This is a genomic window from Hanamia caeni (genome assembly GCF_003721595.1).
Classification (GTDB): domain Bacteria; phylum Bacteroidota; class Bacteroidia; order Chitinophagales; family Chitinophagaceae; genus Ginsengibacter; species Ginsengibacter caeni.
On sequence record NZ_RJJR01000011.1, the window covers coordinates 115344 to 217000 of the forward strand.

The following is a 101657-nucleotide window of genomic DNA, read 5'->3' on the forward strand; positions in this document are numbered from 1 at the left end:
AGCTGATTTAAACATTGCTCTTGTGGGTTGCCTGTTTGGCGCTGTAGGCACTGCAGGCCAGCGTTGCACTACCACGCGCAGGTTGATTATTCATGAAGATATTTATGATATTTTTAAAAAGAAATTAATACAAGCCTACAGGCAATTAAAAATCGGGGATCCGCTAAAGGAGGAAAATCATGTTGGCCCGTTAATAGATCACGATGCTGTTGATGCTTATTTAAATGCCATTAATCAAATCAAAAAGCAAGGGGGCAATATGGCCCTTGCAGGCGGAATTCTTTCAGGAAAGGGATTTGAGAGCGGCTGCTATGTAAAGCCGTGCATTGCTGAAGTGACGAACGATATGGAAATTGTACAGCACGAAACCTTCGCACCCATTCTGTATTTAATAAAATATAAGACCCTCGAAGAAGCGATTGAAATTCAGAATGCAGTTCCGCAGGGATTGTCGAGTTCAATTTTTACACTCAATCTCCGCGAAGCAGAATGGTTTCTTTCTTCAAAAGGAAGCGACTGTGGCATTGCAAATGTAAACATAGGAACTTCGGGGGCAGAAATTGGCGGCGCTTTTGGCGGAGAAAAAGAAACTGGTGGCGGAAGGGAAAGCGGCAGTGATGCCTGGAAAGTTTATATGAGGAGGCAAACAAACACCATTAACTACTCAGATACGCTTCCTTTAGCACAAGGAATAAAATTTACAGTGTAAATTATAATCATTATTCACACTGTAAATTATAGAAAATCAATTGGCGTTAGAAGAGGCTGCAGGTTTAACCACATCCTTTTCTTTCATCCCTGCTTCCAGTTCACTTTTCACGTGTTCTTTGGCATCATTAAATTCCCTTACGCCTTTGCCGATTCCACGCATAAGATCCGGAATTTTTTTACCGCCGAAAAACAGTAAAACGACTAATAATATCAAAATCCATTCTGAGCCGCCCGGCATAGAAAACAGTAATACGGGATTTGAGAAAATGCTTAGCATCATTTCGTTTTTTTAATTTTTAATCTTTTTAATTTTTCAAAAGTAAGCCAATACAGTGAAGCACAAAGTACTAATTTACTAACTCAATTTACGTAAATAATTTGACGATGGATTTTAAATCTTACTTTTAAATTTAACTAATATTATTATCAATGAATTATTGGCTTGTCAAATCAGAACCGTTTAAATACGGTTGGGACCTATTTGTAAAAGAAAAGAAAACCTATTGGGACGGCGTAAGAAACTATGCTGCGCGCAATAATTTAAGGGAGATGAAAAAGGGAGATGAAGTTTTTTTCTATCACAGTAATGAAGGGTTAGAAATTGTAGGAATAGCAATGGTAGTAAAAGAAGCTTACCAGGATCCGACAACTGACGACAGAAATTGGGTGGTGGTAGATTTAAGCCCTGTCAAAAAATTAAAAAAACCGGTATCACTTGCTGACATTAAAGAAGATCCACAATTGCAAAATATGGAGCTGGTAAAAAATTCCAGGCTTTCTGTTCAAAAAGTAACACCTTCTGAATGGAAACATATTTTGAAGATCAGCGGAGGAAAATAAATGCGAATCACGATGAATATACATTTCGAAATTTTTATTTATCCTCCTCACTGGTCAATTCAAGGTAAGCAAGTATGATTTTTTCAATTTCGTTATTCTTGCGGTGAACGAGCAAAGAACTATATATCATCATATCACCTGCTTTAAAATTATTGCTGATTTGAATGATTTTTTCTGAAGCGTATTCAAAATAATTGAACCAGCTTACAAACTTTTTTGCTCGTGCTGTCTCTTTACCGTCGGAGTTGTCGCAAACGTAAACTACAGCATTAATCTTTGATTCAAGAAATCCGGAAACTATCGAAACAACCGTAGCTGCAATTCGATTATCTGTACCCGTGAATCTTTTTTTAGAGGGAGATCTTAAATTTAGATTAAATGAATAAAATCTGTGTGCAATTTCCGGGTAGTTAGGGAAATATTCAGCGTAACTCAGGAAGGAACAACTGTATTCTAAACCCAGGTCTGTTTTAAAATTATAGGTAAAATCGTCAATTTTTAAGAGGGGGTAAGGGAGCAAATTTGAATCCATGTTTTTTCTGCAGTTCTTTTAACGGGATGCCTTTCTCAACTGCATCCCGGATTATTTTTTGGTCCGCTAACATTTTTGTTACCATTTCAGTTCTCGTCGTCATGTGTTTGATATTCGATTTTTTCTTACGAACACCCGATTTAGCTTTATTTGCCGTTCTTACCATAAAAATGTTTAATTGCAATTTACACAAAATGCTACACAAATATTATCTCTCCAATTTCTTGTAAAACGAAGAATCGTAGCATCATATTTTTGGGATTTTCGCTTTTATATTATTGTAAATTTGAAAAACATGATTAGAAAAAAGTTTTGAAGAAAAATCTCATCATCCTTACCGGAGCAGGCGTTAGCGCTGAAAGTGGATTAAAAACTTTCCGCGACAGCGATGGTTTGTGGATGGGTTATGACGTGTATGAAGTGGCTTCACCGCAAGGCTGGCAAAAAAATCCGGAACTCGTTTTGGATTTTTATAACCAAAGAAGAAAAGAAGTAGCACAAGCGTTACCCAACTCGGCACATAAAGCCATTGCTGATTTGGAAAAGAATTTTGAAGTAGCTGTCATTACACAAAATATTGATGACCTTCATGAGAGAGCCGGGTCAAAAAATGTAATTCATCTGCATGGCGAGATTTTTAAAATGCGAAGTGAAAATGACGCTGACACTTTTTATGAAATAAAGGACGACATCCAATTCGGGCAGATAGCAGAAGATGGTTTTCAACTTCGGCCTCATGTGGTTTGGTTTGGCGAGTCTGTGCCGATGATAGTAGAAGCAGCGCGGATTATGTCAACTGCTGATATTTTTATTTTGGCAGGCACATCGCTGCAAGTGTATCCCGCAGCAGGTTTAATAGATTTTCTTCCTGCCGGAATTCCAAAATATATTATCGATAAAAATCCTCCTTACATTCCTCCACACTACAATTTTACCATCATTAAAAAAACAGCAACAGAAGGAATGGAAGAAGTCAGGCATAAACTGCTAAAATAAAATTCACCTTATTTGTTGGCTCACTATAAATTTTATCGCTGCACCCGGCCGCTTGCATCACCCTTCATCAAAGCTTTCACTTCGCTTAAAGTGGCATGATTTAAATCGCCCGGAATTGTATGTTTCAAGGCAGAAGCAGCCACACCAAATTCTGCAGCATCTTTTAAATTCATATCGGTAACGAGTCCGTAAATAAATCCGCTGGCGAAAGAATCACCACTGCCTACACGGTCAACTATCCTAACTTCATATTGCTTGGTGTGATAAAATTCATTGCCATCATATACCAATGCACTCCATCCGTTGTCAGAAGCGCTGTAGCTTTCCCTTAATGTGGATGCAATATATTTAAATCCGAATTTTTCTTTCATTTGCTGAAATACATCTTTGTACCCTTCAAGGTTCAATTCTCCTTTGGTAACATCTGTGCCTTTGCTCTTAAATCCTAAAGTTGTTTCAGCGTCTTCTTCATTTCCGATACAAACATCTACATACTGACAAAGATTGGTCATCACTTCCTTCGCTTTTTCCTTGCTCCACAATTTTTTGCGGTAATTTAAATCAATGCTTGTAGTAATGCCTTTTGCTTTGGCGGCTTTCAAAGCGGCTTCAGTCAATGCGGCAGCTTTATCGCTTAATGCCGGTGTGATGCCGGTTGTATGAAACCACGATGCGCCATCAAATATTTTATCAAAATCAAAATCAGAAATTTCTGCTTCAGCGATTGAGGCATCGGCACGGTCATAGATCACTTGGGAAGCCCGCATGGATGCACCGGTTTCCAAAAAATAAATTCCAAGCCTCTTTCCTCCCCTGGCTATGTATTCAGTGCTTACTCCATAGCGCCGCAAGTGATTTATCGCCGATTGCCCTATTGCATTTTCCGGAACTTTTGAAACAAATGTTCCCTGCAATCCATAATTACAAAGCGCAACTGAAACATTTGCCTCACCTCCTCCATAGGTTACGTCAAAACTATCAGCCTGGACAAATCTTTTAAAATCGGGAGTGGATAAACGAAGCATAATTTCACCCAGAGTAACTACTTTTTTTGCCATGATCTTTAGAATTTAATTTAAAATATTTTTTTAAAAACTGGAATTCCTCAAATCTCAGGCATATTTAGTTAATCAACAAGAAATGAATTCAAAAATCTGGGAAAAAATAACGATAACGATTGCGTAATCCGCTTTATTAATTAAATATAAAATCATATCTTAAACATTTTACGGGATGAACAATTGGAGCATCGAATAACGGTTATGGATAAACGATTTATTTTGAAATAAAAAACAACTGTTTCTAAATTCAATTTAATTTTGCCGGAAGCGCTATGGACGGCGAATTAAAATTTTAATTTCTAAATATTTATTATGAGCAAAAAGGAACTTCTTTTAAAATTAATACCTGAGCAGGGGATTTTACCACTTTATTTTTATAAAGATACTGATGTGAGTCTTCAGGTATTGAAAGCTTTGTACAATGCCGGCATCAGAACCGTAGAATATACGAACCGTGGTGAAGCGGCATTGCAGAATTTTAAGAAGATGCGTGAAATGTGCGATGCAGAATTCAAAGATATGTATCTCGGAATTGGGACTATTAAGAATGGCCAGATGGCTCAGACATTTATTGATGCCGGCGCTGACTTTATTATTTGTCCCGGCCTGGTGGAAGAGGTTGCCACAGTTTGTGATAAAAATGATATGCTTTGGGTGCCCGGATGCATGACTCCTACAGAAATTATCAGGGCAGAAAATTTAGGCGCCAAAATGATAAAACTCTTTCCGGGAAATATTTTAGGCCCCGAATTTATGAGCGCAATAAAAGCCCTGTTTCCCGACTTGCTTTTTATGCCCACCGGCGGCGTGGATCTTGATAAGGATAATATTGCAAAATGGCTGAAATCCGGCGTGTGTGCGGTAGGCATGGGAAGCAAGCTGGTAAGCAAACAATTACTTGAAGAAAAGAATTACAGTAAAATAGAAGAGCTTTCAAAGCAGGCATTAGAGATTTTGAAATCGCTCAAAAATGGATAATTTAAGATGACCTTATTCGCTAAATCATTTTATAAATCATTTACCTTTTAAAGCACCATTAACTTAACATCTTCCGTGATGTAAGCAATCCTGAATTTTAGAATATTTCTTTTACATTTCTGCTAAAATGTATTGGCCCGCTTATTGAATACCTAAAAATTTCGTAATAATTTTAAATGGTAAACAATTGTAGCAATATTTATAAATATTTGCATTTTTTAAAACTATACACCCAAAAATGATACAAGGAAGTAAACGGTTTTTATTTGGTTTAATCATCACGATGATTTTACCAACATTAGTGCTGGCCCAGTCTGACACTGCGACGGCGCCCGTTATAAAAACAGCGCCTAATGATTGGTACCAGCTTGACCGGGCAGCCACCGGATATTATGGAATAAGCCTGGATAAAGCCTATGAATTTCTGAAGGGCAAGCCCAGCCACACCGTCGTTGTAGCGGTGATAGACAGCGGCGTAGATACCTTACAGCCGGATTTAAAACCCATTTTATGGCACAATCCCGGAGAAATCCCGGGGAATGGAATTGATGATGACCATAACGGATATATTGATGATGTTTATGGCTGGAATTTTATTGGAGGCAAAGATGGAAGAAATGTACATACGGATTCTTATGAAGCAGCGCGCGTGTACTGGAGTCTTAAAGACAAGTTCGATAATAAAACCATCGATACCACCACGATGGATGCTGCTCAAAAAGCAGAATATGCTACGTACCTCCGGGCAAAAAATGACGTGACTGATGGCATTGAACCTGCGCAGCTTATGCAGTTGGAAAGAATTATACCGGTTTTGGAAAAAGGTGATTCTATAATTGCAAAAGATTTAAGCAAAAAAGAGTTTACCCGCAACGATTTGTTGAATTATACTTCTACAGATCAAATTGCAAAGATGACCGCTACTATGTGGCTAAATATTACAAAAGAAGACAATAATGATGATGCTATCCCATATGATGATATTCTCAATTATTGGAAAGGACAGGTGCGCAAGGGAAAGGCTGCTACTACCCCGCCTGAAGATTATAGGAATGAAATCGTAAAAGACAATCCGAATGACATCAACGATCGCTATTATGGCAATAACGATGTAATGGCAGGAACTCCTTCGCATGGCACACATTGTTCAGGCATCATAGCAGCAGTAAGAGATAATGGAATAGGTATGAATGGAATTGCTGATAATGTAAGAATAATGATGGTTCGTGCGGTTCCGGATGGCGACGAGCATGATAAAGATATTGCCAATGCGATAAGATATGCAGTAGACAACGGCGCAGAAGTAATCAGCATGAGTTTCGGCAAGTCGTTCTCGCCTCAAAAAAGCTGGGTAGATGATGCAGTAAAATATGCTCAAAGCAAAGGTGTATTACTGGTGCATGCTGCGGGTAATGATGCAAATAATGTCGACAGCGCTGAAAATTATCCTAACCCGGTTTACCTTGATAATTCGGGCACAGCACGGGATTTTATTACCGTTGGCGCAAGCGGCGACGCTACCAATGGCGGGTTCACAGCAAGTTTTAGTAATTACGGCAAAAAATCAGTGGATGTATTTTCACCAGGCGTAAATATTTATTCTACTTTACCTCATGATAAATTCGGGAATTTATCCGGAACAAGTATGGCAGCGCCTGTGGTGGCTGGAGTGGCCGCTCTCATCCTCGAATATTACCCTGACCTTAGCGCAGAGCAGGTTAAGTATGCTATTATGCAATCAGTAACGCCCATTACTCAAAAAGTAAAATTGCCTGGCACAGATGACAGTGTCCATCTTGCAGACATTTCAGTTTCTGGTGGTGAAATTAATGCCTACAATGCTTTAAAATTAGCTTCTACCTTAAAGGGAGAAAGAAAAAAAGATGATAACGGCTATGATAGGCTTAATAACAAGAGTGGCAAAAAGCATGAGAAAATGAAAAGAAAAAGAGCTTAAAAATAAATCTGATTTCACAAAGACCGGTACAAAAGCTACCGGTTTTTTTTTGTTTAAATGGTAAATCAGTAAGGCAACAAATAAAGCAAATTTTTATTTTTACCCTCAAAGGCCGAAATTTACCAACCGTTATCCGGTAAAAATAAAATTTAAAATATGGAATTCAATAGATCTTCTTTAGCATATCCGGAACATTTTGAAAAATATATTTCTCTTGTAAAAAATGAGGACCTGAACACTATTCTGGAAATGCAGGCAAAACAAATGGAAAAACTTTTTGCTTCAATCCCTGAAGATAAATGGATGTATAAATACCAGGAAAACAAATGGACGATAAAGGAGGTTATTCAGCATATTTCAGATGCTGAAAGAGTTTTTAGTTATAGGGGCTTCGCCTTTTCAAGAAAAGATCCCAATACACTACCAGGCTTTGATGAGAACGAATATTCAATAAATTCAAATGCTAACAACAAAAGCCCTGAAGATTTAATTAATGATCTTTTTGCAGTTCGAAAATCAACCGAAACTCTTTTTAATGGATTTACATCCGATCAACTAAAAGTTGTGGGAAAGGCAAGCACTTATCAAATGAGCGTGAATGCTATGGGCTACCTGATTGCAGGCCATGCTGCACATCATATCAATATTCTTAAGGAGAGATATGGTATCTAAATTGGCCAGCCGTTTTGATCACCCTTTTATGTAAAAGATGAAAATATTTTCTGTAGAACAAATTCAAAATTGGGATGCCTTTACAATAAATAAAGAAGGGATTCTGTCCATTAACCTGATGGAACGGGCCGCAGTTGCCTGCTTCGATTGGATTGTTCAGAGTTTTGATGAGTCCTATTGTTTCAAAATTTTTTGTGGGAAAGGAAATAACGGCGGTGACGGCCTGGCGCTTGCCCGCCTTTTGAACAGCATTAAGTACCAGGTTTCAGTTTTTATTCCTCACAATAATAAGCCCGGCTCGCCTGATTTTGAAGAAAATCTAAAAAAACTAAAAAAAACTTCTGTTCATATTTCAGTTTTACAAAACGAAAATTCTTTTCCCTCGATTTCTGAAAAGGATATAATAATCGATGCGTTGTTTGGTACAGGCCTTAACAAACCTGTAAAGGGATTTTACAAGGAAATAATCGGCTATATTAATGCAAACAGCAATGATACAATAGCGATAGATGTTCCCAGCGGCTTGTATGTAGATAAAAGCACCATTACCGAAAATGAAGATGTTTCAATTATAAAAGCGGATTACACACTTACCTTTCAAAACCAAAAATTAGCGTTCCTGGTGGCGGAAAATGAGCCCTATACCGGTAAAGTTGTATTCTTTGATATAGAGCTTTCAAAAGATTATGAAGCATCCACGCCAACTCCTTTTGAATATATTGATGATAGTATGATTAAGGGCATTTATCAGCCAAGAAAGAATTTTGTCAACAAAGGAAATTACGGATATGCCTCACTGTTATGTGGTAGTTATGGGATGATGGGCGCTGCGGTGCTCAGTTCGTTGGCCTGCTTAAGAAGCGGAGCAGGAAAGTTAACTTCAGTTGTTTGTGAAGCGGGCTATGGCATTATGCAAACGGCTGTTCCAGAAGCAATGTGCATGGTTTCAGGAGAAAAACACATCGGCAACTTTGACGACTTTCAACATTTTGACGTGGTAGGCATAGGCCCGGGAATCGGTAAATTTAAATCGCATGTAAAATTGCTGGAAAATCTGTTTAAAAGTTTTAAAAGGCCAATCGTAATTGATGCGGATGCTTTAAATATTTTGAGTGAGAACGAGGAGCTTTATTCTTCGATTCCGGTCGATACTATTATCACACCACATCCCAAAGAGTTTGAAAGGCTTTTCGGAAAATCAACTTCTGATTTTGATACAATTGACAAGGCAATAGAGACAGCGAAAGAGTTCAGAATTTATATTGTGCTTAAAGGGCATCATACCCTGATAGCCACACCTGATGGGAAGGGCTATTTTAATTCCACCGGCAACCCCGGAATGGCCACTGCAGGGGCAGGTGATGTTCTAACCGGTATCATTACCGGGTTGCTGGCTCAAAAATATTCTCCATTGCAAAGCTGCCTCCTCGGCGTATATCTTCACGGACTTGCAGGCGATATCGCCGCGGAAGGACTATCCCAGGAAGCCTTAATTGCAAAAGATATAGTTGAAAATTTAGGGAATGCTTTTAAAGAAATTCAGGAAACCTAATTTGTACGTATAAAAATATTTTCTTTGTAGTATAAAAAACTTAATTTTGTAAAAAATGAAGGGGTATGGATTGCAAAATAACATTAAGTTTTGACGAATCGGTAATTCAAAAAGCTAAGAAATATGCTGAAAACAACAATATCAGCTTATCCAGACTCACAGAATTCCTATTGAAAAAAGTGACATCTTCAAACTACGATAGCCTTGAAGATTTTCCTATTTCAGAATGGGTAAATATGGTGGCTGAAGGCCCTGCAGAATATGCTACCCAATCAAAAAGAACCCGGAAGAAATCCAAAGAAGAATTCTTTAAAGCCAAAAAATGAGAATTTATCTTGACGCTAATATTTTAGTTTCAGTATTAAATAAAGAATACCCATTATTTAGCATTACTTCACGGATATTAAGCCTTTCCGATAGAAAAAATTTTACTCTTTATTCCTCACCCATTTGTCTTGCAATAGCCTACTATTTTGCTGAAAAAAAATTTAAAAGTGAAAAAGCAAAGAGTAAAATCCACCTTCTTTGCGACCATATTCAAATTGCCCCGGTGAGTGAAACCGCAGTATTTAAAGCGCTTCGAAGCCCTGATATCAATGACTTTGAAGATGGCCTGGAATATTATTCAGCGTTAGAAAATAAATGCAATTGTATTATCACAGAAGATATTGATGATTTTTATTTTTCAAAAATAGAAGTGCTGAGGAGCGAAGATTTTTTTAAAAAATATTTATTTAAACATAAATAGCCTTACACACTTACATTAAAATCTCTCAAAGCTTCATTCAGGCTGGTTTTTTTATCTGTACTTTCTTTTCTTTTACCGATAATTAAAGCGCAACTTACATTGTATTCTCCCGCAGGGAATTTTTTTAAATAACTTCCCGGAATTACCACACTGCGCGCGGGAATAACGCCTTTCGTTTCTATAGGCTCGCTTCCGCTTACATCAATTATTTTCGTAGATTGGGTAAGAACCACATTAGCGCCCAGCACTGCTTCTTTTTCAACTCTAACTCCTTCTACTACTATGCACCGGCTACCAATAAAACATCCATCTTCAATAATTACCGGGCTTGCCTGCAGCGGTTCTAAAACTCCTCCTATGCCCACGCCACCGCTCAGGTGCACATTTTTACCGATTTGCGCGCAACTGCCAACAGTAGCCCACGTGTCAACCATCGTACCTTCATCTACATACGCCCCGATATTTACATAGCTCGGCATCAATACCACGTTTCTTGCAAGAAAGCTTCCATAGCGTGCAACCGCATGTGGAACTGCCCTCACACCAAGGTCTTTATAATTTTTTTTCAATTTCATTTTATCATAAAATTCAAAAGGAGGAAGCGAATAGGTCTCCATTTTTTGAATACCAAAATATAACAGAATCGCTTGCTTTACCCATTCGTTTACCTTCCACGAATGCCCGTTCTTATCGCCAGATATTGCCTCACCATCCGGCTCGGCCACTCTTAAAGTTCCCTCATCTATTTTATCAATTACATTGCGGATTGCATCTGTATACGTTTCATCTTTAAGTAACTCGCGGTTATTCCAGGCTTCGCCAACCAGCTTTTGTAATTCCATTGTTTTAAATTTTTTTTGCAAACATACTAATCAGAGATTTTAATTTCCCCTATTTAATATAAACTTTTCAATCTTCTTTTTTTGTAAAAGGCTTGCGGTAGGTTTTTAATGTGAAGTGCTGAAGTTGTTTTCTTACCTTATATTTTCTTACCAGGTTCAAAGGCTTTTTTTTCAGATGCGACTTATCCTTGTGCAAAAAGGAAATCGCCGCATCAATCACTCTCTGGCTTGATTTGCCGTCGGTATAAGGATGTATAGCCTCTGCTGTGGCTTTAATATGCTGCATAATAGCAGGCGGATAAGTAAAAGCATAAATAAAGGCTTTTTCTATTTCGTCAACTTCAGTTACATTAATAACGTAGTTATTGGGCCGGTGATGCCTGAAAGTGACGATAGGCTTTCGTGTTAAAGTAAACTCTTGGATAGCTGACGTGGTATCTGAAAACATTATATCTGCCTTTCTGAAAAGTGGATTCAGATTGGTAGTGTCGAAAAATGTAAAATGCTTTCCATTCAGGCTCTTCCATTTTTCAATAATTTCCAATGGCAGAATAGGATGCAAAGTGGCAATAAAATCATATTTTCCCGAAGTGGATAATCTTTTTATTTCATTAAAAACTTCATCATTCAAGGCAAGGCTCAGCCTTTTGCTAAATGTAGAAGTAATCAATATTACAGGCCGTTCATGCTTTACGGTTTTATCTTCATGAAGCTCTGAAAATAAAGAATCCATTTTGGGCCAGCCGGTTTCAATCACTTCAAAATGTTTGTATTTTTTTTGTTGTTCTTTAAATCGTTTAGTAGTTGCAGGGCCTTGCGTGCAATACAAATCAAAAAAGCCCCTGATGGTAAAATGCTCATCCTCTTCGCGCTTGTCAGGATTAAACCCATGAAATATTTGCACCTTTAATCCTGGTAAAAAATCAGGAGCATAATCTGTGATTGACAAAATAATATCCGGATTGTATTTGATTGCTTCTTCAATCGAATTCAGCATTTCAGCATGGGACGGAAAATTTTTTTTGGATGCAGCAATGTAAGTAAACCATTTTACCTCATATCCTCTTTTTAAAATTTCTTCCTGCAAAGGCATGCCAATTGGGATTGCATAATTGTAGGAATAATAAATCAGAAATTTATAGGACATATCTATTGATCGGAATTTCAAATGTAATCAATTTGAAAAAAGCAATCCTGAATTATAACATCATTTCATGATAAAGAAAAAAGAGTTGAATTAATTTCTGGGATTAGGGAAATTTGCCTTTCAAAATTTTTGAATGCTTACAGAAATTTATCATCATTATATTATCACGCGGTTTAATCTCAGGCGCGTAGGATGGAGCACAGCGAGAAATGGCTCATTGGTGTTAACTGACGATTGGCTGGCTAACCGATTTATTCTTTTTGAAAAATTTTGCTTGACCTCCATGCAAAACCAAACCAACAAAAACTTTACCTGGCTTGTTTTTTTTGATATTGATACTCCGGAAAAATACCGGCAGAAAGCGATGGAATATAATTTGAGGTTACCCAACTTTCAGCCTTTTTTCATCAACGGCATGCCTGAATTTTTGCCCTCAATTCAAAATGAAATAAGAAAAAATATTCGCCCATATACAATTTCTTCGCGACTCGATAATGATGATTGTGTCAGCAAAAATTTTATAAATGAAATTCAGTTGAATTTTGAAAAACAAAATTTTTTAGTTCTTGATTTCCCTGATGGATATACTTTGCAAATTAATCCTTCCATTAAAATTGGAAAACGTAAGCAGCTTTTCAATCCATTCATTTCCATTATTGAAAAAAGCGAAGGCGCGAAAAGCGTTTGGCAAAGAGAAGCGCATTCATCATGGAAAAAGGAAAAAAATTTAAAGCGCATTAACGATAAAAGAATATGGATGTCAATCATTCATTTTGAAAATAAGAAAAACAAGTATGAAGGTTATGGCAAAGTGAACGTTGAAGAAGTGTTTGAAAATTTTGTTTTAGATAACGAACTGAAATCGAAAATTATCAACAGGCCGCATTCAATAACCACAAAGCTTGAAAGCGCTCAAAATAATTTATCATCGCATTGGCGCACTCTGTACAAGGATATTAAAAGAAAAGCAGGGCTTTATAATTAATCTCATTAAAAAAAATGGACCTAATAAAAATTTCAAAAGATGCGCTTCCTGTTTTAAATCAAGGTGGACTTATCCTTTATCCGACTGATACCATTTGGGGAATTGGATGTGATGCTACGAACAGTGATGCAATAAAAAAAGTATATGCGCTTAAAAACCGCGAAGAAAAAAAATCGCTCATCATTCTTGTTGACAGCATCGCCTTGCTTGAAAAATATGTTGATAATCCTTCGCCGGAATTGCTGTCTTTTATTGCGACTGCTCAAAAACCTACCACTGCTATCTTTAAAAATGCAATCAACTTGCCATCAGTTTTAATAAATGAAGATGGCAGCATCGCCGTTCGAATTCCTAACGATGATTTTTGCATAAGATTGATTCAACAATTTGAAAAACCGCTGGTGTCAACCTCCGCAAACATTTCAGGTGAGCCATCCCCGCAAAATTTTAATGAAGTTTCAGGTAAAATTAAAAGCGGTGTGGATTATATTGTTCCACACCGCCAGGATGATATTTCAAAAAAACTTCCTTCGGCCATTATAAAATTAAACGATAAACAGGAGGTTGAATTTATCCGCCGTTAAGATTATAAAGCCAGTCCGACACCTACCTGAATCATTTGCACTTTCCAGGTATCGTTGTTGTTAAGATTGTTGAGGTCTGTTAAACCTCCTACAAATCTTCCATATACCCTGAATTTTGTGACCTTCAATTGTAGGCCTGCCGCCATTGAAAAATCTCCTGATTTAAATGCATCTTTTCCATTCTGCACCAGGTTTTTACTTTTATCCAATAAAATTCCAAATTGCGGCCCCGCTTGTATCGCCAATATATTACTCAGATTATAATTTACCATAATCGGAATGGTCAGGGAGCGCAATTGGATTTGGCCCACGTTATGCAATTGCGTAATCTCATTAAAGGAGGTGGCTGTGTCAGTATTTACCTGGTTAAATAAAACTTCAGGTTGTATTGCCCACTTGCCCGCACCAAGCGTGGCGAAAGCGCCTACATGATAGCCAAGGTTATATTCATCTTTGAAGGCATGGCCATCAATTTTTCCGAGGTTTGCACCGGCTTTTATTCCGAAAGTTAATCCCTGGGAAAACAATGATGAAGTGAGGAAGAAAGAAAATACGAATAAAAAGAATTTAGCTTTCATAATAAAAAGAATTAGAGTTTAATATTTTTCAATTTACATGCCACAAATTAGGACTGAATATGTAAGCATGCTTTTCTTTTCTTTAGTTTAATAAAAATTTAAGTTTGTAATCTTCCATTTCTGTGAAGTTCTATACATAGTTAAAATGATAAATAGTAATGGTGCCTGTGATCTATCAAACAGTAAACGAACTTTTATTATGCATTTTTATTTTGATTTAATTATGATTAACCCGCCTATCCTGATGTTTGCCTGCATATTTAGTGTAACTTTGCGCCCTTAAATTTTAAAAAAAATTAATGAGCGATTTTGAAACATTAGGCCTGAATGAAAACCTCTTAAAATCAGTTGCGGACCTCGGATTTACCTCCCCCACTCCCATTCAACAACAAGCGATTCCTATTCTGTTGTCCGGCACAACAGATTTTGTTGGCCTGGCGCAAACAGGCACCGGCAAAACGGCTGCTTTCGGATTACCTTTGCTTCAATTGATAGAAGCGCAAAACAGGTATCCACAGGCTTTAATAGTTTGTCCCACACGCGAATTATGTTTACAAATTTGCAGCGACCTGCAGGAATATAAAAAATATATCAAAAGTATTAGTGTAGAACCAGTTTACGGCGGAGCCTCCATAATAATGCAAATAAAAGCTTTAAAAAGCGGCGTTCATATTGTAGTAGCTACTCCGGGCAGATTGATTGACATGATTGAAAGAAAAGCAATCGACCTTGGCAAGGTAAAATATGTGGTGTTGGATGAGGCCGATGAAATGCTGAACATGGGTTTCAGGGATGACATTGATTTCGTTTTGAAGAACACTGTCAATCGCGAAAGCACCTGGCTTTTTAGCGCAACAATGCCTGCTGAAGTACGAGCGATTTCTAAAAATTTTATGGATCATCCGAAGGAAGTTACCGTCGGAAAAAAGAACACAGCGAATGTAAATATCGATCACCAATATTTTATAACGCCCGCTCATTCCAGGTTTGAAACTTTAAAACGATTAGTAGATTTTAACCCTGGCATGTATGGAATCATTTTTACCCGCACCAAAATTGATGCACAAAATATTGCAGAAAAATTATCCAAAGAAGGTTATGATGTGGAACCGCTACACGGAGATCTTTCACAGCAGCAGCGCGACCGCGTAATGCACAGGTTTCGCGAAAAGGATTTACAAATCCTGATTGCAACAGATGTTGCCGCAAGAGGAATTGATGTGGATGATATCAGCCATGTAATAAATTATGAGCTGCCGGACGATATTGAAGTTTATACTCATCGAAGCGGACGTACGGCCAGGGCGGGCAAAAGTGGCATTTGCATATCAATTTGCCATAGCCGCGAAATTTTCAAAATAAAGCAACTCGAAAAGATGGTGAATGCCCATTTTCATAAACTGGATATTCCGACAGGCAAAGATGTTTGCCGCAAACAGTTTTTTTATTTTATAGACAGGTTGAAAAACACAGATATTTCAAACGGTTCTTACGAGGCCTATTTGCCTGAACTGGAAAAGAAATTTTCAGACATAACCAAGGAAGAAGTGTTGAAAAGAGTTGCTGCGCTTGAGTTTGATCATTTTTTGAAATATTATGAAAACGCGGAAGATTTGAATGTAAGGTCGGTTACAAAAGATAGGAAGACTGAATTCAGTAGGGATAGAAATGATAGAAGCGAAAAAAACAATTTCAGGCGCGATAGTGGATTCGACAGGCTTTTTATCAATCTTGGAACCAAAGATGGTTTTTATAAAGCCAGCTTTTTGCAATTTATACTTGATGAAAGCAATTTGAAAAAAGAAGTTTTGGGAAGAATTGATCTTCGTGAAATGAATTCATGGGTTGAAGTTGATAAATCCTCCTCGTCCAGGATGATGAAAAGCCTTGATGGCAAATATTACAACGGACGCCAGGTAAGAATGAATCACGCAGATGGCGGAAGCAATACCAGGAGCCGTTCGGGCGAGCCGAGAAAAAGAATGCCGATGAAAGAAAGGCATTGAGCAAAGTAAGATTTGCTCTTATTTGTTCGGTTACCGGGAACCGGCTAAATAGTACCGAATTTTTTGTAGTAAGCGATCAACATTCCTACCACCGCATTGTATGAATGCAGCCCTTTTGGCTGGTTATTTAATTTCAGATAGTTTCCGTAAAGCCACGAAATAAAAGGCTCAATATAGCTTTGGTGAGCTTCATTAAACTGCCTTAATTCCTGTATATCTTTTCTTACTTCCGGGTTTAATTTGTCAAGGTTTTTTTCAGAAGCTGACGAATCAAAATAATAAATTTCACGATTGGTGTAAAGGAAAAGATCAAGGTAAGCGGAATAATGAAATAGCGTATCGGGCGAATTAACTGCGGCTAAATATCCTACAAAATTGGCTTCGTTCTCCTTTGCATAACCGAGCTGGTGGGCAATTTCATGTGTAGCGATATAAGGGCGTAGCATTTGCGGAACCGTAGTGTTTACCTGTGCTTCGCCGGTAAATGGATTGTAATAACCGGTAAAGCCCATATAGTTTCCTATTTTACCATAAAAAGAGGATTTTACAGAAGTTATTTCATACTTCAAAAATGGATACTTTGTATGCGCAGCATCATAGCTTTTTTTTGCTTTCGAAATTAAAACTGCTGTTGACGGATAACTTTCACGGTTTTTAGTAACCGCTATTTTGCTAGCATTTACTTTTTGCAGCAAAATATTTTGCAGAATGAAAAGGTCCGTCGTGTCATACAAATGGGGTTTTAACTGTAGTTGAAAAGCAATTCCCTTCCGGTCATAATTCAATCCCCAAAAAATATAAAATATTATATAAATCACACCTAAAAGGAAAAACAAATTCAAAGTTTTCTGAAGGCCGTCTCTTAAATTGAATTGTTTTATAAATAACCCTCTTACGTTTTTAAATATCTTCCAGGCAATCCAGCAAAAAGCAAAAAAATATAAAATATCACCCACACTAAAAGGAATCCAGCCAAAAATAATCCGGAGAATTTTAGAGGCATACATATAAAACGCGCAGGAATAAATGTGTTCTACCCAAAGCTGGTTTGAAGAAAAAATTTTAATTCCTATAATCAAAAGAATTAACGGAATCCACCGCATTATTTTTTTTTCTGAATTTCGCCTGTCACTCTTCATTTATATAATCGTTATCTTCAAAGGGGTCGATGGTTGCCAAATTTTCCTTAACTTTTCTCGTCTTTATAAAAAGACTTTTAAAAAAGTTGGATAAAGATAGGTGTCAATAAAATGTAAAACTATTTAAATATCTGATTCACTTTTTGCAATAACGAATAGGATGCTGCTTAAACTTTGACACTGAGGCAAAAGAATTTTTAGCGTTTTGATGGCACGAAATTGAAAATATCGAGGCCTTTTACTAAAAAATTTAATTAAATTCATTACTTTTGCACCCCTTTAATATTAGGTTATGGGAAACAGGCATAAATTTGACATTGCATTTGTAGGATTGAAACCTGGCGTCCATGAATTTAATTATGAAGTGGATGATAAGTTCTTTGCAGAATATAAGGAAACAGATTTTAAAGATTGCCACGCTACCATAAAGCTTGCGCTTGAAAAAAACACTTCCTTTATGATGCTGAAATTCGAAATCGGAGGAAGTGTAGAAGTTATTTGCGATCGTTGTGGAAACAATCTGCGAATGGATCTTTGGGATGAGTTTAAGCTTATAATAAAGCAGGTAGAAAATCCGGAAGAAATGAATCACAGCGAGGAAGATCCTGATGTATTTTATATATCCCGCACCGAAAGCCACATTCATTTAGCCGATTGGATTTATGAATTTGTTTTGTTAAGCATTCCTAACCAGCGCATGTGCAAAGAAGAAGAAATCGGAGGCCCTCAGTGTAATAAAGAGGTTTTGGCAATGTTGAAAAAAATGCAGCAGTCAGGTACAGAAAATAATCATCCTTTACAAAAAGAGCTTGAAAAATTAAAAAATAAACAATAATCAATCATATTAATCTACGGTTATGCCCAATCCAAAGCGCAGGCACAGTCAACAAAGAAGTGCAAAAAGAAGAACACATTATAAAGCAGTAGCTCCAACACTGAGCGTGGACCCAACTACGGGGGAAACACACGTTCGCCATCGCGCGCATGTAAGCGAAGGAAAGCTTTATTATAAAGGGAAAGTTGTGACAGAAAAAGCGCCTATAAAAGTTAGTTAGGCCTGATTTTAAATAGCATTAAATCCAAAACCAAGTTTATTACCTTCAACTTTGGTTTTGGATTTTTTTTTAAGCAACCGGAAAGGCTTACAATTAAATATTTAATTTTATAGCGATAACTAATGATTAATATCCGAAAATGAATATAGCACTGGACATGATGGGTGGCGATTTCGCTCCTGAAGAAACTATCAAGGGCGTTAAACTTTTTTTATCCCAAAATTCTGACTCATCCGTTAATCTGACGCTGATAGGAGACATAGACCAAATGTCGCCACATTTCGAACCAGGCCATGCAGATTCACACAGGATACATTTAGTGCATGCTTCTGAAGTGATTGAAATGCACGAGCACCCCACAAAAGCGCTGAAAGAAAAACCGCAATCTTCCATTGCCATTGGATTTCATCTTTTAGCCGCCGGAAAAACGGATGCATTTATTAGCGCCGGAAATACAGGAGCTATGTTAGTGGGATCGCTTTATAGCATTAAGGCTATTAATGGCGTTGCCCGGCCGGCAATTGGCGCCTACATGCCCCGCGATAATGGCAAAACTTCTTTGCTTGTGGATGTAGGACTAAACTCAGATTGCAAACCGGAAAACCTATTACAGTTCGCTTTATTAGGCAGTCTTTTTGCCAAATACATTTTAAATTTTGACAATCCACGTGTAGCGCTGATAAATGTAGGATCTGAAGAAGGGAAAGGAAATATTCTTTGCCAGACCGCATTTCCTTTGTTAAAGGAAAATAAGCAAATAAATTTTATAGGAAATATTGAAGGCCGCGATTTGCTTATGAGCAAAGCCGAAGTGTATGTGTGCGATGGCTTCACAGGCAACATTATATTAAAATTTGCTGAATCGATTTATGATATTGTTCAAAACCGGAAAATTAAAGACGAATATTTTAACCGGTTTAATTTTGAAATGTATGGAGGTGTGCCTGTTCTGGGCGTAAATAAGCCTGTTATTATTGGCCATGGAATATCTACTGCAGGCGCCTTTGATAACATGATATTAATGGCTAAAAAAATGATAGACGAGGAATTTATTGAAAAAATAAAATCCAACTTTTTATAAATTTACTGGTTGCAAAAAAAATTATCGTTGATATAGCCTATTCCAGGTTTACGCCTCCTCCATTTTTTGAAGCCTTTCATTACGATAATCGACTGGTTAATAATCCTTATTTTTAGCAAGCCTTATAAAACGCTACATGAAATTATTACTAAAATATTCCTATAATATTTTTTTTATAATTCCAATTCTTTGTATACATTTTGAAGTAAACGCCCAGATAGATACCTCTAACCGTCTGAAAAACCCGGCAGATACTTCCAGCCGGATAAAAACCTTAATTCATAAGGTTATCGAAAATTTGGAAAAGCCGCCAAAGAGTGATTCTTTGAAACCCGGCACAAATGAAGTGGCTTTTGAGCCTTATGAAGGGCTCATCATCAGAAATATCATCATCGAAAGAGTTCCTTTCGGGGTTACTATCGGCGATACTTCAAAACGTTTAATCAACAGCTTAACCAATCTCGCCAACGATCTTCACCATATCACTAAAACAAAGGTGATAAAAGAAAATCTTTTCTTTAAGAAAGGCGACCCTGTAAAACCATTTTTAATGGCGGATAACGAACGCTATCTCAGGCAATTATTATATCTCCAGGACGCAGAAATCTTTGTTGCCAAAACAGCGACAGGCTCTGATTCTGTGGATGTATTTGTTGAAATAAAGGATGTGTTTTCCATGGGTGGCGCTATCAATTCTTTAGGCCTCAAACAAACAAATCTTGAAATTCGCGAAGATAACTTTGCCGGCAGCGGAAATGCTGCCATTCTTTATGCCCTGTACGATGATAAGCGGAAAAATAATTTCGCCTTTGGTGGCGAATATATGAACCGGAATCTTGGCGGAAGCTTTATAAATGCACGGGCAGGCTATCAAAGTTTTTATCCCGCAATTTATGGGCCTAAGGAAGATAACAATTATTATATCAGCTTTATGAAGCCGCTTGTAAACAGGTATATGAAATGGACGTATGAATTAGACGCTTCATATCATCACACCAGAAATTTTTATGCCCCGGATTCATTTTATCTTGCTAATACAAGATACCGGTATTACAATATTGAAACATGGGCAGGATACAACATAAACGCAAATGATTTTACCACATCTGAAGAATCAAAAAAACTAAGAAAGCTAATTGGAGGCAGGTACATCAATCAAAATTTTCTATCAGTGCCCAAACGATTTGACACGGTGTATGATTGGAAATACCAGACCATCAAGGCCGGCCTTGTCACGCTTACTTTTTACCGCCAAAATTTTTACAAGACGCGGTATATCTACGGCTTTGGACGAAATGAAGACATCCCGGAAGGTTTGCTGCTAAGCGTTACAGCGGGCTTCACCAAAAGACAGGAAGCAAAGCGGCCTTTCGTGGGTTTCAATTTTGAAAGCTATCATTTCAACAGCAGGAGAAATTATTTAAGTTACAAAGTAGCAGCTGAAGGCTATCTGAACCAATCATCAATTGAAGACCTGAATTTTTTGGGAAGTATCTTTTATTTTGATCGCTTAAAGCCTGTCGGCTCAAAATGGAAACAGCGCTTTTTCCTGAATTTTGATCTTGCGCAACAGGTAAACACGGTATATAATCAACCGCTGTTTGCAAACAGCCAGTTTGGTATGCCGGAATATGGAAATGAAATCATAGACAATCAGCGCGTGGGCGGCGCACTGCGATCTACGGCAAAGGTGGAATCTGAATTTTTCAGTCCCTGGTCGGTGGTTGCGTTCCGGTTTGCACCCTTTGTTTTCGGTAACGTGAGTGTATTTTCGCCATATAAATATCATGCTAAGGTATTAAGCGCTTTAGGTGGTGGCATCCGCACCAGGAACGAAAGCCTGGTATTTGGAACCATTGAACTGAAAGCCTATTATTTTCCAGAAAAGAATTTCCATAACGAAAGCTTCCGTTTTTCCCTTTCTACCAATGTAATTTTTAAATATAACACCCAGTTTGTAAAAAAGCCGGATTTTATACAAATAAATTAAAGCTCCGGCGGGCATGTTTTAATTCAATTCATTTAATATCTTTAATTATAAATTATTAAATGAAACTCTTAAGAAGATATTTTGAATTAACTGCGTGGGTCACCGCCATTTTGCTGTTAGCCTTAATGAATCCGGCAACCGACACCCATTATTCATTTTGCTTATTTAAATTTATCGGAATCCAATTTTGCCCGGGTTGCGGCCTCGGCCACTCGATTAGCTACCTGTTTCATGGCGATTTTAAACAATCTTTCAACAGCCATCCGCTTGGCTTTTTTGCGGTGGCGGTGATATTTCACAGAATGTATCAATTGATTTCTGTGCACTTTATTTCAAAAACCAAAAGTTATAATTATGGAAACTAATGGCATCAATCCCCTGATCATACAATTTCTTTACAACGCAACGCCCGAAGAATTAATAACGATTAATTCAAGAACGAAAGGGTTTAGCAATGCTGAACTGGAACAATTCTGCGTGATTTATCGCGCTAAACGAAAGGATCCACAGTTAATCCTGATACTGGCATTAATCGGCCTGTTCGGCATTGCGGGCATTCAGCGCTTTTTTATTGGCCATATCGGAATGGGCATTTTATATTTTTTTACAGCAGGCCTCTGCTTTGTCGGCACCATCATCGATGCAGTCAATTATAAAGACCTTGCTATGGAATACAACGCTAAAATGATTACCGAAACTTTGTCTACCTTAAACATGATTGCCCGCTAACGCTTCTTTCATTTTTGCATTCATTTCAGGCAGAATAAAAATTCAGATTATTTACACGTTTACTGTAAATCCTGCAAATCCATGGAAGCAAGGTGGTGCTTAATGCCATCTAACACACCTTTGGACAAGGGCTTCGGGCTAAAATAAATAAGCTTATTTTTCCTTAGCGGTTCCAGTTCAGGGCTATAGTTGGAGACTACGATCCCTTTTGCTTTTCCTTTCAGCATGTCAATATCATTTCCGCTGTTGCCGGCTGTGATAAACTGTTGAAGAGGAACCTTCCATTTGTAGCTTAAATACCGCATGGCATTCCCTTTGCTGGCGCGAAACGGCAGTAGATCGAGATAACGGTTTTCAGTTAATAAAACTTTTGCCCTGAGCTTGTGGTCGTCAAGAAACTTATGTAAATCGGCAAGGTTATCGTCGTCAAAATCTTGATCAACATAATAACTTAGCTTAAACTGCCATTGCGCATTTGGCTCCTGCATGTGGATTCCGGGAAATTTCGATAAAGCTTTTTGCAATTCATCCCGTTTCCATTGATAATCTATGTGGCTTTCATATCCATTATCAGCTATCAATTTATCAGTGTAATATATTTCGGAACCGGCGGAACAAATCAGTACATCCGGAGTGGGCAGCCCGTATTTGGATATTGCTTCCTGCGTTATGATTTTATTGCGCCCGCTTGCAAGACAAAAAACCAACTTGCTTTTTCGTTTATTGACCCACTCTCTTAACTCTGGCAGGCCTTCAGTATCCTCTTCCTCTACCAAAGTTCCGTCAATATCAGAAATGATAAATAAATCAGACTTCATCAACTTTTTCCCAAATGAAGTTTTTAGAGTAAATATCGGTTCAGCATCTTGTTTTTTCGGATTAAATAATTCGTCGATAATTTCTACGTATTTATTTGCATGGGCCGTCCATGAATAAAATTGGTTAGTAGCAATGATGCCATTGGCAGAAAATTTTTCCCACAATTTCTGATCTGAAATAATTCTCTTAAGCGCCTCTGCTATTTGACGCGGGTCTTCTACATCCACCAATAGTCCGTTATCACATTGCTCAAGAATTTCTTTTGGGCCACCCGTAGGCGATGCCACTACGGGTAAGCCGCAGGCAGCAGACTCTACAATCGTTAATCCAAAATTTTCGCCTGGCGTGCCATTTACAAAAACTCCTTTTTTGCGCGCCGCAACTCTATAAATTTCCGGCACTTCAAGCTTGGGGTCATTTTTTTTGGGGATGGCCATTTTGCCGTACAAATCATATTTATCAAGCATCAACAAAAGATTAGTAAGAATATCCTGCTCATCAGCGGGCATTTCAGTAATATCTTTTCTTACGCCGGCAAAAATGGCCAGGTTTGCCATGGTTTGCAGTTCAGGGTCCTGGCCATAAGACTGGATGATTCTTTCAAAATTTTTTCGTTTATCTGCCCGGCCTATGGAAAGAATAAGTGGCTTTTGGGGATTAAACAAAAAACGCTCAATATCTGAATTTACCCTATACAAAGCTTGCTCCTGTTCGATGCTCATTTGAAAACCCGGCATATCAAACCGGTAAAAAGGATAAAATACGTCATTGTTTACTCCAGGAGGAATTACTTCAAACCTTCCTTTTCTTTCTATACCATACAATGCATACTGGGTATCTATTTCATGCTGGGTGCTCACAATAATTACATCTGCATTTTTAATAGCATATTCCTCCGCCTCAATGCGCCGCTGCATATTGAATTTTTCATTGATTCTCTCCACCGGCATTCCCTCCTGCAACAGAATATTCATTTTATTACGGCCAAGCGAATGCCCGGTTGCAATAAAAGGAATTCCAAAAACTTCACTTATCTGGCTGGCGAGATAGTTACCATCCGCATAATGCCCGTGTGCCACATCAGGAAAATCATCTTCTTTTTCGATAAAACGAATGGTTTTATCAACAAATTCATCCAGGTAATCCCATAGAGATTCCTTAGACCGGTATAAATTTCCGCCGCAGGTAACACGCACAATCCGCGCTTTCTCATCAACCATTTCAATTTCTTTTTCATAAGAAGAAGAAACCCTTTTATCTATTATCCGCCGCGTAAACAAATCAACCTTTCTGATTTGGGGATGTTTTGAAAGGTTTTCCAATAGTTCGAGGATGTATTTTACCTGTCCGCCTGTATCTTTGTCTCTTCCTATTTCGGGATCTTTAAATCTGATAAGCCCGTGAGGACTAAATAATTGTATATAATATCCACTCATTTTTACTAAATTCACTTAATCCAGGTTGGTAAAAGTAACTAAATCAAAATAATTGGTTTGGATTACAAGTTCATCTTATCAAAAGTGATGCCTTCATCTTAAATGGATTTGAAAATTTGCCTTTTGAGAAACAGTTTTCAATCACAGGCAAATAACTAGTGGCAGGGATTTTGTAATCTCTTAAAAATTTTTAGACATTATGTATTCAGGATCAGGATTTAGCGATTGGGAAATTGGTGACATTACCGTAATTATTCATGAAGGTGTATATCACTTATTTCATCTTATCATTCCAAATCATGATTATATAGCCCATGCGGTATCCAACGATGGCATTTCATGGAAAAGAGTTAAAAATGCATTGTTTGTGGGAAACCCCGGGGAATGGGATGATGACATGCTTTGGACGATGGATGTGGTGGAAGTGAATGGAAAATTTGAAATGTATTATACCGGCCTGCAAAGGCGCGATCGCGGCGTTATTTCAAGAATCGGCCTGGCTACTTCTGACAATCTTCTCGACTGGGAAAAATCAGAAAAAGACATTTTTCCCATATCTCCAAAAGGCATTTTTTATGAAAACGAAACGGATAATCCGCGCAAATGGCTGAGTTTCAGGGATCCATTTTGGTATAAATATAAGAATGAAATTTACCTGCTGGTTTGTGCACGCAGCATCACAGGCCCGGTATCGCGGCGCGGATGTGTCGGTTTGGTGAAAATTACCAACGATGTAGTTGAATTAAGGCCACCTCTTGTGTATCCCATGATGTATGACGATATTGAATGCCCGTGCATTTTTGAGCTAAAAGGCAGATATTATATTATCGGTTCTATTCGTGAAGATATCAAAATCAGGTATTGGTTCGCCGGGGATTTTTTTGGTGAATATCATTCCTTTCACTCTGATGTATTATTGCCCAAAGGCAATTACGCAGCAAGAATCGTTAAAGATGGCGATCATATTTTGCTTTATAATTTCTTCTATTCGTATGGTAAAATAGATGCATTAAGAGTGCTGCCTCCTCCAAAGGAGCTCGATATCGATGAATCAGGAAGGCTCTTAATAAAAAGTTACTATCGCTGGGATATGCAGGTTACCAAAACTATTTTGCAGACAGATTTTGGCAATGTGAAGCATCTGTTATCCAATCCCACGGCTTCATCTGCTATCGAAGTGGATAAATGGACCTGTGCTTCAAGAAGTGGTTATGAAATCTTTTCGTTTGACAAGCCTTCATCCAGTTTTATTTGGGAAGGACTGCTAACTGTAGAAGGCATGGGGAAACTGGGATTGGTGAGCGACATCGACGAAGATGGAAATGGCTACTTTATTTCTTTCGATGTCCAAAATGGATTACTGCAAATGCGGGCGTGGGGATTTAACCCGTTGGATGTAAGACAGAATTTTATTTTCAATGAATTGCAGGTAGGTGTTTTTAAGATGAATAAAGAAAACCGCTTTAATTTCAGGTTGATTCATTATGGAAACTATATCGAATTTTCTATTGATGGCGAGGTAAAGCTTACTTTAATGGATTATGCGTTTTCGGGAGGAGGTATAGGCCTTTATTCTGCTTCGTCGGTAATTTCATTACAAAATTCAGTTGTAAAAATCCTTCCGGAACCTATTGATGAATATGCAAGCCAGGAGGAGGCTCGTAAGTCACCCGAATCATCTCTTGGGCCCTTATAAATAAGTTTTTGCAAAAATAAAAATCAGTTTTTTCTCTTTTTACTGTACTATAATCAGATAGCTTGAACAAAAAAAAAGCTAGCCCTTATAGTTGAGCTAGCCTTTTAGAAATTTTATAAAGATGCCTTCTGTTGGATTTGTTTATTGTTTTATCACTTTTCCTTTGAAAAGAACTTCGCCGGAATTACTAATGATAGAAAGGATATACATTCCATGTTGCAAACCGCCAAGATTATTAAATTCCTGCCTGCTTGTGCCGCTGTTCACTGACCAGCTTTGAGCCGCAATTTGCTTTCCGGTAATATCAATCAACCTGGCTGTTACCATTTCCGTAGTGGGGCTGGTAAAATTAACGGTTAGTTTATTGTAAAAGGGATTTGCCAAAACCGAAATAGCTGCTTTTTGTATCTGAATTTTCACAGCCACCGTATTTGAATAGCCGGATTTCCCATCATTATCGACTTGTTTCAGGCGATAATAATTAATGCCACCTAATGGGCTTGCATCAATGGTATTATATTTTTTTAGCACCTGGCTGTTTCCTGAACCGTTCACAGTCGCAATGACTGACCATTTTGAGTTTCCATCAGCGCTTCTTTCTACCTGGAAGTATTTATTATTTAATTCTTGCGATGTAGCCCAATCGATGCTTACGCTGGTTCCTTTGGCATGTGCTGAAAAACTGGTTAGCGTAACCGGGGCCACTCCGCCCTCTTCGCAAATGGAAAATATGAGGTCGTCCATGGCAAAATCATTGCCGCATCCTCCCTTTGTTCCATCTCCTATGGTAATCCTTATTTGAGTAGGGAAAAATCCATTCAGGTTAGGCAAAGTAAAGGCAGAACTCACATTTACCCAGGCAGGTTCAGTGGTTTGATTTACCGCTGGTGCAGACTGTGGAGAACCATCCAGGCCCACCCACGTGCCTTCTGCTGAAAGATATTCAACAGTAAAAGTCATTATGGGCAATAATGGATCGGGGGCGCAAATTCCCAAAGTATCTATATTCATCACATACGTGCTGATATTATAGTTTCCAGCCTCAAACCCTCTTTGGTTGATAACAGTGTGCTGGAAGAATTTTTCAGCCTGGCCGTTAATCACCAACATTTTCCCATTCTCATTTCCGGTATGGTCTGAGGACAGGTGCCATTCGGGCTTTTGTTGGGTATTATTTATGACTCTGTATACGCCTTCAGAAGTTAGACTTCCATCCTGCTGGTAAGACAAGCCAGAGGTTAAAACATCGGGACTGCTTGTGGCGACAGTTCCGGTTCCAAAATCTTCTGAATACAAAACAGTGGGGTTGCAATTGACCTGTGCGAAGGACACATTTGCGAAAAGCAACATCGTGCAAAGAGAAAAAAAACTTGCAAAGACCTTAAATAATGTAAAATTCTTGTTCATAAAAAAAGTTTTAGAGATAAAAAATGATTACCAGGTAAAATGGCTTTACTCATTTTGCTCTTTTGCAAAAAAGGGATCTTTGGAAAATTTAAATAGGGAAAAGTTTGGTAGTTTTCTGAGGATATTCCGTACAAAACTAATCATTAAATCCAATTATCAAAATAACACCTTAAATTTTTTAATAATTATAATGCTTTCATCTTCAAATGTGGCATTTGCTTTCAAGAAAAAAAATCGCCAATAATATGGCATGTTTTATGAGCCACCTATATAAAATTCTTTAACTATGAAACACAAAATAGGATTTATTTTTACTCTCGCATTAATCTTATCAACACCTGTGACAGCCCAGGATACCGCTTCCCAAAGACCGGCCTTAAACGATGAGACTTATCCAATTAACACTACAAGAAATAATCACAATTCCCCGCACCAGATATACAGAGATACCAGGTTAGGCTCAAGTTCGGCCAACTATAATACTTACGAAAAAAATGATAATGGCGCCGGAGCAATAACTACAGATCCTCACAAGGCTGCGGGTAGCTCATCTTTTCCGGGAATGCAAGCTGATTCAAGTGTTGAACACGCGCCCAAAATCTACAGAGACACAAGATTAGGATCAAGTTCTGCATTATACAATACCTATCAAAAAAATGATTATGGCGCCGGAGCAGTCACTACAAATCCTCATAAATAGCTTGAGGAATTGAGTTGATAAGATTGGATTTATTGCAACTGTATTTCAAATAGCCTGGGCCAGTCTTTTCCAGTGATGTACATTTTTTTAGTGGCACTGTCGTACGCAATGCCATTTAAAACGGCGCCATCTTCAAATTTGGCTGTGGGGTCATATTGGTGCAAAAGGCCGGTCAGATTCATGGCCCCGGTAACGTAGCCCGTGGAGGTATCAATTTTGATAATTTCATTAGTGTACCAGCGGTTGGCATATATTGATCCATTGATCAATTCTAACTCATTCAGGCTATCCACTTCTCCTCTGTTATCGGCAACAGTCAAAATTTTATTGACCTTGAAATTTTTGCTTTTTTCGTCCGGCTGTACGAAAAACAATTTTGACGAGCCATCACTGATAATTATATTTTTTCCATCATTTGTAGCGCCCCATCCTTCGCGGTTCCATTTTAAAGAATCCACAGGACGGGTAAAATTGTCGAGCGGATATACATACACCTTGTTGCTTTGCCAGGTTAGCTGGTAAATTTTGTTGTTGAAAATAGTAATCCCTTCCCCAAAAATTGACTTATCCGGAAGTAAATAGCTCTTTTCAACTTTTCCCGTTTTTAGATCTACCAGCCGGAGGCTGGAACGGTTATATTCACCTGTACTTTCGTACAATTTATTTCCATAATACTCCAAGCCCTGGGTAAACGCTCCCGAATCATGCGGATATACAGAAACAACCTTATACATTATTTGTGCCGGTGGAGGAATATTATTTACCGGCAACGAGCTATCATAATCAGGCGTAGATGAATTGTCGCCACATGAAACTAAAAAGAAACAAATGAAAAAAGCGGGAATTATCTTACTAAACATTATCTCTGTTTTCGTTAAATAGAAAATCAAAATTACTCTGCTGCATTTGTATAAAAAGCTAAATTTTTGAAAACTGGATGTGTTTTCAATTTAAAAAGAATTAACAAATTAATCATGTAATGCATCTTTTAAATCCGCCCATCCCCATTTATCTTTAATAAAAGGCCCTTTCATTAAATACAATTCCGGGTTGGTGCGCGCGGCAGTTTTAAAAGCGGTTGCATCAAGGCTAAAGACAGGAAGATGAAAATTATTCTTTCTATTAAAAAATTCATCCGCATTTGCCGCTTCGGGAGTAACAATGTAGAGTAACCGGTTTGTTTTTTTTGCATGCTGATAAATACTTGCAAAATTATTGAACCAATAATCCGTATGCTCAAAGCCTTTTACAAAAAATAAATAGTAAGATGCATCAAGACTAAGAACTGCATTTGTGGTGTCATTCCCTGAAATTGTTACAAGATTAAAATCTTTAATTGGAGGCTCATTATTTTTGCCCTTACTTATTAAAATATCTTTCCGGCTTACAAAATGCCAACTTGAGTCAGGCAGGTCTTTGACTGTGAAGTCTTGTTTCTTGCCATCTTTTTCATACACAAAAACATAATCAACCTTATCAGGAACAGCATCTGCAGGCATTTTGCGAAGCTGTAATACATTTCCTCCTTTCTTGAAAGGCAGGCAATCCACGGTAGGCAAATGGCGCATTACAAACCACTGATAATATAAAACCAGGAATGTAGAAATAACTACCAGCAAAATATTTAATGCCTGGTTGAAAAGTGGAACTATATATTTCCTTCCAAAAAATAATATCAAAACGAGGACTAACAGAACCAGGTCTTTAATAAATGATTGCATGGACGTAAGCGGCAGGCAATCTCCAAAACATCCACACGTGGCTATCTTGCCTGAAAGAGCCGCATAGCCGGTAAGAAACGAGAAGAAGATGATAAGCAACAAAATAAGCCACGTAAAAAATTTTCTCCAAAGTCCTAGTAAAATTCCAACACCCACAATGATTTCTAGCGTTATCATGATGATGGAAAAAGGAAGAGCATAATCGCTGAGCCAAAACATGACAGAAGAAAGGCTTTTATTCATTGCCCAAACGTCAAAAAACTCCTGCATTTTATATGCCAGCCCATGTGGATCCATCGCTTTTACCAACCCGGAAAAAATAAACAGAATTCCAACTATTACGCGGACTATATTCACTATTATTTTCATGTGGCTAAATTTTTACTATTGATAGTTTCGGACGATATAAGCGCAAAGACTGCATAATTTAAAATATCATAAAAATTAGCATCGATACCTTCACTAACGAGCGTTTTACCCTTATTCTGAATAATTTGTTTTATCCGCAATACTTTGGCTAATATAAGATCCACAAAACTTTCCTGGCTCATTTCGCGCCATGCTTCGCCATAGTCATGATTTTTGTTCATCATCAACGATTTGGCGGCTTTTATTTTATCATCATATAAATTCATTGTTTCTTCCAAAGAAACCTCTTCTACCTCGTCGTCGCTGATATCCAGTTGAATTAAACCGATGACTGCATAATTTGCTATTCCTGTAAATTCTGAATTGATATCTTCTTCAATTTTTTGAATCCCTTTTTCCTGGATATTCCTGATACGTTTCGCTTTTATGTAAATCTGGTCTGCAATAGAAATGGATCTATATACTCTCCACGATGTGCCATAATCTTTTGTCTTTTGTAAAAAAATTTGCCTGCATTTATTAACTGCATCATCAAATTGCAGATCCGTATTAACTTGCGCCATAATTATCGCCAAATTTAAACTTAAAAAGATAATGTTTTCATTGAATTGCAGGGGCAAGTTCGTTTTTGCGGGAAATCCGCTGATAATGGGCATTTTAAATCTTACCGAAGATTCATTTTATGCCGGCAGCCGGCACCGCACCTTAGAAGCGATAAAAGAAAAAACCGGGCAAATGCTGAGCGAAGGTGCTGATATAATTGACTTGGGCGCGCAAAGCACAAGGCCGGGCAGCACTCGTTTTTCCGCTGAAGATGAACTGGAGAAATTACTTCCTGCCATTGATTGCCTGGTAAAAGATTTTCCCTCCATTCTTATTTCAATCGACACCTATTTTTCAAAAGTAGCAAGAGAATGCGTTGCCGCCGGTGCCTCCATCATCAATGATATCAGCGGTGGCAATATGAATTCGCAAATGATTAAAACTGTCGGGAAATTAAGGGTTCCGTATGTATGTATGCACATGAAAGGCGTTCCTGAAACTATGCAAAACCAACCGCAGTATGATGATGTGACAAAAGAAGTGCTCGATTATTTTATAGCAAAAATTGATGAATGCAAACAAGCAGGAATTAATGATGTTATTATCGACCCGGGGTTCGGATTTGGAAAGAATATTGCGCAGAATTTAAAATTATTAAAAGATTTAAGTGTTTTTAAAATTCTTGATAAGCCTATCCTGGCCGGAGTTTCAAGAAAATCAACGATTTACCGCACTCTGAAAATTTCTGTAGAGGACTCGTTAAATGGCACTACTGTTTTGCATACCATCGCGTTGCAAAACGGCGCTTCTATGTTGCGTGTGCATGATGTGAAGGAAGCAAAAGAAGTAGTTACTTTATTAGGCGCTATATCGGGTGCATAACCAAAATAAAAATCACAGAGATTTATTCGTTTACTATTTAAAACAAAAAGCCAGGCCTCTTATGACCTGGCTTATAATTTAATTCACCAATTTTTTATTTGCTGCCGTTTGGCGGCTGTTGCTGTTGTTTTTGTTGCTGCTGTTGTCGCTGCATTTGTTGAAGCTGCTGCATCATTCGTTGCTGTTGCTGCATTTGTTGCTGCTGTTTCTCCAATTCTTGCTGGTATTGTTGTTGATTTAATACGTCTGTAACTTTAATATCAAAAACAAGATTTGCATTCGGGGCAATTTTGGGCGGAGCGCCATTGGCTCCAAAACCAAGATAAGATGGTATAAGCAATTTACCTTTTGCGCCTTTGTTCATCATTTTTAAGCCGTCTACCCATCCTGGAATCACACGGAATTCGCCTAAATCAACATATAAAGGTTCGGTATGGCCAAATGAGGGAATTGTATTGGAATCAAAAACGCTGTCATCAGCCATAGTACGCCCCGTGTAGTCCACCTGCGCCACATCATTATCTGTCAAAAGTGGGCCGGTGCCGGCTGAATCAATAACTACATAAGTTCCCCATTTGGTTTTTGAGCCTGTCATATTGTTCTTAGCCATATATTGCTGAATCGCCTGGTCATCCGCCTTCACCAAAGAGTCGTTGGAAGCAATTTCTTTTTCCACTTTTTCGATTGCATCTTTCTTTGCTATGGCCTTTGCTTTTGATTGAAAGGTTTTGGCTACGCTGTCTGCAGCTTCTCTTGACGGCAATAATTTTATTATTTTAAAAGATTGTAATAAATAATGGCCGGGTTTCATAAAAGGCGCTGCCTGTCCAAATTTGATTAATGTATCAGTTGATTGCCTCAGAACAAGACTATCGCCTTCATGTATTTCCTTAAAATAAGGAGGAAGCTGCGTAGTGTCATAAGGAATAAATCTCGGAGCACTTTTTTCCACGCTATTAAAAAGTATGCTGTCGTTATAGGTGGCATAGGCGTTCACCTGCATAATGTCGCCTTCTGCGGCTTTTTTGCCATCTGAGTTGCTGATGATTTTATATTCCGTTCCGTCCGGGCCTTTTTTGAAATCCTGCCTGGCGCAGCCGGCTGCCAGCAAAAATATGGCGGAGGCCAGGCAAATTGTTTTGTTCATTTTGATTTTTGTTAATTATTAATTGGTTAATTGTTCCTGATTTTCTTTTATTGCTTTTTTAAATTTAGCGATGACTTCTTCAAGCGGTTCCTTATTTTTTCCGCCGGCAGCATTAAAATGGCCGCCTCCGTTAAAATATTTCCTCGCAAATGAATTTACATCGAAGCCGCCCTTGCTTCTGAATGAGCTTTTCCTCTCGTCTCCCCTGTCTATAATTACTGCGGCCAGCCTGATTCCTTTTATACTTAGCGGAAAATTTACGAGTCCTTCCGTATCGCCGGTTTTTACATTAAATCTTATGAGGTCTTTTTGCGGAATAGCAATTAGCGCAGTATTATATTCATAAAAAAGTTCCATGCGGTTCAGCAAAGTATTGCCAAAAAAACGGTACCTGGTTTCAAGAAAATTATCAAATAAATTTTCATGAACCTGGCTGTGATTTAATCCGCGTTCCTTAAGTTTGGCAACCATTTTATGCACATCGGAAGAGGCAGAGTTAAACCTGAAGGAACCCGTATCAGTCATCACACCTGCATACAGGCATTCCGCCACTTCAGAATTTATCTTTTCTTCATTTCCGCTGGCCATGATAAAGTCAAAAATCATTTCTGCGGTGGAGCTTTTATTAACGTCGCTCCAACCGTAGTCGAAAATTTCTGTCTGCGGTTGTTGATGATGATCTATTAATATCCTGGTGCAATTAAGTCCCTCAATTACAGGTTCCATGTTTTTTGTGCGGCTAAGAACGTTAAAGTCGAGGCAAAATAACCAATCCGTTTTTTCCAGCACGTTCAAAGTCTCCTCTTTCTGTAATTCAAAATCAAAGACTTTTTTTGCACCTGGCATCCAGTTTAAAAAAGATGGCCAGTTAGTAGGAGAAATTACAGAAACAGTGTGTCCGAACTGAATGAGGAAATTGTATAACCCCAGGCCTGATCCCATTGCATCAGCATCTGGTTTCTGATGAAAAGTGATCGCAATTTTTTTTGGCTCAGACAACAACGGAAATATTTCGTTCAGGACTTTCATAAAAGGTGGCAAAAGTATTGATTTAATCGACAAAATGCTTCATTGTTTCAATTCTGAGTTGTTTAGAGAAACTTAATCTTTTCGATTAGGGTATTATCACAAAATAGAATCCTTTATTGCCGGGCTCGCTAACAAAATTGTTCGGTATTTTTGTATTTTTTTGCGAAAAGAGATTCGTTACGGAGATTATAAACGGGCACGATTTGCTCTTTTACTGCAAACAGAACTTTAAAACTCTTTATGCCAGCTTACCTCCGGGCTTCCCTGCATTCCTTCTACAGGAATACTTAGTTTTTTGAGGGAAAGCGAAATGCTTTTTACCGCGGGAAATTGCAGATGAATATCATTCCCCGCCAGCATTACCACTGTTTCCAATAAAGGCGTGGGTACTTGCATTCGTTTTTGGATGATGCCATATACAATTGAATAATCTATCGTGTCGTTGATATTTTCTATGATTTCCGCCTTTTCGGGGAAATCCAGCGACACTTCGACACTGTATTCATTACCTAAAATTCTTTCTTCTTCATGAATTCCATGAAATGCCCTGAATATAAGATTGTGCAGTTGAACCCTTATCATAAATAGCCGGGAAGTTTAAATTAAGGAATTTATCTTTCTCCGTTATTTGAAGCGGCCTGAAAATGATCAGATGGAACAGGATGCTCAAGGACACTTAAGTATCGTTCTGCTTCAATTGCCGCCATACATCCGGATCCTGCAGCGGTGATGGCCTGCCGGAAAATCTTATCCTGAAGATCCCCGGCCGCAAAGATTCCGTCGATATTTGTCTTTGTGCTTCCTGGCACCGTTTTGATATAACCGGATTCATCCATTTCCAGCCACCCTTTAAAAATCTCAGAATTGGGCTGATGGCCAATGGCTACAAAGTAGGCGCTAACCGGTATTTCGCTTATTTCCCCGGTAAGGCTATTTTTTATTCTGACGGCTTCTGTTTTCCCTTCTCCTAATATTTCTTCCACTTCAGTGTTCCAATATACCTGGATATTTTTTGTTTCCAAAACACGCATTTGCATAATCTTGCTGGCCCGCATTTGATCCTTCCTGACAAACATATGTACTTTGCTGCAGATTTTACTAAGATACAATGCCTCTTCGGCTGCAGTATCTCCTCCGCCCACAATACACACTTCTTTACCTTTAAAGAAAAAGCCGTCACAAACTGCGCATGCGCTTACACCATAACCGTTTAATCTTATTTCACTCTCCAGGCCCAGCCATTTGGCGCTGGCCCCCGTAGCCAGAATAATGGCATCAGCGCTTATCCATTTTTCGTCATCAATTAAAACCCTGCATGGGCATGATCCGAAATCTACTTTAGTAGCCAAACCATAGCGGATATCAGCGCCCATTCTTTTTGCCTGGTTCTCAAAATCTATCATCATATCCGGGCCTTGCACTCCATTCGGATATCCCGGGTAGTTTTCAACTTCAGTGGTAATAGTAAGCTGGCCTCCCGGTTGGATACCCTGATACAAAACGGGTTTCAGGTTAGCCCTTGCAGCATAAATCGCTGCCGTATACCCAGCAGGTCCTGATCCGATAATCAAACATTGAACGTGTTCGGTTCCTATATCCATAATTTTTTTAATAATTGATTTGTAAAATTAACGAATTGTAATTTTCCACGCAATTTGGTGGTAGGGAAGCGATCACCTTCTCTCACCAGGGCATAAAAAAACTGCAAACAAATATTTCAATTTGATTGCAGTTTAATATTAAGTTAAGTAACATTAGTTGGTAACCGTAGCGTACACTACAACGTCATTAAAATCATTGTCGCATCCTGAAGATGTTCTGTCATAATCCTCGAACCCGATTAAAACTTTTTTAGTGGGGGGATAAGAAATCAAAACGCCGTGTTTTTTTAATTTGGGATCTACTTCAGGATTTAAAGCATCATTCGTACAGAAATGAACTGCATCATTATTCAGATCATGTTTTTTAGCATTCCATGCATCTTGCATCAGCACAAAACCAATGGAAATTCCGGGTTCAAAATTTCCCAGGTTCACTTTATCACCTGCTACCAGCGGCGAAAGACTACCAGCACTTGGGAAGAAATAAGTGATCTGTTTAATATCTTCCGGTTTTGTTGGTGGCTTATTCGTGGGGTAGGTATAAAAAGCTATTGAATTATTATTAGCGCCGCTTTGCTTCACAAAAGTGATATACACAGTGGAAGGTTGTGTAATAGTTATATCGCCGATTTCGGGGTTATTAAACAATTCAGGATGAGTAACGGAAAGATTTTTACCATCCGGCAGCAAGGTGTCTATAAATTGCAGTAAGTCGGGAGAAACCGATTCATGCAATAAATTGTCTGGCTTGCCAGTAAGATCATAAGACGATAGCGTATTATAAGCCGTAGATTTAAATTCTACCGGCTTGGTTACAGGATCTTTCCGGCAGGATGAAATCACAACCAATAATCCAATAAGAGGTAAGTAAATTTTGTTTTGCATAATTCAAGGTGTTTTTTTAAGCTTTAACAATTTATAAGCATGAGCAAAAATTTTGCCACATACCTGCTTGGGACGATTGCCGTTTATTAAGGTGTGTATTTGATTTAAGTTAACAGAGGTTGAATAAACAAAGTAAAAGCAAAAATAATATTTTCTTTCAATTTTTTCTTATGAATATAAAAGTAGATAATAATCCGAATAATCCAAACCGCACACAGAATTTTAATATTTAATTCAACAAAATTTGAAAGCAAGCGCTTCCTGCGGGAAATTATTATTATTTTTGCGACTCTCCGGCCCCGTAGCTTAACTGAATAGAGTATCTGACTACGGATCAGAAGGTTCCAGGTTTGAATCCTGGCGGGGTCACTTAGAGGAGCCACTTACCCGTTTTGGGGCAAGTGGCTTTTTTACATCATCCATTTCTGCCAGCAAATAGCTGAATCTGCGCCACCCGGCATTTAAGGAATATAAAATTGAATTATTTATTGCTTTACTGAAAACGATGAACCGTGTTTGTAAAAAACAGGTTAGAATAAGTTGCTGAATGAATCTATTCTACATTATTTATTTATCCAAACAGATTGGGTAAAAGCGCCGTTGGCAGCCACATCCCACACTTCTACCCTAATCCATTTCCTGTTTTTTAAATTGGTATTGAAAGTAAAAGTTTTTTTGCCGAAGGCTTTTGTCGTATCAAGATTAATACGATCGCGATACACGTTTTCTCCATCTCCGGAAATGATTTCTGCAAAATGTAAAGGAAATGTCCAATCAATCCGCAATTGAACTGTAGCATTTCCTGATTCATCTAACATAATCGTTTGGTTAGAATTTTTTCCATTCACTTTAAAAACAGGAAGCAATACTTCGCCGGTGGTAGTGAAAAACTTTCCATTTTTCATTGCATCTAAAACAGGTTGCCAACCATTATTATAATTGGGTAATCTATCAAGCTGCAAGTAGTTCACATTCAAATGCGCATACATTTCGTTTTTCGGTTCGATTGAAAATAAATCCGCCTCTCCTATCACATGTTTTTTATCTCCCCAATTATTCATATCATCCATTAAATCAAGAACGCGTTTTCCCAGGCGTGGCTGCGAAAGATCGGCGGGCATCGCTTTCCAGGCTGCGCCCATAAAATGATCCGATTTAAAAAATGGCTCGTTTTTGTAATTATCCGGAAACCCAACGGAGCCTTTGGTGCGCGCATGCGCTGTCCACGCCAGGCCTTTTTCTGATTGCAATAATTGTAGCATTTCTTTTTTATCCGATACGTGATACACCTTTCCATATTTTGAATTGCTGGCCACGAAAGGCATACCCGGTTTTCGCGACATGACCCAGTAAACAGGTTTTGGGAAAAAAGCCAGCCAGTGACCACCAAAAAATTCATTGGGTTCTTCACCGGGCAACAGCAAAAATTTTTTATCCGATAATCTTTTGCATTGGGTAAACAAAGCATGTAATTCGTTCAAACGTGTGCTGTCAGGGCCTTTGGGATGAGCTGTATAATGAAACTCTGCAAGATGCACAATGTTGACGCCCATATCTTTAAACACCTTTACAAAATTTGGATGTGCAGGAACTGGCTTACCGGCAAGCACCACCTGCATTATAAATTCATTGTGAAAATGACTGCTCATGGTTTTATATCCCGGCAACGGAACATACCTATCCTCATGCGTAAATCGCTTCACTTCGTTTAACGCAACAGCCGCTTTCTCTGTGCTTAATAAAACAAAAAAGTTCATCCGCTGTTGCGTTCCCGGAGGCGCATTAAACCATGGAACAAAACGGTTATCCCCTTCCAGCTTTTGGCGGATGCCGATGCCAAACCCATCAATCATTTTCCGATAGTGATTCCCATACCAGGTAAATTTTAAATTAAACGCTTCATCAAGCGGATAAAAATATTGATGCGGCGCAGGAAAAACAGCCAGGCTTCCCTCATTGCTTTCACCAATAACTGTTCTGTATTTTACTTCAAGATTTCTTGGGGTATCGTCTTCTTTCGGCAACACATATTGCATTTCTTTTTTTATATCGCTCCATGCAATGGTGTTCCAAATTTCATTTCTATTAATTAGTCCGGCGTCATATAATATCGCCGTAGAATCAACCTCAGTAGACATTACAGCCGCTATATTGAACAGAGGGCTCCCATTGTATAAAGTAATTTCCAGTGCGCCACTGAACGTTGCAGCGTACATTTTTGAAATGCGAATGATTGTATGTGCACCTTCAGTTCTGACATTGACGCTGTCCTTTTTAAATTGTACAACATACGATTGATGCGGCTTCAACGGCACTTTATCAAAAAAAATATTCCATCCATTTTGAGAAACCAAATCTCTTTTTCCAATCGTTAGAATAAAGGCGGGATCAACGCCTGACATGATTTCTTTGTTATTTAACTGAATGCTTTTGAAAAGGGGGTTGTTATTTGAAAGATCCAATATTAATTTTCCTGATTCATTTTCTCCTGCAGGCCAGGCGGCGGTGAGCATGTTATCTTCTACAACAATTTTCGCTTTACCATTTTTATTGTAGTCCTTTAAATTTATCCAGGTTTGTGCCTTACTGAATACACTTAAAAAAATAAAAACGATAAAGAGTAAATATTTCATGTTGTATAAAATTTAATCAATACTTACCGCCCAATTCATCAGTTGTGTGAATTCGTTGTATTAAGTTTTCAAGATAAAAAACCTTAATTATTTGCCGGTTTACTGCATTTTAAAATTTATGCAGCTAATATTTCTTCTCCACCACCGGCCATCCGTTTATATATTTCACCGGCTGGATACACATTACACGCCTCACATATTTATCTTTCGCTTCTTTGCGGGCGAAGGCCGCTTCATTGGGCCAGATGGCATGGTAAGCTATCCACAAATTACCTTTTACATCTTTTACAATTGAATTGTGGCCGGGTGCAAACCAGTCTGAATCTTTTGCAAGAATAACACTGTTGCCGGCGCCGTCATATTTTCCAGGAGTTTCAAAAGGACCAAAGGGATTGTCAGCCCTGGCTATCATTACCGCGTAGTTAGCCCTATCGCCACAGCAGTTATCCCCGGAATAATACAGGTAATATTTTCCCTCATTATAATCTACCCAGGCTCCCTCTATTAATTTTTCATAGTCTTTATTTTTATCCGGAAACAAAATTGCTTTTGCTTCACTTCCATTTTTAAAGCTTTTCCAATCCTCGTTTAATTCCTGCACACGAATGGGAGCAAAGTCAGATCCCCAATACAAAATTTTTTTCCCGCTTTTTGGATCTATCATTACCATCGGATCTATATTGGAAAAATCTTTTCCTTTAAGAAAAGGAGCGCCCATATCCACGAAAGGTCCCTGCGGCGTTTTTGAAAAGGCAACACCAATGCACATATTCAAACTGGTGTCTTTGTTTTTCGCCGAAAAAAACATTACATATTGCTGTGATGCGGTATCAAATAATACATCCGGCGCCCAAAAATTATAACTCGCCCACGAAGGTTTTTCGGGTAGCGCATCACCAAGGTATTTCCAATGAAACAAATCTTTTGATGAAGCTACCTGTACATGATTTGTGTTGCCTTCTGATCTCCCCTGGGTGGCATACGCATAATAAGTGCCATCTACATTAATAACCGTAGGATCAGGAAAATTCATATTCAACACAGGATTTTCTTTTAAGGAAGCCACGTCGTCCATACCTGATGGAACATTTAAGTGAAATCCTTCTGCAACAGGCTCCCCGAAATCAGGAGTGCCGTCTTCCTTCCATGTAAATTTTTGCGCACGCGGCGAGCGGTGGCTGCCGCAACCCTGTCCTGGCTCGCTATTCGCATGATACAAAATGTAATCTTCCGTTCCATCCGGCGATTTAAAAAATGAATTATGCCCCGTGGCGTACACATGGTTTTCCGGCGATTGCTTGAAGACAGGTTGCGCTGATTTTTTCCATGAAGAAGCGTTTAATAAATTTTCGTGTACGCCTGCCGTTAGCATGCCCAGCGCGTAATAGTCTGTCCAGCAGCCACTGGCCGAATAAGTCAAAAATATTTTATCACCGTGCTTCAATATTTCGGGGCCTTCATTAACGTTTACATGAGGCACATCATTCGGATTGTTCAAATCTCCGTGCGTTTCCCAGGATAATGTAGGGGCGGAAATCAATGTACGCTTGCCTTCTACGGTCCAAGGGTTTTTTAATTGCGCAATAAAAATATCCTGTTCGCCATTTTCATTTCCCTGCCAGCCGCTCCATATCACAAACATCTTCCCGTTATTTTCAAATACACTCGCGTCAATAGCCCATTTATTTTCCGGAAGATTTAACTGTCCTTTCATCTTCCATGTTCCTTCTAGCGGGTCCCTGGATGTGTTCTCTATCACATACATCCTGTGATCAAAATTATTTCCGCTGTCGGCAGCAAAATAAGCATACCATTTGCCCTGCAAAAAATGAATTTCGGGTGCCCATATTTGTTTGGAATAAGAGCCGGATGCCGGCGGAGTCCAAACTATTTTCCTTTCTGCTGATTTTAGGTCTACAATATTTTTTGTTTTCCATAAAGTGATATTATGGCCGGTCGTATTTGTGTAATAATAGTAACCATCCTTGTAAGTTACCCACGGATCAGCGCCGGATGGAAGCAACGGGTTAGTATATGTTTTTTGTGCGTAAGTGTTGAAAACAGTAAACGAACAAAAAATGAAGAAAATAATTTTAGTGATATTTCTCATACATAAAATTTCAATAGCAAAAACATTTGCTTCAAATGTTCAGTTGACCCAGCCTTGCATAAATTTCAATCATTGCTGCCTGGTCTATTAATGCTTTGCGTTTCCCGGGTTTGCCAATCAATCCGTTTTTATCTCTTTCCTCATTCCATACGCTATCCGCATATTTTATAAAAAAATTAATGTGATCACGGTTTTTATCTACATGATACAAAGCAATTTCCCCGCGGAGCAAAACTGCGTTAAACCAATAATTTGCAGGCAACTTATCATTCTTATAAAAATAATTTTTTGCTGATGAGGCAATCTGCCCGGCCTCTTTTAAATATTTTTTATTTCCTGTGATTTGATACAAAAGAACATTAGATTGAAGCATCGTGCCTGCATTGTAGGTATATATCGCAGAATCAATCTTTAAGGACGGAATTTGCAGATTATCATAATAAAGGCCCGAAGAAGACCGCAGATATTTGTTTACCCAATGATATAAAATAAGCGCTGTATCTATATAGCTTTTTTGGTGTGTGATTTTGTAAAGCTCAATTGCAATGATTATTCCCGGGCCATTAGAGCAGGTATTTTTTGAATTCTTTTTATCTTCTCTCCAATACAAGCCTCCTCCCGAAAAAGTATCAAAGCCTGTCATCATGAAATGATAAATCTCTTTACCGATATCCAAATATTTTTTTTGTTTTGTGCGGTTATAGGCATCGAGGCAGGCAATTCCAATCCACTGATTGTCGTCATAAAACCGGGAATCTTTTTTTTCCTCACTGACATAAGCCTGGTATCCGGCTGCAGGTGGGATGGTGCTGTGATATTGTTGAATGGCTTTCAATATCGGGCTCATAAAATCACCGGAATTATGGACAGCCTCTTCTTCATTAGCCGCCTGTATCAACGCGCAGAGCGGCCATAAATATGAATATTTGTTTTCCCCGGTTCGTAGTTGATTGGTTTCATAATACAGAGAATTTCCAGCATCATAAAAATATTTATAAACAAGCTTGTTAAGTGAATCCGCTCTTTCCCTAAAAATATTTGCAGACTGTGCAGGTAAAAAATTAAAAGAAAATGCCAGTGCGGAGGTTAGCAAAGTGTTCTTAATAATTTGAATGAATTGCAAAATCTTCTATTTTTATTTTTAGCTGATTTATTGTTCCAATTGGCTTACAAGCTTTGCAACATCTTCACGATTTGAAAAATCAGTTTTATTGATTTTTACAATTTTTTTAATGGCATCTGCTTTGTCCGGGAAAATTTTTGCCAGTCTTTTTTCACTTCCGGCTTTTTCAAGTTCACCATCCACTAAAATGTAAAATTCGTGTTTGGGAATAACGTTATAACCGTCGGGCAATTTCAAATTGTATGCACTGCCATCCCGTAATAATGACTGGTAGGATGTTGCCGCTGAAGTAGTGGTAGTGCCACCATAACCGGTAGAAACTCCCGGTTCGCTTACCGAAGCCGTTGACTCATATAGTAAGGGTTTATTGCCACCAGCCAACACTTCATAAAATTTATTATTGAGAGGAATAAATTTTCTGCCAGCGATATAAACTGTATCTACATTTTCAGGTGCTGCGATAGCAGCAAATTTTCCATTCTGCTCAAATACCATTTCATTGGTGATGATATTATAGTTTAAATTCTGTTCGTAGGTTTTGCCTGTTTTCATTTTTACAGTTCCGGGCTGAAACGAATCAAAAATGTACTGCACGAGCTTGACGGCGTTTGAATTAGTTTGCGCAAGGCAACTTCCTGCAAAAAAGAGGCAAGCAATCAAAAAGTACTTTTTCATACATTTCTTTTTAAATTCATAACAATCTTAAATACTCACTTCTCTCACTCTCCCACGTCTCTCACTCATTGATTTTCCAATTTAGCAACTTCATATAATACCCGCCCACTACGCTTCTTGCCTGGAAACCTACTTGTCTTCCATCAATAGTTTCGTGCCAATCACTTAGGGGAACACGTGTAGGCGTCTCCGTTACATACTTGTATAATGGATCAATGAAGGCTTCGAAATCTTTTTGATTATCGGTCATCGTGGCTGTCCACATAATCCAATCGCTTTTTGTGTAAGTCTTGCGGCTGTCGAGTGGCAAGCCAAATTTATTTTGTTTGGTGAGGTAATATTTTATCTCCTTTTCATACACTTCTTTTGGAAATAAATTCAAGTCCAAAACTTTATCCCAAACCATATTGTATTTCTGGCTCCAGGTGTCTCCTTTATCAAATGTCAGCGCAAAATGATCGCCCACATCATCATAGCTAATCCATCGCTTTGCCATGTTCTTTGCTGTGTCTGTATATCTTTTCTGAACATCAGTCATACCAAGCATTCCAGCCATCATTCCATAAGCGCCGATAGCTTCAATAGCTTTTACAGAAAGATTTGCATTGCGCGCCAGGTGGCCGGCAAAATCATCGGTGCATAATTGGTTAACCGGATCAAATCCTTCCTTTACCAAATAATTTGTCCAGGTGGTTAATGTCTGCCAATGCTTTTTTGCATAATCAGCATTGCCATTTACTTTGGCAATTGCAGCCGCAGCAATTACCATATTTCCTGATTCTTCCACAGGCATCCCTTCGCCATAAGTCTGGCCGTTGGCAATCGGGTAAGTTCCCAAATCGTGCGCCGCAAAAGGATGCTTCCATTGGCCACTTTCGCTATAATAAAAAATTCCGTTCATCATTCCTTTCAAGAGTTCCGGATTGTAGCACAAGTATAGTGGCGAAGATGGATAAGTTATATCTACCGTATTGATGGAACCATTGCTGAAATTTTCTTTTGATAAAAATAAAATTTCTCCTTTCGGACTTTCTAATAATTTATGCGCAGCAATGCTTTGACGATAAGCAATGATGCTGATATCTGCATATGTTTTTCCACCAGCGGCTACCAGGTCATTATATACTTTTTTATTCCAGTCATCGCATTGCATCATTACATTTTTATAATTTTTGGCTGCAAGCGATAATTGCTTCTCTATCGTCTGTTTTCCATCTCGGTTCCACCAGGGCCGAAGATTCTGGTGAAAAAATTGAACAGAATAAATATCATCATAACCCAGCATAAAATATTTTTCTTTTGCCACAGACCCTACTTTTCCAAGATTAATTACCGAGTTTAAAAATAAAGATCTTCCTTCCGTCGCTGTGCTGCTTTGCTGTTGATTGACAAAAGATGCAATGGATTGAGGCGAAGTAGTAATATACGTCGCAGCCTTCTCATCTTGTGGCGTAGCAAGGTACATGTAGCCCCAATCTATGCGAAGGTCATCTCCTTTTTTTTGCAAAATTGGCTGCGCTTTGGTGCCTGCTTTTAAAATCGTAAGGCCGTCACCAGAATATTTTTTTGTAATCACTTCCTGAGAAGGCACATTCACTGCAATATTAGTTGAGGCTCCAAAATACAATTGCACCTCATGTTTTTTTTCATCGTTCGATTTTACAGCATAAGTAATGTAGGAAACGGGCCTTGCAAGCAGATCAAGATCTTTTAATAACAACGGAGAAGTGAAAGTAAGTGTGGCATCTACCGGTCCGCAGGTAAAATCGTAAACTGTTTGCGTGGCAGTGATGGTAACATTTTTTTGTTCGGCGGGGAGAATATTTTTATCCACTTTGGATTTTGGCTCGCTCACGATGCCGGCATCCAGATAGGCCCCGCCAGCGGTGTTGGCAACATGAATGGATAATACATTTTTTCCTTTTATTAAATCGGATTTGTCTAAAGGCAAATATTCAAACTTATGTATCCAACCTTTTTTTTCAAAAATATTTTTTCCGTTCAAAAACACTTCAACGTTATCATCATGCCTTAGCTTAAGATAAAGTTTGTTGAAATCGATATTGTTAATCATGAAAACTCTCCTCATCCAAAGGTCTTTTGATTTCCATGCGGTGCCACCGTCAGCCATATTATCCGAGAAAGGCGCCTTTCCGGATTTCCATGATTCATCATTGAACGAAAGATTTTCCCATCCGGTTGCGGGCCGAGTCTCTGTAAACTTTGCATTGTAAGCCTGGTCGTCGCTGGCAGGCAATACGTTTTCGAATGTTTTACTTTCACTTCCCAAAACACGATAAATTTTTCCATCCACTTTTATCATTCCTATCATGCTCTGATCGGCCCCTGTCCAATGTTTGGTTGCGGCAGTGTTGAGTGTATCAGTCATTGACCAGATGGAAAAATAAGAATCGTGTGTTATCAAAGGATAAGCAGGCGCTTTGTGCATTTGCGCAAAAGAAGAAGCACATGTAAAAAATAAACTGAATAAAAGAGAAATAAATTTCATTATTTGGATTGATTTGTTCTATTGTTTGATTGTTCTATTGTTTTATTGTTTTTAAATTATATCACACCAATATATAAATGAAAAGATTCTGTTCAACAAGATCTGAAATAAAAAATCATTCTATTTGTTTGTTTGCTATCAAAAGCCTCACTTCGCTCCTGTTAATGATTTTATCAGTTTAATTTCCTCTTCACTGTAAGGCATTCCATCTTTCCTGAATATATCATGGAACCACACTTTTGGTTCATCGCCGTTGGGCATTGGCGTATCCCATGCATAAATCGTATTTGTTTTGCCAGCAACCAATCCCCAATTGATGGCGCCCACGTTCTCTTTTTTAAGTAACGGCATGATAGTTGAAAATAAACTGCCTCGTGTTCTTGCCATATATTCTGTACAAATTAATGGCCTGCCGTACGGCTTTAATGAATCAATCACCTTTGCATGTTCCAACTCTTTGCCATAATTGTGGTAAGTAATGACGTCTGAATTCGCTAGCTGATAAGTATTCAGTTCCTTTAGTTCCGGATTCCAAAGTCCTGCAGACAAAGGTTGATCAGGATTAACTTCTCTTGCCCATGAAAAAATTTTTTCTAAAAGCGGAAGGCTTTTATACCCGTTTGAAGAATTGCCGGGTTCATTAAAAAGGTCCCAGAGAATAATCCGGTTATCGTGTTTGAAAGTGGTAAGAATATCTTTTACATATTTTTCCAATGTATCACCCAATAAAGGTTCTTTGTGATACAAAGAGCCGGGATCCCTCACCCATCCTGAATTATGAATGCCAGTTTTTGGCGCAGGTTGTTTTCCGGCATGATAGCTATCATTCCAGCAATCGTCAAAAAAAACAAAGATAGTTCCGATGTGATGCCTATCTGCAATGGAAAGATATTTCTTCATCCTGTTCTTAAATCCTTCCTGATCCTCCTGCCAGGCTACATGATGCAAAAAAACACGCATTGCATTAAAGCCGATTGATTGCGCATAACCTAATTCCCGGTCAATTGTTTTTGGGTCGAAAGTGGCTGCCTGCCACATTTCCAACTGGTTGATAGCCGTGCTTGGAATAAAATTACTTCCGCGCAGCCATCCCTCTTTTGCATACCAGGCATTGGCCTTTTCTTTGCTCCAAACGGCTCTTTCTTTTTGCGCATATGTATCACCGTTAGTAAGGAGAATGATCGAGAGAATGACGATTAAGAATTTCTTCATTAGTTATGAGTTATGAGTTATGAGTTATGAGTTATTAATTATTGCGTAGTAATTATTGCATTATTTTATTATTAAATTATTTTAAAATTATCCTATCTCTCATGCTCTCACTCTCTCACTCGCTCACTCTCTCATCCTTCACCACCGGAAACGCCGATACCCTGAGCCTTGCGGCGCCCATCGGAATCAGCTCGATTTCCTGCTCTTCAGTATGAACATTCACCGGGCTTTCGGGCAAAACACCACACAAACCATATTTATCTATCGTCCATTCAGGTATTAATTTTCCTTTTGCTTTCAGCATTAGGGGCATATCTTTTTGATCAAAAGGAAAATTACTTGCAGGCCATTGTTTTTTTACAATTTGAAATTGTTCTGAAAGAGGTTTATCATTCAATTCCAAACCATAGTTCCACATGCTGGCCGGATAGATATTGTAGGCGGGCCATTTGGTTTGGTCAGCATCCGGCTGCCATTTTGAATCGCCGATTGCAGATTCTTTACTGCTTACTTTTTGATAATATTCTTTTATTTTAAGAGAAAAAGTAAGAGGGCCATAATTTACACTTACACTGTTTTTGTTTTGCGTCCACAGTTGCAACGACAATTGCATAGGCAACCTAAGCTCAATCACATCACCCTGCTTCCATTTATTTTCAAGCCGGATATAAGAAGAAGGCGAAGCGTGGATACCGACAGGATTTCCATTCACCGAAACTTTTGCTTCCCTGCACCAGCGCGGGATGCGCAGGTATAATGGAAAATTTACCGGTGACGACGTACTTACTTCTATTTTTATATTTTCATCAAAAGGATAATGCGTGGTTTGCTTTAGCACAACAGATTTTCCTTTTTTATCACCCACTTTTGCGGTTACCTCGCTGCTATTGTACATCATCGCCGCAATGCCATTATCGGGTGTGGCCATCCATAAATGCTCTTCATAATAAGGCCATCCCTGCGAATGGTTGTGCTGACAACATCGGCTGCTAAAGGGATTCATCGTTAAGAACGGTCCTGAATTTTCAATGCCCGGAGAATGATCTTTGCTATCGCTGACTACCATGTTAGGTGCGGTAAGGTAACGCAGCCCCCGGAAGTCGGGCATCACTGCAGCAGGATATGTGTTAAATGCAACATTCTCGCAATTATCGGCCCACATAGGATCGCCGGTAATGCCGCTTAATATTTCATCACTTGCCATTTGTTCCACCATGCCGCAGGTTTCTACTGCCTGGCGCGGATCCGTATATCCCTTTCTTGCATCTTCATCGGCCCCAAACATCCCTCCGGGTACTTGTCCATAAATGTTTCTTACCAAATGAAAATTATTATAAGTTGCCTGCAACAGGCTGCTGTCTTTAGTTTGCATGTAATATGTAGCCGGCTCGCGAAAAGATTGGGCAATATTTACATTGTGCCAGTTAGGTAAATTATTTTGTTGATTCCAATTGGCGGTATTCCTAAAAATTTTTGTTCCCAAATCCAGCAAAGATTTTTCGCCCGTTTGATTGTAAAGCCAGTAAATGCTGTAAAGGTTATCACCTCCCCTGCTATTTTCCCAGTAGGTGCGCAATAATAAACTATCCGGAACCGTGGCCTGCCAATGAAAATAATTTGTCATAAACGCAATGACTCTTTTATCGTTGCTGTATTCATAGTAAGATTGAAGACACCAGAGCATAATCATATTTGGCCACAAGTCGGGGATTTTTACAACCTGGTTTTCTTTATTCCGCACAACTTCTCCCGGGCCAAAATATCCATCCTTCCGCTGGCTTTGGAAAACTTTTTCCAGCCATAATTTTGTTTCATCTATAATAGACTTATCATTTAAAATATAACCAAGATCGCCATAGCCCTTTAACCAGTAGGGCACTTCTTCCCAGCCATGATCGCCCTGGCCGGTGCCGCTGAACCAGGCATTATTTTTCTTCTCCAGCCAGGCGCTTATTTCGCCAAGCTTACCTGTTAAGCCATCCCGCTGAAGCTCTAAATATTTTTTAATCCATCCGTTGGGCTTTATACTACCAACAGGAAGTTTTATAAAAACCAAAGGCTGCAAAGGCTTTTTATTGCTGACATAGTGAGCATTGTAAGTGGCTGTGGATGGGCGTTCCACTACGGTTGCTTTAATATGGTCTTGTGCAAAGGAAGAAGAATGAATGCAAAAAGCAAAGACAGTGAAGCAATAAATAGCGTGAATTTTTATTTTCATTCTTATTATTTTAATGCCTTTCAAAGTTAGCTTAAAATGAAAGGAAAGTCAGCCCGTCCGTAATCCCTCTCCTTCGGAAACGAGCTCGCTCTGTTTAAAAATTAAACCTCATCCAACAACCTTTGAATGAGGTTAAGATAATACTTCTGAATAAGAAAACGAGGCTAAATGGAAACCTATTGCGGGACCACTTCATACATTTTTTCATTTACGGCTTTCAACTTTTCAACCGGCATCTTCATCACTTTTCTATCGTAGGTCATAAAGCCGTTTACTTCGCCTTCGACATCGGTTGTTTGTGTATAAACTGCTGCAGATAATCCTGCCCTGATAAGTTCTTCCAGTTTATCTGTCAATGACTGGTATCTTTTAAACAAGCTGTCATTGCTTTTAAAGCTTTGATATCCCCAGTTTTTTTCCTGCCACGTATGGCCTTGTACCGGTAAACCCAATCCTCCAAACTCACCCAGCACCAATGCTTTTTTATCCCCGAAAATATCTGGCCTTGGCATTGCCGGATCAGGATAATTATGTAAATCCTCGATATCTCCTACAGGAAAAAAATTGCCTCCGCTGGCGCTGTTTACGAGGCGGGATGGATCTTTTTGTTTTGTCCAGTTCGTGATGTCAGCAGTTTTAAACTGTCCCCATGCTTCATTAAAAGGCGTCCATACGATAATGCTTGGATAATTGTGAAGCGCATCCATAATTGCGTTCCATTCTTTCCGGTAATAGCCTTCACTTTCAGGAGTGCGATCCCGGTCGGTAGCTCTTCCGAGTACACCCGGCCGTGGTTCCCAATGATTGCCCAAATCGCCGCTGGGCATATCCTGCCATACGAGCATTCCAATACTATCGCAGTAATAATACCAGCGTGCAGGCTCTACTTTAATGTGCTTGCGAATCATATTGAAACCCATTTCTTTGGTTTTTTCAATATCAAATTTTAAAGCGGCATCTGTCGGCGCAGTGTATAATCCGTCGGGCCACCAACCCTGGTCAAGCGGGCCAAATTCAAATAAAAATTTATTATTCAGCATCATCTTTTTAATACCGTTTTCATCAGGCGCAACAGATATTTTCCGCATAGCAAAATAGCTTTTTACTTCGTCCACTGCTTTTCCTTTACGCATCACCGATATTTTTAAATCATACAAAAAAGGATGCGATGGCGACCAGAGTTCAGGGTCAGGAATGGATAAGGTTACTGAAGTATCTGCACCTGTCTTTTCTGCAATTTTTTCATTTTCCTTCCATGCTGAAATGGATAACTCATCTCCGGATTGCATATTTTTTACAGAAGCGCTGATAGCAATATTTTTATTATCAAGATCAGGTGTTTGTTTGGTGGAAGCAATGTAAGTGCCGGGCACCGTTTCCAGCCAAACTGTTTGCCAGATGCCAGTCACAGGCGTATACCAGATGCCTTCAGGCTTTATCACCTGCTTGCCATGAGGCTGGGGACCGTCATTGGTTGGATCCCACACACGGACATCTAATTGTTGCTTCGTTCCTTTTTTCAGAGCATCAGTGATATCAAAAGTAAAAGGATCATAACCGCCTTCATGGCGGCCCACATTTTTCCCATTTACATAAATATCACTCCGCCAGTCAACAGCGCCAAAATGGAGCAATACCCTTTTATCTTTTCGTTTAGCCGGTACCGTTATATCGCGTTGGTACCAGAGTATACTATCTTTTCCAACGGTTTTGCCCACACCGGATAAAGCAGACTCTGCCGCAAAAGGAACCAAAATATTCCCCTGGAAAGTAGTTGGAATTGCATCATTTTCTGAAGCGGGAATAATGGCGTATTGCCAAAGACCATTCAAGTTTTGCCAATCACCTCTTTGCATCAGAGGGCGCGGATAATCAGGAAGTGTGTTGGCAGGATTTACATCATCAGCCCATTGGGTGGTTATATGGCCGGGAACAATTTTCCAGGTTGCTTGCTGCGCTTTTGAAAAAATGGAAAGGAAAAGAATAATAAATAAAACATTAAATTTCTTCATAAGTATTGATTTAAAAAGGAAGAAGCTGTTTTCTTTTAAATAAATGACTTCTTCCTGAATATAAAAATTGTTTTATCGATTTTTTTTGATTGTAAATTTTATTATTAAGTAAATGAATAATAATAAATTTCTTAACCGGGAAGACAATAGTTGTCTTCCCGGCATTTAAAAAGGAGTAATAATTTATTTGGATATTCCTTATTTGATTTGAACTTTTTCAACCGGTGAAAAAATCATATCCTCGATGTTCACGATTTTGATTCCGACACGGGCAAATAAATAATCCTGGCTATTGGCCAAAACCTTGTCAGAAAATGGCACTGTTACCTTCAACGTAATATTACCCGGATCGGTAATTGACCCTCCTGGTAAATCCATGAAAGCGATGTTATCTCCACCTGACACGAATTGAGTTTTGTTGATATATAAACTCACTCTTTCAATATCTTTTGCCATAGCTGGGTCAGTAATAATCTTGTCGGCTTTGAATGATGCATTAATAGTGCTGTCTGAACTATTGAATGAAAATTGGGCATTACGAACCATATAAAACGGCGTTACTTCGAGATCCACTGTTTGATCGCCTTTCATTGTGATTGATAAAGAATCAGGGTTTCCGTTTGCGTCCTGTTTCCACATAAAAGGTCCCTGGCCGTTAGGGATAATCAATTTGTAGTCGCCGTCAAATAAAGCCTGGGAGTAGCTTCCGTTTTGTGCAAATGTTCCGCCGATTGGACCTACTTTTCCAAAACCATATTGATATAATTGATAAGGAACCTGGTTTCTTTCCACCTGGATTGAATCGCCCTGGTATACCAGCCTGCCTGTTAAATAAGATCCGGGAGGCGCATAATTATCTTTTTTGCAGGAAGCAAAAGAAATCATTAGTGCGATAATTGATACATATTTTAAACAAAGCTTCATAAGATTAATTTTTTATTGATGTTGATGATCCGCTACAGTAAAAGGATAAATATTGATATTTTTTAAATTCATGTTCTTTAATTGAGCTATTCCATTTATTGATTAGGTTGCCTTACAATCTTGGGATTGGCGGCAATCACTCCATCGGGGATTTGAGTATAATAATTTCCGATAAGAAAACGATTTACGCCTGTAACCAATGCCGGCAATGTTTCCTTAAACACCCATTTATAATCATCGGGATGTGCCGGATCGTATTGACGATAAGGCCACAAACCCCACGGCTGTGTACTGTGTTTTTTTGCATTACCAATATTGCTTTTTAAATCGCCTAAGGTAGTAGGTACTCCATCCCAGCGATAAGTGGCCAGCCTCCAGCGCTTCATATCGTAAAAGTATAACCCTTCAAATGCCAGCTCCACTCTTCTTTCATGAACGATGCGATCAAAAGTAATATCAGCGGCAGCTAAGGGCGTTGTCAATCCGGCCCTGGCCCTTACCAAGTTCATATATTGCGCAGCAGAATTTGCATCGCCCAATTCAAAAGAAGCCTCAGCAGCATTTAATAATACTTCTCCAAAACGATAGCGTATAAATGCCACTTCACTTCCCTGCCCTCTTCTTCCGGAACCTACTGTTGGGTCAAGATATTTGCGGACATAAAAACCACTTTGGGTTCTTAATTCAAGCCCGTTAATAGGGCCATCCGTTCCTACTACCTGCACTTCGGGACCTCCGGGCACAATAGACTTTAAATGGCCTGACTGGTCACTTGTTACGATTGAGCCATCCGGAAGCCGGTATCCGGCCCAGATATCCACTGTCTGTCCTTTAAATTTTCCACCGGGAAGAAGGATTGTTCCGGCAAGCCGTGCATCCCGGTCGGCAAAAATATCCTGGACATCATCATAGATTATCGGACTTCCGGAACCATTAGTAGTAGCGAAAGGGGCATAAGTATTGTCGAGCTTTTCAAAGTTTTCTGCCAGATTAAGAGAGGGGTCTAATCGGCCTGCATCGCCACCTTCATCAGAAAATGAATAAGGCTGATCGTTTGTGGTGAAGGCATGAGTTTTTCCTCCCTGCTGAAAATCTTCAAAGAAGATAGTTTCAGGGCTGTTCTTGTCCAGAAACACATTGGCAAAATTGTCGGATAGCTGTGCCATGGAAGAACCATCAGGCGCGGTTTTCAACTTATACGCCCCGGCTTCGCCATTGATAAGTTCTTTTGCTGCTCTTAAAGCTATGGTGTAATAACCATCGGCCATGGAAGCCGGGATGCCTACTTCGCCAGCGGGCAGCGACACCTGCGGTGTGGTAGCGCCGTACTTTGCAATTGAGCCTGCATAAAGAGCAGCACGGCATTCCATAGCCAGCGCAGCTCCCTTGCTGGCCCTTGATTTTTCATTAATATCAGAAGGTAAATCATTTTTGATGGCTTCCGCTTCACTGATGATGAAGTCGTACATTTCAGATTCTTTGGCCCTGGGCACCTGAAGGTTGTCTACTTTGCCGCTATAGTCGTAATCCAATGTTTGCAATACCAGCGGAACGCCGCCATATCTTTTTGTCATTTCGAAGTAGAAGTTGGCCCTGAGAAAGCGGCCTTCTGCATAAAATCTTTTTTTATCAGCATCTGATAATTTTTCTGAAGCGCTGTCGCGCTGAAGAAATAGATTCAGGTCACGAATATATCGATAGCTGTCAGTCCAGTTGAGGCCCCAGCTATCATAGTTCCAGCCTGTGCGTTGAACGATATATGCGCTTCCGTTTTCTGAAGGGAAACTTTCACTAAAATCCGCAAAAGTTCTCCAGCCATCTCCATCCAAAGAACTAAAGTCAACCTGCCTGTTATATAAATCAGCAAGTACAGAAAGTACCAGCTTTGGATCACTGAATACCTGGTCGTTGGTTAAGAAAGTGTTTGGCTGCACATCCAGGAAGGAACTGTCTTTTTCACAACCCCATGCCGTGATCATCACAACCGCTGTTAATATTATTGAGATTCTCTTTTTCATTTAAATTATTTTTTCCGGATTTGAATATTATAAAGAAAGGTTGATACCCACGTTAATCACCCTGTTTTGTGGAAACTGGAGGCCGTTATCATCTACGCTTTCAGGATCCACCCCATAACTTGCAAGGTTATCAATTGAAAAAAGATCATATCCATTAATATATACTCTTGCTGATTGAATTTTCACCCTGTCAAGAACCGTTCTCGGTAACGAATAGCCAAGCTCAATCGTCCTGGCGCGGAAATAAGTAACATTATGCAACCAGAAAGTTGAATTTCTTTGGCCAGCCACTTCATAATCACTGTGGCCAAATCCGGGATTGTACCTGTTAGCCGGATATTTTCCAGGAATCCATGCGCTATTCGGGTCATAAATATTTGCCCTGTGCCACCTGTCTTCAAAAATGGCATTCAGGTTTCCATTATTCTGGAAAGCCCAGCGCTGTTCCCAGTTCTGGAACCATGAGAAACCGGAGGCTCCTGAGAAGTCAGCATGAAAATCAAATCCGTTATAGGCAAGTGAAAAATTAAATCCAAAATTGATTTGAGGCTGTGCGCCATACGCGTAGCTTATTGGGCGCTGGTCGTATTCATCTATTTTGCCATCGCCGTTTATATCTTTATAAATCAGATCTCCAGGCAAAAGCGTTCGGTTTCCCTGCCCATCAATGTCTACTTTATAATTATTGATTTCATCCTGTGATTTAAACTGTCCTATATAAATATAGCCCCAGTCTTTATCCGTAAATCGTTCTTCGCCGGAATTCCGGTATTGATCCCACGAATTATTAAACAACGGATTATAGGAGTTAAGAAATTTAGACCGGGTATAGGATAGATTACCACCTACTGTAAAGTTTACTTTGCCCGCTCGTCCAAAATAATTTAAAGAACCTTCCTCGCCATATTGCGCATCCGAATTTATATTCTGATCTGCCAGGTCGTACCCAACTTCTTCAGGAAGCAATACATCGTTTTTGGGCCCCGGTAAGCCGGTTCGTTTTCGATAAAACCAATCAAATGTTCCCGAAAGTTTTCCGTTAAGCAAAGTGAAGTCCATGCCCACATCCGTTATTTTACTTTTTAGCCATGACAGGGTAGTGACGGGTACGCCTTTATCCCTTGAGGCAGGAATTATTCTTCCATCCAAAATCGCATTTCCCTGTGTGCCGTAATTATATCCTGAAAGGAATGCAAATTGAGCAACTATAGGTTGATTTACGTCATAAGGATTTCGGTCGTCACCCAAAATACCATAAGAAGCCCTTAATTTTAAAGAACTGATCACGTTCGTTTTATTACCAAGCATTGCCTGAAAAAACGGTTCTTCGCTTATTCTCCAACCTACAGATCCACCTGGAAAATAGCCTACCTGATGTCCCGGGGCAAATAAGTAAGAAGCATCACGCCTTGCGGAGCCTTCGATTATGTACTTGTTATCGTAGCTATAAGTAATACGGCCAATATATCCGATACGGGCTGTTGTATTATCCTCATCAGTATATTGATCGATAATCGGATACGTAACCAGCGGAATAAAATTGGATTGAGGATTAGCGTGCAGCCAGTTCCTTAAATAATGCTCTTTTATTCTTTCTGCTACCAAGGTAGCGCCTATAGTACTTTTTCCAAATGTATTATTGTAATTCGCCTGCAACTGCAATGTTGTATTGATATGCTTGATCTGCTCGCGGTCGCGCCATGGATTGGTGGCCCCTCCCGTTCTTTTGTAAGTACTATCAACATAAGTGTAAGCATCATACGTATATTCCTGGTTATTTTCCAGTTCGTCAGCCATGTAATAAGAACCTAACCCTTTTATCGTTAATCCGTTCACCCATGGAATGTCCCAGTCTATATGAAAATTGGTTTGAATTACGCGCCAATCCGATCTGAATTTACCAGACAGGTTATTATTTAAAAAAGCGTAGTTTGATTCCAGGTGATCGCCCAGGTCGTTAAGATAAGCCGGGTTGTCATTAGCGTAAGGCCTTTCCTGTGGCGTATTTCTCAATACAGCGAGCCTTGCCAAAAAGTAGTCATCTCCGCCGGGCACACCGGGATTTCTTCTTGTTTCTACGCGGCCGTTAATGTCAAAGCCAACTTTTAGCCCGTTGGTTAATTTGGCAGTTACATTGGATTGAATGTTAGTGCGGTTAAAATTGTATTCTTTTCCCAAAACAGAATTTTGAAAAAGATTGGTTCCTGAAACATAATAATTTACTTTATCGGAACCACCGCTGATATTGACATTGACCGAACTTAACGGTGCTCCGTTATTATTTAAAACATAATCCCTCCAGTTAAAGCTCCTGTAAATAGGGTTAGTTAAGTTTTTTGCATCAATCAAATCCTGTGCGCTGATGCCTGTTTGTGGCACCCAACCTGTATCCGAATACAAAAAGCCATTTGAATTTATTTGCGCATCTGCTTTGTAATATAAGAAGTCTGGTGTATTGGTAACTACTTTAGGAAACCGGAAGAAGCTTTGCCAGCCGTTATAGGCGTTTACATTAATATTATTGCGGCCTGTCCTTCCTTTTTTGGTAGTAACCACTACCACGCCATTGGCAGCTCTAACTCCATAAATAGCGGCAGAGGCGTCTTTCAACACTGTAATACTTTCAACATCATTAGGGGCGAGGTTATTGAACTGGCCTTCATCCTGCTGAATTCCATCTATTACATAAAGAGGGCTGCCCATATTACGGATCTGGATGGATGCGCCAGCTCCGGGACGGCCCTCAGCCTGGCGAAATGTTACGCCAGGTAGTTTGCCCGCAAGCGTAGTGCTGACTGTTGAACCGCCATGAACACGCTCAATATCCTTGCTGGTAACGGTGGAGATGGCACCGGTTAAAGATTCTTTTTTTTGCGTACCGTAACCAACAACTACTACTTCATTCAGCCCCGTAATATCAGGTTGCAATTGTACATTTATTGCAGTTTGCCCAGAAATGGAGCGGGTTTCGGGTTTCATGCCAATGTACGAGAACTGAATACTTTTATCAGCCGCCGTCACAGGAATGGAGTAGGTACCGCCTTCCTGTGTTACCACTGTTTTTTTGGAATGATCCGCAGTAACGGTTACACCAATCAGCAAATTGCCGGAAGTATCGCTTACGATTCCGGACACCACAGTTGTGTTCTGGGCACGGCCTAAAGAAGAAATCAGCATAAACAGGGAAAAAAGAAAAATTCCCTGAAAATGCCAACTAAAATTTCTTCTCCGGGTATTATCGTGCCGTGCTCTGTTCATTGTTTGCACGCCAATTTTCATAATCCAGGTTTTAATTTCTAGTAGATAATGCATATACGTTTGTTCAAACTGTTGTTTTGTTCATGATGTGTAAAAGCCTAATACGTTAATTGTTTGTCGCAATACTTTAGATGCGGGCTGCCATTTTATCTGAAATATTTTCTATTGGGTTTTGCCCTCCTTTTTCATCATAGAAAAAGTTTTCTAAATCAAAGTGTGAAATAAGTGATAAAAATCGGGTTTTGTTATTCAGAGGGTATCAAAAATTGTACGTTTTGTTTCATTTTTCTTAACAATTACATTTCATAAATGAAAAAAATCATCAGTGAATAGATTTTTTATTTTGAATGAGAGGGCCTTGCAGCTGTGGAATAAATCATATTTTCAATTAGCAGTAAACGGACAAATTTTGCTATTTTACATTTTCAAAGTAACAGTCTTTATATGAACTCTACCATTGCCAAAACATTATATGTGTTCTTTTTGGTATTGTTGTTAATAAATGTCCGGGGTAAAGGCCAGCCATATTATTTCAGGCATTTACAGGTAGAAAACGGGCTTTCAAATAATACCGTCTACTTTATATGCCAGGATTCAAAAGGATTTATTTGGGCTGCAACAAAGGATGGCCTTAACCGGTTTGATGGGGTTCATTTTAAAGTTTTCAGGATAGACAATGAAAAAAATAAAAAGCAGCCCGGGGCAGATTATATTTTTTGTATCAACCCCCGAAAAAATGGATGGCTGTGGATCGGAAGCCAGCAGGGGCTTTACCAATATAACCCGATAAAAGAGAAGCTTGAGCCTTTTATTGATTCGTTAAAAAATATTTATGATATCACGATAGACAGGGAAGGACAAATGTGGTTTATTTCTTCGTCCACTGTATGCCGATATAACTTTACAACAAAAAAGCTGCGTCAATATGCTCCATCTGATTTTTTCTTCGCAACTACTCTTTGCCTGGCAAAGGATGGAACTATATGGGCCGGAACTCAACATGGCTTTTTAGAAAAATACAACCCTCAAACAGATTCATTTAATGCATTTAATATATTTTCGAATTCGCCAAACCCTAACAGCAAGTGGATCCAAAAAATCCATAGCGGCGATAGCAATCAAATTTTCGCAGGCACAACAAGTCAGGGTCTTAAGATTTTTAATACTGCCAACAATTCATATAAAGATGTACTTACCTACAACCCCGACAAAACCACCATTTTTGTGAGGGAAATTTTGCAAAATTCAAAAAAAGAATATTGGATTGCAACGGAATCAGGAATATTTATTTATAATACGGAAAGCAAAACTTTTACGAATCTTAAAAAAAATTTCCAGGACCCTTATTCATTAAATGATAATGCAGTTTACGCGCTTTTTAAAGACGCCGAAGGTGGAATATGGGCCGGCACTTTCTTTGGTGGCATTAATTATTATGCAAAAGAAAATGGCGCTTTCAAAAAATATTTTCCAAACGATTCAGAAAATTCTTTAAGTGGAAATGCAGTAAGGGAAATTTGTAAAGATAAATATGGAAATTTATGGGTAGGCACCGAAGATGGCGGCCTTAATAAAATAAATAATGCCACGGGTGCCATCACTCATTTTAAGCCAACAGGCGAAAACGGCAGCATCGCCTACACAAACGTGCATGGTTTGCTTGCCGACGACGATAATTTATGGATAGGAACTTTTGAACATGGCATTGACTTAATGGACATACAAACTGGAAAAGTGAAGAAGCATTATTCCGTTAAGCAGGGCAATGGCCTTAGAAGTAACTTTGCGCTTTGTTTCACTCGTACCAGGGAAGGCAAAATTATCGTCGGTACAAGTGAAGGACTGTATTATTATGACAGGCCAAAAGACGATTTTGTTTTATTTCCCCAGGTACCTGTCAATTCATTTATCACTGCAGTTACAGAAAGCAGCGACAAGGTAATCTGGGTAGCTACCAATAATAACGGCGCCTTTTGGATTGACCTTGTATCCGGTGCCCACGGTCAGTTTCAGAATATAAGCGGCAACAAAAATTCACTGAATAGTAATTATCTGAATGATGTATTTGCAGATAGTAAAGATAACATCTGGTTTGCTTCAGAAGGCGGAGGCATCTGCAGCCTGGACAGCTCGCGCAAATCTTTCACCCGCTACTCAACGGCCGATGGCCTCCCCAGCGATTTTGTTTTTAAAATAATTGAAGATGATCAAAAAAGCATGTGGGCCACTACCTCCAATGGCTTAGTAAATTTTGGGCCTCATTTTCAAAACCCGATTGTGTATACCAGGGCAAATGGATTGCTGGGAAATCAGTTTAATTATCATTCGGGGTTTAAAGATGAAAAAGGCTGTCTGTATTTTGGCTGCGTCAAAGGCATGATTTCGTTTTCTCCAAAAGATTTGGCAAAGAGCCGGTATTCACCGCCATTGTATATTACAGGCATCCAGGTTTTTAATAATGAATTGAATCCCGAGGATAGCGATTCAGTTTTAAGCGAATCCATTATTGATACAAAAAAAATAACGCTTCCTTATCAGCAATCTTCTATCAGCTTTGATTTTGCGGCCTTAAGTTACCTGTCGCCCGAAATGATTCAATACAGGTATAAGTTAGAGGGCCTCGATAACTCATGGACCAAAATCAAAGCCAACCGCAGGATATATTTTACCAATCTATCGCCTGGTGATTATCAGTTAAAAATAATGGCATCCCTTAACGGTACGTGGGATAATAAAAATATAAAAGTGCTTACTATCCGCATCAATCCACCGCTGTGGGCTACCTGGTGGGCGTATGTATTGTATGCATTAGCGGCAATCGCTATATCATTTTATTTTATCCGCAGCTTCCGTAGAAGGCACCAGGAGAAAAAGGAAAAGGAAATATATGAAAGTAAAATTGAATTTTTTACTAATGTGGCGCATGAAATACGAACGCCGCTTACATTGATAAAAGGCCCAGTTGAAAATCTTCTTGAAAGAAGAAATGAAATGACTGGTATGGAGGAAGACCTTGAGTGCCTGGATAGGAACACGAACAGGCTCATACAATTAATATCACAAATCCTTGATTTCAGGCAAACAGAGATTAAGAATTTTTCGCTTGATTTTACCCGGGTCAATATGAATGAAACGCTTATGGGCACTTTTACAAGATTTAAAATTTTAGCCCAGAAAAGGAACCTGGACTATCAAATTAACCTGCCCGCAGATGAGATATATACTATGGCGGATGCTGAAGCTATTCAAAAAATTTTGAGTAACCTGTTAGCCAATGCCGTGAAATACGCTGAAAAAATTGTTTATATAAACTTATTGCCCGCACAAAAAGAAAGCAATTCCCTTGTGATCATTTTTGAAAATGATGGATTCATTATAAAAACAGAAATGGCTGAGAAAATATTTGAACCTTTTTACAGGTTAAAAGAAACGAAATATCAAAAAGGGACTGGCATAGGCCTGGCGCTGTCCAGGTCGCTTACACAATTGCACAAGGGTAGCCTGAGAATGACTTTTGTGCAAAATAATTTAAATACCTTTGTACTAACGTTGCCGCTTGAGCCAGAAAAAACCCAGCCGAGAGTTACAGTGAAGAAGGAACTGCAAATCATAGACAAATAAATTATTGCATGCTACCCCCCATTTTAATTATTGATGACGAGGAAGATATACTTGACTTTCTGGAGAGAATTTTAAAAAGCCGCTATCATATTTTGAGATCTGAAAGCGCAAAAAATGCTTTACAAATTTTGAAGTCGGAAGCAGTTCAGTTGATCATTTGCGATGTGATGATGCCGGAAATGGATGGCTTTGAATTTTGTAAAATCATCAAATCAGAAGTGGAATACAGCCACATTCCTGTGATCATGCTTACGGCCAAAAGCACTATTCAATCCAAAGTAAAAGGACTGGAACTGGGCGCCGATGCCTACATTGAAAAGCCTTTTTCTAAAGAACATTTGTTTGCGCAGATATCCAGCCTGCTGGCCAACAGAAATATGGTAAGGGAATATTTTGCAAGCTCGCCGCTGGTGCATATGAAAAGTATGGCGCACACCAAATCTGATGAACGCTTTTTAGAAACCCTGAACAATACGATTGCGCAAAAGATTGAAGATACCGACCTTGACGTAGAAACGCTTGCAGCGATGATGAATATGAGCCGCGTCACCTTATATCGAAAAATAAAATCAATTTCAAATCTTTCACCGCTAGAGATCATTAATGTAGTTAGGCTAAAAAAAGCGGCTGAACTATTGGCTGGCGGCGACCACAAAATGTATGAAATCGCTGCGATTGTGGGGTATAGCTCACAATCTAACTTCACGAGAAATTTTCAAAAACAATTTAATATGTCACCCACGGAATACATGCATTCCTTACGGCAGAAAGAATAATACAGTTGATGGATACATCAAAAAAAAAATTAAAAGAAAAATTTACCTTAATTGCTCTCTTCAAACATCCAAAAGCCCTACATGCCAATTTAAAATGTGGAAAAGAAACAAGTTGAATATAAATTGCAACTTCCTGAAAAATTAGTGCTGCCTTTTATCCGTATTTTGAAAATTATTTTTTTGGCAAACAGTAATTCTCAAAACTTTTTATAAAAAATCAAAATGATTTCACGACAAAAGATTTTTTTTCTTCCGCTTATTTCTCTTTTAATGTTCGCTGGGATTATTGGCTGCAACGAAAAAAAAATTGATAGCCCGCTTTTCAAATTGCTTCCCGCCACACAAACTGGCATTACCTTTAAAAATCAGCTTTTTGAAAATGATACCTTGAATATTTTAAACCAGGCAAATATTTATAACGGCGGCGGCGTGGGAATTGGAGATTTTAACCGGGATGGTTTGATGGATATTTATTTTGCCGGCAACATGGTCTCAAACAAGTTATATCTGAATAAAGGCAAATTCCATTTTGAGGATATTACCGCAGCTTCCGGTACAGATGGGCAGGGCAGATGGTGCACAGGAGTTGCGGTGGCTGACGTTAACCAGGATGGATGGCCCGATATTTATGTGAGTGCCTCTTTCAGGAGCGATGCCAAACTTCGAACTAATCTTTTATATATAAACCAGGGTCTGAACAAAGAAGGAATTCCTACTTTTAAAGAATCGGCAGCATCGTATGGCCTCGCCGATACAGGCTTTAGCACACAGGCTTATTTTTTCGACTACGACATGGACGGCGACCTGGACATGTACCTTGTTACTAATGAAGTTTATGATCCAAAAACACCTATAACCTTCCGACCCAAGTTAACTGATGGAAGCGCCAAAAATACGGACAGGCTTTATCGCAACAATGGCAACGGCACTTTTACGAATGTGTCAAAAGAAGCAGGCATCACCATTGAAGGATGGGGACATGCTGCCTGCATCACAGACATAAATAAAGACGGGTGGCCTGACATATATGTAGCTAACGATTTTGTGTCAAATGACCTTTGTTACATCAACAATAAAAACGGTACTTTTTCCAACCGCCTTGACCAATATTTTAAACATACTTCCTGGAATGCAATGGGCACCGATGCTTCAGACATAAATAATGATGGCCTTGTAGATCTGGTTTCATTAGAAATGCTTCCTGAAGAGAATCTTCGTAAAAAAAGAATGCTGAGCGGAAATGAATATTATAATTATACAAGCAGCAAAAAGTTTGGATACGGGCCTCAATATGTGCGCAATATGTTTCAGCTCAACAGCGGTATCACGCCTGAAGGACATCCAATTTTCAATGATATAAGTTTTATGGCGGGAATTTATCAAACAGATTGGAGTTGGTGTCCTTTAATTGCAGATTTTGATAACGATGGGCTCAGGGATTTAATCATCACCAACGGAATACCAAGAGATGTTACCGATCTTGATTATATTGAAAACAGCAATGACAGGGATTATACCAATGGAAAAACTGCATCTACGCCCACCTATAAACTTTCAATGACAGATTCTCTGCCGGTAGTTAAATTTTCCAATTATGGATTTAAAAATATCAATGGGCTGCAATTTAAAAATGAAACTAAATCATGGGGGATTGATATTCCATCTTTCTCTAATGGCGCAGCTTATGCCGATTTAGATAATGACGGCGACCTCGACTTTATAGTTAACAATATAAATGATACTGCGTTTGTTTTTGAAAATACAGTGAATGATACCACTGGTTCAAAAAAAACAAATTTTCTTGTGGTTAATTTTGACGGACCAAAAAACAATAACAACGGTATAGGCGCTACTGTTAATCTATATTATCAGCATAAGCGACAATATTATGAGCAATATCCAACAAGAGGTTATTTATCAACAGATGATCCGCGGGCGCATTTTGGATTAGGAGATGTTACCAATGTTGATTCTGTGTTAGTGGCATGGCCTGACGGCAGGCAACAGATAATAACCAATGTAAAGGTAAACGAGCCGCTCACCGTTTCTTATAAAAATTCAGTTCAAAAAAACAATACTATAACCGATCCTTTTCTTTCATCTTATTTTGTTAACTCAGCTAAAAGTTATGGTATCACTTATTTACCGAAAGAAAGCGATTTTGTTGATTATAACATACAGGCTACATTGCCACACAAGCTAAGCCAGTATGGGCCTGGGATTGCTGTGGGAGATATCGATCAAAACGGCTTTGATGATTTTTATTTGGGCGGCTCTTCCGGTCATGCAGGCATATTTTTTATGCAGGATGCAAAAGGTAATTTCACAATGGATTCTACGCGTTTGTTGAAAAAAGATGATCCCTTGTACGAAGATATGGGGGCCATTTTTTTTGATGCCAACAATGATCATTTTCCTGATTTGTACCTGGTAAGCGGAAGCTATGAAATCCCTCCAAATCATCCTATCAGCAGTGATCGTTTATTTTTAAATGATGGCACAGGGCATTTTATAAAGACCAGTGGCGCTTTGCCAATTGATTCATCAAACGGATCATGCGTAAGAGCTGCTGACTTTGACGACGACGGAAAATTGGATTTATTTGTTGGTGGCCGCGTAGTCTCGGGCGCTTATCCAAATCCACCTCAAAGTTTTCTGTTGAAAAACATTGGCGGCAAATTCATAGATGTAACTGAGCAATATTGTCCGGAACTAAAAAACATCGGAATGATTACCGATGCATTATGGACAGATTTTAATAATGACGGAAAAGTTGATTTACTGGTTGTGGGCGAATGGATGCCTGTAACTTTTTTCAAAAATACAGGCTATTCGCTGGAAAAAGTCAAAACAGGAATTGAAAACAATGTAGGTTGGTGGAATAGTATTACTGCCGGTGACTTCGACAATGACGGCGATATGGATTATATCTTCGGCAATCTTGGCATTAATTCAAATTATACGGCATCGCCGCAGCAACCAATGACGCTTATTGCAAATGATATTGACAATAATGGCACCACGGATCCAATGGTATTTGCGTATTCCCTGGGGCCAGATGGCACTTACAAGCCCTATCCTATGGCTACTAGAGATGATATGATAAAACAGGTTATCAGCTTTGGCAAAAAATTCCCTACTTACAAATCGTATGGATTGGCAACAATGGATGATATCTGGAGCGAAGATGATAAACAAGGCGCAATAATATTGCAGGCAAACAATATGCAGACATGCTATCTTGAAAATAAGGGCGACGGTCATTTTGAAATTAAACCCATGCCATTGCAGGCACAGCAGGCCCCCGTGTATGGAATGAAAAGTGAAGACATTGATGGCGATGGAAACCTTGATGTGCTGATGGTGGGCAATGATTATTCAATGGATCCTTATAGCGGCAGGCATGATGCTTTTATGGGCTTATGCCTGAAAGGAGCTGGCAAAGGCAATTTCACTCCGGTAAGTTTGCAACAGAGCGGGTTTTTTGTAAACGGTGATGCAAAGGGCCTTGCCACCGTCTTTACTGCTAAAAATGAATCCATAATAATTGCTACGCAAAACCAGGACAGCGTGAAAGTGTATAGCAGAAACCCGGCTTCCCCAAAAATAATTTCCAGATGGATAAAGTTAAATCCTGATGATTTTTTTGCCGATGTGGTTTGCCGGGATGGTGCAAAAAGAAGGATTGAATTTTATTATGGTTCTACTTATTTGTCTCAATCTTCGCGTGTGATGCCCGTCTACAGCTATTTTAAAAAAATAACTATCACAAATTTTAATGGAGTAAAAAGAGAAGTACCCATGAAATAACATTTAGTAAATTGGAAACCCTGAAAGACTGTCAACAAAGCGCTTTTATTAAACCAGCTTCTCTATCATTTTTTGAGAATATGAAAATTCATCTTTGGTCGGTTGGAAAATCAAATGAGCCTTATGTAAAAGAAGGAATTGAAATGTTTACAAAAAGGATCAGCCATTATTATGCGGTTGAATGGAAATTTTTTTCATTACCAAGACAAAAAGCTTCTCTTCAGAAAGAGGATTTAAAGCTGCAGGAGGCAAACAGCTTATTACAAGCAATTGACAAAACGGATATCCTGGTAGCATTAGATGAAAAAGGCAAACAATGGACTTCAGAGGAGCTGGCTGATTTTATTCAACATTCGGCAAATCAAAGCGCCAGGAATTTAATTTTTTTAATTGGTGGCGCTTATGGACTTGATCAAAAAATATTGCAGAGAGCAAATGCTACATGGAGCTTATCCAAATTGGTTCTTCCTCACCAATTGGTTCGCCTCATTCTTGCAGAACAAATTTACCGCGCATGCACCATCCTTCGCAATGAAAAATATCATCATTCTTAGTTTTTGTGTAGGTTTGAAGCGATTAAAAAGATAAAATGTCTATTACTGTTATCATTATTGCTATTACTGTTATTGTCTCCCTGTTTGCCTTTAAATCACAAAGGGTAATGGACGATCTTATTTTTTATCCTGCCGCCATCATCGAAAAAAATCAGTATTACCGGTTCATTACCTATGGTTTTATTCATGCTGATTTGTCGCATCTCTTTTTCAATATGTACGCTTTTTATTTATTTGGAGGAGCGTGCGAAGATTTCTTTGTATACGTTTTTGGCAATAATGGCAAAACTCTTTACATCCTGTTGTATTTTCTTTCTTTAATTGCCTGCGTTATTCCTGATTTTAATAAACACAGAACCAATGTAGGTTACAGAAGCCTTGGCGCGTCAGGCGCCGTATCAGCGGTAGTTTTTGCCTATATCCTTTTCAGGCCTTTGCAAGGCATTGGGCTTTTATTTATCCCGATTTTTATTCCGGGCTTTTTGTTCGGAATTATTTTCCTGGTTGTATCATATTTTTTAGGAAGAAAAGGAGGCGGCAGAATCAATCATTCAGCCCACATCTGGGGCGCTGTTTTTGGAATTGTGTTTTTACTAATTTTTAGTGAATTATTTTCAAGCTATCCTTTGCTTGATAATTTTATCGAGTCAGTGAAAAGCCTTGATTTGCGCCACATTTTTACCACTTATTAATCGTTGGTTTAAACAGCATCTTTGAACGATAAAATAAAATTAAGCTTATTTACGGCTTTACTGCTTTGCACTATGAAACGCAATTTGCAGCATGTGCTTTGTTTTTTCAGTAACCTTGAACCGATCATCAATTCTGTGGCCGATAATCCAAATAATTTTTTTATTGGATTCTAACACCCAAATTTTTTCTTTATCAGTTAATGATAACTTTTGGTCAATAAAAAATTTACTCAGTTTCTTTTTGCCTTGCATGCCCAAAGGATAAAAATAATCACCCCGTTTCCATTGGCGAAGCAATAAAGGAAAAGAAATATTTTTCAAATCCAGCGTGGCAATATTTTTTTCTGCCGGCATTTTTTCATTCATAGCGGCATCCTTTTTTAATTTTAATTTTCCCTGCTCAAAACTAATTTCCTTATCGGTTTCTTCGATTAAAATATGTTGCGATTCAATGCTGTTAACCGGCGAAATGATAAGCCACGCCCGGTTTCTGAATATTTTATGTGTTGAAGAAGTAATAAATTTCCCGCTCGTGGCATCAAGCAGCGACACCACATCATCAATTTGGTGCGCTGTAAAACCGTAGTCTTTTATAATTTCATACACGATGGTTTTTAGTGGTTTTGTTTTCACTAATTTTAAAACAGGGATATGAATTTCATTGCCTTTTTGTTCCAATAATTTTTTTTGATGAAGCGAAACGGATTGATCATATAGGATTTCAATTTCCCTGAATCTTTCTATATTATTCAAAAGATTTTCTTCGACCTGCGGAAAAACTTTTTGCACGGATGGAATCAACTGGTGACGAAAATAATTGCGTGTGTATTTATCAGAACTATTGGAAGAATCCTCTACAAAATCCAAATTGTTTTCTTTAATAAAATACAAAATATCTTCCCTTTTTGCAAACAATAGTGGCCGGATAATTTTTTTCTGCTTTGGCAAAATTCCCTGCAAACCCTTTATTCCCGTGCCTTTGAAGAAATTCATCAGAAGTGTTTCAATGTTGTCATTGGCATGATGTGCAGTAAGAAGAAATTGTGAGTGGTGAGTAGTGAGTGATGATTCGTGAATGATGAATGATGATTCGTGAATGGCGAGCGGTGAATCGTTGATTGATGAATCGTTGATTGTTTTAATTTTTTCTTTCCTGGCATCTGCTATTTCCTTCAACAATTCATCAAACCATTGATATCTTAATTGGCGCGCGGCCACCTGGATGGAAGTTTTATTTTGCACTGCATAGTCAGTTGTGTCAAACTTTTTCACATGAACTTTCGTCCAATATTTTTCGCCAAGTTGAAGCACAAATTTTTCATCACGCTCACTCTCCTCTCCTCTTAACTGAAAATTGCAATGTGCAATTTCAAAATGAAAACCCGCCTGAAAACACAATTCACAAAGTGCCACTGAATCCGCGCCGCCACTTACTGCCAGCAATAAATAATCATTTTTTTGAAAAAGATTTTGTTGCTCAATATTTCTTATAAATTCTTTTAATAATGACATTCTCCTTTTTTATCCCAATTATGGTAGTAACAAACGTGCCTACAAGCAGGTAGACAAATAATAATGATTTTTATTTTACAGATTCTGGGTCCGCTGCTTAATCTTCCAGGTCTTCACAGGCAGCCTGCAACTCGTTAAATGCATGCGCATCGTTTGCGGATTTCGCCATCTCCATTCCTTTTTTATAAATATGAATTGCATTTTGCATTTCGCCCATCCGCTCCAGTACTTTCCCCAAATGATAATAGGAACCCACATATCCTGGTTCACGGTTTAATATTTCTTCGAACAACTTCCTGGCATCTGTTTCATTTCCTGCTTTTATATATTCAAGTGCCAGCGCGTGTTGCAAAAAATTATCTTCCGGTTCGGCTTTTAAGTATGCTTTAATCTGGCTTATCCTGTCCATCAAAACTTTTTTTACCTTTTTATTCCTTAGTATCTTCGCACCTCGAAAAAAAGACACTATGAAGATACTTGTGTGCATCAGTAAAACCCCCGATACCACCGCAAAAATAGCCTTCACAGATAACAATACGAAATTCTCCGAAGCCGGCGTTCAATTCATTTTAAACCCTTACGATGAATGGTATGCTTTGGTAAGAGCGATTGAATTAAAAGAAGCAGATCCGGCGACTGTTTTGCATTTAATAAATGTTGGCGGCCCAGATAACGACCCTATAATCCGCAAAGCGTTGGCGCTTGGCGGTGATGAAGCGATACGGGTAAACAGCAATAGCCATGATGATTATTTTATTGCTGCACAAATTGCGGAAATAGCAAAACAAAATAATTACGACCTGATTTTTACAGGAAAAGAAACGATTGATTATAACGGGTCTTCCATAGGCGGCATGATTGCAGAATTTTTAAATCTCCCGTTTATTTCTCTCGCAACCAAATTTACTTTAAAAGAAAATACGGCGACTGTGGAGCGCGAAATTGAGGGTGGCGAGGAAGTGGACGAGGTAAACCTTCCTCTTGTGGTTAGTTGCCAGAAGGGAATGGCAGAACAAAGAATTCCTAACATGCGCGGAATTATGAGCGCGAGAACGAAACCTCTGAAAGTGGTAGAACCTGCGCAGGCAGACACTTTTACCGAAATATCTTCTTTCCAGTTGCCACCGGCAAAAGCAGGCGTAAAATTAATTCCTGCAGATCAGCCGGAAGAATTGGTGAGGTTGCTTCATGAAGAAGCGAAAGTGATTTAGGGTTTAGAGTTGAGAGAAAACAGAAATCTTAGATATTTATTTGTTTACTGGCTTTTATTGAACCTCTTTTGGAGGGCAGCGGCCAAAAATTAATTTTCAAAATGAGCGTATTAATATTTTTAGACCAGGCAGATGGGCATATAAAAAAGAATTCCTTTGAGGCAGCATCTTATGGAGCAAAGATTGCAGAGAATTTAAATGTAGCAGCGGAAGGAATCGTATTGGGAAGCGTAAATGATGATTTAACAGCGTTAGGAAAATATGGCTTGAAAAAAATTCATACGGTAAAAAACGAAGCGCTTAATAATTTTGATGATGAAGTATTCACTTATATTATTGCTGAAGCAGCAAAAAATACAGGCGCAAACGTTATCGTCTTTTCCAACAACTTTAATGGTAAATCGATCGCACCGCGATTGTCCGTAAGATTAAAGGCAGGCCTGGTTTCAGGCGCCGTGGCATTGCCTGAAACGACCGATGGTTTTGTGGTGAAAAAAAGTGTTTTCAGCGGGAAGGCATTTGCGAACGTTTCTATAAAAACCGATATAAAAATTATTTCGCTCAACGCCAATTCCTATAAGATAATTGAAAGCGCGGGAAGCGCTGAAGTTGCAGAATTACAAGTTGAAATTCCCCAGTCGAAAGTAAAAATAAAAGAAGTGAAAAAAGTGGAAGGAGAAATTCCCTTATCAGAAGCAGAATTAGTGGTCAGCGGCGGACGTGGATTAAAAGGCCCCGAAAACTGGGGCATTGTGGAAGACCTTGCCAAAGCATTGGGAGCCGCAACTGCCTGTAGCCGCCCCGTTAGCGACAGCGACTGGCGGCCCCATCATGAACACGTGGGTCAGACAGGTCTTACGATTGCGCCAAATTTATATTTTGCGATTGGTATTTCCGGTGCAATCCAACACCTGGCTGGTGTAAACAGAAGTAAAACAATCGTGGTAATTAATAAAGATCCGGAAGCGCCGTTTTTCAAGGCCGCCGATTACGGAATTGTGGGCGATGCATTTGAAGTGGTTCCGAAAATTACAGAAGCCGTAAAAAAATTAAAAGGCATCAGTTAAACTTAGTCAGCTTGCATTTTAAAGTTTGCCCTGATAAAAAAACATTTATTTTTATATTTGTTATTCACAAAAAAAATCCGCGTGGCCGGATGGAGTTAAAATGAAGAAAATAGAATTAGAAATTGTAGCGCTCTCTCACAGTATTACGCAAACCCATTCCTATGCGGTGGTTTTAGGCGAAGTAAACGGCTTAAGAAGGCTGCCGATTGTGATTGGAGGCTTTGAAGCGCAGGCAATTGCTGTGGCCCTGGAACGCATGCAGCCAAGCCGCCCGCTTACGCACGACCTCATGAAAAACTTTATGATGGCATTCAATATTGATCTTCATGAAATAATAATTAATGATCTGCAGGAAGGAATTTTTTATTCAAAATTGATTTGTTCTTCAGATAAAGACACCGTCGAAATTGATTCACGCACATCTGATGCAGTCGCTTTGGCTGTCAGGTTTGGTTGCCCGATTTACACTTACGATAATATTTTGGAAAACGCCGGAATATTGATGGAAGAAGATGATAAGAAAAAGAAAGTGGTGGTTTCGCATACGGATGAAGGCAGTGATGATCTTAAAAAATTATCGCTGGCTGAATTAGAAGCTTTATTAAATGAAGTGCTCGAGCATGAAGATTACATTAAAGCTGCTTCCATCCGGGATGAAATAAATCTCAGGAAGGGAAATTAGACGCAACATTTTTTTCAAAATTAAATTCCTGCTTATTTATCTGTTTACTGTTACGAAGATTTTGCCAGAGCGTTCCAGGATTTATTTACCACAATGCTTTTAATTAATGGTCACATTTCCCCATTGCAAAATCAATCTTGGCCTCAATATTTTACGGAAAAGAGAAGACAATTTTCACGATATAGAAACTGCATTTTTTCCACTGCCATTTTATGATGTATTAGAAATTGTAAGCGCTGAAAATGAAATACAGTTTATCAATACGGGCATCTCTGGAGGAGCGATCAAAAATAATTTATGCATAAAAGCTTACCAATTATTAAAAAAAGATTTTCCGGGTTTGCCAAAAATAAAAATGCATTTGCATAAAACCATTCCCGCGGGAGCAGGTCTGGGCGCAGGTTCTGCTGATGGCGCATTTACGTTATCCCTCTTAAATAAAAAATACCAACTCAATATTTCGCAGACTCAACTCTCAGAGTATGCCTTACAATTAGGAAGTGATTGTCCTTTCTTTTTGATGAATAAACCCGCCACAGCGGCAGGACGTGGCGAACAACTTGAAGGAATCAATCTTTCGCTGGCAGGATATAAAATTATAATCATTAATCCTGCTATTCACATCAGCACAAGAGAAGTTTTTCAGCAGATTGTTCCCGCAGTGCCAGCCAAAAGAATTAAAAATATTTTGCAACAGCCAATTGAATCGTGGAAAAATGATTTGGTAAATGATTTTGAAAAAATTGTGTTTAAAGCTTATCCGCAAATCAAGACAATTAAAGATGAGTTATATCAAAACGGCGCTTTGTATGCATCCATGACCGGAACCGGAAGCACCGTTTTTGGAATCTTCACGCAAAGTGAAGAAGTGCACATCCCTAACGAAAATGGCTATCTCTGTAAAGCGGTAGAAAACCTGGCATAAGATATCCTTTCTGTCTCAATTATTAAAGGCCCCAATAACCAATAACTACTTCAAAATGGAAAAGTTCATTATAATAGATGACGCAGTAAAGCAAGAAATAATGAATTTTATTTTGCTTGCCCGAGCGCCCATCTTACCAAACCTTCTGCTGCGGCATAATTTTGATAATCCGCAGGTAGTTTTCTGCCATCCAGGTATTCATTGTAAAACCACGGATCACCTACTGCAAATACGGTTCCTTTTCCAACTTTAGCTACCGCTGCCACGTTTATGTTGCCCTGTTTCAAAACCGCATTTGCAGGCGCATTCAGGTTAAGTGAAGAATATTCTTTAATAAAAACTTTGCTGACGTTTTTAAATATTGAATTGCCCGATTCAAGGTTGATTTCTGACATTGAAAAATTGCTTCCAGTTTCTTTATTCTGGCAATCGAAATTAAAATGAATGCCAAATTTTTCGGCCAGCTTATTGAAATGCGTAAATTCAACATTAGCAGAGTCATTGCCGAATAGCAGAAGCACCCCACCGTTGTTTACCCAATTATAAATGGAATTGATATCGCTTTCACTAATGTAATTGGGTTGTGCAGTTTCCTTTTCTGTATCAGGATCGACAATGATGTAAACAGAAGAATTTTTTAAATTTTCTTTGGTGGGCGCTGTCTTCAAAGAATTGGTTTTGGCGCCGTATCTGCGGAAGATATTGCCGAAAAGGGAATAACCATTGTTATCCATTTCTTCCCAGATATAATGGAATTGTTCAGCATTTCCAAGGATGTCTTTTCTCATTTCATGATTAAAATAATAATCCAGCGTTACTGTTTTACCATTTCCAATGGAAAGCGTGGGCAATATTTCCATTTCATCTGAAGCCAACAGAAAAGCGCCTACACCTTTCGGGTCGTTTGTGATCACTTTTTCGTTGATGTAATATTCATAGCTTCCGTCGCGGTATGGACGGCCACCAAGGCCTGACACACTCACGGTCCCCTCCAAATTCGTGTGTCCATCACCGTTAGTAACGAAGTTTTTAATTATTCCGGCATATCCTTTTTTTGCAATCGGTATGCAGGAAGAAGGGAGATAGCCCAGGCGTACGCCTTTCAGCAAGGTATACACAAACATGCAGCTTGCAGATGCCTCAAGGTAATTGCCTTTGCGGTTAGGAAAATTCAGAACATCCCACCATAAGCCGGTTTTGACGTCCTGCACTTTTGCTATGGCAATCACAAAATTCTTGAGGATGCCGATCAGTTGTTTTCTGCGCGGATGATTTTCAGGGAAATAGGGCAAAGCATCTACCAAAGCCATTCCATACCAGCCCATAGCGCGGCCCCAAAAATTTGGTGAAACGCCGGTGATTTTATTCGCCCAGGCCTGCTGTTTTGATTCATCATATCCATGATACATCAGGCCGGTTTTTTCATCTCGCGATCTTCTCTCCATGATTATAAATTGCCTCGCGATATCATTAAAATCAGAATCCTCATGAAATGTTTCTGCCCATTCAGCATAGAACGGTTCAGCCATATAAAGGCCGTCGAGCCACATTTGATTAGGATAAATCTTTTTATGCCAAAATCCTCCTTCTTTTGTGCGTGGCTGCTCTGCCAACTGTTTTCTCAATAGAGATGCGGCTTTATAATACTTTTGTTTACCGGTCACTTTGTAAAGCGTTAACAGAATTCTTCCACATAAAATATTATCAAGATTGAAATCCCCGAATTTATAAGTGCGGATATTCCCGTCATTCTCCACAAATAAATCCATGCTCTTTTGCATGTAATCAAAATATTTTCCATCGCCGGTTTTTTTCCACAAGCCTTCTATTCCTTTTAGAATTACGCCCTGGTCATACGTCCATTTTGCAGGCCTGCCGCTGGTCATAGAGTCTTTCCAGATAGTCATTACTGTTTTAGCCATTTTTTCTGCATACGAATGTTCGTTCTGTGCATGTACGATAAATGAAGTAAACACCAAAAGAAAAGAGACGCCTATTTTTTTCATTTTAAAAGATTTATTTACAGAAATTTTTTTTTATCTGCATGGGGTTCAAATGCAACGACTTTTTGCTGAGGTTGTATTTTAAATTTTTCAAAGATAAATTTTTTGTTCTTTCAACTTCAACCTTCTGTCGGGTGTACCGGTTTTTTCATCAACAACAATTGAATATTTCTACAAACACTGGCTCGCCGGGTGTTCCGGTGTTTATCTTCCCATGTTCGAAAAAGAATGTAGTGATAAATAATTCATAGTGAATAAAGAATTATTTCTAGAAGATTTTTTTAATAAAAGAATCAATATAAGCGACCGTTGGCTCAAACCAGGGATTGAACAAACAAAATGCATGCGGCGCACCTTCAAACGTGTGCACTTCTGAATAAATATGCATGCTATCGAGCTGAGCGGTATAATCATTTCTTCCTGCATGCATCCGATCTACACTGCTGTTAATAAACAGTGTTGGCGGCGTTTGTGGACTTACATAATTCAGTGGCGATGCAGCTTCCCACAAAACTTCATGCCCCTTTTTAGGATATCCAAACCAGTAAGTTGCTGCCGAAGTCTGCTTACTGTCGTCTCCCTCGCCGCTTTCTGCATTGGTAAATGAAAGTGTGCCGTCTATATCAACGATGGCCGCAACATTTGATGAAACATCCCTGTTGCAATCGCATCCTTCAAACAGGGGCATATTGCCTGTATTGCCCGCAAAGGCAGCCAGTTCGCCACCTGCTGAAAAACCGGCAATTACTATTTTTGACGAATCCAAATTATAGAGGGAAGCATTTTTCCTTACCCACCTGATAGCAGCCTTGATATCGTAAACTGCCGCAGGAAATAAGGCTTCTGTAGATAGCCGGTACTGCGGTGTAAAACAAACGTAACCCAGGCGGGAAAGGCTTTCCGCGAGCGGATAATGTTGTGAGCGATTTCCGGAGCGCCAGCCACCCCCGTGAATTATAATGATAGCAACTCTTTTGGCATCACTTTTTTCTTTAGGATAAAAAGCATCAATTAAAAACTTGTGAGAAGAAGTTTTGCAATAGATTATGGATTTCCTTTTAATTACTCCAGGAAAATCAAATTCATGGACAATCGAAATGCCGGGAAAATCTTTTTTTAGTTTTTGAAAAGCTGAATAGGTCGTAAAAGATGTGTCTGGCTTATTTGTAATTCCTTCTAACGATTGAGCCTGAACTTTACTGACGCATACCAACCATAAAAAAGAAGGGAGGAAAAATAGAATCAAACATTTCATGGCTCAAATTCTTTAACGGGGTTCCAGTAATTCAGACCAAAAAAAATATTTTGCATGTTGTATTTACCAGCTTCTGATTCTGTCAATTGATGTGACCACGAAACCCGTTGTGACGCATTTGCACCAGGACCGGTTGAGTTTCTTTCTGCATACCAGGTAGTCTTATAATTGTCAGTGCCGCTCCAGTTGCTCCATCCTTCAGGACTGATGCATTGACCCATGTTGGTTTTAATAAAAACCACCTTTGCAAATTTTCTCCAGGGCCGTCCAAGATAAACTTTGGTAACGTTCGGCTCAGCATTTATGGTGCAGTCTTTAAAGACAAATCCATAAGAAACATTTTCAGGTGTTGACGCGGCTGTTATGTATGAGTTGGCTTTGCAGTGAATGATACATTGTTCAAACAAAGCTGTTGCTTCGCCAAAAATAAAATCCGTGGTTCCTTCGATGTAGCAATCAACAAAATATTGTCGGAAGTGCTCACCCGCCAGATATAAAGTATCCTGGTTTCCTAAAAATTTGCAATTAAAAAATGAGCAGAGGTCTGCTATTACACTTAAGGCAACGGCCTGTCCAACCGCGCCTGCACTATTTTCAACTGTTAAATTTTCCGCGTGAAAATCATTTCCCTGCACCTCAAGTGTAGGCGTGTAAAAAGTACTGTTGCGTCCTTTATTGATTTTTGCAAAATAATCGTCATAAGTAATTATTGTGCTGTCTTTGTTTTCACCAATCAAAGAAATTTTATTATTCCATGAAGGAATAAATACCTTTTCATGATACACACCATTCTTAATAAAAATGCGGATACGGTCAACAGGAAATGCTTTGCAGGCCTCAATCGCAGCCTGAATGGTCGTAAAATCGCCACTTCCGTCTTTTGCTACTACAAAGTCATATTTATCCGTAGCTTTTTGGTTCGGAAGAGCAAAAGATAAAACCCCTAGAGACAGACAAAATAAGATTCCGTAATAAAACTTCATTTACTGTAATTCTTTTTTATTTTAAATTCTTTAAGCCCTTCCAGACAGCTTTTGCGATTTCCTTTTGGCCTGCAATATCCGGATGCAAACCATCTGCATAATTAGGTTTGGACACCGTGTGCAAAAGAGAAATAAAGCTTATTTGTTGCTCCGCTGCTAATTCTTTATATCTCTTTGCAAGCTTATAAAGAGAACGCTTCGTGTTTTTATTGTATTCCTTTTTGCGGTTGATATCATTCATGGTTTTCAGATTGATATCGCAGGGCGCAAGAATTACAATCGCACCATTATGGTTTACTTTCTTTATTTCATTTATCATCCACCGCATATTTTCCACACAGGAATTTACCATGGAATCATTTCCGTTTTTTAAATCATTCACGCCTAAAAAAATCAGGTAATCATCCGCCTTCGGATATTTTTCCAATACAGGTAACAACTCTTTTTTATCAGCAGTTTTTCTGCCGCTTCTGCCTGCGTTGATAAAATCAATGCCCGGATGATCTCCAGATAAAAAATACACCCAGCTATGGCCATCTACCTGCGCGCCATAGGTGATGGAATCCCCAAAGCAAACAATTTGACGGTTTACTTTTTTAAATGCCATCAGCGCAAGTAAAACTGACGAAGCAAAAATTAACGGGTATAGAAATTTGCCTTTCATTCTTGTCAATTTATTGATGATTCTTTTGTAACCATTTTGGATAATCTGAGGCGATAATGCGCTGCGGCCAATACCCATACCATGCATAGCCTGTTCTTCTTTCGCGTGATACTTCTGATAGTCTATATACTTTTCTACCATCGCGGTTTGCAAACATCGGCCGATCTGTTTGCAATTCATAATAACGCGTCCAGATGGGTGGAGCAGCGGAATCGGTAACTACTACCCTATCAGATTTAGCTTCATGATATTTGTATACTGTATCTTCTGCAGCAATTGTTTTTACAACTGTATTTTTTATTTCCACCTTCTCAAACCAGGCAACTGCTTTCTTTATAGCTTCAACTATTTTCGGATCCGGATTTTTTTCCTTCATAAGGAATCGCACAATATCTGAACTTTCAGAGCTTGCTTTCGAAGCCAATTCAAACGTTCTGGCTCCGACCGGTTGTAAAGTAACGTTATCGTGCTGCTGGCACCAACCTGTAGGAACGCCATGTTCAACAATCTGGCATTTCAGGATGCAATCCATTCCTTTTCTATAAGATCTTTGCGCTTTATTTCGCAATTCATCATTTATAAATGAATAATACGGCTTGCGCTGGACAATATGCTGTAGCACGCGCATTACGCCAATCATTGCGCCATCATTAAAGGTTATATATTTTCTATAGCCGCTCACATCGGGATAAAACTGTGGCCAGCCGCCATTGTCATACTGCGATTCAAAAATAAAATTCAGCCCATTCAAAACCGCTTTCTCATATTTTTTATCATGAAGCAGGGTGAAGGCTTTTGCCAGGTATTCTATTTGCGTGTAGGTAGCACCGTTATCAAAGGTAGTATGCAGTGAATCTTTATGCTGCAAAAGAATTTCTTTTTGTTTATCCGTTAGAATGGCCAGCATGTCGTAATTCTTAGGCCACCCGCCGTTAGGTTGTTGGTACATCAAAAGATTGTCAGCAATATGAAGGATATCTGAAGGTTGATAGCGCGGCTGATTTTTTACAGGCATTATTACCTGATCGTGATCGGTAATATCCATCCAATGATGACGGCTATCCTGGAAGCCGGAAACATCCTGAATTTTAAAATCGTTTTGGGCAAAACCAGGCAATGCGATTACCATTAAAAAAAATACGGCAGCAATATTTACTGACAGATTTGAGATGAAATTGATTGAACAGGTTTTCAAAAGATGGTTATTTGATTTCCATTTTCTTTCCATTTACGATCGTGTTTTTTACGTGAAGACCTTTAGCGTCTTTTATAACATAGTCTTTTTCCACATTATCAAAATTGCAATCAACGATGTGAATATTGGTCACAGGCTTTGCATTCAGCCCTTCAATATAAATCCCATACTTGCTTTTTTGGCTTGTTACATTATTTACGAAAACACCACTGAGCGTTGGTGGGAAATTGCACTTTGCCGCTTTTTCCCTTTCATAAAACATATTAATTTTTAGCACAGCTTCCCTTACTTCGCCCACTTTTATATTCCGGAAATAGAAATTTTTCAATACGCCGCCGCGGCATGCATTGGATTTAATGCGTATCGCGCGATCCAAATGAGGGCTGTTCATTGTACAATTTTGAGCGAACACATTCTCCACGCCTCCTGAGGTTTCACTGCCGATTACTACTCCGCCGTGACCGTCTTTCATATCACAATCCTGGATAATAATATTTTTTGAAGGCACATTTACACGGCGCCCGTCTTCATCTCTTCCGCTTTTTATGGCAATACAATCGTCACCGTCTGTAAATGAACAATTTTTTATCATGACATCTGAACATGATTCGGGGTCGCAACCGTCATTGTTAGGACCGAGGCTGTTGGTAATTACACCATCTACGGTTACATTTTTGCAAAGCGTAGGATGAATCAGCCAGAATGGAGCATTGATGAGCGTTACACCTTTGATTAACACATTGTTGCATTTATAAAATTCAACCATAGACGGACGCATGTAATGCCCTTTGCCAAAAACACGATCTTTTACCGGAGCACCTTCGGCGGCCATCTGCATTAGCCTTGGTTCGTTGGCGGGATCATGCTGTTTGGGCATACCTTCTTTCCAGCCAAATCTTTTACTTCCTGTCCAGTTCCACCAATTTTCATTGCTGGCCTGGCCGTCTAAGGTTCCCTTTCCAGTGAGCGCAATATTTGTTTGGCCATAAGCATACACGAGCGGAGAATAATTCATCAACTCTATTCCTTCAAAGCGCGTGAACACAACAGGCAAATAGTCGTCATCATTGGTGCTGAATTTAAGAATGGCCTTTTCATCCAAATGAAGATTTACATTGCTGAGCAGGTGAATAGGGCCTTTTACAAAAAAAGTTCCAGAAGGAATTAACACCCTGCCACCGCCTTTGCTGTTGCATTCCCGGATGGCCGCTTTGATGGCAGGAAGGCAATCTGTGGCGCCATCTGCTTTTGCTCCATAATTTAAAATAGAAAAATCATGGTCTGGAAATGCGGGCGGAATAATTCTTTTGACAATGGCGTTGTAATCTTTCCAGCCTTGCTGCGCTTCGTTTTGAGCGGAACAACCGGTGGATAAAATACTTAACAACAGCACCCATCCACCTACATATTTTTGAATCCAATTTTTTTTCATGATATAAATTTCTTTTGATTTATTTCGCCTTTTTATTTGTTGAAATTTTTTCGGCAAGTCCAAGATGTAATTTTTGAATATCATTCAATACAATCTCGGCCATCATCCTAGCCCCTAACTCATTGAAATGTGTGTCATCTTTATGGCCATCCGGATAATGTGGGTTTTCTCCGGGTTGCAAATAATTAAACAAAAATTTGGAATTTTCAGGACCCAGCTTTTGAAATGCCTCCTGGCTCTCTTTATCCAAATCAATCAGGGGAACAGACAATTTCTTTGCGACCTGCTTTACCAATTTTGTATACTCAGCATGGGTTTCCATGATATGCCCTGTCGAATCAAATTTGCGCCGGGCCACGGGTGTAATTAATACCGGGATTGCTTTTTTATTTCTTGAATCATCCACAAACTTTTGCAGAAAGGCTGTAAAGTCTTCGGGCTTTGTATAGCTTCCCTTGGTGGGCACTTCATCATTATGGCCAAACTGGATGAGCACATAATCGCCTTCTTTTAATGTTTGCAAAACAGATTGCCATCTTCCCTCTTCGATAAACGTCCGGGTGCTTCTTCCGTTCTTTGCGCGGTTGTCGACCGTAACCGTAGAATCAAAATAATGATGAAAAGGCATGCCCCAGCCGGTTTCAGGGTAGGCTTTCACTTCCTTATCGGCCATAGTAGAATCGCCGATGAGGTAAACAGTAATTCTATTGCTTTCCTTAAATGCGAACAATATAAAAGCCCCCAGTGACAGTAAACCAATAAATAGTTTTATTTTATATTTTGTTGTTTTCAATGGATTATAATTTATTCCTAAAATTAATTTTTAAAAATCTAAAAAAATCAATCCTGCTTTTATAGAAAATATTTTCTAATTTTAAAAAACCATTTGATGAAACTCATACATTATTGTTTTAAACGCTTACCTCCACCGCGGATCGCCTGTATTATTTTTTCCTGGAAACGATTCGTCTGCGGATATACTATTGTGTGATTAGAAATTATAAACAAGTGCTGCCTGGCGTTCTCATACCTCAATTAAGCAAGTGTACTAATAATTTGGCAGGTTAGGCGCCGGATTGAAATGTATTTTTATGCAATCGTTCCCGATAACGTTTTAACTTTTTATTCGGGTAAAATATTTTGAATGAAATAAAAAAATCAGATGCCACAGGCATGATCAAAAATTTCCTTATAAAAAATCTTTTCTTGCTGGTGTAAATATGTCCACTAATATTCCTTCTTCCAAAGCAACAACGCCATGTACTAAATCCGGAGCTACGAAAAAGCAATCACCTTGTCCCAGTATATTTTTCTTCCCATCTATTGTTACTTCAAACCGTCCTGATTCAACATACGAAATCTGCCGGTGCACATGGTGATGAAGTGACCCGGCAGCATCTTTTTCAAAACGAACACAAACCATCATTACCTGATCATCAAAACCGAGAATTTTTCTTTCAACACCGTGGCCTGTTTGCTCCCAGGAAATTTCTTTTGAATGAATGAAAGCCTTTCCTGCTTTTGGTTTCATAAGTATTTTTCTTGTAAAGTTACTTTTTTCATTTCAATAAATCCTTTTAGCGAAATGAAATTAATATCTTAAAACAATTAAAAAAACATCTTAAAGCTATTTCTGATTCTGGGAACGTTTGCGCAAATTTTTATTGAAATTCTTTTACATTTTAGAAAAAAGAAATCACCTTCAACAACTCAATACGTAAATGAGTTGATTTTGATTATCAAAAATATTCATCCTTATTCTTCATCAAACAACTATGCGAATTAACAAGTTAATATGGGTAAATGCAATTGTAGCTATGCTTTATACCGGTAATGCATACACGCAAAATAAAACACTTGCCCAACAAGCGCAAAAAGCGATGATGGCAGCTACGAAATACATGGTTGATAGTGTCAGCACTAATGGCGGTTATGTTTGGTATTATCTGCCAGACTTGTCCCGTCGCTGGGGAGAAATGGAGGCGTATAAAACGATGATTTGGATACAGGACGGCGGTACAGTAACCGTTGGTGATATGCTTTTGGATGCATACAAAGCTACCGGCGAAGAATATTTTTACCAGGCCGCCGAAAAAGCTGCCGACGCAATGATCTGGGGTCAAAGCGAAGAAGGTGGATGGAATTACATGATTGATTTTGCCGGCGACCGATCACTTAAGCAGTGGTACGTCAGTATTGGCAAAAATGGTTGGAGGTTGGAAGAATTTCAACATTATTATGGCAACAGCACTTATGACGATGAAGTCACTTCTGATGCGGCACGCTTTCTTTTGAAATTGTATCTGGTTAAACTCGACCCAAAATACAAGCCCGCGCTGGACAAAGCCATCAACTTTATTCTTAAAAGCCAATATCCAAACGGCGGATGGCCGCAACGTTATCCTTTAAAATATGATTTTAATAAGGCGGGACACCTTGACTATACCTCATTTTATACGTTTAATGATAATGTAATCTGGGAAAATCTGTATTTTCTTATTCAATGTTATCAAACACTCGGTGAAGAAAGATTTTTGGATCCAATCAGAAGAGGCATGGATTTTTATTACATCTCTCAGCAGGGAAACGGTGCATGGGGCCAGCAATACAATATGCAAATGGATGTTGCAGGCGCGCGAACCTATGAGCCTGCTGCCTACCTGCCACGCGCCACCCTTGCGAATTCTTTATTGTTGCTGAAATTTTACCAATATACAGGCGACCGAAAATATCTTTCCCGCATCCCTGATGCAATCAGGTGGCTGGATAAAGTGAAACTCCCCGCTAGCATGACAGAAAATGGAAAATATACCCATTCGCTTTTTGTAGAAGTAGGAACTGACAAGCCCATTTTCGATCACCGGAAAGGCTCCAATGTGAAGTATGGATTTTATTATACAGACTACAGCGATTCGAATTTGCTGGGACACATGCATGGCAAAGGAAACATCAATGTGCAGTATCTTAAAGACGAATATGCAAGAGTAAGCGCATTATCTCCTGAAGAAGCTACAAAGGATTCTCCTCTCCTTCCCGGCAAGTTTGAAGGAACGGGTACACCACAAACTTTTTACGAATTGAACCGCGGCAATTTTATGAAAAGAAATCCGGAAGAAACCAATGTAAAAAAAGTGATTGAATCTCTCGATAATAAAAACCGTTGGCTGATCAGGTACGCAATGATTAGTAATCCTTACATTGGCGATGGGAAAAACCAGGAACCAACCACAAAATATTCATCCACGATGGTGGGCGACAAGACTGATACCTCTCCTTATAGAGACACTTCCGACCAGGAATATATTTCAACATCCAGGTATGTGCAGAATATGTATTTATTGATTAATTATTTAAACTTAGTAAATAATAAAAATGGCAAGTAATGATTAAAAATATTTATTAAATCATAACTTAATTGTTTGATGAAAAAGTTATCTTTCATTCTGTTTTTATTTTTATTGTTCATCTTTTTTACATCCGCATTTTTCAAAAGCGATTCCACTCTTACCTGGAAACTAAAAAACATTCACTCCATCGGTGGTTTCAAAACAGAAATTCTCGGAAACCCTTTAATTAAAACTGAAGGGAAAGACACTTCAATTTATTTTAATGGAATAAACGATGGCCTGATTGTTTCCGAAATCCCAATAAAAGGATGGCCAAAGTTTACTATTGAAGTTTTGTTTAAACCGGATGGCGACGGGCCGATAGCTCCGCGCTTCATTCATTTCGAGGATACAGCATTCAGGCGCGGAACCTTCGAAATCAGGCTAACAAATAAAAAACAGTGGTACCTGGATACGTTTCTGAAAAATGGCAAAACTGACAGAGGCCTGGCGCTGATTGATTCCACCAAACTACATCCTGCTGATGAATGGTTTTGGGTGGCAATGGAATATGATGGTAAAAAAATGACCAGTTTTGTAAATGGCAAAAAAGAATTGGAACAAGAATTTAATTTTTCTGCGATAACAAAAGGAAACATTTCTCTTGGTGTTCGCCTGAACCAAGTAGATTGGTTCAAGGGGCAGATAAAAGAAATTCGTTTTCATCCTGAAGCATTGCAGCCACAAGGTTTGCAACACTTTTAATTCATATTTCTGCGTGCTAACAGGATTTAGATAAAATTGTTGCTTTACTGTAGTTTGCGCATTTCCAGTACACTTTGCCTGTGCAAGTCATCAAGTCCCCCCCATACCAAAACCCAGAGAGAGATTCACTGCTTTTCTCTCTTGCACATTTTATGATCCAGTTGGAACCTTCGGTTGCTATTGTATACCCGGCAAATGGCGCCAAAACCTTGCCTGCCCTGTTTGCAAATGGAACGTAAAAGGTTAGGAACTGGAAAATCATTTCCGTGTGTTTAGTTTAGGCAGGTTATCGTCCGGGTCACTACCCCCAATATCGGTGCTGATAAGAATGCGTGGCTTGACAGGGACAGGTTTCTGAGCAGTGACTATACCGGAACGAAATAAAAAAACAAGAGACAAGTATCAGATTAGGCATAATCGCATTAATTCTAAATATTAAACACATATTAGCCAAACTAAAATTCAATCAACTTCCTGCCTGTATGTAAGGCACTTTCTCAAATATTTTTCGTTCAGCACCACGCGGATCATTTTCTAAATGCGGTGGCACATCAAATACCATTGTTTCACGATTTGCCATAGTATATTTTTTCCAAAAAGGTATAAACTTGTTATTGGGATTACCAGTTTTTGCAAATGCAATGAATGTTTCACTCATAATGTCAGCGATTTTTTGTGCCTCCGCGCCTATTGCTGTTGCCCCTGGTTTATCAATATTATTAAATACCAGTTGTATATCACTTGCATGAGGTGCTCCATATTTACCACCATCTTTTGACGTAGCCCAATCTAACTGATATACATAAGCAGGAGAGCCAGACTTTGCTCTTTCTTCGTCTTCAATAATAGCGCCGCGCCATGAACGCGAAGCTGTTGTTATTCTGAAAAACAAATCACTTGCAGATGAATCCGGATACAACTTGCGGTATTCTTCGATTACATATTCAGGTTTAATATCCACCCGCATATTGGGAATTAATTTTTGCGGCAACTGCTCCCAGGTTAAAGAGAAATTAGTTGGATCGCCACCCAGGAAAGCTTTTGTTTCGTCGTGCGTATTACCAATAATCATTGGAATATTAGCAGACTGTGCCGGTGCATCAGGATAAAACGGATGCCGCATCAACCATCTTTCATCCAGCACTGGTCCAAAGTAAACACCGCCAAATGGCAATACGGGGTCTTTTGCTGATAGAGCTTCTATGATTTTTTCAAAAGGAATGGTTCTTATCTCGTCAATATTTTTTGGACCTATTTTCAATTCATCGAGCAAAGCTTGTGTTCTTAATGTTGCATTATGCGGGCCGCTTGCAGTTATCTGCTGTCCACTCATGGTGGCGGCGCAATTAAACAAACCTTCGGCAGCAGGCATAGCCATCATAGTGGCAATTTTTGCACCGCCACCGGATTGGCCAAATACCATGATGCAATTAGGATCACCACCAAATTCAGTAATGTTATCTTTTACCCATTGCAGTGCTAAAATTAAATCGAGCTGCCCGACATTCCCCGAATCTGCAAAAATATTGTGGCCAAATCTTGATAAATAAAGATATCCGAATGCATTTAAACGATGATTAACTGAAACGACAACTACATCACCCCGCTTACAAAGATTAACCCCGTCATACAATGGATTGGAACCCGAACCTCCCGAATAAGCGCCACCGTGAATATAAAACATGACAGAACGCTTTCGATTATCATTAAGAGCGGGTGTAAATACATTTAGTACGAGACAATCTTCACTCATTTTATCGATACCTCTTGATTTTTGAGGACAAGATGGGCCATATTCTATTGTGTCGCGAATGTCGCTCCATTTTTCCGGTGGAATTGGTGGCATAAAACGTCTTTTGGCAGTATCACCTCCATAAGAGATTCCCTTAAAAACATTGATTCCACTGTCAGTATAGCCCCGGACCATACCATATTTTGTTGATGCAACAGGTGATTCATTAACAGAAGGTACCGAACCAAACACGGAAACTTTGAGAAGGGATGAACCAACAATTCCGGAGGTTAAGACTGCGGATCTTTGCAAAAATATCCGTCGATTAAATTGTGACATACCATTCTTTTTAAATCATTCATTATTTTCCCCTTCGGAAGTTTATATAATAATAATTGAGAATTACAAAACTCTTCAGAATACCAGCCGATCTAAAAGTTAATTAATAATTATCTGATTATTGGTTATAATTGTTAGCATTGAACTATTTAAATCCGTATCCGTTTGTGATCAAGCCATTTGATTTAGAAACTGTTTCAGACGATAAAGGGAATAAATATCTTGGAGGAATTCCTCCATTAAAGTCAGCATCTGTGTAACCTTTGAAAATATTTGTGGTGTATTGGTCTTCATTCGCAACGATATTAGCTCCCCACTTCGTTTTTTTATAACCCTGCGCTACCAAATCAGCAGCTTCTGAACCATTAGGATCGATATATCTGAATAACCCTCTTATGGCCAGGTTCCGGTTACCCGAGGTAGGAAAAAATCCTTGAGATCCCCACAAGTCACAATTGCCGCGCCATCCGGGAAATCTTACAGGATAAGTAGGATCGCTCTCATCTACTTCACATTCGGTAGTAAGCATTTTAGTCATACCAAGATCAGCCACATTTACAGCTTTTACATAAATATAATTTGAAATGGTGTTGCCATTGGGAAAGGTATAATATCCGTTTGTTTTTAGTCCATCCACCATGGCTTCCTGTTTGTTCCGTAAAACTTCAATAGCTTTGGGAAGTCTTCCAGTACGGATTAAATCATAGCGGATTAATCCCTCACCTGCCAATTCTAATTTGCGTTCATTCATGATCCCATCCTTCAGCGCATCGCCCGATAGGCCATTGATATAATTTGTCACTTTTTCGTCCTGGTCACCTGGTAAAAAGGCACGGCTGCGCACTTTCGTTAATTCGGTTTTTGCAGCGCCTTCATCGCCTAATCCCGCATCCACTTCTGCCAACATGAGGATTACATCAGACATTCGCATCATTGGCCAGTTGATACCGGATTGGCGTTGCTTGGCTGTCCATGGGTTAGCCATCCGGCTTTCATCCCATTTGTTATTGGGCAATCCCCCTTTGTCTCGTGAACCTGGTGTAAAATCAACAATCTTTTCAGAACATGAACCCGAATTAACGGTAACTCCAACAGTAACATCGCGTCTCAAATCTTTTGGATCATAATCTCCATAATAGAAAGTCGCATACAACCGGCTTTGACCGTAAGATTTACATGGATAAGCATTTGATCCCCCGCCACCCGACGGACGGCCAAAAGCATAAGGTCGTTCTGAAAATTGTCCCTGGGTTTCTCCAATTTCATATAAAGATTCCGGACTTACCACCAGATTCATATTGTATTGAAAATTAAGCTGGAAGGGATTATCATAGCCAGTCCCACGATTGTCAGTAGTAATTAGATAAGCAGATCCGGGATTGTCAACACAAGCCTTCAAATAGGTTTTTGCAATCTCGTAATATTTTTTATAATCAGAAAGACGCACATATTTTGCATTCCATTTTTCAGTTCCAAGCTGGTCAAACTTTACGGCCCCATAGTCGAAATCAGTTCTTCTTAAACCATACCCCCCGGCAAATAGCGCCATTTTGCCAATCAGGCCTTCACAAAAAGTTCTTGAAAACCTTTCAGCATTAATGCCGCCTTCACCCAGGCGATACATTAATGGTTCCACTTTTATAAGGTTTTGAATTTCGCCATCATAAATTATATCACGGGAGATAAGTTTGGCGCTATCAGTTTGGCTGGCAGAATGAATAGAACTTGTAAAATAAGGAACATCGCCAAAGTATCTTATTAATTGAAAATAGCTGAAAGCGCGAAAAACGGCGGCTTCGCCGTAAAGTTGTGTCCAGTCGTTGGGAGTGCCCGCAGATAAAGCGGTTTTATAATCAGGTTTTTCAGCAATTGCTTCCATTATGATATTTGCACGATTGGCTATTTTATACCAGTTTGCCCAGCCACTAACTGAATTACTATAATCATCTGAAATTTCTGTGGCATATAACCCTTCCGGAATATGGCGCATTTGTGCATCATAAGTCTCGGGATGATGCTCCACATCAGAACCTACTTCGTCAATATCGTAAAATAAGCCATTGTTTGCGCCACGCCATAGCTCGTACATGCCAATCATTACTTTGTAAGTTTCACTCGGAGATGAAAAAACAAAATCTTCATCAACAGAGGATGGCGATTGTACTTCTAAAAAATTTTTTTTGCACGACAAAGCTCCAAGAAGGACAAAGGCGAAAAATATAAAAATTGTCTTTTTCATATTATTAATTTAAAAAAATTTAAAATTCAACGTTTAGTCCAATTGTATATGAGCGGGCTCGTGGATAAGAACCCCAGTCAAGCCCTATGGTTGGATACTGTGCATTTCCCTGACTGGTATTGGTATTCACCTCCGGATCAAGCCCGGGATAGTTTGTCCAAATCAACGCATTATAAATGGCCCCATAGATTCTCAGGCGGCTGATTTTAAGATGTTGAATCAGGCTTTCTGGTAAAGAATACCCAAGCGTCACAGTGTTTAACCGAAGAAATGATCCGTCCTGAATCCCTAAAGTAGATACAACAGGATTTTCATGATAAGGCAGAAATGTAGTAGCATTTGCATTTAAGGCTTTAAGCTTTGCCGGATCGGCAACGCTTTCTAACTGGCCATCCTTAATATCATAAATTCTATAGGCACCCGATAAATAATTTAAGCGGTTTCTATATAATCCATCTTCTTTGCTTCCGTAAAATGCAGCAAGGTAGTTGGCATCATAAACCTGGTTTCCATAGCTCCAGTTGAAATTTAAAGCCATATCAAAATTTTTGAAAGTAGAATTGATATTAAGGCCTCCTGTATTTTTCGGAGTCATATTTCCAATAATTGAAACATCATTTTCATCAATTACGCCGTCTCCGTTAAGGTCTTTAAATTTGATTACTCCCGGATACGCAGACTGTCCACCGGGCTTGTGGGCGTTGGTGCCATAAACGGTTCCTATTATGCCCGAAGCGATATCAGGCACACCTTTTTTAAGTGTATATATTCCGTCGGTATAATCAAAATCATCCACTCTATACCATCCATCATAGGTATAGCCACGAACCATCCCGACAGGCTTACCCACTTGCAGAATATAATCCCCGGTATTTGGCTGGGTCATGGTTGAACCCCATTGTGATTTATAAAGGCCGTTAACACCCGGAGCTAATTCATCAACCCGTCCCTTGTTAAAGCTCACATTAAAATTGGCGCTTAAGGTAAAATTTTTGTTTCTCACAATATCGCCGCCTAATGAAATTTCAGCCCCGCGATTACTGGTGCTTCCTACATTATCATAAGTAGAGGAAAAGCCACTGATAGCGGAAATAGAGGTAAGTAATAGAAGATCTTTTGTTCTGTTTTTATAAACGTCTATTGTTCCAAAAAGCCGGTTGCTAAATAGTGAAAAGTCAACACCGACATTTTCGGTAATCGTTGTTTCCCATTTTAAATCCGGGTTAGCGATTGTTGAGGCAGGCGAATAAGCGCTTTGCTGTACTTCATTAATTGAATAGCCAGTTAAGCCATCAGAAGACCATTGTGTTTTCCAAAGATTTGCACTTATTCCGTCATTCCCAACTTCACCATAAGATACCCGAATTTTTAAGTTATTCAACCAACTTACATCTTTTAGAAACGCTTCGTCGCTCATACGCCATGCAACTGCACCCGCGGGAAAATAGCCCCAGCGATGCGAAGGGGCAAACCTGCTGGATCCATCTGCTCTAAAGGTTCCTGTTATTAAATAGCGCCCTAAATAAGAATAATTAATCCTGCCGAAATAAGAATTAAGACGGTTTGGTGTTCCAACATTTGAACTAAATCCTGAATTTATCGTTGTGCTCATCAGATATTGATCCATCTGTGCAAATGCCCGGTCTGAGCTAAACGATACAGGATATTTATTACCATACATGCTTATACCTTCAGAATGGGAATTATCAACTTCCTGACCCATGACAAAATTTATATCGTGGTCAACATTCAATCCCTGCACATTATAGTTCAGAGTATTGACCCAGCGAAGGCCCCAGCCTTCAGTACTTGAAATGGAGGCGTTTCCGGAATATGTTTTATTTCCGTCCTTATCCAGGTATCCGTTGTAAGTAGCGCCCGACCATGTTTTGCCACGATTCCAATAGGTATTATAACCGAATTCAGTTTTTAAAGTAAGTCCACTGGCTACGTTCCAGGATAATGACCCATTTGATCTCAAGGAGCGCTGGCTGGATAAAGGAAAATAATCTTTCATGAGCGCAACAGGGTTGTACATATCCTGCAATACATAATCATATAAACCAAGTTGTGTATTTTTGGAATCATCTAATTCTCCTAAAACGTCTTTCGTTGCAATCGGTCTGAACTGATACGCAGAGGATAAGATGGATCCTTTCCCATTTGTAGTGGATTCATTGTCCATTGAATGAATATCTGTAAAACGGGTATCAAATGAAAAGTTTAAACTTTTGCTTATTTTTTGAGAGAGCTTAAACGAAGCATTTGCTCTTTTGAACCAGGAATTAATTTTCATTCCATCATTATCTGCATAACTTCCTGAGATTAAATATTTCGTATTTGCATTGCCGCCTCCCATGCTGATATTGTGATTATGAGAGAATGAACTTCCATAGGCTTGCTTTGAAAAGCTTGCTGCTGCTACATTTTTGTAATGATTAATTCCATCAGTGTTATTATATGTTTCGGCATATTTGCCAATTCCCCAAAGCATGGCCCATGCATCCGCATAGCTGTCACTAATTGCCTGGGCGTATGCCCAATTGTATGCGATATAATTATAAGCGTTCATTGTGGGCAAATACTTTGTTGGTTCATTAAACTGAACATATCCATCATAAGCAATTTTCATTTTGCCGGCTTTGCCGCTTTTAGTGGTAATGATAATTACACCATTGGCGCCACGGGCGCCATAAATTGCTGTTGAAGCAGCATCTTTTAAAACATCAATGCTTTCAATCTGCTGTGCAGGAATATCGTTGATATTACTTACCGGGAAACCATCTACAACATATAGAGGTTCGTTGCTTTGCGATACGGAACCTCCGCCGCGAACGCGGATTGAAATATCTGCGTCGGGCCGTCCATCCTGCGATGTAACACTTACACCAGGCAATTTACCCGCCAAAGCCTGCGCTGTATTGGTAACAGGAACTGCCGCTATTTCTTTACCAGAAACAGATGATACTGCGCCCGTAAGGTCTTTTCTCTTTACTGTTCCATATCCGATAACAACTACATCATTTAAGGTGGAGGTACTGTTTGTAAGCGAAACATTAATTATATTTCGTTCACCTACACTAATCTCTTTAGGGTCTTTACCTACAAAACTGAATATTAATATTTCTTTACCGGTTGGTGAAACAGAAATAGAGTATTCCCCCGAAGAGTTGGTGGTAGTAGCTTTTTGTGTTCCCTTAAGTGAGACAGTGGCACCTGATAATGCTTCGCCGGCATCTGACGTAACCTTGCCCGTTACTGTTTTATTTTGCGCCTTAACAATCGCAAAAGAGAAAATCAGAATGAATAAAGCAAAAAATTTACTTTTCATAAACCTGTTTTATTTATTGTATAAGAATTGATTATAAAAAACAATTTTGTTGAAATTGCTTAATGTTTACATACCAGAGAGAGTTATCAAATTGCAATAAACTTTTTGCATACTATCCAGCCTTAATTTTTTTGTAAAAAATAAAAATCCAAAAATCATAATCATAATCAAGCGATGCTCAGTAACTAATAACTTGCAATATTTATTGTTTTACTGTCTCATCAAAGTTTATCTGGCCTCTCTCAGCAAGTGTAACAACATTTACCTGAAAAAAATTAAAACAATAGATGTATTTTTATGCAATCGTTCCCGATAACGTTTCCAATTTTTGAACTCAGAGAAAACCCTCCATTATTTGGTGCTTTTAAGCGGTTTAAAAAAACGTCTATTATTTTGATTATGAGATTTGACACAGTCACCATAAAAGATATTGCGAAAGCATTAAATTTTTCAACCTCCACGGTCTCAAGAGCATTGCGCGGCAGTTACGAGATTAGCGAAGAAACAAAAAAGATAGTGCTTGAATATGCAGAAAAAATAAATTATCGTCCGAACCCTGTGGCTTTAAGCTTAAAAGAAAGAAGAAGTCGCGCCATAGGTGTAGTGGTTAGTGAAATAGCTAACAATTTTTTTTCGCAGGCAATTAATGGCATTGAATCCATTGCTTATAACAGGGGTTATCATGTTATCATCACTCAGAGCCATGAATCAGAAGAAAGGGAAAAAGTAAATGTAATGCATCATGCGTCCCGGTCTGTTGATGGATTATTAATTTCATTATCGAGCAATACAATTGATCTTTCCTATTTAAAAGAACTGCATGACAAAGGCCTGCCAATTGTTTTCTTTGACAGGATAACGGATGAAATTGATACTCATAAAGTAACAGCTAACAATTATCTGGGTGCTTTCCAGGTTACAGAACATTTAATTTACCAGGGCTTTAAAAGGATCGCACATCTTACAAGCTCGCCTTATTTGTCAATAACTAAAGAAAGACTGCAGGGATACCGCGAAGCACTTAAAAAACATAATATTCCCTTTAATGAAGATTTGGTAAGATATTGTAATCATGGAGGAATGATTGCGGAAGAAATCGAAGAAGCAGTCACATCACTGTTTAAAAACAAATCAAAACCTGACGCGATATTTACCACAGGTGATCGGATTACTACTCTTTGCATTAAATTTTTAAAAAACATGAAACCACACCGCATTATAAGTGTGGCAGGATTTACCAATATTAAAGTAGGTGATCTTTTTAGTCCGCCGCTAACTGTAGTGAGGCAGCCTGCGTTCCAGATCGGCCAGGTTGCCACAGAAATGCTCATCCAGATTATTGAAAGCAAAAGACCCATCACTGAATACGAAACAAAAATCCTGGATACAGAATTAATTATCCGTGAATCTTCGCTGAAGAAAAAATAAGCCAGCTAACGGGAATGGTTGTACGAAAACAGGAAATTCTTTTGAATGATTTAAGCGGGTTATAAATTTTCAGTATTTCTTTATTTACTGAAGACTAACGGTATCAGGCATTAATTGAGCACCCTTTTTAATCGTCTCGTTCTTGTGCCTGAACCGGGCGAAGGCAGCTTTAAGGTTATTTTTTTCTTTGTTATTCTCAACCGGGTCAAGGTTCATCTTATCACTTATTTTATACAGCTCATCATTGTGAAGCATGTAATCTCCCATGATAAAATCTACTATATCGTTTTTGGTTTGCATCAAAGGATATGCATGAATATTCCGGAAGGAATGTGCAGTGTCCAGCCCTGACCCAATCCATGTTGCCTGTTGTGGAATTTTGAAATTATATTGATGTTTTAAATACATCAGCAATGAAGGCGCAATGTCTAAATGTGTATTAACGGCTTTAAATTTTTGTGCATGTTTCAGCATTGGCGAATAAATAATTAAGGGCACATGGTACCTGTCAATCTTAGTGGCCATAGGTATTTCAGGCATCCGGTGGTCTCCGGTAATTACAAAAATTGTATTTTGAAAATTTGTGCTTTTACTGTAGTTATTGATAAACTCCCTGATGGAATTGTCCATAAACAAAATCGTTGCATACTGGTCTTTATAACGTCTGTGCTCATCTTTTTCAGCTTCTGTAAAATTTAATTGCCGCATTCGATCTTCAAACTGCTCAAGATATTTTTGCTGGTTATGAATAAGAAACGGGTTATGTGTTGACAACGTCATGATGGCATTGAAAACCGGGCCTGTGGCCTTCCTCGTTTCTTCATCCACTTTGTTAAAAACCTGGTCATCACCATAGCCCCATGTAAAACCGCTGCTATTTTTTGGCATTTGTACATAGGAAGAAGAAAATGTTTTTTGATCAAACACGTTACCACCGTCCATCTTAACCATTAGGTTCATATTATCAAATGATGCATCACCGCCGTAAAAGAAATTAGTTTGATAACCATTTTCTTTTAAAATATTAAACAGCGAGTAATGGGATGGCATTTCTTTTCCTAATTCCAGAAACCCGTTTCTACCAAACGGAAGTGATCCGTAAATAGAAGGCAACATGGCAAACGTACGGCCTCCTGCGCTGAGGAAGTTACTCCAATAAAGGCTGTGATTTGACAAAGAATCTATAAAAGGTGTAAAGCTTGACAGGTAAGCATCTTCATTCGAAAAGGCCCTGCCCAATCCTTCTACCACAATAAAAACAATATTAGGTTTTGAAGTCGCTTTATTGAAGAATGGCGAAAGCACATCTGTTGAATCTATTGAATGTAAAAAAGGATACTGTTTTTCATTTGTGTATTTGAAATTATTGGGATCGCCATTATTTTCCACAAGCATTACATTTTGTTTTTCTGCCGGGAAAAAAGTTTGGTAGCAATTGTTATAAAAAAAGAACGATTTATTTAAAGCCATTGAGTTGCTAAATTCAGGGCCTGGCTTCCATCGGCTTGTTATGTTTGCCACTGAAATCAATGCACCCAAAATAAAAAGTGTAACTATTGAAAATGCTGCAACCGGTTTTATTTTGATTTTTCTCGGAATAAATAAAAACAAGAAAATTACTGACCCCAATAACAATGTGATGATAAAAATAAAGCTGATGGAAACGCCTGCTGCGCCTACAGTTTGCTTAATATCAGCCAGCGAATAGCCAAATAAATCTGCGCCTAATGGCACCAGGGTCTGTAAAAAATATTCTGCAAGGGCTGCATGAATCACTACAATAATAACCGATAAACAAATGATAAAAATGCGCGCAATTTTTTTATTGATTAAAAACAAAAATGTGAATACAGCTACAGGCAAGATTAAAAAATTGAGGTCAAACGTGAGCTCGTTTATGATTGCATGGCTTATCACACTTAATAAATCTTTCGGGATTCCAAATTGAATACAATCCCCGACTATCTCTATCACTTTTACAAATAATAAACAGGCACAAAGTAATAGTGTGTAGGCAACAGACTCCTGCATTGCATTTATAATGCGGCTTTTTATTTCAGCAGCTATGCGCGGCTTTTTGGTTTCAGTTTTTATTATTTGGCCTGATGTAAGACCTTGACGCGTCATCTCTCCCCAGCTATTTTTTTTCCTGAAATAATCGATATGGCCTTGGATAGCTGACCACACTACGAACGGATGAAAAATAAATGGTTCTAATAAAGCCGTTCCTATTAATTTAAAATTATCTTTTTCACTTTTATATTGGTTATAGGTTTGGACTTCCATAAGAATGGAAAAAACTGAAAATAAAAATCCAAATAAGAAAACGCATGCGAGCAATACAAAAAATAAACTCCATGAAATCATTCCTAAAAAGGCAAAAATGATGAAAGCTATGATCCCGAAAAATTCTATCGGGGAGGCTAATTGCTCAAAGAAAAGCCAGTATGGATAACTAAGCATTCCTAACACACGATACTTCGGGTTGAAAAACATTTTTCGGTGTGTTCGCAACGTTTCGATGGTTCCGCGTGTCCAGCGGTTTCTTTGTCGGCCCAGGATTTTATAAGTGACGGGCGCCTCTGTCCAGCATAACGGTTCAGGTATATACGTAACCTTACAGGGAAGCTTATTTTCTTCCATGTATCTGCGCATTCTTACAATCAATTCCATGTCCTCGCCTACCGTATCAGTGCTGTAACCGCCACATTTAATCACTATTTCCTTATCAAAGGCGCCGAAGGCTCCGGAAATCAAGAGAAGGCCATTCATCCGGCTCCATGCCATTCTTCCCAATAAAAAAGAACGGATGTATTCCAACGTTTGCATCCGCGGCAAAAACTTTTTCGGCAATCTTACTTCAACCAGTCTCCCATTTTCTATTTTGCAATCATTGGCAATTCTTACCACGCCACCCGATGCAATTACCCGCACTTTTGTTTCTTCTAAAAAAGGTTTTATCATTTTAAGCAAGGCGTCCTGCTCCAACACACAGTCTACATCAAGACAAACAAAATATTCATAAGAAGAAACATTAATGCCCACGTTTAATGCGTCCGCCTTGCCGCCATTTTCTTTATCAACTACAAGCAATTTTCTAAAAACGGGATTGTTGCTTTTATAAATCCCTTTTATCTTTTTCGTGGGTATTTGTTCATTGATGAAAATATTGCTCTTGTATAAATCATAAGCCGTGATCAATCTTTGAAGAGAGTCATCTTTGCTTCCATCATTCACAATGATTAATTCAACAGCATTGTAATGGATAGATAACATTGACCTTACATTCTCTACAATATTCGCGGCTTCATTATAAGCCGGCGCTACAATGCTAATGCCCGGAAGATGTTCAGATGCAGCAGGGATGCGGAAATCAGAAAACCGGTTGACGCGCAGGTATTTCCGGATTTCTGCTGTAGAATAAAAGGCAATGAAAATGTAAAAGCCAAACATCACCACCGTATAAATAAATATACCAATGGTTAAGAATTGAAATATAAAGCTTTCAACCGTCATGCTGCTCTCTCATTCTCAATTTGATTAAAAATAGCATTCCATGGATACGTGCCGGCAAATGAATGCGAATGAAAAAATGACGGGCCCGAAGGATGGAGAACCGATAAAGTTTTTGCAGCCGCAAGCTTGATAGTATTGTCGGGATTGCTCAATTCATTTATCAAAAAAGGAATTTGATTTTCAGTTCCGGTTTCCTGTAATACAGAAAGCATGATTAGCCTGGTAGCTGCATCCGCACCGGCATAACAATTAATAATTTCCTCTGCAGAATCAGGGTGATTAATTTTTTTTAAATACTCGAGTGCGCACTGCTTTACCTGGCTTTCATTTCCCTGCAAACAGCGAATGATCTGTGTGTACACTTCAGTGCAATTACACAAAGATGCCAGCCGGATGGCAAATATTACGACAGAATTATTTTTTGACAGCAGCCATTTCGTTAATCGTTTCGGATCTGCAGCATGTACATCATAAATGTAATTTAGCAGCTGGATTTGTTGCCATTGGCTTATAGGGTAAATTATTACATTGAGAAAACGCAAGCCTTTAAATCCGTAAAAATTAACAAGGGCGCATTGGGCTTCATTTCGTACCAATTCATTTACATCATTGGTAAGCCTGAAAATTTCTTTTACATATTGCTCCTGCCCCATTACAGCAAGCTCATGAATACCGCTGGCTTTTATGTGCCATTTATGGCTTTTCATTTTCAAAACTGCATCTTTATCAAAATCTAATGATTGATACAGATGTTTAAGATTTAATACAGAGGCGCCGGAAAAATTCTTTTTCGCATGGATAATTTCGCCGATAAAATATTGCCTGAATTTTTCGTCTTTTAATAATCCTTTATCTGCCTCTGTGAATTGTAGCCAGACCGGGTTTTCATCATTTTCTATCAACAATGATTCACTGATAATCGTAACCACTTTTTCCTGCCAAAATAATTTCTTCATTTCCATTTTCCGCTTGTAAAAAGAAAATGTCATAATTGATATCCCGATGAATATCATCGCTGATATAAAAAAATACAGTACCCATGCCAGTGAAGCAACATTTATTGCCAAAAAAAATCCGGGGTTCAGAACTTCCATGTGGTTATAAATTTTTAGGAAGCAAAAGTGAGCGGTGTGTAGCGTTTCACGCGCATTGAAAGCTCGTTAGGACTAAAAGGCTTAGTAATAAAATCATCAGCACCCAACTGAAAAGCCTCAAGCACCACATTTTCCTGCCCCATCGCTGAAAGCACAATTACCTTTGTGTGCTTGCCATCTTTTCTTTTTACCGCTTCAATAATTTCCAGGCCGGAGGCAAATGGCATCATGATGTCGGTGATGATAAGGTCAGGATTTGTTTCGTCAATTTTTAGAATAGCTTCTCTTCCATCACTGCACGTGATGATTTCATGGCCATCTTTCTTTAGCCTTAATTCAATTGTTTTTAACATGATCATTTCATCTTCCGCTACTAAAATTTTCATAGTGTAATTTTTAATTGGCGCCGGTTAGGCTACTTTCAATAAGGTTTTGATTCTGCTCAATTCTTGTTTCAGCGGGTTCTCCAATTCAGAAAATGCGCTAAACCCTTCCGCAATCAGGTTTTTTAATTGGGCTTTATTTTTATTCTTTGCTTCGTGTTCTATTTGTACCAAAACTTCAAGCAATATGTTGGCTTTTATCAAACCAGTGCTGCTTTTTAGTTTGTGGGCTATCTTATAAACGTTTTCAAGTTCACCGGCTTCTGTTTGTTTTTCCATTTCAACCAATTCTACAGGGGTCATTGATAAAAAGATTTCAATCATTTGAGAGAGATAATCATTATCATCGAGTTCCTGCAACATGGATAAATCAAATTGGGCTGTATTATCCACAGGCGCCGCTTCGCTGATCACTTCATGCATATTATTTTGCGAAAGCAGGTTAGTAATTTGCTCATAGAAATGAGAGAATTCAAATGGTTTGGTGAAGTAATCGTTCATGCCGATTTCAATGCATTTCGATTTTTCGCCTTTAAGAGCAGAGGCCGTCATGGCAATAATCGGGATAGAGATATCCATTACATTGCGGATATATTTTGTGGCAGCATATCCGTCCATTTCGGGCATTTGCAAATCCATAATTATCGCATCGTACGACGTATTTTGTTTTAAATAATTAATCGCTTCAAGTCCATTGTTGACAATATCTGCCACAGCTCCCGCTTTTTTCAAAACATTTTCAATCACTTTCTGGTTGACTTCATTATCCTCTGCCACCAAAAATTTTCTTCCCTGCAAACAACCGTGATAATCTTTTAATTTTTTGCCTTTGAAAAAAAGTTTTCGGTTTGACTTGCTATATCCAAATGGAATTGAAAAATGGAAAGTAGCGCCTTTATTTTCTTCGCTCTCAACAGAAATATCACTTTGCTGCAATTGCAATAGCTGCCTGGTAATAGATAAGCCCAGGCCAGAGCCACCATATTTGCGCGATGTTTCTACACTTGCCTGTGTAAAGCTTTCAAATATTTCTTCAATCTTGTCCTTCTTGATTCCAATGCCGGTGTCAGCTACCGAAAAAGTTAAAAGAACACCCTCGGCATTTTTCTTTTGGATGCTGACGGTAAGCGATACACTGCCTTGATGAGTGAATTTGATTGCATTGCCGATAAGATTAATCAAAATTTGGTTTAGCCTGTATGGGTCGCCTTTTAATGTAGCCGGAATGTTATTGTCAAGGTGAATTGAAAAATCCAAATTTTTTTCTTTCAGCTTATGACTAAAAACGGCTGAAATATTCTGAATCACTTCATTAAGATTAAAATCAATTCTTTCAATGGTTAATTTTCCAGCTTTAATCTTTGAAAAATCAAGTATATCATTTATGATGACTACCAAATTGTCGGCAGATCTCTTTATTGTTTTTGCAAAATCATTTTGGTTTTCCGTTAGTGGGGTATCCAACAACAAGTCAACCATTCCCTGAATTCCATTCATCGGCGTTCTTATCTCATGGCTCATATTGGCAAGAAATTGTTCCTGCAGATTTTTCGCAGATTCGGCAATTTTTTTGGCTTCTTTCAGTTCTTCAAGTTGTGATACCCTTTCGGAGATATCCGTGGCGATACCACTAATTCCATACACCTCGTTCTGTGCATTTATCAGGGGAAATTTTGTAATTAAAAGTGTATGGTTCTGGCCCGGTTTCCCGATGATTACCTCAAGTTCCACGGGTTTGCATGTGCTTAAAACCTTGTCATCAGTTTCCTTGAAACGCTGCGCCTGTGCCGGATCGGTAAAATCAAAATCAGTTTTTCCTATAATTTCGCTTTCGGTAACATTTAACACCTGTCTAAACTGCTTGTTAACCAATAAATACTTTCCATCAAGGTCTTTCACATATATAAGGGAAGTAGCATTGTCAAGAATAGATTGTAACCTTTCCTGGTTTTGAACAATAGCGATTTCATAATTTCTAAGCACATTTTCCATCTCCCTTTTTTCAGAAATATCTTTTATTACACATTGAAAGCCTGCTATTTTATCACCTTCCATAATTAAAACCGCAGTTTGCTCTACCCATTTCAAATCGCCAAATTTTGTCCTGATTGCAAATTCAAAAAGAGTTTCTTCCACATTCTTTTCCATTTGTCTTTTATACTTTTCAAGAGCAAGTTCAAGCCATTCGATGTCTATAATATCTGAAAAGTGCATTCCTATCAGTTCATTCATAGGATATTCAGTTAGCTGAACTGATTTTTCGGTCGCAAAGGTGATATAACCATCCACGGAGGTAGTGTACATAACGATGCCTGCATTTTCAATCAGATTTCTGTATTTTAATTCATTAGCAGCCAGGTCATTTTTTGCAATTTTGCCAGATGCCCTGTCCAGATCAATTTTAAAAAGGAAAAACAATACGAATACGAAAGCCACAAGAGCGCCCGCGATGGCGATTAAAATATGCTGTACCGGACCGGCACTCTGGAAAAGAAGAAGAATAAAAAACAACAGCACAAAAAAGCAAAAAGACATTCCGTAAAGAATGTTCTTACGCAGGCTTTTCAATTTTTGTTTCAAAAAGGTTTTCATAAAATTGGATTGTTCTTTGAAATGGGCAAAAAACGGTTAATAATTAAACGAAAAAAAATCAGAAATATTGGATTAAGGCTATGGATTGAACTCGCTTATTTTTTTTATACGAATTATCAGGGGGATGGAATTACCGTTTACTATTGGTTGTGAATTATCTGAACATTTTGGGCGATTAAAACAGAACTAGATATGTAAAAACACCATCTCAATTCCTCTATGGTGCGATTAAAAGACGATTGGGGCTTCTTTGAAATAAAAGGTTTTAAAAAATCTCAATTCCTCTATGGTGCGATTAAAAGGAATCAGTAAGCCAACAAATAACCGGTATTCCTACTTATCTCAATTCCTCTATGGTGCGATTAAAAGAGCAGTCGGCGCCATAGTGCTGGTGTATGTGATAATCCATCTCAATTCCTCTATGGTGCGATTAAAAGACAATTACAGAAATGCCGACGATAAAAGTATGAAATCTCAATTCCTCTATGGTGCGATTAAAAGTCAAGTTTGACGCTGAGAATGTAAAAGCATTGGCAGAATCTCAATTCCTCTATGGTGCGATTAAAAGAGGGCATCGGTGCCACAAGGGTAGCTGCAACAATATCTCAATTCCTCTATGGTGCGATTAAAAGGATGATAACGGTTTAAGTAATTCGGGGCGTGTATCTGATCTCAATTCCTCTATGGTGCGATTAAAAGCCGCAAGGTCTTGCTTTTCAAATTGTGGTATAATCATTTCAATTCCTCTATGGTGCGATTAAAAGTAACGGAATGTGCCATTTACGCCGCTGAGAATATCAGATTTCAATTCCTCTATGGTGCGATTAAAAGACCACATGGCACATTCATACCCTGTTTTTTCTTTATTTCAATTCCTCTATGGTGCGATTAAAAGCTCTGACAAAGCAAATCAGTACGGGCATAGGGTAATTTCAATTCCTCTATGGTGCGATTAAAAGCAAACTTGTGAAGGGTGGATATGCTGTATTTGTTGTATTTCAATTCCTCTATGGTGCGATTAAAAGATATCGCTTTTGCCAATCGTTTTTGAAATAAATTGATTTCAATTCCTCTATGGTGCGATTAAAAGTAAATTTTGATGCATCCAGTTTGGTTTTATTATTTTTATTTCAATTCCTCTATGGTGCGATTAAAAGAACGGCTGACTTTGCAGATACAATTGATGTTAATCCATTTCAATTCCTCTATGGTGCGATTAAAAGACCCGGTAGCCAAGTTCTGAAGAATCTCACAATTAAATTTCAATTCCTCTATGGTGCGATTAAAAGATTTGGATCGAACAAAATCCGCTCGAAGCTATTGCAAAGTATCCCTCCGACCAACCACATCGAAATTAATTTAAAATAAAATCCTTATACCAGTGGTTTCCAGTTTTGCGGCAGCAGTTCTTCAATTTTAT

General features: G+C 38.8%; 79 protein-coding genes, 1 tRNA gene and 1 CRISPR repeat array (1 of these 81 only partly in view). Of the genes, 34 read left to right on the forward strand and 46 right to left on the reverse strand.

Going from position 1 to position 101657, the window contains the following annotated elements; translation table 11 throughout:
- A protein-coding gene (gene amaB, locus EFY79_RS13465; RefSeq protein ID WP_123121242.1) for an L-piperidine-6-carboxylate dehydrogenase crosses the window boundary here: on the forward strand, nt 1–709 show its end. Its footprint begins 818 nt before the window's first position; only the last 709 of its 1527 coding nucleotides appear in the window; its start codon lies off the left edge, out of view; its stop codon occupies nt 707–709.
- 36 nt (nt 710–745) lie between these two features.
- Here amaB and EFY79_RS13470 read toward each other — a convergent pair whose 3' ends face one another.
- Nucleotides 746–991, reverse strand: a complete 246-nt coding sequence (locus EFY79_RS13470; protein ID WP_233578004.1) for a Sec-independent protein translocase subunit TatA/TatB — start codon at nt 989–991, stop codon at nt 746–748.
- A 149-nt stretch (nt 992–1140) separates the two neighbouring features.
- Between EFY79_RS13470 and EFY79_RS13475 the strand changes: the two genes are divergently transcribed.
- Complete coding sequence (locus tag EFY79_RS13475; protein ID WP_123121243.1) at nt 1141–1551, forward strand: EVE domain-containing protein; 411 nt, start codon at nt 1141–1143, stop codon at nt 1549–1551.
- Nucleotides 1552–1585: 34 nt separating this feature from the next.
- Here EFY79_RS13475 and EFY79_RS13480 read toward each other — a convergent pair whose 3' ends face one another.
- Nucleotides 1586–2083: a DUF6169 family protein gene (locus tag EFY79_RS13480; protein WP_123121244.1), complete on the reverse strand. Its 498-nt coding sequence runs from the start codon at nt 2081–2083 to the stop codon at nt 1586–1588.
- Between the two features lie 312 nt (nt 2084–2395).
- Between EFY79_RS13480 and EFY79_RS13490 the strand changes: the two genes are divergently transcribed.
- Entirely contained in the window at nt 2396–3079 is a 684-nt protein-coding gene (locus tag EFY79_RS13490) for an SIR2 family NAD-dependent protein deacylase (protein WP_123121246.1), read from the forward strand.
- A gap of 32 nt (nt 3080–3111) precedes the next feature.
- Here EFY79_RS13490 and EFY79_RS13495 read toward each other — a convergent pair whose 3' ends face one another.
- Nucleotides 3112–4137, reverse strand: a complete 1026-nt coding sequence (locus EFY79_RS13495; protein ID WP_123121247.1) for a sugar kinase — start codon at nt 4135–4137, stop codon at nt 3112–3114.
- A 315-nt stretch (nt 4138–4452) separates the two neighbouring features.
- Between EFY79_RS13495 and EFY79_RS13500 the strand changes: the two genes are divergently transcribed.
- The 6 genes from EFY79_RS13500 to EFY79_RS13525 all read left to right on the forward strand — a co-directional run bounded on the left by EFY79_RS13500 (nt 4453) and on the right by EFY79_RS13525 (nt 10047).
- The gene (locus EFY79_RS13500) at nt 4453–5118 is read left to right on the forward strand and encodes a bifunctional 4-hydroxy-2-oxoglutarate aldolase/2-dehydro-3-deoxy-phosphogluconate aldolase (RefSeq protein ID WP_123121248.1); all 666 of its coding nucleotides are present in this window, start codon (nt 4453–4455) and stop codon (nt 5116–5118) included.
- A gap of 238 nt (nt 5119–5356) precedes the next feature.
- On the forward strand, nt 5357–7075 hold the full coding sequence (locus EFY79_RS13505) for a S8 family serine peptidase (protein ID WP_123121249.1): 1719 nt from the start codon (nt 5357–5359) through the stop codon (nt 7073–7075).
- A gap of 156 nt (nt 7076–7231) precedes the next feature.
- Entirely contained in the window at nt 7232–7747 is a 516-nt protein-coding gene (locus tag EFY79_RS13510; RefSeq protein WP_123121250.1) for a DinB family protein, read from the forward strand.
- 37 nt (nt 7748–7784) lie between these two features.
- The gene (locus EFY79_RS13515) at nt 7785–9299 is read left to right on the forward strand and encodes an NAD(P)H-hydrate dehydratase (RefSeq protein WP_123121251.1); all 1515 of its coding nucleotides are present in this window, start codon (nt 7785–7787) and stop codon (nt 9297–9299) included.
- Between the two features lie 65 nt (nt 9300–9364).
- Nucleotides 9365–9625: a DUF6364 family protein gene (locus EFY79_RS13520; RefSeq protein WP_123121252.1), complete on the forward strand. Its 261-nt coding sequence runs from the start codon at nt 9365–9367 to the stop codon at nt 9623–9625.
- Nucleotides 9622–10047, forward strand: coding sequence for a PIN domain-containing protein (locus EFY79_RS13525; RefSeq protein ID WP_123121253.1), 426 nt, complete (start codon nt 9622–9624; stop codon nt 10045–10047). The genes EFY79_RS13520 and EFY79_RS13525 overlap by 4 nt, the downstream gene beginning before the upstream one ends.
- Before the next feature lie 2 nt (nt 10048–10049).
- Here EFY79_RS13525 and EFY79_RS13530 read toward each other — a convergent pair whose 3' ends face one another.
- A complete protein-coding gene (locus EFY79_RS13530) occupies nt 10050–10889 on the reverse strand; it encodes a 2,3,4,5-tetrahydropyridine-2,6-dicarboxylate N-succinyltransferase (protein ID WP_123121254.1) in 840 nt (279 codons plus the stop codon).
- A gap of 67 nt (nt 10890–10956) precedes the next feature.
- Nucleotides 10957–12036 (reverse strand): CDP-glycerol glycerophosphotransferase family protein, encoded by a 1080-nt coding sequence (locus tag EFY79_RS13535; RefSeq protein WP_123121255.1) that lies wholly within the window; start codon nt 12034–12036, stop codon nt 10957–10959.
- Nucleotides 12037–12169: 133 nt separating this feature from the next.
- Between EFY79_RS13535 and EFY79_RS13540 the strand changes: the two genes are divergently transcribed.
- Both EFY79_RS13540 and EFY79_RS13545 read left to right on the forward strand, forming a co-directional pair.
- Nucleotides 12170–13021 carry a glycosyltransferase gene (locus EFY79_RS13540; protein WP_123121256.1) on the forward strand — a complete coding sequence of 284 codons (852 nt, stop codon included), beginning with the start codon at nt 12170–12172 and terminating at the stop codon, nt 13019–13021.
- A gap of 14 nt (nt 13022–13035) precedes the next feature.
- Complete coding sequence (locus EFY79_RS13545) at nt 13036–13605, forward strand: L-threonylcarbamoyladenylate synthase (RefSeq protein ID WP_123121257.1); 570 nt, start codon at nt 13036–13038, stop codon at nt 13603–13605.
- A 2-nt stretch (nt 13606–13607) separates the two neighbouring features.
- On the opposite strand, the gene EFY79_RS13550 is transcribed toward EFY79_RS13545, so the two are convergent.
- Complete coding sequence (locus EFY79_RS13550) at nt 13608–14183, reverse strand: porin family protein (protein WP_123121258.1); 576 nt, start codon at nt 14181–14183, stop codon at nt 13608–13610.
- A gap of 299 nt (nt 14184–14482) precedes the next feature.
- Here EFY79_RS13550 and EFY79_RS13555 point away from each other — a divergent pair, with 299 nt between their 5' ends.
- On the forward strand, nt 14483–16189 hold the full coding sequence (locus tag EFY79_RS13555) for a DEAD/DEAH box helicase (RefSeq protein ID WP_123121259.1): 1707 nt from the start codon (nt 14483–14485) through the stop codon (nt 16187–16189).
- Between the two features lie 44 nt (nt 16190–16233).
- Here the strand turns inward: EFY79_RS13555 and EFY79_RS13560 are convergent, their stop codons facing one another.
- The gene (locus tag EFY79_RS13560; protein ID WP_123121260.1) at nt 16234–17328 is read right to left on the reverse strand and encodes a DUF3810 domain-containing protein; all 1095 of its coding nucleotides are present in this window, start codon (nt 17326–17328) and stop codon (nt 16234–16236) included.
- Nucleotides 17329–17620: 292 nt separating this feature from the next.
- On the opposite strand from EFY79_RS13560, the gene EFY79_RS13565 reads away from it, so the two are divergent.
- The 6 genes from EFY79_RS13565 (at nt 17621) to EFY79_RS13590 (ending at nt 22183) form a co-directional block, all read left to right on the forward strand.
- Nucleotides 17621–18163: a YceD family protein gene (locus EFY79_RS13565; RefSeq protein WP_123121261.1), complete on the forward strand. Its 543-nt coding sequence runs from the start codon at nt 17621–17623 to the stop codon at nt 18161–18163.
- A gap of 22 nt (nt 18164–18185) precedes the next feature.
- A complete protein-coding gene (gene rpmF, locus EFY79_RS13570) occupies nt 18186–18383 on the forward strand; it encodes a 50S ribosomal protein L32 (protein ID WP_123121262.1) in 198 nt (65 codons plus the stop codon).
- Between the two features lie 139 nt (nt 18384–18522).
- Nucleotides 18523–19464, forward strand: a complete 942-nt coding sequence (gene plsX, locus EFY79_RS13575) for a phosphate acyltransferase PlsX (protein WP_123121263.1) — start codon at nt 18523–18525, stop codon at nt 19462–19464.
- Nucleotides 19465–19600: 136 nt separating this feature from the next.
- Complete coding sequence (locus EFY79_RS13580; protein ID WP_123121264.1) at nt 19601–21454, forward strand: BamA/TamA family outer membrane protein; 1854 nt, start codon at nt 19601–19603, stop codon at nt 21452–21454.
- Nucleotides 21455–21513: 59 nt separating this feature from the next.
- Nucleotides 21514–21819 (forward strand): DUF2752 domain-containing protein, encoded by a 306-nt coding sequence (locus EFY79_RS13585; protein ID WP_123121265.1) that lies wholly within the window; start codon nt 21514–21516, stop codon nt 21817–21819.
- The gene (locus EFY79_RS13590; protein ID WP_123121266.1) at nt 21809–22183 is read left to right on the forward strand and encodes a TM2 domain-containing protein; all 375 of its coding nucleotides are present in this window, start codon (nt 21809–21811) and stop codon (nt 22181–22183) included. The genes EFY79_RS13585 and EFY79_RS13590 overlap by 11 nt, the downstream gene beginning before the upstream one ends.
- A gap of 59 nt (nt 22184–22242) precedes the next feature.
- Here EFY79_RS13590 and EFY79_RS13595 read toward each other — a convergent pair whose 3' ends face one another.
- On the reverse strand, nt 22243–24438 hold the full coding sequence (locus EFY79_RS13595; RefSeq protein ID WP_123121267.1) for an HAD-IIB family hydrolase: 2196 nt from the start codon (nt 24436–24438) through the stop codon (nt 22243–22245).
- Between the two features lie 199 nt (nt 24439–24637).
- Here EFY79_RS13595 and EFY79_RS13600 point away from each other — a divergent pair, with 199 nt between their 5' ends.
- A complete protein-coding gene (locus EFY79_RS13600; RefSeq protein WP_123121268.1) occupies nt 24638–26134 on the forward strand; it encodes a glycoside hydrolase family protein in 1497 nt (498 codons plus the stop codon).
- 141 nt (nt 26135–26275) lie between these two features.
- Here the strand turns inward: EFY79_RS13600 and EFY79_RS13605 are convergent, their stop codons facing one another.
- Nucleotides 26276–27541 (reverse strand): T9SS type A sorting domain-containing protein, encoded by a 1266-nt coding sequence (locus EFY79_RS13605; RefSeq protein ID WP_123121269.1) that lies wholly within the window; start codon nt 27539–27541, stop codon nt 26276–26278.
- Between the two features lie 286 nt (nt 27542–27827).
- Here EFY79_RS13605 and EFY79_RS13615 point away from each other — a divergent pair, with 286 nt between their 5' ends.
- Nucleotides 27828–28241 (forward strand): hypothetical protein, encoded by a 414-nt coding sequence (locus EFY79_RS13615; protein ID WP_123121271.1) that lies wholly within the window; start codon nt 27828–27830, stop codon nt 28239–28241.
- A gap of 29 nt (nt 28242–28270) precedes the next feature.
- On the opposite strand, the gene EFY79_RS13620 is transcribed toward EFY79_RS13615, so the two are convergent.
- The 3 genes from EFY79_RS13620 to EFY79_RS13630 all read right to left on the reverse strand — a co-directional run bounded on the left by EFY79_RS13620 (nt 28271) and on the right by EFY79_RS13630 (nt 30894).
- Complete coding sequence (locus EFY79_RS13620) at nt 28271–29101, reverse strand: glutaminyl-peptide cyclotransferase (protein ID WP_123121272.1); 831 nt, start codon at nt 29099–29101, stop codon at nt 28271–28273.
- Between the two features lie 108 nt (nt 29102–29209).
- Nucleotides 29210–30331, reverse strand: coding sequence for a BT_3928 family protein (locus tag EFY79_RS13625; protein ID WP_123121273.1), 1122 nt, complete (start codon nt 30329–30331; stop codon nt 29210–29212).
- Entirely contained in the window at nt 30328–30894 is a 567-nt protein-coding gene (locus tag EFY79_RS13630) for a DUF1599 domain-containing protein (RefSeq protein ID WP_123121274.1), read from the reverse strand. The genes EFY79_RS13625 and EFY79_RS13630 overlap by 4 nt, the downstream gene beginning before the upstream one ends.
- 31 nt (nt 30895–30925) lie before the next feature.
- Here EFY79_RS13630 and folP point away from each other — a divergent pair, with 31 nt between their 5' ends.
- On the forward strand, nt 30926–31756 hold the full coding sequence (folP, locus tag EFY79_RS13635; RefSeq protein ID WP_123121275.1) for a dihydropteroate synthase: 831 nt from the start codon (nt 30926–30928) through the stop codon (nt 31754–31756).
- A 94-nt stretch (nt 31757–31850) separates the two neighbouring features.
- Here folP and EFY79_RS13640 read toward each other — a convergent pair whose 3' ends face one another.
- The 5 genes from EFY79_RS13640 to EFY79_RS13660 all read right to left on the reverse strand — a co-directional run bounded on the left by EFY79_RS13640 (nt 31851) and on the right by EFY79_RS13660 (nt 36418).
- Nucleotides 31851–32903 (reverse strand): FKBP-type peptidyl-prolyl cis-trans isomerase, encoded by a 1053-nt coding sequence (locus EFY79_RS13640; protein WP_123121276.1) that lies wholly within the window; start codon nt 32901–32903, stop codon nt 31851–31853.
- Nucleotides 32904–32921: 18 nt separating this feature from the next.
- On the reverse strand, nt 32922–33932 hold the full coding sequence (locus EFY79_RS13645) for a DHH family phosphoesterase (RefSeq protein ID WP_123121277.1): 1011 nt from the start codon (nt 33930–33932) through the stop codon (nt 32922–32924).
- Between the two features lie 228 nt (nt 33933–34160).
- Entirely contained in the window at nt 34161–34514 is a 354-nt protein-coding gene (locus EFY79_RS13650) for a dihydroneopterin aldolase (RefSeq protein ID WP_123121278.1), read from the reverse strand.
- A 29-nt stretch (nt 34515–34543) separates the two neighbouring features.
- The gene (trxB, locus tag EFY79_RS13655; RefSeq protein ID WP_123121279.1) at nt 34544–35533 is read right to left on the reverse strand and encodes a thioredoxin-disulfide reductase; all 990 of its coding nucleotides are present in this window, start codon (nt 35531–35533) and stop codon (nt 34544–34546) included.
- Between the two features lie 153 nt (nt 35534–35686).
- Nucleotides 35687–36418, reverse strand: coding sequence for a DUF4114 domain-containing protein (locus EFY79_RS13660; protein WP_123121280.1), 732 nt, complete (start codon nt 36416–36418; stop codon nt 35687–35689).
- A gap of 295 nt (nt 36419–36713) precedes the next feature.
- On the opposite strand from EFY79_RS13660, the gene EFY79_RS13665 reads away from it, so the two are divergent.
- Nucleotides 36714–36787 (forward strand) — tRNA-Arg (locus EFY79_RS13665).
- A gap of 194 nt (nt 36788–36981) precedes the next feature.
- On the opposite strand, the gene EFY79_RS13670 is transcribed toward EFY79_RS13665, so the two are convergent.
- From EFY79_RS13670 to EFY79_RS13720, 11 genes are all read right to left on the reverse strand, one after another.
- Nucleotides 36982–39051 carry a CehA/McbA family metallohydrolase domain-containing protein gene (locus EFY79_RS13670; protein ID WP_123121281.1) on the reverse strand — a complete coding sequence of 690 codons (2070 nt, stop codon included), beginning with the start codon at nt 39049–39051 and terminating at the stop codon, nt 36982–36984.
- A gap of 124 nt (nt 39052–39175) precedes the next feature.
- Complete coding sequence (locus EFY79_RS13675; RefSeq protein WP_123121282.1) at nt 39176–41161, reverse strand: family 43 glycosylhydrolase; 1986 nt, start codon at nt 41159–41161, stop codon at nt 39176–39178.
- Nucleotides 41162–41192: 31 nt separating this feature from the next.
- A complete protein-coding gene (locus EFY79_RS13680) occupies nt 41193–42284 on the reverse strand; it encodes a glycoside hydrolase family 76 protein (RefSeq protein WP_199727538.1) in 1092 nt (363 codons plus the stop codon).
- Nucleotides 42285–42311: 27 nt separating this feature from the next.
- A complete protein-coding gene (locus EFY79_RS13685; protein ID WP_123121283.1) occupies nt 42312–42959 on the reverse strand; it encodes a hypothetical protein in 648 nt (215 codons plus the stop codon).
- Nucleotides 42960–43020: 61 nt separating this feature from the next.
- Complete coding sequence (locus EFY79_RS13690) at nt 43021–45468, reverse strand: glutaminase family protein (protein ID WP_123121284.1); 2448 nt, start codon at nt 45466–45468, stop codon at nt 43021–43023.
- Between the two features lie 147 nt (nt 45469–45615).
- On the reverse strand, nt 45616–46680 hold the full coding sequence (locus EFY79_RS13695; RefSeq protein WP_123121285.1) for a cellulase family glycosylhydrolase: 1065 nt from the start codon (nt 46678–46680) through the stop codon (nt 45616–45618).
- Between the two features lie 115 nt (nt 46681–46795).
- Nucleotides 46796–48898, reverse strand: a complete 2103-nt coding sequence (locus EFY79_RS13700) for a beta-L-arabinofuranosidase domain-containing protein (protein WP_123121286.1) — start codon at nt 48896–48898, stop codon at nt 46796–46798.
- Between the two features lie 176 nt (nt 48899–49074).
- A complete protein-coding gene (locus EFY79_RS13705; protein ID WP_123121287.1) occupies nt 49075–50910 on the reverse strand; it encodes a glycoside hydrolase family 2 protein in 1836 nt (611 codons plus the stop codon).
- A 198-nt stretch (nt 50911–51108) separates the two neighbouring features.
- The gene (locus tag EFY79_RS13710; RefSeq protein WP_123121288.1) at nt 51109–51834 is read right to left on the reverse strand and encodes a DUF3823 domain-containing protein; all 726 of its coding nucleotides are present in this window, start codon (nt 51832–51834) and stop codon (nt 51109–51111) included.
- 95 nt (nt 51835–51929) lie between these two features.
- Nucleotides 51930–53852, reverse strand: coding sequence for a RagB/SusD family nutrient uptake outer membrane protein (locus tag EFY79_RS13715; RefSeq protein WP_123121289.1), 1923 nt, complete (start codon nt 53850–53852; stop codon nt 51930–51932).
- A gap of 27 nt (nt 53853–53879) precedes the next feature.
- The gene (locus tag EFY79_RS13720; RefSeq protein ID WP_233578005.1) at nt 53880–57131 is read right to left on the reverse strand and encodes a SusC/RagA family TonB-linked outer membrane protein; all 3252 of its coding nucleotides are present in this window, start codon (nt 57129–57131) and stop codon (nt 53880–53882) included.
- 423 nt (nt 57132–57554) lie between these two features.
- On the opposite strand from EFY79_RS13720, the gene EFY79_RS13725 reads away from it, so the two are divergent.
- The 5 genes from EFY79_RS13725 (at nt 57555) to EFY79_RS13745 (ending at nt 66563) form a co-directional block, all read left to right on the forward strand.
- Entirely contained in the window at nt 57555–60731 is a 3177-nt protein-coding gene (locus EFY79_RS13725) for a ligand-binding sensor domain-containing protein (RefSeq protein ID WP_123121290.1), read from the forward strand.
- Nucleotides 60732–60739: 8 nt separating this feature from the next.
- On the forward strand, nt 60740–61507 hold the full coding sequence (locus tag EFY79_RS13730) for a response regulator transcription factor (protein ID WP_123121291.1): 768 nt from the start codon (nt 60740–60742) through the stop codon (nt 61505–61507).
- Nucleotides 61508–61729: 222 nt separating this feature from the next.
- Nucleotides 61730–65317, forward strand: coding sequence for a VCBS repeat-containing protein (locus EFY79_RS13735; protein ID WP_123121292.1), 3588 nt, complete (start codon nt 61730–61732; stop codon nt 65315–65317).
- An 80-nt stretch (nt 65318–65397) separates the two neighbouring features.
- On the forward strand, nt 65398–65871 hold the full coding sequence (locus EFY79_RS13740; RefSeq protein WP_123121293.1) for a 23S rRNA (pseudouridine(1915)-N(3))-methyltransferase RlmH: 474 nt from the start codon (nt 65398–65400) through the stop codon (nt 65869–65871).
- 35 nt (nt 65872–65906) lie between these two features.
- A complete protein-coding gene (locus EFY79_RS13745) occupies nt 65907–66563 on the forward strand; it encodes a rhomboid family intramembrane serine protease (protein WP_123121294.1) in 657 nt (218 codons plus the stop codon).
- Nucleotides 66564–66620: 57 nt separating this feature from the next.
- On the opposite strand, the gene tilS is transcribed toward EFY79_RS13745, so the two are convergent.
- Both tilS and EFY79_RS13755 read right to left on the reverse strand, forming a co-directional pair.
- Nucleotides 66621–68075 carry a tRNA lysidine(34) synthetase TilS gene (gene tilS / locus EFY79_RS13750; RefSeq protein ID WP_123121295.1) on the reverse strand — a complete coding sequence of 485 codons (1455 nt, stop codon included), beginning with the start codon at nt 68073–68075 and terminating at the stop codon, nt 66621–66623.
- 97 nt (nt 68076–68172) lie between these two features.
- Nucleotides 68173–68484, reverse strand: coding sequence for a tetratricopeptide repeat protein (locus EFY79_RS13755; protein ID WP_123121329.1), 312 nt, complete (start codon nt 68482–68484; stop codon nt 68173–68175).
- A gap of 58 nt (nt 68485–68542) precedes the next feature.
- On the opposite strand from EFY79_RS13755, the gene EFY79_RS13760 reads away from it, so the two are divergent.
- From EFY79_RS13760 to ispE, 4 genes are all read left to right on the forward strand, one after another.
- The gene (locus EFY79_RS13760; protein ID WP_123121296.1) at nt 68543–69286 is read left to right on the forward strand and encodes an electron transfer flavoprotein subunit beta/FixA family protein; all 744 of its coding nucleotides are present in this window, start codon (nt 68543–68545) and stop codon (nt 69284–69286) included.
- Between the two features lie 101 nt (nt 69287–69387).
- Nucleotides 69388–70353 (forward strand): electron transfer flavoprotein subunit alpha/FixB family protein, encoded by a 966-nt coding sequence (locus EFY79_RS13765; protein WP_123121330.1) that lies wholly within the window; start codon nt 69388–69390, stop codon nt 70351–70353.
- Nucleotides 70354–70453: 100 nt separating this feature from the next.
- Nucleotides 70454–71035 carry a bifunctional nuclease family protein gene (locus EFY79_RS13770; protein WP_123121297.1) on the forward strand — a complete coding sequence of 194 codons (582 nt, stop codon included), beginning with the start codon at nt 70454–70456 and terminating at the stop codon, nt 71033–71035.
- A gap of 106 nt (nt 71036–71141) precedes the next feature.
- Nucleotides 71142–71960, forward strand: a complete 819-nt coding sequence (ispE, locus tag EFY79_RS13775; RefSeq protein WP_123121298.1) for a 4-(cytidine 5'-diphospho)-2-C-methyl-D-erythritol kinase — start codon at nt 71142–71144, stop codon at nt 71958–71960.
- Nucleotides 71961–72067: 107 nt separating this feature from the next.
- Here ispE and EFY79_RS13780 read toward each other — a convergent pair whose 3' ends face one another.
- From EFY79_RS13780 to EFY79_RS13815, 8 genes are all read right to left on the reverse strand, one after another.
- Nucleotides 72068–73966 carry a glycoside hydrolase family 88 protein gene (locus EFY79_RS13780; RefSeq protein WP_123121299.1) on the reverse strand — a complete coding sequence of 633 codons (1899 nt, stop codon included), beginning with the start codon at nt 73964–73966 and terminating at the stop codon, nt 72068–72070.
- 265 nt (nt 73967–74231) lie between these two features.
- On the reverse strand, nt 74232–75218 hold the full coding sequence (locus EFY79_RS13785) for an alpha/beta hydrolase (protein ID WP_123121300.1): 987 nt from the start codon (nt 75216–75218) through the stop codon (nt 74232–74234).
- On the reverse strand, nt 75215–76201 hold the full coding sequence (locus EFY79_RS13790; protein WP_123121301.1) for a pectinesterase family protein: 987 nt from the start codon (nt 76199–76201) through the stop codon (nt 75215–75217). The genes EFY79_RS13785 and EFY79_RS13790 overlap by 4 nt, the downstream gene beginning before the upstream one ends.
- 16 nt (nt 76202–76217) lie before the next feature.
- On the reverse strand, nt 76218–76865 hold the full coding sequence (locus tag EFY79_RS13795; RefSeq protein ID WP_158605218.1) for an SGNH/GDSL hydrolase family protein: 648 nt from the start codon (nt 76863–76865) through the stop codon (nt 76218–76220).
- A gap of 10 nt (nt 76866–76875) precedes the next feature.
- On the reverse strand, nt 76876–78093 hold the full coding sequence (gene pelA / locus EFY79_RS13800; protein ID WP_123121303.1) for a pectate lyase: 1218 nt from the start codon (nt 78091–78093) through the stop codon (nt 76876–76878).
- Nucleotides 78068–79492, reverse strand: coding sequence for a glycoside hydrolase family 28 protein (locus EFY79_RS13805; protein ID WP_158605219.1), 1425 nt, complete (start codon nt 79490–79492; stop codon nt 78068–78070). Before EFY79_RS13805 ends, pelA begins: the two co-directional genes overlap by 26 nt.
- A gap of 19 nt (nt 79493–79511) precedes the next feature.
- Entirely contained in the window at nt 79512–80285 is a 774-nt protein-coding gene (locus EFY79_RS13810) for a rhamnogalacturonan acetylesterase (RefSeq protein ID WP_123121305.1), read from the reverse strand.
- A gap of 396 nt (nt 80286–80681) precedes the next feature.
- Complete coding sequence (locus EFY79_RS13815; protein WP_123121306.1) at nt 80682–81023, reverse strand: cupin domain-containing protein; 342 nt, start codon at nt 81021–81023, stop codon at nt 80682–80684.
- Nucleotides 81024–81267: 244 nt separating this feature from the next.
- On the opposite strand from EFY79_RS13815, the gene EFY79_RS13820 reads away from it, so the two are divergent.
- Together EFY79_RS13820 and EFY79_RS13825 are read left to right on the forward strand one after the other, a co-directional pair.
- Nucleotides 81268–82875: a pectate lyase gene (locus tag EFY79_RS13820; protein ID WP_123121307.1), complete on the forward strand. Its 1608-nt coding sequence runs from the start codon at nt 81268–81270 to the stop codon at nt 82873–82875.
- A gap of 39 nt (nt 82876–82914) precedes the next feature.
- Nucleotides 82915–83583 carry a LamG-like jellyroll fold domain-containing protein gene (locus EFY79_RS13825; protein ID WP_123121308.1) on the forward strand — a complete coding sequence of 223 codons (669 nt, stop codon included), beginning with the start codon at nt 82915–82917 and terminating at the stop codon, nt 83581–83583.
- Nucleotides 83584–84049: 466 nt separating this feature from the next.
- Here EFY79_RS13825 and EFY79_RS13835 read toward each other — a convergent pair whose 3' ends face one another.
- The 3 genes from EFY79_RS13835 to EFY79_RS13845 form a co-directional block, all read right to left on the reverse strand.
- Nucleotides 84050–85654, reverse strand: a complete 1605-nt coding sequence (locus EFY79_RS13835; RefSeq protein WP_123121309.1) for a carboxylesterase/lipase family protein — start codon at nt 85652–85654, stop codon at nt 84050–84052.
- A 145-nt stretch (nt 85655–85799) separates the two neighbouring features.
- Complete coding sequence (locus EFY79_RS13840) at nt 85800–87893, reverse strand: RagB/SusD family nutrient uptake outer membrane protein (protein WP_123121310.1); 2094 nt, start codon at nt 87891–87893, stop codon at nt 85800–85802.
- 19 nt (nt 87894–87912) lie between these two features.
- Complete coding sequence (locus EFY79_RS13845) at nt 87913–91224, reverse strand: SusC/RagA family TonB-linked outer membrane protein (RefSeq protein ID WP_123121311.1); 3312 nt, start codon at nt 91222–91224, stop codon at nt 87913–87915.
- Nucleotides 91225–91623: 399 nt separating this feature from the next.
- Between EFY79_RS13845 and EFY79_RS13850 the strand changes: the two genes are divergently transcribed.
- Nucleotides 91624–92652 carry a LacI family DNA-binding transcriptional regulator gene (locus EFY79_RS13850; RefSeq protein WP_123121331.1) on the forward strand — a complete coding sequence of 343 codons (1029 nt, stop codon included), beginning with the start codon at nt 91624–91626 and terminating at the stop codon, nt 92650–92652.
- 84 nt (nt 92653–92736) lie between these two features.
- Here EFY79_RS13850 and EFY79_RS13855 read toward each other — a convergent pair whose 3' ends face one another.
- The 5 genes from EFY79_RS13855 to EFY79_RS13870 form a co-directional block, all read right to left on the reverse strand.
- Complete coding sequence (locus EFY79_RS13855) at nt 92737–96168, reverse strand: sulfatase-like hydrolase/transferase (protein WP_123121312.1); 3432 nt, start codon at nt 96166–96168, stop codon at nt 92737–92739.
- On the reverse strand, nt 96165–97124 hold the full coding sequence (locus EFY79_RS13860) for a HEAT repeat domain-containing protein (protein WP_148041927.1): 960 nt from the start codon (nt 97122–97124) through the stop codon (nt 96165–96167). Before EFY79_RS13860 ends, EFY79_RS13855 begins: the two co-directional genes overlap by 4 nt.
- Nucleotides 97078–97209, reverse strand: coding sequence for a hypothetical protein (locus tag EFY79_RS21895; RefSeq protein ID WP_262684441.1), 132 nt, complete (start codon nt 97207–97209; stop codon nt 97078–97080). The genes EFY79_RS13860 and EFY79_RS21895 overlap by 47 nt, the downstream gene beginning before the upstream one ends.
- Nucleotides 97210–97276: 67 nt before the next feature.
- Entirely contained in the window at nt 97277–97648 is a 372-nt protein-coding gene (locus EFY79_RS13865) for a response regulator transcription factor (protein WP_123121314.1), read from the reverse strand.
- 24 nt (nt 97649–97672) lie between these two features.
- Complete coding sequence (locus tag EFY79_RS13870) at nt 97673–100237, reverse strand: PAS domain S-box protein (RefSeq protein ID WP_123121315.1); 2565 nt, start codon at nt 100235–100237, stop codon at nt 97673–97675.
- A 205-nt stretch (nt 100238–100442) separates the two neighbouring features.
- Nucleotides 100443–101526: direct repeats of the CRISPR family, unit length 30 nt; unit sequence ATTTCAATTCCTCTATGGTGCGATTAAAAG.
- Nucleotides 101527–101657 lie beyond the last annotated feature (131 nt).

Bases quoted from the DNA above. Each gene is read 5' to 3' on its own strand.
- EFY79_RS13470 (WP_233578004.1), bottom strand. From the start codon at position 991: ATGATGCTAAGCATTTTCTCAAATCCCGTATTACTGTTTTCTATGCCG.
- EFY79_RS13475 (WP_123121243.1), top strand. From the start codon at position 1,141: ATGAATTATTGGCTTGTCAAATCAGAACCGTTTAAATACGGTTGGGAC.
- EFY79_RS13480 (WP_123121244.1), bottom strand. From the start codon at position 2,083: ATGGATTCAAATTTGCTCCCTTACCCCCTCTTAAAAATTGACGATTTT.
- EFY79_RS13495 (WP_123121247.1), bottom strand. From the start codon at position 4,137: ATGGCAAAAAAAGTAGTTACTCTGGGTGAAATTATGCTTCGTTTATCC.
- EFY79_RS13500 (WP_123121248.1), top strand. From the start codon at position 4,453: ATGAGCAAAAAGGAACTTCTTTTAAAATTAATACCTGAGCAGGGGATT.
- EFY79_RS13505 (WP_123121249.1), top strand. From the start codon at position 5,357: ATGATACAAGGAAGTAAACGGTTTTTATTTGGTTTAATCATCACGATG.
- EFY79_RS13510 (WP_123121250.1), top strand. From the start codon at position 7,232: ATGGAATTCAATAGATCTTCTTTAGCATATCCGGAACATTTTGAAAAA.
- EFY79_RS13515 (WP_123121251.1), top strand. From the start codon at position 7,785: ATGAAAATATTTTCTGTAGAACAAATTCAAAATTGGGATGCCTTTACA.
- EFY79_RS13520 (WP_123121252.1), top strand. From the start codon at position 9,365: ATGGATTGCAAAATAACATTAAGTTTTGACGAATCGGTAATTCAAAAA.
- EFY79_RS13525 (WP_123121253.1), top strand. From the start codon at position 9,622: ATGAGAATTTATCTTGACGCTAATATTTTAGTTTCAGTATTAAATAAA.
- EFY79_RS13530 (WP_123121254.1), bottom strand. From the start codon at position 10,889: ATGGAATTACAAAAGCTGGTTGGCGAAGCCTGGAATAACCGCGAGTTA.
- EFY79_RS13535 (WP_123121255.1), bottom strand. From the start codon at position 12,036: ATGTCCTATAAATTTCTGATTTATTATTCCTACAATTATGCAATCCCA.
- EFY79_RS13540 (WP_123121256.1), top strand. From the start codon at position 12,170: ATGCTTACAGAAATTTATCATCATTATATTATCACGCGGTTTAATCTC.
- EFY79_RS13545 (WP_123121257.1), top strand. From the start codon at position 13,036: ATGGACCTAATAAAAATTTCAAAAGATGCGCTTCCTGTTTTAAATCAA.
- EFY79_RS13550 (WP_123121258.1), bottom strand. From the start codon at position 14,183: ATGAAAGCTAAATTCTTTTTATTCGTATTTTCTTTCTTCCTCACTTCA.
- EFY79_RS13555 (WP_123121259.1), top strand. From the start codon at position 14,483: ATGAGCGATTTTGAAACATTAGGCCTGAATGAAAACCTCTTAAAATCA.
- EFY79_RS13560 (WP_123121260.1), bottom strand. From the start codon at position 17,328: ATGAAGAGTGACAGGCGAAATTCAGAAAAAAAAATAATGCGGTGGATT.
- EFY79_RS13565 (WP_123121261.1), top strand. From the start codon at position 17,621: ATGGGAAACAGGCATAAATTTGACATTGCATTTGTAGGATTGAAACCT.
- rpmF (WP_123121262.1), top strand. From the start codon at position 18,186: ATGCCCAATCCAAAGCGCAGGCACAGTCAACAAAGAAGTGCAAAAAGA.
- plsX (WP_123121263.1), top strand. From the start codon at position 18,523: ATGAATATAGCACTGGACATGATGGGTGGCGATTTCGCTCCTGAAGAA.
- EFY79_RS13580 (WP_123121264.1), top strand. From the start codon at position 19,601: ATGAAATTATTACTAAAATATTCCTATAATATTTTTTTTATAATTCCA.
- EFY79_RS13585 (WP_123121265.1), top strand. From the start codon at position 21,514: ATGAAACTCTTAAGAAGATATTTTGAATTAACTGCGTGGGTCACCGCC.
- EFY79_RS13590 (WP_123121266.1), top strand. From the start codon at position 21,809: ATGGAAACTAATGGCATCAATCCCCTGATCATACAATTTCTTTACAAC.
- EFY79_RS13595 (WP_123121267.1), bottom strand. From the start codon at position 24,438: ATGAGTGGATATTATATACAATTATTTAGTCCTCACGGGCTTATCAGA.
- EFY79_RS13600 (WP_123121268.1), top strand. From the start codon at position 24,638: ATGTATTCAGGATCAGGATTTAGCGATTGGGAAATTGGTGACATTACC.
- EFY79_RS13605 (WP_123121269.1), bottom strand. From the start codon at position 27,541: ATGAACAAGAATTTTACATTATTTAAGGTCTTTGCAAGTTTTTTTTCT.
- EFY79_RS13615 (WP_123121271.1), top strand. From the start codon at position 27,828: ATGAAACACAAAATAGGATTTATTTTTACTCTCGCATTAATCTTATCA.
- EFY79_RS13620 (WP_123121272.1), bottom strand. From the start codon at position 29,101: ATGTTTAGTAAGATAATTCCCGCTTTTTTCATTTGTTTCTTTTTAGTT.
- EFY79_RS13625 (WP_123121273.1), bottom strand. From the start codon at position 30,331: ATGAAAATAATAGTGAATATAGTCCGCGTAATAGTTGGAATTCTGTTT.
- EFY79_RS13630 (WP_123121274.1), bottom strand. From the start codon at position 30,894: ATGGCGCAAGTTAATACGGATCTGCAATTTGATGATGCAGTTAATAAA.
- folP (WP_123121275.1), top strand. From the start codon at position 30,926: ATGTTTTCATTGAATTGCAGGGGCAAGTTCGTTTTTGCGGGAAATCCG.
- EFY79_RS13640 (WP_123121276.1), bottom strand. From the start codon at position 32,903: ATGAACAAAACAATTTGCCTGGCCTCCGCCATATTTTTGCTGGCAGCC.
- EFY79_RS13645 (WP_123121277.1), bottom strand. From the start codon at position 33,932: ATGAAAGTCCTGAACGAAATATTTCCGTTGTTGTCTGAGCCAAAAAAA.
- EFY79_RS13650 (WP_123121278.1), bottom strand. From the start codon at position 34,514: ATGATAAGGGTTCAACTGCACAATCTTATATTCAGGGCATTTCATGGA.
- trxB (WP_123121279.1), bottom strand. From the start codon at position 35,533: ATGGATATAGGAACCGAACACGTTCAATGTTTGATTATCGGATCAGGA.
- EFY79_RS13660 (WP_123121280.1), bottom strand. From the start codon at position 36,418: ATGCAAAACAAAATTTACTTACCTCTTATTGGATTATTGGTTGTGATT.
- EFY79_RS13670 (WP_123121281.1), bottom strand. From the start codon at position 39,051: ATGAAATATTTACTCTTTATCGTTTTTATTTTTTTAAGTGTATTCAGT.
- EFY79_RS13675 (WP_123121282.1), bottom strand. From the start codon at position 41,161: ATGAGAAATATCACTAAAATTATTTTCTTCATTTTTTGTTCGTTTACT.
- EFY79_RS13685 (WP_123121283.1), bottom strand. From the start codon at position 42,959: ATGAAAAAGTACTTTTTGATTGCTTGCCTCTTTTTTGCAGGAAGTTGC.
- EFY79_RS13690 (WP_123121284.1), bottom strand. From the start codon at position 45,468: ATGAAATTTATTTCTCTTTTATTCAGTTTATTTTTTACATGTGCTTCT.
- EFY79_RS13695 (WP_123121285.1), bottom strand. From the start codon at position 46,680: ATGAAGAAATTCTTAATCGTCATTCTCTCGATCATTCTCCTTACTAAC.
- EFY79_RS13700 (WP_123121286.1), bottom strand. From the start codon at position 48,898: ATGAAAATAAAAATTCACGCTATTTATTGCTTCACTGTCTTTGCTTTT.
- EFY79_RS13705 (WP_123121287.1), bottom strand. From the start codon at position 50,910: ATGAAGAAATTTAATGTTTTATTTATTATTCTTTTCCTTTCCATTTTT.
- EFY79_RS13710 (WP_123121288.1), bottom strand. From the start codon at position 51,834: ATGAAGCTTTGTTTAAAATATGTATCAATTATCGCACTAATGATTTCT.
- EFY79_RS13715 (WP_123121289.1), bottom strand. From the start codon at position 53,852: ATGAAAAAGAGAATCTCAATAATATTAACAGCGGTTGTGATGATCACG.
- EFY79_RS13720 (WP_233578005.1), bottom strand. From the start codon at position 57,131: ATGAAAATTGGCGTGCAAACAATGAACAGAGCACGGCACGATAATACC.
- EFY79_RS13725 (WP_123121290.1), top strand. From the start codon at position 57,555: ATGAACTCTACCATTGCCAAAACATTATATGTGTTCTTTTTGGTATTG.
- EFY79_RS13730 (WP_123121291.1), top strand. From the start codon at position 60,740: ATGCTACCCCCCATTTTAATTATTGATGACGAGGAAGATATACTTGAC.
- EFY79_RS13735 (WP_123121292.1), top strand. From the start codon at position 61,730: ATGATTTCACGACAAAAGATTTTTTTTCTTCCGCTTATTTCTCTTTTA.
- EFY79_RS13740 (WP_123121293.1), top strand. From the start codon at position 65,398: ATGAAAATTCATCTTTGGTCGGTTGGAAAATCAAATGAGCCTTATGTA.
- EFY79_RS13745 (WP_123121294.1), top strand. From the start codon at position 65,907: ATGTCTATTACTGTTATCATTATTGCTATTACTGTTATTGTCTCCCTG.
- tilS (WP_123121295.1), bottom strand. From the start codon at position 68,075: ATGTCATTATTAAAAGAATTTATAAGAAATATTGAGCAACAAAATCTT.
- EFY79_RS13755 (WP_123121329.1), bottom strand. From the start codon at position 68,484: ATGGACAGGATAAGCCAGATTAAAGCATACTTAAAAGCCGAACCGGAA.
- EFY79_RS13760 (WP_123121296.1), top strand. From the start codon at position 68,543: ATGAAGATACTTGTGTGCATCAGTAAAACCCCCGATACCACCGCAAAA.
- EFY79_RS13765 (WP_123121330.1), top strand. From the start codon at position 69,388: ATGAGCGTATTAATATTTTTAGACCAGGCAGATGGGCATATAAAAAAG.
- EFY79_RS13770 (WP_123121297.1), top strand. From the start codon at position 70,454: ATGAAGAAAATAGAATTAGAAATTGTAGCGCTCTCTCACAGTATTACG.
- ispE (WP_123121298.1), top strand. From the start codon at position 71,142: ATGGTCACATTTCCCCATTGCAAAATCAATCTTGGCCTCAATATTTTA.
- EFY79_RS13780 (WP_123121299.1), bottom strand. From the start codon at position 73,966: ATGAAAAAAATAGGCGTCTCTTTTCTTTTGGTGTTTACTTCATTTATC.
- EFY79_RS13785 (WP_123121300.1), bottom strand. From the start codon at position 75,218: ATGAAATGTTTGATTCTATTTTTCCTCCCTTCTTTTTTATGGTTGGTA.
- EFY79_RS13790 (WP_123121301.1), bottom strand. From the start codon at position 76,201: ATGAAGTTTTATTACGGAATCTTATTTTGTCTGTCTCTAGGGGTTTTA.
- EFY79_RS13795 (WP_158605218.1), bottom strand. From the start codon at position 76,865: ATGAAAGGCAAATTTCTATACCCGTTAATTTTTGCTTCGTCAGTTTTA.
- pelA (WP_123121303.1), bottom strand. From the start codon at position 78,093: ATGGAAAGAAAATGGAAATCAAATAACCATCTTTTGAAAACCTGTTCA.
- EFY79_RS13805 (WP_158605219.1), bottom strand. From the start codon at position 79,492: ATGAAAAAAAATTGGATTCAAAAATATGTAGGTGGATGGGTGCTGTTG.
- EFY79_RS13815 (WP_123121306.1), bottom strand. From the start codon at position 81,023: ATGAAACCAAAAGCAGGAAAGGCTTTCATTCATTCAAAAGAAATTTCC.
- EFY79_RS13820 (WP_123121307.1), top strand. From the start codon at position 81,268: ATGCGAATTAACAAGTTAATATGGGTAAATGCAATTGTAGCTATGCTT.
- EFY79_RS13825 (WP_123121308.1), top strand. From the start codon at position 82,915: ATGAAAAAGTTATCTTTCATTCTGTTTTTATTTTTATTGTTCATCTTT.
- EFY79_RS13835 (WP_123121309.1), bottom strand. From the start codon at position 85,654: ATGTCACAATTTAATCGACGGATATTTTTGCAAAGATCCGCAGTCTTA.
- EFY79_RS13840 (WP_123121310.1), bottom strand. From the start codon at position 87,893: ATGAAAAAGACAATTTTTATATTTTTCGCCTTTGTCCTTCTTGGAGCT.
- EFY79_RS13845 (WP_123121311.1), bottom strand. From the start codon at position 91,224: ATGAAAAGTAAATTTTTTGCTTTATTCATTCTGATTTTCTCTTTTGCG.
- EFY79_RS13850 (WP_123121331.1), top strand. From the start codon at position 91,624: ATGAGATTTGACACAGTCACCATAAAAGATATTGCGAAAGCATTAAAT.
- EFY79_RS13855 (WP_123121312.1), bottom strand. From the start codon at position 96,168: ATGACGGTTGAAAGCTTTATATTTCAATTCTTAACCATTGGTATATTT.
- EFY79_RS13860 (WP_148041927.1), bottom strand. From the start codon at position 97,124: ATGAAGAAATTATTTTGGCAGGAAAAAGTGGTTACGATTATCAGTGAA.
- EFY79_RS21895 (WP_262684441.1), bottom strand. From the start codon at position 97,209: ATGGGTACTGTATTTTTTTATATCAGCGATGATATTCATCGGGATATC.
- EFY79_RS13865 (WP_123121314.1), bottom strand. From the start codon at position 97,648: ATGAAAATTTTAGTAGCGGAAGATGAAATGATCATGTTAAAAACAATT.
- EFY79_RS13870 (WP_123121315.1), bottom strand. From the start codon at position 100,237: ATGAAAACCTTTTTGAAACAAAAATTGAAAAGCCTGCGTAAGAACATT.